Annotated in this window: 65 protein-coding genes; 48 read left to right on the top strand and 17 right to left on the bottom strand. The window is 64.3% G+C overall.

Annotated features, from left to right (window positions below; genetic code table 11):
• The 5 genes from A5736_RS15175 to A5736_RS15195 all read right to left on the bottom strand — a co-directional run.
• Nucleotides 1-197 (bottom strand): ThiF family adenylyltransferase (locus A5736_RS15175; protein ID WP_175611288.1); only part of this gene is annotated, 197 nt, incomplete at its 3' end.
• A gap of 208 nt (nucleotides 198-405) precedes the next feature.
• On the bottom strand, nucleotides 406-678 hold the full coding sequence (locus tag A5736_RS15180) for a MoaD/ThiS family protein (protein ID WP_076247077.1): 273 nt from the start codon (nucleotides 676-678) through the stop codon (nucleotides 406-408).
• A gap of 190 nt (nucleotides 679-868) precedes the next feature.
• The gene (locus tag A5736_RS15185; protein WP_076247079.1) at nucleotides 869-1,597 is read right to left on the bottom strand and encodes a glutaminyl-peptide cyclotransferase; all 729 of its coding nucleotides are present in this window, start codon (nucleotides 1,595-1,597) and stop codon (nucleotides 869-871) included.
• Nucleotides 1,598-1,704: 107 nt separating this feature from the next.
• Nucleotides 1,705-3,114, bottom strand: a complete 1,410-nt coding sequence (locus tag A5736_RS15190) for a TfuA-like protein (RefSeq protein ID WP_076247081.1) — start codon at nucleotides 3,112-3,114, stop codon at nucleotides 1,705-1,707.
• Nucleotides 3,111-4,325: a YcaO-like family protein gene (locus A5736_RS15195; protein ID WP_076247082.1), complete on the bottom strand. Its 1,215-nt coding sequence runs from the start codon at nucleotides 4,323-4,325 to the stop codon at nucleotides 3,111-3,113. Before A5736_RS15195 ends, A5736_RS15190 begins: the two co-directional genes overlap by 4 nt.
• Nucleotides 4,326-5,080: 755 nt before the next feature.
• Here A5736_RS15195 and shc point away from each other — a divergent pair.
• The 6 genes from shc (at nucleotide 5,081) to A5736_RS26400 (ending at nucleotide 11,142) form a co-directional block, all read left to right on the top strand.
• Nucleotides 5,081-6,988, top strand: coding sequence for a squalene--hopene cyclase (gene shc / locus A5736_RS15200; RefSeq protein ID WP_076247084.1), 1,908 nt, complete (start codon nucleotides 5,081-5,083; stop codon nucleotides 6,986-6,988).
• 186 nt (nucleotides 6,989-7,174) lie between these two features.
• Nucleotides 7,175-8,128, top strand: a complete 954-nt coding sequence (locus A5736_RS15205; protein ID WP_254848368.1) for a hypothetical protein — start codon at nucleotides 7,175-7,177, stop codon at nucleotides 8,126-8,128.
• Between the two features lie 329 nt (nucleotides 8,129-8,457).
• Nucleotides 8,458-8,769, top strand: a complete 312-nt coding sequence (locus tag A5736_RS15210; protein ID WP_076247086.1) for a hypothetical protein — start codon at nucleotides 8,458-8,460, stop codon at nucleotides 8,767-8,769.
• Between the two features lie 9 nt (nucleotides 8,770-8,778).
• Complete coding sequence (locus A5736_RS15215) at nucleotides 8,779-10,407, top strand: PPE domain-containing protein (RefSeq protein WP_076247088.1); 1,629 nt, start codon at nucleotides 8,779-8,781, stop codon at nucleotides 10,405-10,407.
• The gene (locus A5736_RS15220) at nucleotides 10,397-10,807 is read left to right on the top strand and encodes a hypothetical protein (protein ID WP_076247090.1); all 411 of its coding nucleotides are present in this window, start codon (nucleotides 10,397-10,399) and stop codon (nucleotides 10,805-10,807) included. The genes A5736_RS15215 and A5736_RS15220 overlap by 11 nt, the downstream gene beginning before the upstream one ends.
• A 173-nt stretch (nucleotides 10,808-10,980) precedes the next feature.
• Complete coding sequence (locus A5736_RS26400) at nucleotides 10,981-11,142, top strand: hypothetical protein (RefSeq protein WP_175611290.1); 162 nt, start codon at nucleotides 10,981-10,983, stop codon at nucleotides 11,140-11,142.
• Between the two features lie 730 nt (nucleotides 11,143-11,872).
• On the opposite strand, the gene A5736_RS15225 is transcribed toward A5736_RS26400, so the two are convergent.
• Together A5736_RS15225 and A5736_RS15230 are read right to left on the bottom strand one after the other, a co-directional pair.
• Nucleotides 11,873-12,130: a hypothetical protein gene (locus A5736_RS15225; protein WP_076247091.1), complete on the bottom strand. Its 258-nt coding sequence runs from the start codon at nucleotides 12,128-12,130 to the stop codon at nucleotides 11,873-11,875.
• Between the two features lie 216 nt (nucleotides 12,131-12,346).
• Complete coding sequence (locus A5736_RS15230; protein WP_076247093.1) at nucleotides 12,347-12,592, bottom strand: hypothetical protein; 246 nt, start codon at nucleotides 12,590-12,592, stop codon at nucleotides 12,347-12,349.
• Here A5736_RS15230 and A5736_RS15235 point away from each other — a divergent pair.
• The 24 genes from A5736_RS15235 to A5736_RS15350 all read left to right on the top strand — a co-directional run bounded on the left by A5736_RS15235 (nucleotide 12,579) and on the right by A5736_RS15350 (nucleotide 41,937).
• Complete coding sequence (locus tag A5736_RS15235; protein WP_076247095.1) at nucleotides 12,579-13,520, top strand: hypothetical protein; 942 nt, start codon at nucleotides 12,579-12,581, stop codon at nucleotides 13,518-13,520. The genes A5736_RS15230 and A5736_RS15235 overlap by 14 nt on opposite strands.
• Nucleotides 13,521-13,645: 125 nt before the next feature.
• Nucleotides 13,646-13,930, top strand: coding sequence for a hypothetical protein (locus tag A5736_RS15240; RefSeq protein WP_076247097.1), 285 nt, complete (start codon nucleotides 13,646-13,648; stop codon nucleotides 13,928-13,930).
• Nucleotides 13,931-13,950: 20 nt separating this feature from the next.
• Complete coding sequence (locus tag A5736_RS15245) at nucleotides 13,951-15,441, top strand: hypothetical protein (protein WP_175611291.1); 1,491 nt, start codon at nucleotides 13,951-13,953, stop codon at nucleotides 15,439-15,441.
• Between the two features lie 218 nt (nucleotides 15,442-15,659).
• Nucleotides 15,660-16,700, top strand: coding sequence for a transglycosylase SLT domain-containing protein (locus A5736_RS25675; protein ID WP_175611292.1), 1,041 nt, complete (start codon nucleotides 15,660-15,662; stop codon nucleotides 16,698-16,700).
• Complete coding sequence (locus A5736_RS27095) at nucleotides 16,700-17,734, top strand: C40 family peptidase (RefSeq protein ID WP_076247100.1); 1,035 nt, start codon at nucleotides 16,700-16,702, stop codon at nucleotides 17,732-17,734. Before A5736_RS25675 ends, A5736_RS27095 begins: the two co-directional genes overlap by 1 nt.
• A gap of 21 nt (nucleotides 17,735-17,755) precedes the next feature.
• Nucleotides 17,756-19,243, top strand: coding sequence for a type VII secretion protein EccB (gene eccB, locus A5736_RS15260; protein ID WP_254848369.1), 1,488 nt, complete (start codon nucleotides 17,756-17,758; stop codon nucleotides 19,241-19,243).
• Nucleotides 19,243-20,409, top strand: coding sequence for a cell division protein FtsK (locus tag A5736_RS15265; protein WP_139333331.1), 1,167 nt, complete (start codon nucleotides 19,243-19,245; stop codon nucleotides 20,407-20,409). Before eccB ends, A5736_RS15265 begins: the two co-directional genes overlap by 1 nt.
• A complete protein-coding gene (gene eccCb, locus A5736_RS15270; RefSeq protein WP_076247107.1) occupies nucleotides 20,403-23,330 on the top strand; it encodes a type VII secretion protein EccCb in 2,928 nt (975 codons plus the stop codon). The genes A5736_RS15265 and eccCb overlap by 7 nt, the downstream gene beginning before the upstream one ends.
• 135 nt (nucleotides 23,331-23,465) lie before the next feature.
• Entirely contained in the window at nucleotides 23,466-23,768 is a 303-nt protein-coding gene (locus A5736_RS15275) for a PE domain-containing protein (protein WP_076247109.1), read from the top strand.
• 33 nt (nucleotides 23,769-23,801) lie between these two features.
• Nucleotides 23,802-25,037 (top strand): PPE domain-containing protein, encoded by a 1,236-nt coding sequence (locus A5736_RS15280; RefSeq protein WP_076247111.1) that lies wholly within the window; start codon nucleotides 23,802-23,804, stop codon nucleotides 25,035-25,037.
• Between the two features lie 85 nt (nucleotides 25,038-25,122).
• Nucleotides 25,123-25,446: a hypothetical protein gene (locus A5736_RS15285; RefSeq protein WP_139333332.1), complete on the top strand. Its 324-nt coding sequence runs from the start codon at nucleotides 25,123-25,125 to the stop codon at nucleotides 25,444-25,446.
• A 50-nt stretch (nucleotides 25,447-25,496) separates the two neighbouring features.
• A complete protein-coding gene (locus tag A5736_RS15290; RefSeq protein ID WP_076247114.1) occupies nucleotides 25,497-25,787 on the top strand; it encodes a WXG100 family type VII secretion target in 291 nt (96 codons plus the stop codon).
• Nucleotides 25,788-25,871: 84 nt separating this feature from the next.
• On the top strand, nucleotides 25,872-26,747 hold the full coding sequence (locus A5736_RS15295) for an ESX secretion-associated protein EspG (RefSeq protein ID WP_076247116.1): 876 nt from the start codon (nucleotides 25,872-25,874) through the stop codon (nucleotides 26,745-26,747).
• A gap of 52 nt (nucleotides 26,748-26,799) precedes the next feature.
• Complete coding sequence (locus A5736_RS15300) at nucleotides 26,800-28,062, top strand: MinD/ParA family protein (RefSeq protein WP_254848370.1); 1,263 nt, start codon at nucleotides 26,800-26,802, stop codon at nucleotides 28,060-28,062.
• Nucleotides 28,059-29,564, top strand: coding sequence for a type VII secretion integral membrane protein EccD (eccD, locus tag A5736_RS15305; RefSeq protein ID WP_076247117.1), 1,506 nt, complete (start codon nucleotides 28,059-28,061; stop codon nucleotides 29,562-29,564). The genes A5736_RS15300 and eccD overlap by 4 nt, the downstream gene beginning before the upstream one ends.
• Nucleotides 29,564-31,015 carry a type VII secretion-associated serine protease mycosin gene (gene mycP / locus A5736_RS15310; protein ID WP_076247119.1) on the top strand — a complete coding sequence of 484 codons (1,452 nt, stop codon included), beginning with the start codon at nucleotides 29,564-29,566 and terminating at the stop codon, nucleotides 31,013-31,015. The genes eccD and mycP overlap by 1 nt, the downstream gene beginning before the upstream one ends.
• A 5-nt stretch (nucleotides 31,016-31,020) precedes the next feature.
• The gene (eccE, locus tag A5736_RS15315) at nucleotides 31,021-32,676 is read left to right on the top strand and encodes a type VII secretion protein EccE (protein ID WP_076247120.1); all 1,656 of its coding nucleotides are present in this window, start codon (nucleotides 31,021-31,023) and stop codon (nucleotides 32,674-32,676) included.
• Nucleotides 32,673-34,445 (top strand): type VII secretion AAA-ATPase EccA, encoded by a 1,773-nt coding sequence (eccA, locus tag A5736_RS15320; protein WP_083667463.1) that lies wholly within the window; start codon nucleotides 32,673-32,675, stop codon nucleotides 34,443-34,445. Before eccE ends, eccA begins: the two co-directional genes overlap by 4 nt.
• 735 nt (nucleotides 34,446-35,180) lie before the next feature.
• Complete coding sequence (locus tag A5736_RS15325) at nucleotides 35,181-36,170, top strand: polyprenyl synthetase family protein (RefSeq protein WP_175611293.1); 990 nt, start codon at nucleotides 35,181-35,183, stop codon at nucleotides 36,168-36,170.
• Between the two features lie 141 nt (nucleotides 36,171-36,311).
• Complete coding sequence (gene idi, locus A5736_RS15330) at nucleotides 36,312-37,028, top strand: isopentenyl-diphosphate Delta-isomerase (RefSeq protein WP_076247126.1); 717 nt, start codon at nucleotides 36,312-36,314, stop codon at nucleotides 37,026-37,028.
• 773 nt (nucleotides 37,029-37,801) lie between these two features.
• The gene (locus A5736_RS15335) at nucleotides 37,802-39,301 is read left to right on the top strand and encodes an amino acid permease (protein WP_076247128.1); all 1,500 of its coding nucleotides are present in this window, start codon (nucleotides 37,802-37,804) and stop codon (nucleotides 39,299-39,301) included.
• A gap of 45 nt (nucleotides 39,302-39,346) precedes the next feature.
• Complete coding sequence (locus A5736_RS15340) at nucleotides 39,347-40,780, top strand: type IV secretory system conjugative DNA transfer family protein (RefSeq protein ID WP_076247130.1); 1,434 nt, start codon at nucleotides 39,347-39,349, stop codon at nucleotides 40,778-40,780.
• A gap of 125 nt (nucleotides 40,781-40,905) precedes the next feature.
• Nucleotides 40,906-41,418, top strand: coding sequence for an SUKH-4 family immunity protein (locus A5736_RS15345; RefSeq protein WP_175611294.1), 513 nt, complete (start codon nucleotides 40,906-40,908; stop codon nucleotides 41,416-41,418).
• A gap of 210 nt (nucleotides 41,419-41,628) precedes the next feature.
• Complete coding sequence (locus A5736_RS15350) at nucleotides 41,629-41,937, top strand: DUF1905 domain-containing protein (protein ID WP_076247134.1); 309 nt, start codon at nucleotides 41,629-41,631, stop codon at nucleotides 41,935-41,937.
• Between the two features lie 385 nt (nucleotides 41,938-42,322).
• On the opposite strand, the gene A5736_RS15355 is transcribed toward A5736_RS15350, so the two are convergent.
• From A5736_RS15355 to A5736_RS15365, 3 genes are read right to left on the bottom strand one after another with little or no spacing between them, the layout of a single operon-like run.
• Entirely contained in the window at nucleotides 42,323-44,845 is a 2,523-nt protein-coding gene (locus tag A5736_RS15355) for a LysM peptidoglycan-binding domain-containing protein (RefSeq protein WP_076247136.1), read from the bottom strand.
• 5 nt (nucleotides 44,846-44,850) lie between these two features.
• Nucleotides 44,851-45,228, bottom strand: coding sequence for a YbaB/EbfC family nucleoid-associated protein (locus A5736_RS15360; RefSeq protein ID WP_076247138.1), 378 nt, complete (start codon nucleotides 45,226-45,228; stop codon nucleotides 44,851-44,853).
• Nucleotides 45,225-45,584 (bottom strand): WXG100 family type VII secretion target, encoded by a 360-nt coding sequence (locus A5736_RS15365; RefSeq protein ID WP_076247139.1) that lies wholly within the window; start codon nucleotides 45,582-45,584, stop codon nucleotides 45,225-45,227. Before A5736_RS15365 ends, A5736_RS15360 begins: the two co-directional genes overlap by 4 nt.
• Before the next feature lie 674 nt (nucleotides 45,585-46,258).
• On the opposite strand from A5736_RS15365, the gene A5736_RS27100 reads away from it, so the two are divergent.
• Nucleotides 46,259-49,993 (top strand): LuxR C-terminal-related transcriptional regulator, encoded by a 3,735-nt coding sequence (locus A5736_RS27100; RefSeq protein ID WP_175611295.1) that lies wholly within the window; start codon nucleotides 46,259-46,261, stop codon nucleotides 49,991-49,993.
• Nucleotides 49,994-50,045: 52 nt separating this feature from the next.
• Here the strand turns inward: A5736_RS27100 and A5736_RS15375 are convergent, their stop codons facing one another.
• Together A5736_RS15375 and A5736_RS15380 are read right to left on the bottom strand one after the other, a co-directional pair.
• On the bottom strand, nucleotides 50,046-50,408 hold the full coding sequence (locus A5736_RS15375) for a hypothetical protein (protein WP_139333335.1): 363 nt from the start codon (nucleotides 50,406-50,408) through the stop codon (nucleotides 50,046-50,048).
• Nucleotides 50,409-50,434: 26 nt separating this feature from the next.
• Nucleotides 50,435-51,157: a helix-turn-helix domain-containing protein gene (locus A5736_RS15380; RefSeq protein ID WP_076247145.1), complete on the bottom strand. Its 723-nt coding sequence runs from the start codon at nucleotides 51,155-51,157 to the stop codon at nucleotides 50,435-50,437.
• 241 nt (nucleotides 51,158-51,398) lie between these two features.
• Here A5736_RS15380 and A5736_RS15385 point away from each other — a divergent pair, with 241 nt between their 5' ends.
• The 6 genes from A5736_RS15385 (at nucleotide 51,399) to A5736_RS15410 (ending at nucleotide 59,700) form a co-directional block, all read left to right on the top strand.
• The gene (locus A5736_RS15385) at nucleotides 51,399-54,953 is read left to right on the top strand and encodes a Dyp-type peroxidase (protein WP_076247147.1); all 3,555 of its coding nucleotides are present in this window, start codon (nucleotides 51,399-51,401) and stop codon (nucleotides 54,951-54,953) included.
• A 158-nt stretch (nucleotides 54,954-55,111) separates the two neighbouring features.
• Nucleotides 55,112-55,393, top strand: coding sequence for a hypothetical protein (locus tag A5736_RS15390; protein ID WP_175611296.1), 282 nt, complete (start codon nucleotides 55,112-55,114; stop codon nucleotides 55,391-55,393).
• A gap of 686 nt (nucleotides 55,394-56,079) precedes the next feature.
• Nucleotides 56,080-56,628, top strand: a complete 549-nt coding sequence (locus A5736_RS15395) for a hypothetical protein (protein ID WP_139333336.1) — start codon at nucleotides 56,080-56,082, stop codon at nucleotides 56,626-56,628.
• Entirely contained in the window at nucleotides 56,607-57,515 is a 909-nt protein-coding gene (locus A5736_RS15400) for a DUF692 domain-containing protein (protein ID WP_217695755.1), read from the top strand. Before A5736_RS15395 ends, A5736_RS15400 begins: the two co-directional genes overlap by 22 nt.
• A gap of 23 nt (nucleotides 57,516-57,538) precedes the next feature.
• Complete coding sequence (locus A5736_RS15405) at nucleotides 57,539-58,534, top strand: putative DNA-binding domain-containing protein (protein WP_139333337.1); 996 nt, start codon at nucleotides 57,539-57,541, stop codon at nucleotides 58,532-58,534.
• Entirely contained in the window at nucleotides 58,528-59,700 is a 1,173-nt protein-coding gene (locus tag A5736_RS15410) for a ferritin-like protein (RefSeq protein ID WP_076247152.1), read from the top strand. The genes A5736_RS15405 and A5736_RS15410 overlap by 7 nt, the downstream gene beginning before the upstream one ends.
• 179 nt (nucleotides 59,701-59,879) lie before the next feature.
• On the opposite strand, the gene A5736_RS15415 is transcribed toward A5736_RS15410, so the two are convergent.
• Nucleotides 59,880-60,695 (bottom strand): hypothetical protein, encoded by an 816-nt coding sequence (locus A5736_RS15415; RefSeq protein ID WP_175611297.1) that lies wholly within the window; start codon nucleotides 60,693-60,695, stop codon nucleotides 59,880-59,882.
• A 59-nt stretch (nucleotides 60,696-60,754) separates the two neighbouring features.
• Between A5736_RS15415 and A5736_RS15420 the strand changes: the two genes are divergently transcribed.
• From A5736_RS15420 to A5736_RS15450, 8 genes are all read left to right on the top strand, one after another.
• Complete coding sequence (locus A5736_RS15420) at nucleotides 60,755-61,006, top strand: hypothetical protein (RefSeq protein ID WP_076247156.1); 252 nt, start codon at nucleotides 60,755-60,757, stop codon at nucleotides 61,004-61,006.
• Between the two features lie 218 nt (nucleotides 61,007-61,224).
• The gene (locus A5736_RS15425) at nucleotides 61,225-61,953 is read left to right on the top strand and encodes a hypothetical protein (RefSeq protein WP_175611298.1); all 729 of its coding nucleotides are present in this window, start codon (nucleotides 61,225-61,227) and stop codon (nucleotides 61,951-61,953) included.
• Nucleotides 61,953-62,888: a conjugal transfer protein gene (locus A5736_RS15430; protein WP_076247160.1), complete on the top strand. Its 936-nt coding sequence runs from the start codon at nucleotides 61,953-61,955 to the stop codon at nucleotides 62,886-62,888. The genes A5736_RS15425 and A5736_RS15430 overlap by 1 nt, the downstream gene beginning before the upstream one ends.
• Nucleotides 62,889-62,914: 26 nt before the next feature.
• Nucleotides 62,915-63,202: a hypothetical protein gene (locus tag A5736_RS15435; protein ID WP_076247162.1), complete on the top strand. Its 288-nt coding sequence runs from the start codon at nucleotides 62,915-62,917 to the stop codon at nucleotides 63,200-63,202.
• 15 nt (nucleotides 63,203-63,217) lie between these two features.
• The gene (locus A5736_RS26840) at nucleotides 63,218-63,559 is read left to right on the top strand and encodes a hypothetical protein (RefSeq protein WP_254848371.1); all 342 of its coding nucleotides are present in this window, start codon (nucleotides 63,218-63,220) and stop codon (nucleotides 63,557-63,559) included.
• Nucleotides 63,556-66,027, top strand: a complete 2,472-nt coding sequence (locus tag A5736_RS15440; RefSeq protein ID WP_254848372.1) for an ATP-binding protein — start codon at nucleotides 63,556-63,558, stop codon at nucleotides 66,025-66,027. Before A5736_RS26840 ends, A5736_RS15440 begins: the two co-directional genes overlap by 4 nt.
• Nucleotides 66,024-68,018 carry a hypothetical protein gene (locus A5736_RS15445; protein WP_139333338.1) on the top strand — a complete coding sequence of 665 codons (1,995 nt, stop codon included), beginning with the start codon at nucleotides 66,024-66,026 and terminating at the stop codon, nucleotides 68,016-68,018. Before A5736_RS15440 ends, A5736_RS15445 begins: the two co-directional genes overlap by 4 nt.
• A gap of 108 nt (nucleotides 68,019-68,126) precedes the next feature.
• A complete protein-coding gene (locus tag A5736_RS15450; RefSeq protein ID WP_076247165.1) occupies nucleotides 68,127-68,753 on the top strand; it encodes a hypothetical protein in 627 nt (208 codons plus the stop codon).
• A gap of 130 nt (nucleotides 68,754-68,883) precedes the next feature.
• On the opposite strand, the gene A5736_RS15455 is transcribed toward A5736_RS15450, so the two are convergent.
• Nucleotides 68,884-71,151, bottom strand: coding sequence for an MMPL family transporter (locus tag A5736_RS15455; RefSeq protein WP_076247167.1), 2,268 nt, complete (start codon nucleotides 71,149-71,151; stop codon nucleotides 68,884-68,886).
• 367 nt (nucleotides 71,152-71,518) lie between these two features.
• On the opposite strand from A5736_RS15455, the gene A5736_RS26405 reads away from it, so the two are divergent.
• The 3 genes from A5736_RS26405 to A5736_RS15470 all read left to right on the top strand — a co-directional run bounded on the left by A5736_RS26405 (nucleotide 71,519) and on the right by A5736_RS15470 (nucleotide 79,909).
• On the top strand, nucleotides 71,519-75,316 hold the full coding sequence (locus A5736_RS26405; RefSeq protein WP_076247169.1) for a LuxR C-terminal-related transcriptional regulator: 3,798 nt from the start codon (nucleotides 71,519-71,521) through the stop codon (nucleotides 75,314-75,316).
• Nucleotides 75,317-75,753: 437 nt separating this feature from the next.
• Nucleotides 75,754-78,321: an NB-ARC domain-containing protein gene (locus A5736_RS15465; RefSeq protein WP_175611299.1), complete on the top strand. Its 2,568-nt coding sequence runs from the start codon at nucleotides 75,754-75,756 to the stop codon at nucleotides 78,319-78,321.
• 502 nt (nucleotides 78,322-78,823) lie between these two features.
• Nucleotides 78,824-79,909, top strand: a complete 1,086-nt coding sequence (locus A5736_RS15470; protein ID WP_083667473.1) for a 3-oxoacyl-[acyl-carrier-protein] synthase III C-terminal domain-containing protein — start codon at nucleotides 78,824-78,826, stop codon at nucleotides 79,907-79,909.
• A gap of 253 nt (nucleotides 79,910-80,162) precedes the next feature.
• Here the strand turns inward: A5736_RS15470 and purU are convergent, their stop codons facing one another.
• The 3 genes from purU to A5736_RS15485 form a co-directional block, all read right to left on the bottom strand.
• The gene (gene purU / locus A5736_RS15475; protein ID WP_217695756.1) at nucleotides 80,163-81,011 is read right to left on the bottom strand and encodes a formyltetrahydrofolate deformylase; all 849 of its coding nucleotides are present in this window, start codon (nucleotides 81,009-81,011) and stop codon (nucleotides 80,163-80,165) included.
• A gap of 49 nt (nucleotides 81,012-81,060) precedes the next feature.
• Entirely contained in the window at nucleotides 81,061-81,966 is a 906-nt protein-coding gene (locus tag A5736_RS15480) for a bifunctional 5,10-methylenetetrahydrofolate dehydrogenase/5,10-methenyltetrahydrofolate cyclohydrolase (RefSeq protein ID WP_076247174.1), read from the bottom strand.
• A 1,528-nt stretch (nucleotides 81,967-83,494) separates the two neighbouring features.
• A partial coding sequence (locus A5736_RS15485; protein ID WP_076247176.1) for an MPT63 family protein occupies nucleotides 83,495-84,408 on the bottom strand: 914 nt, incomplete at its 5' end.

An 84,408-nucleotide genomic window follows, 5' to 3' on the forward strand; every position in this document is an offset into this window, starting at 1 on the left:
ACGCCGGCCGCGGCCAGATACAGCAACGCGGGCGCCCCGAGCCCGCCGGCGCCGATCACCAGCACCCGCGCGTTCTTCAGCCGCTTCTGCCCGTCGACGCCCAGGTCGGGAATGATCAGATGACGGCTGTAGCGGGCCACCTCATCGCGACTCAGCTGGCGTGCGGGCTCGACCAGCGGCGGCAACGACGTCGACACCCGACATCTCGGCGGTCGGCGTTGCGATTCAACTTCTGACTCGTTCTTGAGACGCATTTTCCACCACCATCCGGTTCGGTCCTTGCCGGTCCATCGGGTCCGTACGTTGTTTTGCTGGGTGACGCGTTCGGCGCGTTGCGGGCCGCGCCCGCCCCCGACGGGCGCGGCGTGTGAGGAACCTCTTGGTCAGAATGCATGTCACGCCGGATCAACCACCTGCGACCGCGCCGAGGATGGTCAGGCAATCTCCTTCGCGGACATCGGTCCTAAGACCATTTCCGAACCTGATGTCTTCGTCGTTGACATAGACATTCACGAACCGATGGATCGTGCCGCGCGTGATCATTCGGTCTCGAATTCCCGGGTATCTGCAATCCAAGTCGTCAATGACCTCGATCACGCTGCTTCCTGCCGCGCTAACCGTCGATAATCCCCCGGTGAGAGACAACATGTGTGTAGGTATCGAGACTGAAATGGCCATTAGACACCCACCCCATTACTCCGGCGGTCCGCATTAACCGTATTGCACGATCACAGGCAACCTAAATTTATAATGATACGTAGTGTATCGACTCCGGGCAAGGATTTTTCCTCGAGAACTTGGACCGGCGGAATGTTAATGCCCGCACAGTGCCAGTTGCGAGCCGGTTATCCATTTGGCGTAGTGCAGGTTACGCAGCTGGGTCGAATCGTACGCGGAAGATCGACGGCCAAAACTTGCCGGTCAGCAAAAAAACCTGGCTGTCGACCGGGGCGATGCCATTGAGCACGTGGCCTCTTGCAGCGCCGGCCAGCAGACCGTTGGCGTCGACGACAGCGGTGACCAGGCCGGTGGCCGGGTCAATACGGGCAATTTGGTCGGTCGGAAAAACATTGGCCCATACTTGCCCGTCCACGCAACCCAACCCGTTGAGCCCGTTCACCGGCTCGCCGTCCGAGGTGACGACAGTCACGGACCCCGTTTCGGCGAAATCAGTTGCGCTACGGAAGCGTAATCGGTCCGTACCATCGCTTTGCACCAGCCGGTGCCCGTCCGAACACAGGCCCCAGCCTTCGCCACTGAACGACACTTCGCGGACGACGGTCAACGTGGCCTTGTCCCATTCGATTGCAACGCCGTTGCGATAGGTCAATTGCCAGATCCGATCGTGGACAACCGCAGCGCCCTCGCCGAAGTAGTCGGGTGGCAGCGGAACCGCACGGCGCACAGCGCCTGTCGCTGGGTCGAGCTCACGCAGCTGGGACTGCCCAACCAGGCCAGTGCTCTCGTAGAGGTTCGCTCCGTCGATTTCGAGGCCCTGTGTGAAAGCGGATGGGTCGTGCCAAATCTCGGCCAACACGGTGGGACGTAGCTTGGTATCGGCCCGTATCGCACCCCGATGGATTTGTGCAGCATCCATGCGGTGTCCTTAACGAAGCTGTTGACGTAGGCGAAGGGCGGGGTTACGCGGGGGCATCGTTATCGCGAGCAGCGGCCGGGCGCTGTTCCGCACCGTCTGTCACCTGATCACTTCCCCTGATCGACCGATTGGGTCGAGGCGTGGGCGATTGCCTGGGTCCGCAGACAATATTCGAGCATGATCTCGCTAACGAACTCGCGCGCCGATTGGTAGCCAAGCGCCTCGGCGTGCGAGTCGAGCGAACCTTCGATTGTCTCGAACCGATCCTGGTACCAGTCAAGCAACTCGCTCAACGTCACCCCGAGGTCTTCTAGGGCCAGGCTGTTTACGGCTCGTTCCTGGCGAAGGCGTTGCTTTGCCGAGGCACGCTCGAGCGCTGTCGCGAACTCGCCTCGTCGCTTGAGTTCAAGTGCAATGAGACCGGCGAGGTCGCCGGTGCGCCGTGCCAGGAGTGCGTCTAGTGCGAGTTCGGCCCGGGCCAGCACTTCGATTTCCCTGTCGGTGAGCTGTTGGTCACGATAGAAGTTCACTGCCTGATCAGTCGTATGCAGCCCACGTCGCCGCCGAAACCGGTCGACGGCGACCTGTAGCTGCTCCGGTTCGGGCGCCGGCATGTTCTCTTGCTCCTGCATCAGCAGCAGATGCAGGAGTGCCACGTCACGATGCAGTTCGCGGGCGTCTGGTTGCAGGCGGGCATCGCGCACGAGGGCCGTGTAGTCGATGCGCCCGTCTCCGTCGCCTTGGCCACTTGCCGCCAGCGGTGCTGCGGGATGGATCTCGCTGAGCAACCTGCGCCAAAAGACCGTCGGCTCGAGGTCAAATGTGATCGCTGGTGACGCATTGGCGTGTATGGCGTCGGACTCGCGCCACCGCCGGACCGAATTCAGCGCTTCGAGCGCATCGTCGCGTTTGGCGTCGGGTGCCTCGGCGGCCACGAATGCCGTCAAGCCGCTGATCTGCTGCTCGCTCATACCGAGATTGCGCGCAATCGCGAACGCGGCCTGCCAAGAGCGCTCGGGGTAGAAGGTCGTACGGAGCCGCTCCACGATTCCGGCGGCTTGGTCGCGTGCTAATAGGTTGCGCTCGCATGCTTGCTCAAGCCCCAGCCGGATATTGGCCAGCGCCACCGAAGCAGCCCGAAACCCACTCTCGGCCGGACCGTGGGTCACTGCTACCTCATCGTCGCACTCCCAGTCACCGCTCTGGAATCGCCGGAAGATCGTACCGATGCCTTCCATCCCGTAGGTCCACAACTCGGCTGCACGCAGCGCTCCCATGCTGGCCGCACCGACCACGCGCACGCCGCTGGTCAGCGCGAACAGGATCTCTTTGTGCACGACCGATGGCACTGTGTTAAACAGCCCGTCGATCAGCACGATCACGGCAGGTCGGCGGTCGAGCACCGCCCGGGCGATGTCGCCTCGTCGGGCCGGTCCCAAAAACTCAGCGCCCGGCAATGCCAGTTGCGCCTCTGCCAGCGTCAGGGTCGGCCCGATGAACACGACGACATCGCTCACATCGAGCTCCGTGCGGCCGCTCTTGCTCGCTGACCAGGAACGTAGTGAGCATCGTCGGGATATGCCTCGAGACCTGCAGCGACAACCTTTACTACGGGAATGCCGATGTCGGGACGCGTTAAATCGACAACTGCAACACTGTCGATACCGATCTGGGCGAGCGCTGCCCCAAGCGAGGCGACGTCGTCCTCGAACGTCTCTGTGCTCAGATCAACTGCGCTGAAGGGCCGGCCCGCGGGTGCCTGGGCAAGTTCAGCAGCTGCCAGTACATCGTCGAGGTTCGCGTGAGTCTCGTAGTGGTACATGTCATCACGAGATCCGGAGATACTCGTCAATCGGGACTGCACCGCCTCAGTCAGCGCACGCAACAGCGCGACGGCGGCGTCGAGGTGGCAACCCACACCCCCGCATGCGCCGAGATGCGCCCAGCGCGGCGTGGTGGGGGGATCGACCAGCTGGCAGTAGAAAGCCGGTATGCCTGTGTCCGCGGTAAGCTCCCATACGGCAACCAATACTCCGGCTGCCGACAGCTGCGAGAGTAGACCCTGCACGGCGTCATCCCGCACCGTCGTCAAGTCAATCCGTGTGCCGGATTGACCGCTCCCGCCGCGCGCAAGCCACAACGCATACGCATCCCGCTCGATCAACTCGCATAGACCGTGGACGATCGCCTCTAGCCGATGGTTTCCCGATGCGAGCCCATTTGTGCTTCCGATGAAAGTGTCACCCGCTCGATTTGGTTCCACGAAGTTTGTTGAGACATATTCGAACGGAACCCAGGTAGGCTCACCAGTCATGAGGTCAGCAGCCTCGGTCCACAGCTGCGGGTAGTTCAGGTGCAAGGCAGCACCCCTGCGCAACGGCAAGCGCATCACGTCGATCGTCCGCGCACGCCTGCGCAACGAGGCATAGGAGTCATACAACAGCGGCGCATCGACCCGTTCGCAATGCCATCCCTCAACGGCTTCCATCAGAGCCGATGCCGCGGCAGCTTCCCGCGTTACGCCCTTGCCCTGCGCGACGGAGATGGCACGTGAATTAGGACGGACCGCCATGAAAACCGGCAACCCTATGCAGTCCAGGCCGGTGACGTCGGCAATCCGGGTAATCCCGAAACCGGCCATCAGCGGCCTGACTGCGGCTACCGTCTCAACTGGGGAGCACGTCCGATGAGTTCCGAGCCGGTATCCCTTCAGGGCCGACCCGAACATCCTTGGAGCCCCCACCGTGATGCTCACGTTTCGCGCGACGAGTGCTACCCCGGGCGTCCAACTGTCTCAGGGAAATTCGATGACTTGCTGGATTGTTGACGACGGCCCCATGGGCTGACTTTGCGGCGTAACGAGCAACGTCGCGGCGGTTTCGCCAAAATCCTGTCGCTTCAGCTCACGTGATGTGTCAAGCGCAACGTCCATGACCTCTCTCCGTTCTGTGACGACCGAGTGAGATGCCTTGTGCACCGCACCCGGTGATACACAATGTATCAGCCAGTGATACATTGTGTATCCGCTCGGTAGGTTAACGGTAGATGAACATCGGCACACCGAGTACCTACCAGCGGAGTCACGCCGGTAGACGCCAACAGCATCCCTCGCTAGCGGCCGCCAGATCGCGCGCAGTCTGGGCTGAGCAATACCTCCAGTGCCAGCCCCGCAGATCCGCAAACCTAGTTTTGAACCCGATCCCGCTGCGGCGGGCGACACGCTGTCACGCAGGTGCGGCGAACGATCCGACGGGCGCTGATACGGTTCGTATCGACTTAGCGAGGGCTGGCAAGTTCGAGCGCATCGGTTAATTCGGAGAGTTCGCAGGACGATGGCCGTCAACTCGATCCCAGCCGAATACGCCGCGGGGGCAGAATTTTTCGGAGCTGAGTTTGTATGGATGCGAATCGGTCGGATACATGTATCCCGGTCCGCATCCAGCTAGGGCGATGGCCCATCGTCGCATCAACCGGGGGGATTGAATGTCAACTACCGCGAACCATAGGCCGGCGTCCGCGTCAGCCACTTTGGTCGATGCACGCGCCGCGTTGGATGTCGCCGTGGGCTTGCTGCGGTCTCGCCAGGACCCGGCCGGCTGGTGGAAGGGGGCGTTGGACACCAATGTGACGATGGACGCCGAAGACCTGCTGTTGCGCGCGTTCCTTGGCATCCTGACGCCGGAGATCATCGAGCCCACCGCACGATGGATACGCTCACAGCAGCGCGCGGACGGCAGCTGGGCGACCTTTCCCGGTGGCCCAGGCGACCTGTCCACCACTGTCGAGGCTTGGGTGGCGTTGCGGTTGGCCGGGAATGAGCCGGACCAGCAACATATGTTGCGCGCGGCCGAGTTCGTTCGTACCCAGGGTGGGGTCGAAGAGAGCCGCGTGTTCACCCGAATATGGTTGTCGCTCTCTGGATTATGGTCCTGGGACGACTGCCCGGAGTTGCCGCCGGAGATCATCTTCTTGCCTTCTTGGGCGCCCCTGAACATTTATGATTGGGGCGGCTGGGCGCGTCAGACGATTGTGCCGATGACAATCGTCAGCACCTTAAAGCCGGTGCGGCCCTTGCCGTTTGGGATCGACGAACTACGATCCGGGGGGCGGAGCCGCCGGCTCGGCAGGCCGTGGACCACCGCAGGCCTCTTCCAGCGGATCGACAGACTGCTGCGCTGGTACGCAAAGCATTCGTTCTGGCCGCTGCGCCGGTTGGCGATGAGGCAGGCACTTGAATGGATTCTGGCGCGCCAGGAAGCCGACGGCGGGTGGGGCGGGCTGCAGCCGCCGTCGGTGTACTCGATGCTGGCTTTGCATCTTTCGGACTATCCGCTAGATCATCCCGCGATGCGCGCCGCCCTCGCCGGACTCGACGGCTTCCTGATCCATGAAGACACAGCAGACGGCCCCACCCGCCGGCTTGAGGGGTGCCAGTCACCGGTGTGGGACACCGCGCTATCGGTGGCAGCGTTGCTGGACGCTGGCGTGGCGCCAGACGATCCGTCCGTGCTGCGCGCCGCGGATTGGCTGCTCGGCAAGCAGATCACCAGGGCCGGGGATTGGCAGGTGCGCCGACCCGACTTGCGCCCTGGCGGTTGGGCATTCGAGTTCGCGAATGACAACTACCCCGACACCGATGACACCGCCGAGGTAATCCTGTGCCTGGACCGTGTTGCCCATCCGGACGTAGAACGAGTTGTCGCCGCCGTTGACCGGGCGGTGGCGTGGACCGCGGGCATGCAATCGCGTGACGGCGGCTGGGGTGCCTTCGACGCCGAAAACACCCGCACGCTGGTGACAAAGTTGCCGTTTTGCGACTTCGGTGCTGTCACCGACCCGCCATCCGCTGACGTCACCGCCCATGTTGTCGAGATGCTCGCAATACTGGGCGCCCACACCGAACGGCGCGAGCGGGGCGTGCAGTGGCTGCTTGATCGCCAGGAGTCGGACGGGTCCTGGTTCGGCCGCTGGGGCAGCAATTACATCTATGGGACAGCAGCAGTGGTGCCGGCGTTGATCGCGGCCGGGGTCGAGGCTAATGCGGCGCCCGTCCGTTCCGCGATCGACTGGTTGAAGCGGCACCAAAACGACGACGGTGGCTGGGGCGAGGATCCGCGCTCCTATGTCGACGGTGCCTGGGCGGGGCGGGGGACATCGACCGCGTCACAGACGGCGTGGGCGCTGCTTGCACTCTTGGCGGCCGGGGATGACGGTGACGCTGTGCAGCAAGGCATCGCGTGGCTCGTTGCCACCCAACGACCAGATGGGGGATGGGACGAGGAGCAATTCACCGGCACCGGCTTTCCCGGCGACCTCTACATGAAGTACGAGATGTACCCGTTAGTGTTTCCAATCTGGGCGCTCGGCCGATATCTGCGGGCGCGCACCTGAGTCCGGCCGTTGTTCAAATGCCGGCGCGGCGAGAGCATGCCGGGCAGTAAGGGTCCGCCACGTCCGATGCCGGCGAAGTCGCGACAGCCCATGGTGATTTGCCGCCGCATGTCAGGGCTGCACTAGTGACGGCGCCGGGAAAGTGAACACATCCTGTGTTCGACGTGTTTGTTCTGTGCTATTTGGGTGGTCCGGAAGGTAAGATCGCAACGTCAGAGGCGGACCGGGATCGAGGAGGACACCATCGCGGCGGAAACTGCGGCCGTCGAGGTGCATGCCAACGCCGAGGCGCTTTCGCTGCTCAACCAGGGGTACGAAACAGAGGCGGTAGCGTCGCGTACCGGTCTTAGCCTCGCGGCCGTCGACGCGCTGCGGGATCACGTGCAAAAAGCTGACGTCAGCCTGCTGGTCAAGCGGGTCCACGAAAGACTGCGCGACCTGGGGTTAAGCCAGCTGGCTGCCTCAAAGATGGGCAAGTTATCGCGCTCGACCCTGGCGACGTTGGGCAAGGACGGCAAAATCCCAAGTGAGACCACCTTGGCGAAGCTTGACGATCTGCTGAGCTGGGAGAGCGGGTCTGCCCGGTCTGCCCTGCGTGGCGGCGAGCCGATTCCCCGAGAGGTTGCAGACAAGCCCGTCGTGCCGGATGTCGACTACGTGAGCCCCGGCGGCTACGCGAACCTGGCGCACGAGATCGAGGTTCGACTCCGTGAACTCAACATGAGCAAGACCAAATTCGCCGCGATTGGGGGGCCCGGGCGGTCCACCTTGGCGACCTTGGGCAAACGCGGCTATCAGCCGGCCCCGGACACGCTTGAACGGATCGACAGGTTCCTGTTGTGGGAGCCGGGCTCGGCTCTCGCCGTGCTCAAAGGTGGACTGCCGATCCGTCGAGGTCCTACCCCGACGCCGCACCCGAGCCTTGTGCCGCTCAACGCGGTGTTGGATCGGTTACGCAGGATGTCGGCGCGACTCGCCCGCTACGAACAAGGCATCCAGCAGATGCAGCAAGAAGTAGGCGAGGCGATCAACCACGTCACGTTGGCTATCAGCGATCTCGGTGATCCTCGCCGGCGCGAGGTGGTCGACCCTGCTGCCGAGGCCGACCGAAGCGAGACCAACGGCGCCGCCGCGCACTAAGCCCGCGCTACGCGCAAGTTAAGAACGATTTTCAAACGGCCAAAATGTCCGCGCGGTGTGAAGCCGCGCCTGCACATTGATGGGCCGCGCTCTTCACAATGCCGCGCTGTGATACATGCTGTATCGTCGGAGTATCTAGCCCGCAGCGCGGCGGCTGGGTCGGCGCTTCCGGTGTCTCAGCGCCGCGTTCTGGGCGCTCGGCGCGGCGTCCGCCCTACTTAACGGCGGTTGCGTAAAGCCGAGCGGTATTACACACTAGACATAATTGGTGAACACTTAACGCGAACCACCCCACGTGTGTTCGTCGCGAACGGAGAGGATCTGCACCGATGGCGTCCAGTGACATATCGATGAATCCCGACGAGACCGTCGCGACCGCCAATGCATGGCGTCAATACGGCGACCAGATTGAGCAGCATGGCGCGGTCGACCCCGCCGTGGTCACACAGCTCAACTCGTTGGGGGACATCTACGCTGACTACCGGGAAGCGAAGTTGCGGGAATTGGCCGAGCGCGCCAGCGCGCATCAGCGCGTCGCCAATCACGCGCGGCTGCATGCCGCCAGGCTGGAAGCGACGCGTCAGGCGTTCACCGAGCAGGACGCGACCGGGGCCGCGTCGTTGAACAGCGTCGTGGACTAGCGGGCACTGATGGCGATCACGGTCGACCCCGACAGCCTGGCCGCCGACGGCGCGGTGTTGGCCGATCGGAAGGCGGCCGAATCACCGCTCGGGTGTGAGCCTGCCAGCGTTCACAGTGTGTCGGTCGCCGTGGCCGCACGGTTCTCGGCGCACTCGGCCTCGTTGGCTGCCTCGATCGACCACGGCCACCAGGTGCGCGCCGAGGGCGGGCTAGCGACGATGCACACCGCCGCGAGTCTTCGCGCCGCCGACGAGGCGGGTGCCGCTGTCATTGCCGGCAAATCGTCGACGTCCGCGTCCGCGTCGGCGCCGGTGGCTTCGACGGGCGTGCCAGCCCCCGTGCCGTCCGAAATCCCGCCGATGCCTGGGCTGGCGGCGATCCCAGGCGAAGCGCACGCCATCGCCTTGCACACCGGCCCCGGTCCGGCAAGCCTGCGGGAGCTCGCCGGCCATTGGCACTCGCGGGCCACACTGCTCGACAAAATCGCCGCGGAGACGGCGCAAACGTCAGCGTCGATCGACGCGCATTGGTCGGATGGCACTCAACGAGCAGGAGCGAATACCGCCGCGCACGGCGCGTGGTGGTCGGACATGGCGGGGCACGCCCGCACCTTGGCTTCGGCAGCCAACGACGCTGCCGATCACCATGATCGGGCGGTGGCCGAGACACCCACTCCGCAAGAATTCACCGACGCGCATAACCAATTGGCCGCGGCCCAGGCGGCCAACGTGGCCAGCCACGGTATGCGGAGCGGCCAGGTCGGCGCCGCCGCGGCCCGGCTAGCGCAGATGCAGTCCCAGGCGACCGAGGCCGCCGCCGCCTATCACGCCGCATCGACAGCAACGACGGCCTCGATTGCGGGCACAACGGCGCCCGCGCCGGCGATTGCCACCGCCGGCGCTGCGGCATCGTATGCCCACAGTGACGACGATGGCGCGGGCAAGAAGGGTAGCGGTCGGGCCAAGGGCAGCGGCGGCCTCGGTTCGCCGCGACCGGCTGAATCTACCTCGGATCCCGCTGTGGCGGAGGGCAATACGAACACCGGCCTCCCGCTCGGCGTCGGTGGCGGCTCGCTGGGTCCGATGGCGCAGAGCATGCTGCCTGCGGCCGCAATGCTGCCGTCGATGGCGATGGCGCCGATGTCGGCACTCTCGGGGCTCGCCGGCTTATCGCAGCAGCCCACCGCGCCCACCATGACAGCCGCGTTTGCCGGCCAGCCCAATGATGACTCAGACCCTGCTCTGCCAGCTGATCTGGGCGATACATCGCCCGCGGCTAGTGGTGCTGGTGGCGCCGAGGCGGTAGCTGGGGGTCCGCTGGCTCCGCCGGTGTCGGGGCCGGCGTCATCGCCCCCGGCCGTCGCCGGCCTGGCATCCAGCGTTGGAACTACGGCGGAGGGTGCCGCGACCGTTCCGGCGGGTGCTGCGGGCGGCGGCGCGATGTCGACCTACCCACCGATGATGGGCGCTCCGGGCGCCGGTGATGGTGGTGCTGCCCGCGACATGCGTCTGTACCCGGATCGCCGCATGGTATGGCGGCCGCTGCCGAACACCGAGGCCGTCTTCGGCGAATTACCGCGGGAGCGACGGTCGCGGGCCAAGCGCGCAGCGGCGGAGGAGGGCACCAATGAGGGGTAAAGCCAAGGTGGCCTACGACTGCATCGAAGAGATGCTGCAGGCCGTCTTCGATTGGCAGGACAAGGTCGATGCGCTGGTAACGACCGGCGACGATGACGACGAGATCATCGCCACCCATGACTCGCGCGGCCGCTTGATCGAACTCTGGGTGCGGCCGGGGATGCAGGAGGAGCTGACGACGGCCGAGCTCGAGGACCGCATCAACGACGCGATCGCGGATAACGCTGGCCGCGCGCAGACGGAAATGAAGAAGATCAGCGACTCGTTCCTAATCCAATTTAGTTCTATCCCAAAGCAATTCGCGCAACATCCGGTAGGCGCCCAACTTGCCGACGCGTACAAGGCCACCATGCGGCCGAACCGTGTGGAGCAGGGGAATTGGGAAAGGGCTGTGAGGTGAACACGCCGGCAAACGCAAACGCTGCGCATAGCGGCGGCACGCGGACAGTGGAGGCGCACACCGAGACCTTGCCCCAGGTAGCCGCGCAATGGCGGGCGTTACTACCGTCCGTCCCGGCTCCGCCTTACATCTCGGGATACCCCGACCCCGCCTCGGCAGCCGTGGCGGCGGCGATGGTCGACTGGCCGGCGATTCAGGCCGCCAGGAACGCCGATCGAAAGGCGGCAGCGGATGCATTTGTCGCCGCGGTTGACAAGACGGCGGTGGCCTTTGCCGCCACCGATCGCGGCGCCGCCGCCGCGGTATCCGGTTCGGCCGGCCCCATGCCGCTGTGAGCGCACCTATATTGTCAACGGGTGGAAGCGCTTTCGCAGCTGCGATATGCGCGAACCGATGGCCTGAACTTGAACCGCCGATGCTAGACAGCATCGCGGATTTGCATCGCGGCTGGGCCGGCCAGTTGGCCAGCGCTGCGGACGCGTCAGACGCGACGTATCAGCCAATGTTCAGTGAGCTGCTAGTGGGCCAAGCGGGTGAGGCACAGCTGAGATCGCTTAGCGCAAACGTCAACGGTTGGCTCAACGATGCCACGGCCCATCACAGCGCCGCCACCGCGGTCAGCGATGCCGCCGACTATCTTCGGGGCCTGCAAACCGAGCTCGCGGATATCGTCGCCGCGAGTGAGCCCGCCTACGACGCGGCCGTCAGCGCAAATGATGCCGCCGCAGCGAATGCGATCCTAGCCCAGGCCGAAAACGAGGCCGATGCTGCGGTCACTCACGCCGTCGGTCGCATTCGGTCGGCACTGGACGGCAGGTTCGGGAATGCGCCCGCCGCCACGCACAATGCCGCCGTCCTGTCGGGCAAACCGACTCCGGGCATCATTCTCACCAGCTGCGAAACCGGCGGACCATCGGCCGGCTCTGGCGTCCCCGGCGACGGCATCCCGTCGCGGAGCGCCGCCGGCCTGCCCTCGGACGGCACCCAAAATGGTTCGGGGACAAGTGAATTGGCCTCATACCTCAATGCCGCAGGGGCGAATCCTGGTTCCACTCAGGCGAACTCCTACGGGATCAATCCTTCCGCGACGTCGACCGGCAGCTTGGCCCAGACGACACCGGTGACAAAGTCTTCGGCGACGACTGGTGTTGCGCCCACTTCGGACCCCGGCGGCGGCTCAACGCCGGCATCGAGTGTTCCAGCCGACGACGGTGTGGCGAGCGCCCCCGACGACCCATCATTGCCGCTGTCTGGCCACACGGTCGGTTCCGGGGTCGCGTCGACTGCGCCGCCAACAAGCCCAGCGTCGGCGTCAAGCCGCACCGCTGGATCAGATTCGGGACAGGGCTCGGCGACCGCGCCAACGACGCCGGCATATGGCGGTCCGCCAGCAGCGGTCGACGCGTCGCCAATGCTTCGCCCGCAACTGCTAATGGGTCAGGCGTGCCAGGCCGCCGCTACATTTCTGTACGCTCCCGGAGCGGCCAATGGTGCGGCGTCGGGCGTGATGTCGCCGCCTATCGACGCAGTTTCAGGCCCTTACGGCAGCGGTGCGGTTTCCGCCGGTTCGGCTAACGAATTGATGACGTTGACCCCGTCGGGCCCGCTGGCACCGTATAGCCCACCTGAAGCGGGGTTGTCGCCGTCGGCTCCGCCGGCCGCGGCCGCCCCCTCGGCGTCGCCGCCGGGTGTGGCCGCGGGTGGCGCGGGCCCGCCCATCGCCGGCGGTATCGGAGCGGGCAGATCGTCGGGTGCGGCGAAGGCGAAGCGGATGAACCCCGACATGGCGTCGGCCCAGCGGGTGCTGGCCGGGTTGGCGAAGGCATGCCCCACCCGGCCGATCTTTTGGGCGGTGTCGGTGCTGCGGACGCCGATGGGTCCACAGACGGTGATTGCCGGCAGCGTGGGCGGTGGGGGCTATCTTCCGCCCGAGGTGTCGGTGCCTTCGACGGTGCGGCTTGCGGTGCTGGACCCGGAGCTGCCGTCCGGCTGGGCCGCGGCGTGGATGGGCTGGCAATCCCCGCTGGCCATTCTGGTCGACCATTATGAGCGCGTCAGGAAAACTATTGCAGGCGTGGAAGTGTCGGCAATGACGACTTCGGAGCTAGCGCCGAGAAGGCCCGAGTGCGGCTGCGATTTCTCGGCGGTAAGTCACGAGCAACTGATGGTGTCAACGGAGCCGCCGCTGGCGGGCGCACACCGGTTGACCGCCACCGATCCGGCCTTGGCGGCTCGGCTGACGGTTTTGGACCGGGGCGGTGATATCACCAATTTTGTTGCGGCGCAACTTACTCGCGCGGTGTGGACCGCGGCGGCGCAACCTGACGACACCGGCTTGCCGGTCGCGATCCAACAGGACGCCGACATCCTTGCCTTGGTAGCCGAGGGTGCGGCGCAAAGTGAACACTGGGACGATTACCACCGCGGCGTGGAGCGCTACGCGGACGGGGCGGTCATGATGCCCGAGATCCACTCCCCGCGTGACGCGGACGATTCCCCGGCCTCGGCGACAGCCCGAATGTGGTATCGCCACTATTTCGCGCGTGGGCGGATCGCGGAGCTGGTGTCATGCTGGTCGAAGCAACCGGTGAGCCTCCTCGACATCGCCTACTGTGGCGTGGCTGCCGGTTTTGGCGCGGTGATCAGTGCTGTTGCAACCGATCTCGAACAAGGGCTGGCTTGCTCGGCTAGTCCGGCGGGCGGCGTGCGATGAGGGTGCCGGCAAGTGTAAAGGCCGTGCGGGGCCGGGGGCAGTTGTCGAACATCACTGTTCACGTCGACTGCATGTTGTGTAATATGTATTCTATTGTACAGTCGATCGGCTGAAGAGGACTCCTAGTGACCAGTGCGAACGGTGTGGACATTACGCATATCGCGGTCGCCGCGACCGCGGTATCCCGGCAGCGCACGGTCATGGTCGAGGTCAGCACGGACGGCTACGTCGTCGGCGTGCGCCTGCTCAGTGAGGCTGTGCGCCAGTGGGATTCGCAGACGCTCGAAGACCGGGTGAAGTCGGTGGCGGCAGTGGCGCACGATCGCTATCTGACCAGTCTCGACGCTCACGACGGTAGGTATCCGACGACGGAGTCGGTCGCCGCGGCCGAGCTTGAACTCGACTTCTAGGAGGTGCGCAGGTGGGGCTCTTGAGTGTTCTCGAAGACATCGCTGGGGGCGCCCTCATTCTCGTCGGTGGGGCCATGTCGTTCTCCGGAGCCCCAATGGTCGGAGTCCCACTTGCCCTCGGGGGGCTTGGTTTCCTCCACAAGGGGCTGTCTTCCGGTTCCACCACGGCTCCGCAACAAAGCCCGGCGCAGAATCCGACACAAAGCTCGCGACCGTCGTTGCCGCAGTCCTTGTCCGGCGACTCCGGTCTAGCTGCCGATGCGGCCCAGGCCGACTCGCAGCGGTTGTCGGTTATGGCCTCGGTGCTCGACGAGCTGAAGCAAAACCAGGTATCGGTAACGACCGTGCAGGCCGAAGCGGCGGCGGCCCAGCAGGAGATCACGGATCTCGCCAAGGAAATCGATGACGAGATCACTGCACTTGGTGCGCAACCTCCCCCGACGCCAGCCCAAACGCAGGCGATACAAACGGTGCTGAACGCCAACCTCACCCAACTGCAGAACATCTACAGCCAGCAGAACGCGATCGCGACCGGGCTAGCCCAAGCGGCAAACCAAGCGGCGAGCCAGTACGCCGGCGTTAATCCGAACAACTCGGACAATCCGACTAGCTCGAGTGATCCAAGCAGCCCCACAAGCCCGATTGATCCCGCCAACTCGAGCGATCCGAGCAATCCCACAAGCCCGATTGATCCCGCCAACTCAATCAATCCGTACCTGACATATACCGGCACCTCGCCGTACTCATTGGCCTCCAACATGTCGCCGTATTCCTCGGCGTCGGGGATGACTTCGCCGGACTCGAGCGCGGAAATGATGTCGTCGATGCTGCCCGAAATGATGATGCCGGCGATGATGATTCCGTCGATGGTATCGGGGCTGGGAGGTATGGGTGCGCGGCAGCCGGCCCCGCAAGAGGCCCAACTCGCCAGTGACGACAAACCGATGGACGGCAATCCAAAGGCGCATGACGTCAACGCATCCAACGTCGGCGACAGTGGCACCAGCGAGCAGAAGCGGCCCGGTGGGGATGCGGCCACGCAGCCGGCGTCAGCGCAGTCCGTAGGCAATTCGGCGGCAGTCCCGGCGGGACCCAACACCGATGTGAAGCTGCCGGACGGGACGACCGTGCACGCGCCGAACGTGCAGGCCGCCACAGCGGTTCGGGCATCGCTTAATGGTGTTAGTGCATCTGATGCCTATCAGCAGGCGGGTGTCTCCTTGCCGCCGCCGGGCACACCGGTCCTCAATCCGGTCGCGCCGGGGGATTTGCAGGCCGGCGACGTCGGCGTGTGGAAGGACCATCAGGTGATCGCGCTCGGTAGCGACAAGGTGCTGGTGTCTGGGCAAGTGCAGCCGGAGTCCAGCATCGGTTCCAGCCCGGATTTCCTGGGTTGGATGCGTCCCACGCAGCAGGCGACGGCCCAACCCGCGCCGCCTGCGTCCACTGCGGCACCGACCGCGCCCGCGCCCGCGCCAGCCGCTCCCGTGCCCGTACCCGCACCGCAGTAGCGAACGAGATTTCGGTGACCATCTATGATCCGGCCCGATATCAATCTCGGCGCCGGCCGGTTCTTCCCAATTCGTCTGGGCAGCAGGTGTATTAGATGTCGCTGGAAGTCTTCGTGCGGGCATCGGGTGCGGCGATGGGCGTTGCCAGGGATTCGTTCGGTGCCAACGGTGGCGGTGGCGCCGCCCCGCTGTCGACATCGCGCCTGTCGACGAGACTGATGGCCACGGTCTCCAATACCGGGCAGGCGGCTTCGGCCTTCAACAACGAATCCACGGTGGTCGATGTGCACATCGCGGAGCTGGGTGAGCAGGACGTGGCGGCCAGCAAGGACCTGATCGGCGCCATGGACGCAGCTAGGGCGGGACGCGACCAAATGGACGCGGTGATCGCGGCGGCAGTGGGCGACATAACCCGTTTGGCGTCCGCGACGACCACCCTGGCCGGTCAGCAGGCGTTGGTCAACGCGTTGGCACGTCGACTCGAACAAACCTGGCAAACAATGACGAACGGTAATGCCGACGCGTCGACACGGGCAGCAGCCTCGGCGCAACTCGCCGCCGCCTACAGCGGAGTGGGTAATAACCTCGCAGCGGGCATCGCGCCTACGGAACCGATGGGCACGATGGCTCCGATGGCTTCCGCGTTGCCGATGCAGAACGCGTCGATGTTGGCGTCGGCAACAATGGCCGCAAATCAAGCCGCGATGTCCGCCGCGACGCAGCTGTCCAACATGCAGCAGTCCGCCTCGGGCGGTGGCGGTCAAGCCGCGAAACTCACCAGTGCCACCCCGGGTCAGGTGTCGAGCGCGGCGGCAATACCGGTGAGCTCGGTGCAGTACAACCGCAGCGGGTTCGCCAAGGGGCAATCAGCCTACGTCAGCTACATCAACCAAACTCTCGACAAAATGGGGATTACCGACAAGACCGCGCGTAGTAACTGGATGAGCGGGCTGCTGGTGGGTCTGTCGCGTGAATCAGGTTACAACCCGCTGTCGGTCAACGATTGGGATTCGAATGCCCATGGTCCGAAGGTGGCTGACGGCTATCCATCAGGGTGTTCACGCGGTGGATTGCAAACCATCCCAACGACTTTCGCTGCACATCATCAACCCGGCACCAGCACGAACATCTACGACCCGATCGCGAACACCGCGGCGGCGATGAACTACCTAATGAGTAGGTATCACGTGGCAAGGGACGGCTCGAACCTGGCTGCGGTGGGCCAATTTAACCCACACCATGCCCCGGGGGGCTACTGATGTCTCTGGAGGGGTTCGTGCGCGCAACCGGCGCGGCGATGGGAGCGGCCCGGGACTCGTTCGGCGGGGGTGATGCGGGTAGGGCCGCGCCTCCGGCCGGCGCGCCGGTGACACCGCGCGGTCCGGGCCTGGGTACCGGGCGGGCCATTGAAGCCTTCGACACCGAATCGGATCGGCTGAACGGTCACGCGGCGGCCCTAGCCGAGCAGGACGGCAGCGCTCATGCCCAGCTTGCCAACGCTGTCGCCGCGGCCGCGTCCGGGCGAGCGCGGATGAATGGCATCATCACCGGGGCCTCGGGCGACGTTAGTACGCTCGCTCCGGCGACCTTCACTCGGCCCGGCCAGCGGGCGTTGGTATCGGCGCTGACGCAGCGGCTGCAGGATACCCAGCGGGCGCTGCAGGATGGTCACGCCGATGCCGCCACCCACGCGGCGGCGGCGCAGGCCGCTGCCGCCGATTACCGTGGCGTGGCGCAATATTCACCGTCCGGGACTCCCTCGGCATGGCCGCTGCAGGGGACATCGATGGGGGCAATGCCGCTCGGCGGCCTGGGCAACCTGGGTGGTCCGATGGGTTCGATACCAGCCGAGCCCAGCGGCGGCTCGGAGGCTCGACGACGAGCCACAAGCGGCGCCGTCGACGGCAGTCCGATCGACACCGTGGTGTCGCGTGCGTTGTCCCAGCATGGGATGCCCTATTCGTGGGGTGGCGGCGGCAAGACCGGTCCGGGGCGTGGCGATGATGGCAAGGTCGGCTTCGATTGCTCGTCGCTGATGCAGTACGCGTTCGCCGGTGCCGGGGTCGATTTGCCGCGAACAACATACGAGCAGATCGGGCTGGGCCGACACGTGTCGCCGGCGAACGTCAAGGCGGGCGACTTGATTTTCTCGAATTTCGACAGCCGCGGGCCAGGTCATGTGCAGTTGGCCATCTCACCCAGTCACGTGGTGGAGGCCCCAGACCGCAACGGCTTCGTTCAGGTCAGCGCGATGCCGAAGGGCCACATCGTGGTCAGACGAGTTTTGATCTAGGGGATCGAGAACGCAATGCCGATGAACTACGCCTCATGGGAGCAGGTGTCGGGGTGGCGATTCCTGTTTCATCGGTTGTCGGTAGCGGTTGGCCGGCGCACCGTGCGCCTCATTCACGACCCGTCGAAAAACTACTCAGCGGCGTTACTAGTGTCGGCCGTGATCGCTGTGCTGATCGTCGGATTGTGCTTGGTGACGGGGTTTTTCAATCGGACCGGCCAGATCGGCACGTCACGGGTGCTGGCGGACCGCGCCAGCGGCGGCCTGTATGTCGAGGTGGGCGGCGTGCTGCACCCTGCGCTGAATCTCGCCTCAGCCCGTCTGATCACCGGATCACCCGACAACCCAAAGATGGTGCCGTTGGCCGAGATCCGCAAGCGTCCTATCGGCCCGTTGGTCGGCATCATCGGCGCCCCCAATGATCTTGAGGTGCGCACTCCGACGTCAAGCGGTTGGGCACTGTGCGATCGACTCGGTTCGGCCGGATCGCAGGTCACCCCGAAGGTGAGCGTGGTTTCGGGTCAGCCGCAGCTTGGTGATTGGGCCAGTGAGCTGACGGCGCCGCGCGCGGCGCTGATGTCCTACGGGTCCAATGTGTACGTCGTGACCGACGGTCACCGCTCCCAGATTGACCTTGCCGATCGAGCGGTGACCCTCGCGCTGGGCCTGCCAGGTGGCGACCTGCATCCATCGGCAATGTCCCGCGCTCTGTACGAGGCGCTCACCCCGACCGCGCCGCTCCGGGTTCCCGCAGTACCCGCGCCCGGCGCACCGCTGTATTACGCCAATGCACAGCTCCCGTTGGTCTCGGGCAGCGTGATCCGGGCCGCGGACGCGTCGGGGGATCCGCAGTTCTTCGTGGCGCTGCCGGCGGGCGTGCAGATGGTATCGCAGACCGTGGCCACGATGATCCGCAATGCCGGCATCGCCGTTGGCGCCCAAGAGGTTTCGGTGCCGGGCCAGGTGCTAGCAGCGCTGCCGCAGGCCAAGGGCTTCGACGTGTCGACGTATCCGCCGGGGCGGCTGCAGTTGGTGGACAAGGCTTCTGAGCCCGTGACCTGTGTGACGTGGCGCAAGGGTGCCGGCGAGGCACAGGCTCAGGTATCGGTGGTCACGGGTCGGCGGCTGCCGATCCCGATGGGTGGCGAGGTGCGGCTGGTACGGCTGGTCAGCGCCGGCGCGCAGGTCGCCGACGACGTCTTCATTGGGAGCGATTCGGCCAACTTCGTCCAGGTCACCGGCATCGATCCCGCGTCACCGCGAAGTGAGAGCCAGTGGTTGATCTCCGACAACGGCGTGCGGTTCGGGGTGGTGACGGTCGGACATGGGGAGGACCAAACGTTGCGCGCGTTAGGGCTCGACCACAAGCCGGCGCCCGCCCCGTGGGCGGTGATCCATTGGCTTCCGGCCGGCCCGGCTTTGTCGCGAGGGGCGGCACTCACCGAACATGACACGCTGGCACCCGACCCGTCACCGGCCCCGTTGACCACCAAAGCGGGGGGAAGCTGATGACCCGCGAGGGCTTTATCCGCTCGGCGGTACCCGCGCCACCACAAGCCGAAGGCGAGATCCAGCTCCCCGACCCGGGAGAGTTGCAGCGGCCGATCCAGTCCAAGCCGCCGACGTGGGTGTGGATGGCGATTTTCGTTGTCGCCGTTGTCATTTTGATGGTGATGTTGTATCGCAGCGGCGCGCGGCAACTGTCCACCGGATCGTTCTTTATCTTCCCGGTGATGTTGATGTCGATGCTGATGATGATGCGCGGCCGCGGCGGCGCGGACAAAGATAGCAGGCCGGCGGCCATCAACCACCGCCGAGGTCAGTATCTGCGTAAGTTGGACGAGATCCGCGCCGACGTTCACAAGAAGGCGCGCGCGCAGGCCGTCGAGATCGCTTGGCACCATCCCGATCCAGCGAATGGGGCGTTGGTGCGGCTGGTCGGCACCCCGCGGATGTGGGAGCGTGATCCCAAGGCGCGCAACTTCGGTCATGTCCGGCTGGGGGTCGGGGTGACACAGCTCAAGGCGCGCCTGATTCCACCGGTGAAGGTGCCCCCGCCCGAGCACGCCGAGACGGTGAGCGCGATCGCCGCTCGGGATTTCCTGCTCACCCAGAATGTGGTGCACGACGTCAGTCGGCCGTTGCACCTGTTCGATCAGCCCGGCTGGTGTTTTTTCGCCGACGAGGCAGAGCGGCCCCGGCTTCAGGGAGTGCTGCGGGCGCTGGTGTGTCAGCTGTGCGTGTTTCACGGGCCCGACCATGTGCTTGTCCCGATCGTGACCGACGATCCTGTGGCGTGGGAGTGGGCAAAATGGTTGCCGCACACCGCTGATGACGAATTTATTGATGCGTCCGGGCCGGCTCGGCTGATCTTCGCCGATGTTGGGTCGTTCATGACCCGGTTTGAGACGGATCTGCGCGGGCGGCCCCGGTTCTCTCCGGGAATGCAAGGCGCGGGCGATCCGATCGGGGAGTCGCGGCGGCTGGTGATCGTGGTCGACTGTCCCGGTGCCAATTGCGCGCCGATCCTCGGACCCGGTGGTGGCCGCTGGGGAACATCGGTGTTGGAGGCAACCGGCGACCGGGATAGCGCACTGGCCACCGAGGACACCGCGTTCCTCGTCGATGAGCTCGGCAACCTCTTGAAGGCCCGCAAGAGTGTGCGCAAATGGTGAGGGTATCGCCTGCGGCGCGGGAGGGTTTCACGTTCGCGGTGACCCCCGATTTCCTGAGCGTCGGTGAGGCCGAGGTGCTGGCGCGTGCACTCGCGCGATGGGAGCCTTCGGACGACGCCGCCCAGCTATTGGCCGACCGAGCGGCCAATGCGCGCGCCGGCCAGGAGTTCCTGGACCTGTTCGGGATCGCCCATGCTCGGCTGTGGGATCCGCGCCAATTATGGGGACAGGTGACCGGTGCAGACCGACTGCGGGTGCCGCTGGGCAAGACACCGACCGGCAAAGTGGTGTGGCTGGATCTGAAGGAAGCCGCCGAGGGCGGGATGGGTCCGCACGGCATGTTGACCGGGCAGACCGGCAGCGGCAAGTCCGAACACCTCAAGGCGCTGGTGTTGGCCTTAGCGATGCTGCACCCGCCGGACCAGTTGCAGTTTCTGCTCGGCGATTTCAAAGGTGAGGCGGCATTCGCCGGGCTGGAACACCTGCCCCACGTACAAGGTGTGGTGTCAAACCTGAAGAAATCATCACACAAACTGGATCGGTTGGAAGCGGTGGTCCGCGGTGAGGTGATGCGGCGTGAGGAGCTGCTCAACGCCACCGGCTACAAGGATGTGCGCGACTACGAAGCGGCCCGCGCCACCACCAAACCGGGGCTGGAACCCTTGGGCGCGTTAGTAATTGTCGCCGACGAGTTCTCCGAACTGTTGGCGATCCGCCCCGAGATGTCCAAGGTGTTCGAGCATGTCGGGCTGGTGGGCCGCGCGTTGTGGATCCACATCCTCAACGCCAGCCAGCGGGTGGAGACCGGCAAGATGGCCGGGTTGCTTCCGCAGCAAACTTATTCGATCGGGATGAAGGTCAAGGATGCGGCCCAGTCCCGGGCAGCCATCGGGTCGCCACGCGCCTACGAGGACCTCAAGCGGGCCCCGCAGGGATCGGCGTTTCTGGTTGTCGACGATGAGCACACCCGGTATCGGTCGTTTTTCATCTCGGCGCCGTTCGTCGAACCCAAGCCGAGCACGGCTCGGCTCCATGTTGACGGTCATTTCATTGACGCACACCGATTCACCGCCAGCGTCACCCCGTTGCCCGCCGATGTGGCCGCGGAGCCCGACGTTCCGGCCCTGGTGGAGGATGACAGCGTCGTCGAGGAACCCGGCGTAGATGCGCCGACCGTGTTGTCGGTGCTCGCCGATCGGATCGCGCGGGCCGGCGGTCGGCGTGGTCATCGGCTGTGGCTGCCGCCATTGGATGACATTCCGGCGATACCGCTCGACGAGCTCGCCGGCCAGCATTGGGGCCGCGACTGGCGTGAGGTGACCGACGACGGCGGCCTGGTCGTTCCGTTCGCCCGCGAGGATGATCCGTTCCGGCACGCACAGGACGTGGTCACCCTGGACCTCTCGGGGGCGTCCGGCCATGTCGCGGTCGTCGGGGGAGGGCAGACGGGCAAGTCGACGACGCTGCGCACGCTGATGATGATGCTGGCGATCAGCCACAGCCCGCAGCGAGTGCAGTTCTACTGCATCGACCTAGGCGGCGGCCTGATGAACACCATGGCCGCGTTGCCGCACATGTCTGCCATCGCCGGCGCGGGCAACGATGAAAAAATGCGCCGGATCATTTCCGAGGTGGAACGGATCCGGCGGTTTCGCTTGCGCCACTGGGAGCAGGCGGGGCTGGACTTGGCGTCGTTTCGCGCTCGCAAATCGGCCTCGGCTCACGACTCGCGACTGCCCGGGGGTGACGTCCCCGATGATGGGCACGGCGATGTGTTCTTGGTGATCGACAACATCAGGGCGCTGCAGAACGACTTTGCTGAACTGCACGACCGAGTGACATCGTTGGTAGCCGACGCGGCTAACTACGGCATCCACGTGATGCTGTCGAATGATCAGTGGATATCGATCCGGCCCGGCATCCTGGCGAAAATCGGTTCGCGGGTCGAGATGCGCATGGCCGATCCGGTCGAGAGCACGATGGGCGATCGCGAAGCGGCTCGCAGGATTCCCGAGCAAGCCGGGCGTGCGCTGCGTCGCGGGGGCAAGCACATGTTGGTGGCGGTGCCGCAGGCTGACGGTGCCGAGTTCGCCGGCGGAGTTCCGCTGACCGCCGCGGCGGTGGAAGCCGCCTGGCGGCGCAGGGGTGCGGCACCCGCGCCGCCGCTGCAGACGCTTCCGGCCGAAATCGCCTACCACGACCTGCCGCCAGCAAAACCCGAAACCCTCAAACTGGGTATGGGGGAAGCGGAAATGTCAACGGCCGCTGTCGATTTGACGGTAAGCCCGCACTTTCTCGCGGTCGGCTCGTCCAAGTGTGGCCGCAGCACCGTGCTGAAAACCCTGTGCGCGGCGATCACCGATACCTTCACCCCCGAGCAGGCGCAGGTGGTGTTGTTCGACCCCAATTACCAGCTGGCCGACGCGGTCGATCCCGCCTATCTGAAGGTATATGCGCACACCATCAGCGAAGTCTCGGCGGCCTCAAGCGCGATCGCGCAGCGGCTCAGCGATCGCCGCCCGCCGGCCGGCACTTTACCGACGGATCTGGCTCGATGGCGCTATACCGGAGTCCGGTGGTTCATCGTCGTCGACGATCTCAACGTGCTCACCCCGCCAGGCACCAACCAGTCTGCGCTCTTTCCGTTGGTCGCTGGAATTGAATCGGGTCAGCAGCTCGCCGTCCACATCTTGGCCAGTCACCAGATCAACGGCTGGTACGCCACTGGTTCGCTGAACAGGGTGGTGCGGGCAATGAACAACGTCGGTGCCGGCGTGCTGATCATGGACGGCGACAAGGCCGACAAGATCGTTGACGACGTCCGTGCCGCCCCGCGGGTGCCGGGCCGCGGCGAGCTGGTGTATCGCAAGGGCCGTCAACTGGTGCAGGTCGCTTTGCCGCCGTCGGAAAGGGGACTTTGATCGTCGACCACGACAGCGAGGGAGAAACGAGCTACCGTGTCGTCAAGTAAACACTTCCCGTTTACGTCTAGTAAACAATGAGCTTTTACGCTCTTGGTTGTACAGGGCGCTACAACACCATTGGAGGGTAGTCAGATGACCTTCGTCTTCGCCGAGACCCAAGGCATGCATTTGGCGGCGGCCGGTACCGAGGACCTGGCGGCCGATACCGTCTATGTGAGACTGCAAGGCGATGCCGCGGGCGCGATAGTGGTGCCCCCCGGGATGGATCAAGTGTCCGCGACCAACGCGGCCGCGATCAGGACGTACATGAGCGGGGTCGCTAGTCAGCTCGCCGCCGGCGCCGGTTCGCAAGACGTCTACGGTGCGTCGATTTCCGACGCGGCGACGGCCTATGGCCTGACCGATGAGCTGAACGCGGCCGGGCTGGGTGGCTAGGGCCAAGCCGCATCGAGGATCGAGACGGGCTCAATGGTTCTTACGCCAGAAGCGATCTCGGCTCAGCTGTGGAGCGGTCCGGGCGCGGGCTCGTTCTACGCCTCGGCAGCCGCACTGACCGAGATGGCCGCAAAGCTCACCGACATCATGGACGGGCAGGAGGCGATCGCTGGCGTATTGACCACTGCGTGGGCGTCGCCCACCGGCGAGTCCGCGATCGCGGCCAACGCGCCGTACCAAGCCTGGGTGGCCCATGCCGCGGCTGAAATGGGCACGGCGGCAACGCAGATCAGCGCGGCTGCCGTGGCTTTCGACGCAGCGCAGGCGCTAACCCCGACTCCGGCGGAGTTTGCACAGAACGACCTGCAGTACGTGGTTTTGGTATCGACCAATATCCTGGGACAGAACTGGCCCGCAATCATTTACAACCGGATCGAGTACGCCGAGTATTGCATCCGGGCATGGACCGCGATGTCCTTCTACACCGCCGAGTCGGCGGGCACTGTGGGCGCGATCCAGCCCCTGACGCCGCCGCCTTTCTCGGCGACCCTCGCGCCGACGAACCCTTCCATCGCCGCGGGGCTGGCGGGCTCGCAATCCATCCGGGCGGCGCTGCCCGCTGGGGCCCCCATGCCGATGAGTCCGGCCGCGCCGGCGGTCAACGCGGCGCTCCAGCCGGCCGGTGCGCTCGCCTCGCTGCAGCCGGGCAACGTGCTTTCCCAGCCGACCAACGCGCTGTTGTCGGGCGGCAGCGAACTCGCTCAGGCGCCGAGTGCAATGACGTCCGGGCTTACCGGGTTGGGCTCGCAGACTGCCGGCGCCGGTGGAACGGGCGGGCCAGGAGCCGACGGCGCCAGCTGGATTGGCAGGGCGCCGGCGGCGGGAGGCACGGTGGCCGCGGCGCTGTCGGGTGGCGGCGCCGGGTTGAGCGGGATCGGCGCCGCGGTACCGGCCGGGATGCGCGGTCCAGTGTCATGGTCATCGACGGCCAACGCGGCAAGCCCCGCACCGAATCCGGATGCCGATCCGGTCGTGGTGTCGCGTGTCGCCGAGGCCCGCGCGGCCGCGGTGACACCGGCCACCACCGCTGGAATGGGAGCCCCTGGAGCAGCAATGCAACCACCCGCACAGCAGGCGTCGGAGCCTGCGCGGGAACGAGAGCGCGATGGCACGTTGGCGGCGGCCGTGCTTTACCGCCCGCCCACGGAACTGCCGGTGGTCACCGGCGTGGCTGGCGCACGGTTCGTGGCCGGAGAGGAGGAACGGTAATCACACCCGCAACCAGACTCAGTAACCGGACAACATCTGCAGAGATGCGCAAACATCGACGGCCTTCATGAAAGGACATTTCGACATGGCAGACACCACAGGCGCCAGCTCCATTTATGGCGCACTCGAAGGGATCGCCAGCAACGCGAGCGGATTGCAGGAGGTGTCGGACACGCAGGCCGCCATCATGCAACACCTGGGCTCGATATGTGACGGCCTGGCCCCGAACCTGCAGGGGATGGCCGGCACCGCCATGCAGCAGGCAGGTCAGCAGCTGCACGCCCACGGCATGCGGATGGCGTCGGCGTTCGCCGATCACTCCCACATGATGAACAACAATGCATCGCTGCTCAGTGGCCGCGACCAAGAGAACGCCCACATCTTGGGCCAGGTCGCCAACCTGACCTGACCTGCCCAGAAAATCAGGCAGGCACCGGAAGAAATCAGAAGGGACAGACAATGAGCAACGTAATTCACTGCAACACGCCGCTTGTCGCCGACGCAGCGGTCCAGATTCAGGCGGCCGCAGCACAAACCGAGCAGAACCACCAGCAGTCGTTGTCGATCGTCGCAAACAATGCCGAGAATTTCGGCGGCCGAGGCTCTCAGGGGTTTCAGCAGGCTATCGCGATGATCAACAGCCATTACGCCGCCCACAAGGAGGCCATCGCGGCGGCCAGCCGGGCACTGGGGATGGCCAATGACGGCTTTACCGAGACCGACGGGCAGATGGCGGCTCAGTACGCCTGAGCGGCGACCGATCACGACCCGGCTCCGGTGCAGTCGTCGAGGTGTGCACCGGGGACGGGTCGTTGACTCCCGAGGGAGGAAGTATTGGGCCCGCCCGAATTCGCTTTGCGCCGCCCGCTGGTCCGCCATGTACCCGCGGCAGTGTCGACGCTCGACACCACCAGCGAGGGGATGTGGTTGCTGCAGGCTTTGTGCGGTGTGGAGGCTTTGCCCGCGACGTTGATGTTGCGGCCCTACGCCGCGGCGAGTGGACCAATTGTCGGCCATCCCGGCATCGCGGTTTTGCGGGATGCCGGAGCGCTGCTCGATGACTACACGGTGCATCCCAGGATCGCCGAATGGATCGAGGTGCTGGGTGCGCCCGATGTCGAGGTGTACGGCGGCATCCGGCGCGGTTATGACGCGCCGGACTACCTGCGGCTCGCGGTGGCCCGACGAGGCGACCTGCACGTGGCGGCGTCGCGGTGCCACGACGACGTGACCGTCGAAGAACTCGGGCAGGTGGACTCCGTCCGCGACCTGGTGGGGCGGATCCTGCCGCTGTGCGGGCCGTCTGTGGAGCCGATCGGCTTCGAGCCGATTATGGTGCCGACGCAAGCCTTCGTCGCGGGCCTCGGGCAGGTGGTGCGCGGCGAACAGTCGCCGACGGTCGCACTGGGCGGGCTCGGGCTCTCCACACGGCAGCGCCGGGTGTTGATGGCCGCCGCTGACCAGCCGTTGACCGAGTTGTCGCTGGGTGTAGTGCAGCACGACAGCCGCGGTGATCACGTCGCCAAGGCGGCGGTGACGGTGACCGACACGACGGAAGGCCGAATGGTGACGGGCCCGGTGCGCCGCGAGGACGGCACCTGGTGGACACATATCAGCCCGGGCACCACTGATGCGATCGCGCGCTCGCTGCGCGGACTGATAGCCACGCTGCCGACGCCAGCGTGGCGGGAGCATTCCCGTCTCAACTGATACGCCCACCGGGGGCGAGGGTTGCGGCGGAATCGGCAGACATGGAGAACAAGTGAGCGACAGCGACTTTTACACGCGATATCTGGGCGTGGATGTCTCACCACCCGCCCCGCCCGGCCAACAACCGGACCCGCCGCCGCCTGCGGACGCACAGCACGACGCAGGCACCGGCTACGTTGTCGCCGCCCTGCGGCCCGGCGTAACCCCGACTGCACCACCCGATCTCAACGGGCAGCGCGTCATCGGTCCGGCCGAGCGCCCGCCTCAGGTACGTCCGGCCGCACCGAGGCACGAGACTCCGGAGCATTCCCCGGCTGGATCATCGTCCGCCCAGCAAGCGAGCGCGTCGGTGGGGCCGCTGCGCGCCAGCATCCGCGCCGCCGATCTGGTCAAGCCATATAAGGAGGTGCCCGAATCAGGCTGGCGCGGGCGCTTGAATCGGATCGCCGGGATCAACCTGGGCCCGTCGCCCGCCGAGAGGGCGTGGAACGATCTGCGTCGGCGTGTGTCGCGCAACCTCCGCGGCACCTACCTCGTGGCCGTCCTTCAGCAGAAGGGCGGCGTCGCCAAGACCACGGCGACGTTGGGGCTGGGATCGGCGCTGGCACGATACCGCGACGACAAGGTCGTGGCGATCGACGCAAATCCTGCCAGCGGTAATCTCGCCAAACGCATCCAGGAGCCGTCGGCGGGCACCTGGCGCGGCCTGATCCGCGACGAACGCCTGCAGAGCTATTCCGACTTCCGCCACTATCTGGGGAAGAGCACATCGTCGGGGCTGGAAGTGCTGGCCAGCGACGCCGGCGACGAGATGCTCAGTGGCGCACAAGTAACCGAGCTGTGGCGGCGACTGCAACGCCAGTACCCGATCGGCCTCGTCGACTGCGGCACCCAGCTTCGTGATGACGTGATGGCCGCTGTGCTGGCCGGCGCCGATGCGGTGGTTGTCGTCTCCACGACCCGCCTCGACGGCGCCGACGGAGCCGCCGAAACGCTGAATTGGCTTGTCGATCACGGCTACCCACACCTGGTGCGATCGGCGGTCATCGTGATCAGCGACCTGTTCAAGGTGACCCAGAGCTCGTCGGTGCGCAAACTGCATGGCCAGTTCGAAAAGGCCGTCCGTGCGGTGCATTACGTGCCGTTCGATCCCCACTTGTCCGACGCCGCCGCCGTCGATTTCGACCGGCTCAAGCCGCACGTTCGCCGCGCGTTCATCGAGGCCGCCGCGTCACTGGTTGACGGATTCGGGGCCGCGGCCGACAAAGATCCCGGTGCACTCCCCGCGCCCCGTGAGCCTGGAGATGTGCGATGACCGCGACGACCGGCGCCCAGCCCGGAGTTCGGCCGGCCACGCAGGTCCGGTTGGCCGAACAGGTGCGGGTGGCCGTCATCTTCGCCGGTCAGCAGCACGACGTGACCTTGCCGGCGAATTCGCCGGTCGCCGCGGTGGTCGAGGCGCTCATCCAGGTGTTGCAAGAACGGCGGGAGAGCACCGGCGCCGCCGCCGCGGTGATCTCGGGACTGGTGTCCCTGGCTCGGATCAACGGGGAAAGGCTGGACCGCGGCCAAACCCTCGCTCAGCAGGGCGTGGTGGACGGGGATTTGCTGGTGATGGAGGTGACCGACGCCGAGGTGGCATTCACTCCGATCGTCGAGAGCGCCTCGTCGGCGGTGGCGATGGCCAACGCTGCACGGTTTTCGGCCGTCACGGAGCACACCGCGATGGCGTTCGCGGCAGTGGCGGCGGGCGTGGCGGCACTGGTGGCGCTGGCCGTGATCGGCGAGGTCTGGCAGCGCAACCTTGCGAGTGGGCAGAACTGGAACGTGCTGCCTTCGGTGCTGGCGGCTGGGCTCGCTGTGGTTCTGCCCGCGGCGGGCTGGCTGACCTGGCGGCTGCATGGTGAGCCGATGGTGGCTTGCGCGCTGTGGTTGTCGGCGCTGGTTGCCGCCCCGGCCGCCGCGGTGATGGGCACGCCCGGGCGGGCCGGGTCGGCGCACCTGCTGTGGGCCATGGTTACCACAACCGTTGTGGCGGTGGTCTTTTGGCGGTTTACCCCGGTGCCCCGTGGACTGATGGCCTGGGTCGCGGTCACCGGGTCGGCCACGGCAGTGCTGGCACTACTTCGCCTACTGTGGTCGGTGCGCGCGGAATACCTCTGGGTCGGCGCGCTGGCGATAGCGCTCACGGTGTTAACCCACGCGCAAGGCTTCGCCGGACGCATGGCCGGCATCCCGCTGCCACCATTTCCGACAGTCACAGGCAAGGTTCTCTTCGACGACGCGGACGACATCGCGGCCGAGGCGTTGGCCGCAGCGGAACACGCCGGTACTCCGTCGGTGGCCGAACTAGTGGAGGGCGCGGCAGCGGCCAACACCTACCTGACCGCACTGGTGGCCTCCACGTCAGTATTCTTCGTCAGCGGGGCGGTCGCGGTGATCACTCCCGGGCACGGTCGCTGGTGGCTGCAGTTGGTATTCGTGGCGGCGCTGGCGGCATTGCTGGTGCTACGCGGTCGGGCGTTCACCGACCGAACTCAGGCAATAGTCGTGGTTGCCAGCGGACTGCTGATGCTCACCGCGGCGGCGGTGAAATACGCTCTGGCCGAACACAATACGGTTCTGTCGCTGGCGGTCGCCGCAGGGGCGCTCGCGCTCGGACTCTTGATGCTGGCGGTTGCGGCCATAGTGCCCGCCCACGTGTTCTCGCCGATTTTCCGCAAGGTGGTGGAATGGGCGGAGTATGCGCTGGTGGTGGCGGTGTTGCCGATGGCGTTGTGGCTGTGCAATCTGTACTACCTGGCCAGGAATCACTGATGGGCTTCGCATCATGCGGCTGCGCCGCACGGTGGGCGCGGCGGTGCGGCGCTGAGCTCATCGCCGTTGGGTTGGTGATGGCCAGCGGCACCTCAACGCCGGCAGGGGCGCTCACCGCACCCGTTGTGGACCCGAGCGCGACACCGCCCGACGCGCCGCCCGCTCCTGACCAGCCCATGAGGATGATCCAAAGCTGCGCCGTCACCGGAGCGTTACCCGGGGCTGACCTCGGTGCCACGCCGATCGGACAGTCGTTTATGAATCTCCCCGCGCTGTGGCAATCCGCCGGGAAAGGCGCCGGCGTTACGGTGGCCATGATCGACACCGGGGTGAATCGATCACCGCGGCTTCCGCATTTGCGCGGCGCCGGTGACTATATCGTTGCCGACGGTGACGGCCTGTCCGATTGTGACTCCCACGGCACGGTGGTGGCCAGCATCATCGGCGCGGCACCCTCCGAGACCGACGGACTGGCCGGCGTGGCGCCGGACGCTGAATTGATTTCCATACGTCAGTCGTCCGATGCGTTCCAGCCCGAACGTCCCGCACCGACGGATACGCAGACCGACCGGCGCGCCGGCACGGTCGGCACCCTCGCCCGGGCGGTGGTCCATGCCGCAAACGCTGGCGCGCGGGTGATCAATATGTCCGTGGTCGCCTGCGTTCCGGTGCTCAAGCCGGTAGACCAGAACTCGCTGGGTGCCGCGCTGCGCTACGCAGCCGTTGACCACGATGTGGTATTAGTCAGCGCCGCAGGCAATCTCGGTAGTCCCGGATGCGCGCAAAATCCTGATGTCGACCCGGCCCGCCCCGCCGATTCCCGCAACTGGGCCGGCGTAGTCACCGTGAGCACCCCGTCCTGGTTCTCCGACTATGTGCTGTCCGTCAGCGCCACCGACGGCGCCGGGGCGCCCGCGGTTGACGATCATGGCCGGGAGATCAGCTTGTCGGGGCCCTGGGTTGGGGTCGGCGCGCCGGGGATTTTTGTGGAAGCGGTCACCGACCGGGGTCAGCTCATCAACGCGACATTGGACAGTCAAGCCGGGGTGATGAGATCGATGAGCGGCACCAGCTTTTCGGCCGCATACGTGTCGGGCCTGGCGGCTTTGGTGCGGGCAAAGTACCCGAATCTGTCCGCAGCGCAGGTCATTCGGCGGATAGAGCGGACCGCGCATTCGCCGTCCGATGTGGTTGACAACCGGATCGGTTACGGGACAGTCGATCCGGTTGCCGCGCTGAACGACGATGTCGCGATTGGACAGCGGCTACCGACAGAGCACGCGACGCGCAAGCTGATTTTGCCGGCGCCGGCGCCGGCGCCCGACCGCCGCCCGATGGCCACGGCACTCATTGGTTCATCAGCCGTAATTGCCCTGGCTGCACTGGTTTTCGGGGTACTGCGGCTGGCCGGTCATGATCGCCGGCCACGGCGTGGCGCGGAGAGATGGTGAGGCCGATGAGTGACGACTTGATTCCAGGTGCGAGTTCTTCGTTGCCTGAGCAGCTCTCCCGGTGGGGTGTTGATCTGCGGCAACGTCATATCGTCGTGGTGCAGTTGATGGCCGCACCGCTGATCCCGTTGCTGCCAAGGGTGGGTCGGCCAATAGGTGCAACGATTGCGATGCTGACCCTGCTGTCGGTCATCGCGACTTACAACGAGGCCACCGCGGCGCGATGGCTGGCCCGGCTGGTCCGGTTTCTCTGGCATCGCAAGTCTGCGGCGGCTCGCCTGCGGCGCGCGGCGATACCGGCGCCGTTCAACGTGGATCTGGCCGGCATCGGCGCGGTCGGCATGCGATGGGACGGCCAGTACGCGGTGACGATGATCGCGCTGCACGGGCGCGCCTATGCGCCAACGTTTTTGGTTCCCGGGGGCGCCAAGACCGAAGATATCGTGCCGCTGCAGGTGGTGGCTTCCTTGCTGCGGCAGTTCGGCGGTTTGGAGTTGGCATCGGTGGACGTCGTGTCGGCGGGACGACGGACCGGTAGTGCCGCCTTCGCGTCCGTCTACGACGAGATCATTGGGGACCGGCCTGCCGTTGGGCTGCGCGAAACTTGGTTGGTACTGCGATTGTGTCCGCGAGCGTGCCTGGCGGCGATGGCCTATCGCGGTGACGCGGCCGCGGCGGCGGCCGCAGCGACCGAACGGATGCGCCAAGCGGTGTTACGTTCTGGCTGCCGCGCGGTGACATGCAGCGCGGACCAATTGGCGATGGCCACGAATGCACTGCTGGGCGGCATCGACCTCGCCGAGGTGCGTGAATCGTGGACGCACATCGATACCGGCGGTGCCTACGTCACCACCTACCGGATCGCCGGCGCTGATCTCACCACGGAGCTGGTGAATGATGTGTGGTCGGTACGTTCGTTGTTGACAGTGCTGACCGTACGACTGGCCGCCACGGCTTCGGGCAGCATGACCGCCGCGGCGATTGTGCGTTTCCACACCGCGGCGCAGGCAACTCATCCACCAGTCTTGACGCTGCGATCGGTCTCGGGGCAGGCGTTTTCCGCGGTGCTTGCCTCGCTTCCGCTAGGTGACCGGTCGGTTGCGCTGCAAATGTCTGCCCGTCAGCTCGAGCCGGCTGGCCTGGAAATGCCGCTGGCGCCAGCCGGGTTCATGATCGGCACCACCCATACCGGCTTCCCCTTGCTACTGCCGCTGCATGACCCACTGAGGCCGACGCGGGTGGGCCTCTCAGTGGAACCAGGGGTGGCGCAGTCGCTGGTATTGCGCGCCACCGCAACCGGCTCGACCGTGCTGGTGCACACCAACCGCCCGGAGCTGTGGGCCCCGATTTGCAGCGAGCACATCGTGCTGGCCGACCGGTTGACCGACCACCCCGGTGCGGTGACGATGGTCGTACTTGACGGCGACCACGCCCAGAATCCGGCAATGGCGGTAGGCGAGCGCGGTCATACGGTGGTGTCCATCAGTTCGACCCCGCCGCCTGACGCTGATGTGGTGCTGACACAGGCCTCACCGGGGCAGCTCACCTTGACCACACCCAGATTCGCTGACGTGCCACTGAGGATTCTGCGGCCCCGCAATGAAACTCAGTTTCTGGCCCATTTGCGCGGCACCGAATCGCTGGTGTCGGTGACGCAGTGAGCGAGCGTTCCATCCAGGCGTTGGCGGCTGCGGTCAAAGCGCTGTCGACCGATACGGCCAAGGCGCGCAAAGTTTTCAACATCGCCACCGAGGATGACCCGCAATCGGCGGACGGTTGGCTTGGCCGGGTGGCAGCCGGGGACCGATCTCTGACGACACTGGCCAACCTCGCTGGACACGCCGCGGCGCTCGGTGACGACCTGCGATCGCTGGGCATGGCACCTCACCAGCTTTCCGCGGCGTTCGAGATCGAGTACGTGCGGTTCACCATCGCCGACGAGCAGGGCGCCCGGGTGGCGTATGCCGCGGCGCTGATCGATGAGCGAGAGTTCGACCGCGCGAACGAGATTCTGCTGCGGCTGCCCACGGTCCCATCGGTGCGCTACGTGCGCGCGGTGCTGGGATCACGCACCCGTCGTTGGCCGGACGTACTGGCCTCCCTCGAGGGATGTGCAATCTGGGAGGATCGGCTGCTGAGCACCGCGGCCAGCCTGATGGAGGCCTGGGCCGCCGCCGGGCTCGGGTTGGATGAGCGGGCCGTCGCCGCGGCACTCGTGGCTGAATCCTCACCAACCCCGGAGGTGGTCCGCGACGCGCTGTTTTGCCGGGCGCTGGTGGCGCGCTCTGGCGGCGACGAGGACACGGCGCGAGCGTTGCTGACTGACATCTCGGTGCGCTGGCCGGATTTCCAACGGTCGCGTATGGCGCTGTCAGATCCCACATTTGGTGTGGAGGTGACCGATCAAGCCACCATCGACAGCCGCACCGCCTTCTGGGACCCGGCCAGCGCCGTCACGCCCGAGCAACGCGTGGCCGCCGATACTGCAAGCGCCGCTAAGGCACGCCTCGCCGAAGCCGAGGCGGCCATGGCCGCAATGGTCGGCATGGAATCGGTGAAGACGCGAATCAACGCGATCAAGGCCGACTCGATCGTGCGGGTATTGCGTACGCGCAAAGGGCTTCCCACTCCGGCGATCTCACGCCACATCTTGATGATCGGCCCGCCCGGAGTGGGCAAAACCCAATCGGCACGGGCGATCGCCAACATCTTTTGCGGCCTCGGGCTGCTGCCGCGTCCCGACGTGTATGAAACCAATCGGGACAAACTCGTCGGACGGCACCTAGGCGATGCTGAGAGCAATACGCGTGAATTACTGGAGCAAGCGATGGGAGCCACGGTGCTCATAGACGAGTTCGGTGACCTCATCCAGGAGGGCTATTCCAGCGGAGATGCGTTTGGACAGGCCATCATCGGCAGCCTGGTGCCACACATGGAAAATCACCGCGACCAGACAGTCGTCATCGCCGCCGGTTATCCAATGGCGTGCCAGCGGGTTTTAGCCGTCAACCCCGGCCTGCGATCGCGCTTCGCCACCACAATCGAATTCCATTCCTACACACCGGACGAGCTGATTGCGATAGCCGAGAAGCAGGCGGCTGAAGCAGGCGACACGCTGGTCGCCGGCGCTGCTCACGCCGTATTGAGAGCTCCGCTCGAGCGCTTCTATGACACCAAGACCTCGACCGCCGCGGGAGATGTGGTCCGGGGCATCGATACATTGGGCAATGCGCGGTTCGCCCGAACGATCATCGAGGGCGCACAGTTGCATCGGGCGCAGCGCCTTGTGACAGACTATGGTCTCGCCGATGTGGATTTGTCCGACGACAAGGTTGCCGAAGACATTGCACTCGATGTGTTCGCGATGTTGACGGCCGAGGACCTCGCCGAGGGACTGGCCTCAGCCTTACCAGCGGAGTGGCGCTGCTAAGCAAACGGCGATAGGTGGATGACAGACATCGGTAGGCCGGGCAAGCCGATCGACGGGCACGGCTGTCGCGACCGTAGCAGTTCTTGCTGGCACCGTATTGCAAACAGGCTGGTCGAGCACTACCGAACGCACAGGCCAGTCCTTCATCGGACGACGCACCCATCGGGCCTACCGATGTACGCGGCCTACCGACTATGCCAACGTTGCTAGCGACGGCTCACGCCAGGCGGTTTACCCGCCGTCTGTCTGACCGCTCACGGGACCATCCGCCACAGGTGCCTCTGGGCCTCACACGGGGAGTTGCGTTATGACGCCAGTCTATCAAGCTACTCACCACGGTACATGTCTTGCAACGCGCTGTCGCCAAGAACGCTCATACTGCAGTGCCTGGTCGCGTCATGCTGCCACAGATTCTGGGAGGCAAGCACTTTCGTGGGAGCCTCGCGATTGCGTACGGCGGACCCGGCGATCGAGCATCGAACTTGGCACTGAATCCGCCCAGCCTTCGCTAACCGAGGCAATGTGCCTAAACCTTTTGGCTAGCAAGTTATTTGCCTGGTACCGCATCCAGAAGTGCAGCGAGTCGGTGTTGGCATGAAACCGGTAGACGGCGGGCCAGCCTTAGCAGCGATGCACGAACCGTCAAAGGAACGCCTGGATTCCGCGCTATCAGAGTCGCTACGCCGATTCGGCGTCGCGTGCGGCCGGACAGCGGATGAGACGTATGACCTTGTGATGGCTGCGACCCGATTGGGATTGGCCGATGGAAAGAGGTTACGCGCCAGACTATTTTATTGGGGATGGCGGGCTGCTGACCGACTGGATTGCGATGAGGTAATCGATGTGGCCATCGCCATGGAGATTTTTCACCTCTTTGCGCTCGTGCACGACGACTTGATGGACAAGTCGCCGCTTCGACGCGGCGTACCGACAGCCCACCAGCAATTGGCCCGAATGCACATGGACCGCGGTTGGCGCGGCGATCCGACCCACTTCGGTTTGTCGTCGGCAATGCTGCTCGGCGACGCTTTGCTCGTGTGGGCCGACATGGTGATCGATGCCTCCCCGCTGCTCAAGGATTGCGCGCACGTGTTCCGGCGTGCATACGATGAGATGCGCCTGGAAGTGATGGGTGGCCAGTACCTCGATATATGCGCGGACTGCGTGGACAGAAGGTCGATGAGTGACGTACTGCGTGTGGCACGACTGAAGTCGGGCAATTACACGATCTCCCAGCCTCTGCGATTGGGCGCCATCGCCGGCGGCGCGCCTGACACGTTGGTTGCAGCGCTCGCTGGGCTTGGCAGGCCGCTTGGCGAGGCATTCCAGATCCACGACGACATCCAGGGTGTCTTTGGCCAATCCGACGTGACGGGCAAGCCAGTGGGAGACGATATCCGAAACGGTAAGCGCACAGTGCTCATAGCGGTTGCCTTAGCGCGATGCAACGCCAATGAGCGCACGCGCCTCGAAAGCGTGCTGGGCGCTCCCAACGTAACCGCCAGGCAGGTAAATGATGCCGGCGAAATCATTCGGCAGTCCGGTGCGCTCGAGGTAGCTCAGGCGGTTATTGTTGACCGCCTCCAAGAGACCATCCGCGCGCTGCGGTCACTTGCCGTGGACAATGCAGTGAAATACACTCTGGCGGACATATTTTCGCGCGCAGTCGGCGTGCCATCGACCGTTCCAGTGCCGGCAACCATTCCCCTAGAATCCGTGTCGTAATGCGTCCGAATAGCGAACCAAAACGCCGATGACGGTTGCACCGATGTGTGTAGAGGAAATCATCGACGGTGGCAAGATCGGCCACGAGGTAGAGGAGCAATCGCGTTGCGAAGCCGCGGTGTCTCGAGCCGTATAGGCGATATGGAACCGCATCCGGGTGAGTCGGTGGTGCTCCTCGACTCGTTGTGTCGTCCGGTGGGCTGGATGCCGAAGAACGACGTGCACACTAGGCAGACGCCTTTCCATTTGGCGCTGTCGTGCTACCTGTTCGACCTGCGCGGACGAATATTGATCACTCAGCGCGCGCTCTCCAAGAAGACCTGGCCCGGCGTGGTCACCAATTCGGCTTGCGGCCATCCCCGAGTCAACGAGTCCTTAGAACGCGCTGCCCGACGAGTGGTACGTCATGAACTCGGATGTGACATCGCAAAATTCAAGACTCTCTTGCCGGATTTCTCCTATCGCGCCGTTTCTGATCGCGGCATCGTCGAATGGGAATACTGCCCCGTCGTTGCCGCGGTCGTTGATAGCGACGATATCGCGTTGAATAGCGACGAGGCGGAAGGTGCCCTATGGCTCGACTGGCGATCGTTCGTCGGGATCGTCGATTCAGCTGCTATCGAACTCTCGCCGTGGAGTCGGCTGCAAGTGAAGGCCCTGAAGGAGCTCGGCCCGCCAGCCGGCTGGTGTGACCGATCGGATGAGCTTCCTGACTTTCTTCGGTGCCCTGACGCCGGCGAGCCGCCAAACTCAACGGGATCGACCGAAGCGTTGACTCAGCCGACCCAGGCCTTTCAGAAGACATCATTTGGAATTGGAGACGATAGCTCCGCACATCGGCGGTACCACCACGAGTAACGACGATCACTTGCGTTGAGATCCAACTCGGAACGGTGCCATGCGGGCAGCGATCCGCCGGCTATGCGACAGCGCGTGAAAGCTGTTGCGGGAGTTCGGGTGTCCACGCGACTCGATCGTCGGTGCCCGACACCAGTTTTAAGTTTGCTTGGCGGCGCCTCGCCGCATCGCGAGCAAGCGCAAGCCCCGTGGGTGAGGTGTAATTGTCGTTGATTGCTTCGTAGGTCTGGACACATTGCTGGACCGCCGACGCTGCGGACACCGCGGGTCACCGCGTGAGTGTGTTCGCCGACTGCGACCACTGCCACGAGACCCGGCACCGCATCATTTCCCACGTGAGACGCCGCAATCTCGTCGAACCGGTTTAGCCCCTGCCTAGTCAAGAATTTGGACACGCAGCAATAGACTTCGGCAGACCTTGAAACTCATCGGTGCAAGCACAAGCCATCGGGCAACAATACGCCAAACGACGCCTCGACACTGCTCCGCGGCCCGTCGCGCCGCTACCGACATCCACCTATCACTCCGTCTCGCTCACCACGGGCCAGTTCACGGGTCGGTCAATGACGTATCGGCTCTTCCAAAGAACATGGCTGAGTAGCCATCTGACGGATTACTGGCGGAACCGTGCAGGATATGCCCCACCGCATCCCTTCACCGAGGCGAGGCGATCGAATCGCGTTCACGTATTGTGTGTGCTGTGTGATGCTGTAGTCTGAGGGCGATCGGGAGGCGTCAAAGATAACAAAACACCACAGACGGGGATCGAGCCGGTGGAGCCACCAGATGACTACGACAATTCCGCGCTGGCGCACGAAGATATCGGCTACCACAAGGGCCTGAAGCCGCGACAACTTCAGATGATCGCAATGGGCGGTGCGATAGGCACCGGATTGTTCATGGGTACGGGCGCTCGGCTACACACAGCCGGGCCGGGGCTGTTTGTCGTGTACGCGTTCTGTGGCCTGTTTGTCTTCTTTATCCTGCGTGCACTCGGGGAACTGGTGTTGCACCGACCGTCGTCGGGTTCGTTCGTATCGTATGCACGCGAATTCCTCGGCGAGAAAGCGGCTTTCGTCGCGGGCTGGATGTATTTCTGGAACTGGGCCGCGGCGGCGATCGTGGACGTCACCGCCATCGCGCTGTACCTGCGCTACTGGAACACGTTCCGGATCTTCCCACAGTGGAGCATCGCGTTGGCAGCATTGGTCGTCGTGCTCACTATGAATATGATCTCAGTCAAGTTGTTCGGCGAGATGGAGTTCTGGGCGGCGCTGATAAAGGTCGTCGCGCTGATCGTATTCCTGGTCGCCGGCACCGTATTCCTGGCCGGCGGTATGCACATCGACGGACAGCCGACGGGTCCGTCGCTGATTGCCTCGCACGGGGGCCTATTCCCGACGGGCCTGCTGCAGGTGTTGATCGTCACGTCCGGCGTTGTATTCGCCTTCGCCGCAGTCGAATTGGTGGGTACCGCGGCTGGTGAAACCGAGAACCCACATCAGGTGATGCCGCGCGCGATCAACTCGGTGGTATTGCGGATCGCGGTGTTTTACGTCGGGTCGGTAATCCTGCTCGGGCTGTTGCTGCCTTATTCGGCCTATGCCAAGAACACCAGTCCGTTTGTCAGTTTCTTCTCTCACATCGGTTTTCCGGCAGCCGGGCACGTCATGAACTTTGTGGTACTCACGGCCGCGCTGTCGAGCCTCAATGCGGGGCTGTACTCGACGGGGCGCATGCTGCGCTCGATGGCGATGAACGGGAGTGCACCCAAGTTCACCGCGAGGATGTCTGCGACCGGCGTGCCTTTCGCGGGAATTCTTCTCACCGGATGCATCACGCTGACCGGTATCGGTTTGAACCTGGTTGTGCCGGCCGATGCGTTTAATATCGCGTTGGAGGTTGCGGCGCTGGGCATTATCGCGTCGTGGGGCACTATTGTGATCTGCCAGCTGAAGCTGTACCGGCTTTCGCAACGCGGTGTCCTGGCCCGCCCGAGTTTTCGGCTTCCGGGAACTCCGTATACCAGTTACGCCACGCTGCTGTTCCTCGCCGTTGTCGTGGTTCTGATGTGTTACGAGAACCGGTGGAATCTGGTGGCGCTGTTAGCCGCGGTGCCTATGCTGATCGTGGGCTGGTTCGCGGTGCGTAACCGCGTCTTTCGGGTTGCCAGTGAGCGGTCTGGCTTCACTGGCGCCTTTCCTGTCATTGCCGAGACGCCGCTGATGGGTGGAATTGCCCGAAGGGATAGTCGCGCCTTGCCAGGGGGCTGAGTGGCCGACAAATCTGGTTTCACCTATTGGTCGTAGGAGGTCCACGTGCTGACCAACGCCGCAACGCCGTATTGCGGATTCAAGCGGCGGATGGATACCCGCACTGGCGGACAGATTTACGTGCCGCGCTCGGCAGCCCACGTGCTGGTATCGGGGCCGACGGAGGCTGGCAAGACTCGCCGGATCCTGGCGCCTGCTGCCGTACTGTGGGGTGGCCCAGCGGTCGTGGTGTCGCCCAGAGACGATCTTCAGCAGCACGTGATAGAACGACGCTGGGGCCCAATGGCTTTGATAGACATGCGGCCGATCCCCACACCGGTGTACCCCGAGGGAATCGTCAGGTTGGGCTATGACCCGACCGTCACCACCAGCACACCGCATGAAGCGCTGACCGTAGCAGAGACCATCATGCGCGCGGCTACGGCAGCTCGGCGATGGGGCGCCAATCAGCTGCGCGACGAAGGGATTTGGGAGTCGCGGGCCGTCGGCCCCCTGGCGGCCTTGCTGTATGCGGCCTCACCGGCGGGAAACGCCCGGGGCATCGAGTGGGTGTTGCGCGCGGTCGACAACGTCAATGCCGATTGCGGGGATGAGCCGGGGTGGCATCAGGCGGTCGCGATCTGCCAGTCCGCTGATGTCCTGGCGTTGGGATTGCGGAGGATGTTCGAGATGACGGACACCCAAGTACGTGACTCGGTGGCGGTTGCGATGCGAGCGGCATTGACCCCGTGGTTGCGGACGACGTTGGCGGACAAGACATTCGCAACGTTTGATCCGCAATTCCTGGATGACGCTGAGGCAACCCTTTTTGTGCTGACCCCTGCCGATGGGACGGTCACCGCTTGCGCTGTGACTCTCCTGGATGCGCTGATTCGGCGTTGGCGAGACAAGGCCGCATCCCGTGCGCCGATGGAGCGTTTGTTGTTGGTCGTCGATGATCTGCCCAACACCGCGCCGATCCCTAACCTGCGCTACGTCCTGGGGGAGGGCGGCGGACTGGGCATCAATCTGGTCGCCGGCGTGCAGGCGTCCTCCCAGCTGGACACCGCTTATGGCCCCGCCTATGCCGAGGAGTTACGCGATGTCTTCCCGGCCACGCTGATCATGTATGGTGCGCGCGACCTGCAGCTGTTGGCGAAAGTTGAGGGCTGGTCGGGCTTGACGACCCGTCACCCGGAAACCTACAGCCAGGCCGACGGCCATAGCTACCTGCATAGCGAGCTAGGCGCGGGGTTGCGCTGGCAGGAGTTGTTGCCGCGCAACCGCGATGAGGCGCGATTGTTGGTGGGCGGCACCCTTGGCTCTTCGGTGGAAATCCCGGATTGGCCGGTATTTCGTGAGTATTACGATGCTGCGGTGCGCCACTTGTTGTCGCGCGGCGATGGCGGCAACGCCAACACGCTGGAGCGGCTGGCACGCTCGTGGCGGCTCGACGAGAGCCACCCGGGCGGTACCCAGGCGTGGGGCACGGCCATGTAGACGGGCGGGAGATGGTGATCCGTCTGCCAGGGGTCGGGTGCCCGCGAGTATCGACAGAGGGGCACGCTGTCCGTGTGCATGATCCGTTCAGAGCTGGGCTTCCGGGCCGCTAAATGAAGGGAAATGTGAACGAATTTTGGGTTGGTATCACAGCCGAGGAGCTACACCAGGTTTGGGACGGTCAGCTTCAACCCATTCCGCAGGAGTTGATCCCGGCTGCCGTGTCGCCCGAAGTGCGTCGGCTCCTGACGGAAGTGGGGCTGCCGACCGCGGAGGTAATGGGGATCAATTTCGTGTTCGACAGTCGGCTTTCGAGCACGGTGTCACAGAACGGGCACGACTATCTTGCGGTCACCGATACCTGGCCCATACCTTTTGCCGTCGACACGCAATCGGACTGGGTGGTCGAGTTCGACCAGCACGACCCGGAACATACCCGGTTCTTCAACACCGACCTTGCGACACTGATCTTGTTCCTGGGCCGACTGTGGCGCGTCACCAGCCGGGAAACTGCTTCCGAAGCGCTGGCGGATTTGGCCGAGATTAGATTGGCACTGTGCAGCGTAGATCCCGCGGCCATGGCGGAGGGGGCGGCATGGTGCCTTTGGTTGGACGATCTCGAATCGCAGATCAGATAATCCCATCGGTCACCCATGTGCTCTGGGCGGAGAACCGGCCGTGCCAGACGTGGCCATCCCGAACGACTTTCCGCCTTGCCACCCGATCAACAGTCCCCCGAAAAGTGGACTTCCAGGCCTGGGCTTGGCCCCGTTTGGTGGGCGCAGGGTTAGGCGGGGTCAGCTTGCGTTGGATTGCGCCGCCAATGCGTGTGCTGTCATCCTGAAGCCATGGTGCAGTATCGCGATCCCGGGCCGATTGTCTTCGATGCTGTCATCGAACGTCCTGATGGCCCAGGAGCCTACGTAACGTTCCCCTTCAATGCGGTTGACGTGTTCGGTGTGCGGGCGCGAGTGCCGGTCAAGGCGCGGTTCGATGACATCGTGGACTACATCGGCTCACTGGCTCCTTACGGCGGTCAGCATCGGCTGGGTGTGCGCAAGGATATCCAGAAGCCTTTGGGTAAGACCTACGGTGACAATGTCAGCGTCAAGTTGGTCCTCGACATCGGCCGGGCTGACGTGGCCGGTCGCGACTGAGCCGGACATGTGGGCTCAGGCGGCTTGTGCCGTCCGGCTGAGTCCGCCTTCGAAGTCAACCGGGCTGACCATATCGATCGACGAGTGGCGACCCGTTGGCTGTTTTCTGGGTTCGTAAGCTGCCATGTCTAGCCGCTGGAGTCCTTGCGAGTTGATTTGGATCGGTTCAACGGTGGCAGGCCCGCCTGTGCCGGTAATCGTGGTGGAACCGGTGCAGGCGTCGTAGGGCGCCCCCGAGGGGAGCGGACGCCCATCGGTCGGTAGGGTCGCCGAACAAGGTTGTGCCTCTGGGTTTTGCGGCCGCACTAGTAGCGATCGGTTGCAGGGCCAGAATTCGGTGCAGCCCAAAGCGATTTGATCCGAGCGCCCAACTCTGCCGACTGCGTTAAGCCCGCGGTATCCCTGGGATTGTGAGCCTCTTACCGGGGAGCAGCCGGTTGGAGTTATTGCCGATCGCCGCATAGTTGGCGGAATAGAGTGCTTCCCAGTCGATTCCGAACCGCGCAGCGATTCCGCTGAGCGTGTCACCCGGTTGGACTATGTATCGCGGCGGCTGGTTTGGGGACCCGCTGGGGATTGTGAGATTCTCATCGGGAACGAGCTGGTTGGAGTTGTCGCCGATTACAGCGTGGTTGGCGGAATAGAGTGTTTGCCAGTCGGTTCCGAACCGTTTAGCGATTCCGCTGAGCGTGTCGCCGGGCTGGACTATGTAGCGAGGGGCGGCGGTCGGCGGCGTGGGCGCCGGACTGGTTGGCGGTGGCGTGGGGTTTGTCGGGTGTGGCAGGGCCGGCGTGGTATGTGTGGCGATGAAGCTGTTGGGCCATCGGTAATCGGTCGGGACTTCTTTGGGGCGTTTTTTGGCGCGCATTGCGCTGCCTTCTCGGGGCTGGCTGTTGCGGACGTCGCGTTGTTGGGCTTGATCCAGTTTGTCCTGCTCGGCTCGGTGCCGGACGGCGAGTTGGTCGCTCTCGTCGCGCTGTCGGCCCGGTAGCTCGTCGCGCTGATTCGGATCGACTGTCTGCTGTTGTTCGCGGTGGGTTTCGGCGAGTTGCGCGGTTTCGGCCCGCTGGCGTTCGGCGAGAATGTCGCGGTCGGCTTGCAGCCGGTGTTGCTGCATCGTTTCCCACGCCTGGCGACGCCATGCTTGGCGGCTGTCGTGTGCCAAATGTTCGTTGTGGGAGAGGTTTTGGTTGTGCGGCACATCGTCGTCGGGCGTTAGGTGCGAGAGGATGTGCGTGGGTGACGCCTCGGCGGGCGATGTGGGCGCGGGTTCGCTGGTCGTCCGGCCGGTGGCATCGGTGATCGTCGACGAACCGTCCGGGTGAGTGGTGACCGTGTCGCCGCCGGGAATGACGCGGGTAGTCGTGAGCGCACCATTGTCGTTGTGAGTGACGGTCACCGAGCCGTCCGCCCCATGCACCGTCACACGATCCCCCACGCTGGTGGTGGTGGTGACCTCACCAGCAGCGCTGCTCGTCGTCGCTGTGGTCGCGCCGTTACGCTCTGTCGCGCGGGTGCCGTCGGCCGCTGTGATTGTCGTCGACCCGTCGGGCGCAGTCGTGCGAGTCTCCCCGTTCTGTGCCGTGATGGTGGTGTAACCGCCGCGGCTGGTCTTTTCGACACCGTCGGCGGTGCGTGTGGTGACGGAGTCGTCCGGGCCGACCGTGCGGGTGGCGGGCCTGCCCGGGGCGTCGGTGGTTGTGGTGGTCACGGTGGCGCGGCCGGAATTGTCGACGGCGGTGGTGACGAGGTGGCCCGCGTCGTTGCGAACCGTACCGACTCGGGGCTTGGCTGGTGTTTCGGCAGTATCTGGTGTCGCGCCGAGCTCTCCGATAGAGCCGCGGGTGAAGCCGGTCGTCATGCTGCGGCTGAATCCGCCGATTAAACCTTGGGCGCTCCAGTCCCCTGGACTTACCTTGCCCGTGGTGACGAGATCGAACACGACATTGGAAAAGACCGTGCTGCACTCGTTGCCGATCGCGCCCGCGAACACCCCGCGAATGCCCCCAGCCAGTCCGCGCGATGTGTCGGCGCCGAGGCGACCGAGGAACTTGTCTGCAGCGGCGCCAGCGAAGTTACCGACCGGGACCGCGACGAAGCTGGTGCCTGCGACGGCGGATACCACGGAAGCGCCGAGCTCATCGAAGTTGAATCCGCTGCGGCGCTCCAGCACCGGGTCGGCCTGAGCGATTATGTCCTGGGCAGCAACGAACTTCACCGTGGATGGCGCCTTTTCCCAAGCCAGTTTCGGGAAGTACGACACGGCCTTGGCCGTGCTTTCACCGGCCGACTCTGCTATCGCGTCGTAGATCACCCCGCCAAGACGTTCGACGCCGTCGGTCACCGGCGCGGCCAATCCGGAGACTAACCGCCCGCCGGCGCGGAAGACATCCAGGAGCGGCTCGCAGAACCGCTCGATTTCCAGGGCTGTCTGGCGCAACAGCCATTGCAGGTAGATCCGGGTACTGCCGATTTCCTCGGCATCGGCCATGGGTGCAGTCGGCGGATACAGGGCCGACGTCGTCAGCTCCCAGGCCAGCAGCACCAGCGACGCCAGGATCATTACTTTGAGTTCGCGGATCTTGCTGCCGGTGCTGTTGGCTGCATCGACCACCAGCGACATTTGCCCGGCCAAGTCCTCGAGCGAACCGTCGCCCGTTGCAAGTCCATGCAATGCCGCCCGGATGGCATCGCCGCCCGCGCCTTCCGGGTAGGCGTGTTGCGTCGCACTGATCGCGGTGCCGACATTTGGTTGGGCGGATCCGTCTGGTAGTAGTGCAAGTATTCGGTCGCGCGCCGCAGACCAAGCGTCGGCAATCGCCCAGTAGTCGTCCTCATCCTCTTGCGGCCAGGGGTTGCCCGCGATATAGCCGACCCAGTCGAGTTCCGGCGGAAGATACAGTCCCATGGCAGCTAAGAGCGAGGCACCCGCGCACGCAACTCGGGGATGTCTTCGATCAGCTCCGCGATGGTCGGGATCGCCGCCGGGCGCTGTTGTACGGGCGCGATTAGCTTCCGCACTTGGTCTTGAGACGTGGCTGCTGCCTCCCGAGCGGCCGTCAGCACAGCCGTGACGATTTCGTCGTAATCGAGATCGTTGATGTCGTCGGAGAAACGCAGGTCCACTAATGCGCCGTCGGCGTTCACCTTCACCGCGACGCGATCACCGGCGGCGTGGGCCTCAACAACGATCTGGGCGCGTTGCTCCTGCGTGTGCTGGACGCGCTCCAAGTGCTCGGCGAAGCCATCTATGACTGTTGAAAGGCGCTCCCCAGCATGGTCTTCGCTCATCGGCCGATCCTCGGTTCCGGTTCGCCGTCCGTTATGGCCCATGCGTTGGCGGCGGTAGACATGGCCGAGGAAAGGTGGTCGAGCGTCGTGGCCAGGTTCTGCGTGCTTTGGAACAGCTGATTTTTCGCGGCGAGGTAACCATTCGCGCCGCCTGCGAACGTCCTTCCGAAACTTCCGTTCTCCCACGATGTTCCGCGGCTCGCCAATTCAGAACCCAGATCATCGAGGATCATCCGTACAGAGTCCCGCGACGCTGACACATCGGCCGCCGCAAGACGCAAGAAATCGGGGTCGACCTTGAGATCCATGCCGTCAGGGTGGCCCACGGGCCCGAGGAAGTCGAGATATTCGATCATCACGATTCGCAGGGAATGTGAACTGTCCCGGGTCCTTAACCCGTGATCGCATGCCCGGCCGTCGACGGCGTAAACGTCCCCGGACGAAATCCAATGCAGCGGTTCGACCCATCGTGATCTTTTCCCACAGTGGCGGCTCTACAACTTTCGGATCGAGTAGGCGTCGTCGGCGGCGCCGCACTTCCACTACCGCCCCCCGGGTGCCACCTATATGCCACTGCCCCAACAAGTTTCATTGATATAGGGGGATTGTTGCCGGCTTCGTCACACAGATGATCTCAGTGACTGCGCTGCGCACATCTCACACCAGCTCGAACGAAATCTAGCCGACGTGCAACCCGGCCTCCCAAAGTCGTAGATACGCTGCGTATCACCGCGCGGATGCACTAAAGGGATAGTTCGCACGGCGGGTTGCCGGTGGGCGTCGGGGATGTAGGCGCTGACGGGTGGATGGCGCGCGCTAATTCGCACATTCCCCAATGTTGTTGAGGCCGTTGAATTCCTGTGATTTGTCGAAGCGGGCATGTCTCAGGGGCCGCTGCGGAGAAGGTGCTTTGGGCTGCGCCGTCCGGCTGGGCGCGGTAGGGGTGTTGATGGATATCGGTATTCCACCGGGTCTGCGGTGGGTGTCGTACCTGGTGGGGTCGGCGTGGCCGACCGGTAGTGAGTCGGCGATGTGGCGGATCGGGCTGTGTTGGCAGTCCGCAGCAGGGGAACTCGACGGCCTGATTCCGGAATTGGAGCGGGTGCGCGCGGCGACCCGGACGGTGTTGTCCGGAGAAACGGCGGCCGCCGCTGACGAGCAGTTCGCGTTGTTGTTTGCCGGCGATTACGCGGCGGACAAGCTGGTGGCCGCGGAGCGGGCGATCGGGGAGTTGGCCGACAACCTGGGCACGCAGATCCAATATACGAAACTGCAGATCCTCGCCACGCTGGGCATTGCGGCGGCCACTATGGCCTGGGCAATCACGTTCGCCAATTTGACCGGGGGTCAGTCGCTTGCCGAGATCCCGGCGGCCGAGCGGGCAGCGACGTCGGCGATCCGGGAGCTGGTGGCGGGCGTGCTAGATCGGATCGGCGCCACATTAGCCCGAGCATTGTCGAACACGATGGTGAAAAGGTTGGAGACCGAGGGGCTGCTCTCCGCTGGATTGGGGGCGGCCCAGGACGCCGGGATCCAGGACATCCAAGTCGTCGATGGGCACCGCGGCGGTCTCGACGCCGGCCAGCTGATCGACAGCACATGGTCGATGGCGATCGCCGGGCTGGCCGGCGGTCTGATCGGGTCGGCCGCGGGTGAGCTGGTTGATCACGACGGGGAGCTGTCAGAGCGTGTGGCCAAGGGCGCGCTGGTCGGTTTGGTTTCCGGGATCGGGGCCAACGCGGCCGGCGCTTGGGCCGGCGGCGGTGACGTCACCATGGGCACACTTTTGGGTGCGGGGCTGGGGATGGTGCATGGGGGCACGCAGGGCACCCACATCGCAGTAAAGCCGGCCCTTGCCAAGCTGATCGCCGCGAATTTTGGGACCGATGACCTTGCCGAGCTCATGGGGTCGCGGGAGCCGAGTACCGCAGGCGGCATCGGCGGCGGGATACCTACCGCTGCGCGCGCCGACATCCACGCCGCTGGATCCGATCGCGCTACCCCCGGTGCGCCGCGAGAAGCAGCCAGTGCCGGCACGCGTGCCCGCCAAGCTGATCCCACCGCCGATGAGTTGCCGGACGCTGCCGCTCCGGCTATGAACCCGCCCGACGGATCCACCGCTCAACGGCATGGGCCGGGAATTGAGGCAGGCGACACCGCACCCGCGTGCGTTGAACTGAGGACCGCAGAAGGAACCACCGAAGGAAGGCTGGATCGATCAATCACCGCGCCGGAGGCCGGATTCGGGCGTGCCCGCGAGGCGGCGAGCCCCACAGTTTTCGACCTATCGGAACCGTCCAAAATCGCGGCACCGACCCCGGAAAACCCGGCCGCTTTGGACCGAACCTCGGCTCCGGCGAGCACTTCGCCGTCGGAGCATGGTCTAAATTCCGGCTCGCGAAGCCTGGTCAGCGATGTTCGAGCTGATCTGAGCGAATCGTCGAGCGCCCAGGAGCCGGCGGCACGGTCGGTCGGGATCGCTGCCACCCTTCACGTTGACGCCGCCGCGCAGGCCGACGCGGGCATCCAGCCTCCGCGCGACGCTCACGGCCAACTAGCTTTGCGCTCAAGCGAATCCGGCCACATCGAAGGCCGCCCCGATCATGGTGACAATCCAGGCGGGCGGTTCCCGACCGTCGTCGCAAAAGTTGTGCAGGATCCGCCAGCGACGTTAACCGCGCGCCAGCGCGACGTGATGACGCGGCTGGCCGGCGGGCTCACCACCCGAGAGATCGCCACTGACCTTGGCATCGGTACGCGCGCCGTGCATAACCTTGTCAAACGCGTCTTCGCGTCCTTAGGCGCGAAAAACCGCATCGAGGCAATGGCCATACTTTACGGGTACGGACTGCTCGATGCGTCATTGCACCCTGATCCGCCAAGAGACCTGCACGCGCGCATCGCGACGCTATCCGAGCATGAGCGCGAGGTGCTGACGCTGGTGGCCCAGGCGGAAACCAACGGAGAGATTGCCGCGCAGTTGCACATCAGTGAACACGCAGTGGGGCGAGACGTCTGGCGCATCATGGCGAAGCTAAGGGCACGGACTCGGATCCATGCCCTAGCGATGGCCTGGGAGGGTGGGCTAATAGCACCGACGCGGCAAGAGCCTGACTTCCAGCATTCTCCGGCGGGCTCACCAGACAGCTCCCATGTAGCAGAACCCCGCGACAGTAAGGCGCCCCACGAGTCCGGCGCGCGTCCAAACTCACCCGAGAACACGAAACGCGACCCCGAGCGTGGCGACAAGGTAGCGGGTCGGGATGCGACCGCTGGGACCCTGGTGTCGGGCCCGCTCCAGCTGAGTCCCGTTGAGCGTAAGGTCATTTTGCTGTTGACTGAGGGGAATACAGAGAAAGAGATCGCCGCCCGGTTGGGCATCAACGAAGGAGCGGTGAAAGCGCATGCCGAGCATCTGCTGACTAAGCTGGGTGCACGCAATAACACCCACCTGGTCGTGACCGCTTACCGGCATGGCCTGGTCGATCTGGGATCCCCGGCGGACGTCACGGAAGTCGTGCAGAAGCGCTTGGCCAGGTTGCCCACCCGCGACCGCAAGGTGATTTCGCTGCTGGCCCAGGGACTTACCGAAAAAGAGGTCGCCGATCGAATGGGTTTGGGTTTTACCGAGCGCACGGTGAACCTGTGCGTCGAGCGCTTGCTGAACAAGCTGAATGCCCGCGGTCTCACCCATCTGGTGGTGGTCGCCCACCGCTGCGGCCGCATAGACCTGGGTTCACCGACCGACGCACTCGAAGGCCGCGAGGAGCGCCAGCCCAATCTCACCGTCAGTCAGGCCCAAGTGATTTCGTTAATTGCTGAGGGGCGCAGCAATATAGAGATCGCCGGCCAGCTGCACATCAGTGAGCGCACGGTGAAAACCCATGTCCGGCAGTTGCTGACCTTGCTGAGGGCACGCAACCGCACCCACCTCGTGATGGTCGGTTACCGGCATGGCCTGCTCGATCCGGGATTGCCCGCCGACGTGCCGGACGTACAGAGGGAGCTATTGGCCAACTTGATGCCGCGCGAGGTCGAACTGATGAGGCTGTTCGCCGAGGGGTACACCAACAAAGAGATTGCCGATCGACAAGGTTTCGCGGACGCACACACCACGACTTTGTACGTTTGGACGTTGCTGGCCAAGCTAGGCGTGCGCGATCGTATCGAGCTGGTCGCGCTTGCCTATCGAAGCGGAGTGGCAGCAGCGCGGGAAAGTCGGCCTGGCGAGCGGGAATTGGCGACGGGCTCGTCGGCCACCGCCCGGGCCGAATCGGCAGCCGAGGATGCCCAGTCCATCGCCCCGGCTGAATCGCGATCGCCTCCGCCGATAACTCTGCGGCGGCTGACCGAGCGCGAGATGCGGGTAGTGGGGCTGCTTGCTGAGGGGCTCGACGATGACGAGATCGGTGAGCGGGCGAAAATTGACCGGGCCGAGGTGGATACCGAGCTCAGGGGCGCCGCTGTGAAGCTGGGCGCGCGCACGCGCGCTCACCTGGTGGCGATGGCCTATGACCGCGGCTGGGCGTCTGCGCCGAAAGTCATAACGGGACAGGTGGTGCTGACCGACCACCAACGGGTGCTGATTGCGCTGCTGGCCACCGGAAATAGGGTCCAAGACATCGCCACGCGATTCGGCGTGCCCCTTGACGTCATTGAATCGTGGGTTAGTGGCATTCAGGTGAAGCTCGGCGGACGCGACAATGCAGGGTTGGTTGCGAGCGCCTACCAACTAGGCGTGTTGGCCGTCCGCTCCGGGGACTGAGGCGCGACGAGGGTGTGGGCCAACGCCGAAGTGACGTGTGAGAGGGCGAGATTTACCACGTGATGATGTTGGTGTTGGTCCACCGGATGCCGGTCTCGTTGTCGGGGTCGGGTTGGCCGTCGGTCGCTGAAACTTGGAGGGTGCCATGGGCGATGAGGGTCGGGAGAGCGGCCACGAGGTCACCGAAAATGTCTGCCGTGTATTGGAAGTAGCTCGCCGTCCCGTCCGAGTCGATGACGCGAATTGTGACGCCATGTCGGGGCAAGAAACCGTGCCCGGTGACCACCACTTGCGGCGGTTTCACCGAGGTAGTGATGTTGGGTCCGTCACGGCCGGAGGTGACCGGCGACTGTGCGTCACCGCCGGTCATCTTTATCCGCCACGTCCTGTTGACCACCCGCGCGAGGTTCGGCACGTCACTGTCTGCACCATGCGCACCGCCTATCGCAGCTTCTGGCCGATTTGCCGGGCGGCACAAACGACAAGGTCCTTGAGGCCCAACGGCAGGGTGGGGGCAACGACCAGCGCGGTAACCGCGGCAGCACATCGCCCGTCGGGACGCCACACCGGCGCGGCAACCCAGCGAATGCCTTCGGTCGCTCCCTGATCATCCGTTACGAACCGACGCCAGTCCCGCCAGCCGGACCGCAGTTCCAGCCGTTGGCCGGGCGGGATGGCAGCCTTTGCCCCGCCGTCGGTTGTCGCCAGCAGCACTCGCGCCACCGCGGTGTGTGGGACTGCGTCAGCGCCCAGATCACTTGGAGGCAACCAAGATTGACCCGGGCACACTGCGGCGGTGACCAGGTGGGCTCGTCCCTCGTGCAGCACGTAGACCGCAGCGGCCGTGTGCGCTTGCGCCGCAAGAGTGCGGACCGGCTCGTAGGCTGCCTGCCGCAGCTGCGGGTCGGGTTGCCAACACTGGCCCAACCGGGCGATCGTCGGTCCGACGAAGTAGCGCTGCTTGACGCGTTGGGCCGCACCGATACTGATGAGTTGCACGGCGAGTCGGTAGACGGTGGCCTTGGGTAACCCGGTCTCGCGCGCAAGGTCTGTCAATCCGAGCCCATTTTCGGCACGACTCAGCACGTCCAGGAGCGTGAACGCGCCCTCCAGAACGCCCCGACCACAGCCCGCTGTTGTGGGCGCGGCGCTGGCCACCACCATCTGTAAACCATAGACCTTTATGGCCCAACGCCAGAGCCGTTAACGGACTATGTCGATAAAGAATGGCTCATCACGCCGATGACGCCGAATGCGACCCGTCACCGGCCGGTCCGCTCAGCGGACCGGCACCTTGTTCGCGCGAACCTATATGCGTGCAATTGCACTGGCGCGCAATACAGGTGAGAACGAATTCGGACAACCATGACACAACCGATTCCAACGCGGGCGGGGAGCTATAGCCATGACAGCGCTAAACGTCGACTTCAGCCAAAAAGGCCTTGCCTACTTCCCCGCTTCGGCCATTTACTGCACGTACTACCTCCGGGATCACGGACCGCGCAGCCATGACAGCTGGCAGGCTCTCGCCCAAGAACTCGACACGTTTTGCGCGTCCAAAAGCTTCTCGACTGTCGTCCTGCTCGGTGTTGGCTTCGAGCTATGGGACGCTTGGGCCAAGCCCCAAAACGGGTCTCGGCCCAAGGGTATGGGGAGCAAGGACACGCTCGACAAGTACCATGCTGCGTTCGCCAACACCGGCGGCGACCTCTGGTTCCACATCAAGTCCGACTCGCCTGTGGACGCCTCCGGCGCCCACGACATCATCGAGCGGCATCTCAAGGATGCGGTCTCCAAGCCGCCGATCGTGGTCCGAGCGGAAAAGAGAGACGGCGGCAAGGTGCTGGGAGGACGCTTCGCCGATGGCCTCGAGAATCCTGCTGACGCCGAAGATCTTTCGGCCCGCCTGGTCATCGGCCTCGATGACCCGGCCCACCGGGGCGGTGCCTTTCTCATCACACAGAAGTTCGTGCATGACTGGACCAAGCTGAACGCGATGACAGAGACGCAGAAAGCCAACTTGATTGGCCGCGATCTCCACCAGCGCATTGTGCCTATGGAGGACGCGTCGAGCCACATCAAGCGGGTGCGCCAGCTCGATGGCGAGCGGGTCAACTTCCGGGTGCTCCGCCAAGCCCTCCCTTATGGTCGCAAGAAGGACAACAAGGCGAACGAGGAGGGAGTCTTCTTCGCCGGATACGCCCAGTCCACCCACGCGATCGACCGGATCCTGAAAAGCATTGCGGGCCATCAGGACGGATTCATCCAGGACTCGCTATTCGCAGCCACCCACGCCGACCAGGGGTCCTACTGGTATGTACCCAGCCTGAAGGAGTGCGGCCTGGTACCGGGGAGCGGCAACTCCGAAATCACGATCAACGAGTACTTCAACGTCCGCAGCTCCAACGGCTTTCTGTATTACAACGCGCGCGACTACCAACACAAGATCCGCACATCGCGCGCGGTCGAAGATTGCCCAATCAGCAACCGCATCCTCACCCTACTCAACATGCAATTCTCCCGCTGGCAGGACACGTGGTATAAGCGGCGCGAGACGCCGCCGCTGGGTCACCTGAAGGATCACCTGGCCGAGGACGAGCGGCAGCTCCTCACTTCCTCCGTAACCTTGCGCAAGGGCAAGGCAATTCAGCTGAGTCTGTCGAAGGTGCTCATCAGCCCGGAGTACAGCAAGCGGGCCAACTTGATGCGGATCGACCCGGACGAGCTGATCGTCGGGAACATGCCGCAGCTTTCCCTGGGGATCGGCTCGCAGGTGATGGAATACCTTTCGGAGGACGAGCGGATCACCGGCTTCTTCGCGGGCCTCAACGAGTACTCGGCCTGCGGTCACAACGCGCCGGATTACCCCCTGCTCATCGAGAAGGGGATCGGAGCCATCACCAAGTCGTACCAGGACAGGCTGCGGACCGCGCCGGCGGACAAGAAGGACTTCTACCAATCCGTTGTCTGGTCGCTTGATGGTCTGCGGGCCTTCATCGAGGCCTATGCGACTCTCGCGCACAAGATGAGCAAGGACGACCAGTTCAGCGAGGCGCAGCAGACCGGCCTTCTCGAGATCGCCCAGCGGATGAAGCGCCTGGCGCACGAAAAGCCTGCGTCGTTCCTCGACGGCCTTCAGCTGGTGTTCATCACCAACTGTGCGCTGCACCAGACCGGAGAACCGCATTCGATCGGACGGCTCGATCAACAGCTCATCGGGCTGCTCGAAGCCGACCTCAAGCGCGACGCGCTTACCGAGTCGTCCGCTCAGGAGATGATCGATGCGTTCTGGCTCAAGATGGATGAGACGGTCCTTTACAACTATCGCCATCTAAACGACTACCTGAACTACGGGACGGGGGCCGTCTTCTACTCGGCCGGGAACTTCCCGCAGGGCGCCGCGATCAACCAGTGGGTTCAGCAGGTCACAGTCGGAGGCTACAAGGCGAACGGAGCCAAGGAGCCAGAGGACGCGTCGAACAAGATCACCAAGATGTGCTTGCGCTCATCGCGCAGATTGCCCCTCAACGCACCCTGTCTGTCGCTGCGGGTGCACCGGAAGATGAGCCCCGACCTGTTTGAGGAGGCGGCCAAGACCGTGCTCAGCGGCGGTGCGCACCCGATCATGCTCAACGACGACAAGCTGGTGCCGGCCATCGCCGCTTGCGGCCCGGTGGCGCTTGCAGATGCCCGCAACTACACCTGCGATGGCTGCTACGAGCCGGTGATCGTCGGGAAGACCGAGTGGGCATTCAGCTACGTCCCGTTGCTGCCCATGGTGGATTACACCCTGAACCAGGGCTGCAACATTCAGGGTGCCGGTCCCATCAATCTGCGGGGTCTCAAGTCGTCCTGGAACTCCCCGCCGCCCGAGACCATCAAGAGCTTCAAGGAGTTCCTGAGCATCTTCTTCACCCACTGGAAGTGGGCGATGAGCGGCTTCTTCAACACCCTAATGAACAGCTATGGGAGCCTGGCGAATTACTGTCCCAGCCCACTGTTCTCGGCACTGCTCTCGGACACTCTCGAGACGGGACGGGACCTGACAGAAGGCGGCGCCAAATATCACATCGTGGCCCCAATGCTTTGCGGCATCGCCGATACCCTGGACTCGCTCTACGCGATCAAGCGCCTGGTCTACGACGAGACCTCGGCTCGCTGCTCGCTGCCGCAGCTGCTGCTCTGCCTCCAGTGCGACTGGGGCAACGACATGAAGATGCCCTTCTACACCACCATCGAGGGTGCGATTCGCCGTCACGACGATGCTCAATTCTTCCGGCAGCTTCGAGAGTATGCACTGGCCCTGCCGAAGTTCGGGATCAATGCCGACCCGGAGCTGGCGGATCTGGCCCGCGAGGTCATCGGAACCTGCACGACAATCGCCCACGACGCGCTGCGCAAGCCCTTGCCCAGCACCGCCGGCGGCTACACAAAGTTGCAGGCCGAGTACGGAACCCCGGAGCGCCCCTTTGAGTTCACCGTGACCCCGGGGGTGGGCACGTTCGAGGACAACGTGGGCCTCGGGATGGGCTTCGGGGCGTCGGCCAATGGCCGGCGAAATGGCCAGCCAATAGGCGCCGATTTCACCGCGATGCCATGGCCCCCGGACCTGCCAACGAACCCACGCAACGTTAATGCGTTCGAGGCACTCAAGGTGTGGAACATCGCGGAGATCAGCCATGGGTTGGCGAACGCCGCGCCTAGCGATCTGAACATCGCCGAGGATTTCCCGTTGGACAAGCTTACCGAGCTGATCTCGGAGTTCTCCCACAGCAAGCTCGGCTCGAACATGATCACGATTACCTGCGCCGACCCCGCGACCTACGAACAGGCGGCGGAATTCCCGGAGCGCTACGACCTGCTGCGCGTCCGGATGGGCGGGTGGTCGGAGTTCTTCATAGCGATGTTCGACTTCCACCAGCAATACATCCAACGCCGCCCCTACTACACGTCGAGCTAAGCGCCGTAGGAGGAAGCAATGGCGAACTATGACCGAGACGCTCGCATCGCCCGTTCGCACACCAGGAGGAGCTCCCGGACCAGGAAACGATGGCGGGGCTATGGAATCTCTTCACGCAGATCGGGAAGTGTTGGGCAAACGACGCAGAGATTGAGGCGGTGCGGTCAAACCTCGTCGCTTTCATTGAGAACCGGATCCAGCTCAACCCGAACAATCTTGACGAGTATGTGAGCGCTGTCGAAGTCATCTGGGAACTAGTCGCAGAGTTGGGAGAGGAGAAGGGCTTTCGCAAGTTCTTCACCGACCGGCAAGCCAACGTCAGCCCACCCGAGACCCGGCTTGCTCCAGTCCGCCAGCATGTCTCCAACGAATTCGTCTCACTGCAGCTGGCGCTTGGAGGATTCAAAACGTTCGGCGTGACGAATTACCTGGGCTACTAATCGGTTCGCTGAGCGGACCGCACCCTTGTCCGCGCAACCCTCAAGGCATCCAATTGTACTGGCGCGCAATACAGGCCAGGGCGAGGCCTCGTTTCGCCCACACCGCACGCATGCTTGAAGGAGGGCTTAAATGTCCGGAACAGCCAAGGCAACGCGCAAACACACGACCCTATCCAGGCCGTCGGAGTCCGCGCCGCCAAAGGCGAAGAGTGCGAGTGGCGCGTTTCAGCTCCACAACGACACCAACTCGCACGTCTCGGTCGTGTGGTCCGAATGGGGCTCGGTTATCCGGGTACTCACGCTGGCTTCTGGCACCACCAGCGATTCATGGCCACTAGCGGGTGACGATGGGATCTGGATTCTGTATATAGATTCCGAGGCGTTGACGCAGGCCGCATGGGACGGGTCGGGCTGGATCGTCTGGTACGACGCCGCGGGGTCCCCAGCCAACGGAGTGAACAAAGTCAGTGCATTTCACTGAGGGGGCCGTGTTGCGGCCACCATGGCTGCGACCATGGTGTGAGCGCCATCCAGGCACGCCCACCTCACCGGTACCTGCGAATTAGCGCCCAATTCACCGATTGAGGCTGAGACATCGCACAACTCGTGTTCCGCCTCGCCTACTGCAGGCACCAGATAGTTCTCCTCAGCCAACGACGAGGTCAGCCAAGAAGGGAGCAGTGCTCATGGATGGGAACGGGGAGCACATCGGCAACGTCGCGGATTCCAAGATCTTGGGCGGCGCACTAGGCGAGCGGCGCCACCAGGCTGCCCACGAGGCCGGGGTGATCGGAACGAAGCACGTGCTGGCGCCGCCGGGCGAGGTAAAAGAGCTACACGTTTGCATGGGCCTCAACGCTTGCCAAGGCCACGGGCGTGACGGCAGCGGAGATATGGCGGGAATGGGCGCATGCGCCACCGTCGTCCACGTGTGTCACGGCGACAACAACTGCCGCGGGCAGGGAGGCTGCGGATACTCCGGCAGTGACCTTGAGCAAGCCAAGCCGGGAGACCAGGCGTGCAAGTGGAATGGCAGCTGCGCCAGCCCGATTAACGTCAGCCGGGTCTCATCCGCTGGTCCGAACAAGGGCCGCAGTGTCTGGAAATTGGCCCGACAACTGTTCGAGCAGAGGATGTATGAGGCGCAGATCCCCTTTGGTCCGTCACCGGGGGAGGGCTGCCCCGACGATTTCGTGCCGGGATACGAGGACCCGTGGACCGGCTGCCCTTCATGACATCCTGTCCGCCCCGACTGGGGTACCCCAACCTCGGTATCGGGTTGGGACTGCGCTCAGCCCATTTCGGCCACATCCAAGAGCACTGGCCGGCGGTGGATTGGTTCGAAGCCATCACCGAAAACTTCCTCGATTCGCAGGGCCGCCCCCGCTATGTCCTTGAGCAGATCGCCGAACGGTATCCGGTTGTCCTGCACGGAGTGTCGTTGTCGATCGGAAGTACCGACCCGCTGGATTTTGGCTACTTGGCCAAGCTGAAGCGTCTGGCTGCTCGGGTGGACGCCCGTTGGGTATCGGACCACCTGTGCTGGACCGGGGTGGCCGGAATGAATACCCATGAGCTGCTGCCGATCCCCTTCACGGAAGGCAGCCTGCGGCACGTAGTACAGCGGATCGGTATTGTCCAGGACATTCTGCAACGGCCGCTGGTAGTCGAGAATCCCAGCACGTACTTGACATACGGCGCGTCGACATTGAGCGAATCCGAATTTCTCAGCCGAATGGCGACCGAGTCCGGGTGCGGCCTGCTGCTCGACGTGAACAACGTCTACGTGTCCGCACGCAACAACGACTTCGACGCAATGGCCTACCTCCAGGCTTTACCACACGAACGCATCGTGCAGATGCACCTGGCGGGCCACCGAGACGTCGGGACGCATGTCATCGACACCCACGACGGCCGGGTGGTCGACGCCGTCTGGGAGCTCTATGCCCAGGCCACCGTCCTCACCGGCGGCACCAGCACGCTGCTCGAGTGGGACGCCCGCATCCCCACCTTCGAGATACTGCACGCCGAGGCGCTCCGCGCCCGCGACTACGGCGCCGGTTCGGTTCAAAAGTCAGCTCGCACGGCTGTGTCGAGCCCCCTCAACCTGGCTGTGCCGTGAACGGCGAGCCGACGCTTCGTGATATGCAGGGCTGGCTGCAGACAGTCGTCCGGTATCCGGGCGACATTGCCGCCGCGGTCGCCTCTCCGGAGGCTCGGCGCTGGCTCGACCTTGGACCCGGCGAGCTTGATGACGTTGTCTGCGCGTCCGCGGCCCTGACCCCCGCGCAGCGCCTCGGACTGTATGCCGGCTCCTACCGGCTCCGACTGCTTGAATGCCTGCGCGAGCTGCACCCAGCCCTGCGCCACGCACTGGGCCCGGCGCTGTTCGATGGCGTCGCCCTGAACTACTTGCAGTCCAATCCCTCCACCAGCTACACGCTGTTCGAGCTGGACCGCGACTTCGCCGATCACCTGGCAGCGACTCAGCCGGCGTTGGCCGACGGCGAAGAGCCGTGGCCCTCGTTCCTGGTGGACATGGCCCGCCTCGAGCGGCTCTTCCTCGAGGTCTACGACGGTCCGGGCGTTGAAGCGGTCGAAACCGGGGGTGCTGCACCCGCGGCCGTGTCGCGCGACCCATGTGCCTCCGCGAATTTCCCTGCGCAACAACATGGTTGGAGTTTGAGCGCCAGTGGAGGCGGAAGACTTCCCGCCGAGCTTCCGCCGGGTTGGGCCGAGGCAACGGTTTCGGCGGTGCCGTGCCTCAGGCTCCTGACATCGCGCTACCCGGTGGGTCGGTATCTGCTTGCTGTGCGCCGGGGTCGGCAACCGGCGCTCCCGCTGCCGCAGCCCTGCTTCCTGGCGCTAAACCGCCGCGACTACAGGGTCGTGGTGCATGAGCTGGAGGTGGAACCATACAGCCTGCTAGTCGCCCTTGTTGTCGGAGCGCCGCTGGCCGAGTGTGCCGCGGCAGCTGGAATGGCGTTGGCTGAGGCCTGGCGAGCGGTGCGGGGCTGGGCGGCGCAGGGCTACTTCCGGGCGATCGGTCCGGTAACAGTGCAAAGTGACGCAACACAATCCGGCGACGCCCGAGTGGAGCGGGAGCCGGTGAGGGCAGAAAGGATTGCGACGAGATGCTGACGGCAATCAAGGCCCGGCCGCTGGAGGCCGACAAGCCGATCACGACCGTGAAGGGATTGCGGACGCACCTGTACCACGCGGCGCAGCTGGAGATGTCGACGATCCCGCTGTACCTGTATGCCGCGTACTCGATCCAGACCCAGAGCTACTCGCAGTGGGCGCCTGGCGTGGCGGCGATCCGGGCGATCCGCAGCGTGGTGATCGAGGAGATGCTGCACCTGTGCTTGGTGCGCAACTTGATGATCGCCGTCGGGGGTGGTGACGAGCTGACGTTCTACGACAAAACCTTCATCCCTACCTATCCGTCTCCGATGCTGCACCGGATCCCGACGCTGATGCTCGGGCTGTCACCGGCGTCCGAAAAGCTGATGCGCAAGATGTTCATGCCGCTGGAGAAGCCGGCGCGCACCGACGCGCCACCGGAGCCGGACCAATACCACACGATCGGCCAGTTCTACGCCGCGATCAAAGATGGCTTCGAGCGCCTCTCCGGCCCCAAGCTCTGGGCGCACAACCGACCCGATCTTCAGTACCAGAGCACCTACTGGAACCAAGACGGCGGAGGCTCACCAATCGTGGTCTGCGACCTCCCCTCGGCGCTGTCGGCCATCTCCACCATCGTCGAGCAGGGTGAAGGAGCCGCCCACAACGAGGTGCCGATCTCACCGACCTCCCCGGTGGCGGGCGAAACCGAGTTGTCGCACTACGCCAAATTCAAGAGCATCGCTGAAAACATCGACCAGCTGGGGACCGTGTGGCCCCTGCAAGACAACCCAACGCTGGCCGGGTACGTCGGCACCCCGGCCGAATCGCTGGCCGAGCTATTCAACGCCGCCTTCTGCTATGTGTTGGCGATGCTCGATGCCCTCTACGCCACATCGCGAAAAACCGTGCAGCCCAACCAGAACAGTCCCCGGTACGGTCTGGAGCGAACCTTCGTCGCCGCGATGGGCGGGCTGCTATTCCCAATAGCGGCCCTGCTGGTCACCATCCCGCTACCCGACAGTCATCACGCCGCGCCGACCTTCGAGTTCTACCCGTTCGCAGAAACCCCCTCGAAGAAGGACCAGCTGGCCGCGATGTGCGACAGACTGCTCGGACAGTTCCCAAGCCTCGGCGGGGACAACGGAGTCCGGCACCTGATCGCCCTGCTCCCCTCGGTGTAGGCCCGCTACGAACCGTGGCGGCGCGCCGTCGAAGGCCGAAATACTTGGGAGCGCCGAACATTCCGGCCGCGTTTCTGGCCCCGGCTTCGTGTCGCGGGCCCACCGATCTGGATAACCGGCGAGTACATACCCTGGCGCGAACCATGTTGTTGCGGCGGCCGAACGGTCACCGCGAACGATCACCACTGCTCGACAGTGGGGGAGTTCGTGGGGATGGTCTCGATGATCGACTCGGTGAGGGCGTCGCGCACTCCGATCGTGACCGTGCCAATAGTCCACACGACCCCGAGGGCCGACAGGACCAGCCCGGTGATGACCGGCATCGGTGAACGGGCTTGGGAGCGAGCCAAATCCGGCGCGATGGGGGTCAGTTGCTCACCGGCGTCCAGGTCGTGCTGATAGAAGATCCCGGGGCCGGTCATGTCATCGGGGCCCATCGGGTAATCGACGTCGGGAAGCACCGGTCGCGGGGTCACCGGCCACCAGTCGGTGGCGCCGTCGACGGCGAGCCATCCATTGAGGATTCCGTAGATGCCGGCGGCCAGAAACGTTGCCGGTATTTGCGCAATGAGCCAGGGCGTTACGAACGCCGAGCCCAGGCTATTGCCGTGCTGGTACAGGCACAGCGTCAGTGCTCCTAGGCCGACGCCGGCCCATAACAGGGCCGCCAAAGGGTAGGAGCGTAACCGGTGCGGGATAAACCCAATAACCCGCCGATACAGGAGAATTCCCGCGGGCCAGCCGATCGGGGCAAGCAGTACGGAGGCAGCGACGACCATGACTTCTACATAGCCCTCAATGGTATCCACCCGCCGCGCAGGCAAGGGCTTGATGACGTTGTCGTTGTATGGATCTGGCCGTGCGCCAGCGAGCTTGCGGTGCCGGTCACGGATCCGTCGGTCAAGGATCTCGGCACGGCGCTTCTGGATGGTGAAGACGCCGGCGTGACGGGCGATCCACTCCCGGCGGATCTCGTCGAAACGGTCCGACGGCATTTCACTCAACATAGCGTTCACGGGTTGTGTTTAGTGTGTAAATCTGCAACCATTGCGACATGAGCCAAATCGTAACGATCGCCGAAGCGTTTGTCGACAACCTGGCGGGGATGACGACGATCGCGGTGGCGGCCGTTATCGCCAAGGTCGCCCTGCAACACGGGCTTTTCCACGCTCAACAGTCCGCAGGCCCGCTGGCCGGTGCGGCCGCCCAGCCGCGGGATGTGGTGAGCGCCCCGCTCGGTTACCCAATCACGAATCAGACACCTCCGGTGTACAGCGCCGCGGCGCTGTGGGGGTCGCCGCTATGACCGCCCGGCTCAACGACACGGAATGGCTGCGTCGCCAGCTCGGCCCCGATGGGCATTCGGATGGTGACACAAGCGGCGACGCGGAACCGATCATTGGACTCGGTGGTTCTGTCGATCCCACTCGGAACGGGACAGAGCCCGACCAGGTCAGGGTTCGGCCCACCAGGCTCGACCGCAGGTATTGGTTCGGCGGTCTGGCCGCTGTCGGGATCGTGATCGTGTTGCTGGGGGTGATGCTGCTGTGGGGCGACGGCAAGCCGGCCGGTCAGCGTGGTGGCGACCCCGGCGCCCAACCGGCGACGGTGAGTACCGTCGCGGCGCCAACGCCGGTGGCTGCCGAAACCACCGGAGCGGATCGTCCGCTGCCATTCACAGCTAGCGCCAATTGCCCAGCCGGTTCGACGTCGGCGCAGACGCTCGCAGGTGCTGATCCGACGAACGCATTCGTATGTGTTCGGGACCTGGTCGATGGACAGGTCATCCGGTTGGATCTGTCGAAAACCTATGTCATCACAGCGATTTCCATAACGCCAGGCTGGGTTGGGAAGGATTCCAGCGGGGCTTCGCAGTGGGCGCAGCACCGGGTGGTGACCCGGGTGCAATATGTATTCGACGACACCGACCGCACGATGGTCATGCAAGACACCGGCAACGTACACGGGGAGGCGGTCCAGCCGGTCAAGCATGTACTGGCGTCGAAGGTCACCATCCTGATCCTGCAAACCTCACGCCCGCCGGCCGAGACCACCTCCGTGCCGACGCCTGGGCTCGGCGCGCCGGGTGGTGGACTGTTTGGCGAGCCGAACGCCACGCCCGACTCACCACCGTCGACCCCGCCGCTTTCACCGGCTCCCATGATGAGTCCGGGCGGCCAGCCGACGACCGATCCAGTCGATTCCACGTTCGCGATCAGTCGCCTGAAAATTATTGGGCACGAGGCGGTTTAATGCCCACCCTAAACAAAGCGTGGCAGAACCGGATCGGCAGCACGCGCGCATCTGCGCATCGGATAGGCCGGCTGACGATGTTCGCGTTGGCGACGCTGGCCGGGCTGCACCTGGTCTGGAATTTTCTGTTTGGTTCGCCCACCGACGTGGTGACCCCAGCGCGCACCGTGGTCAACCAGTCGGCGGTGGTCAGTTCTTTCGCGCAGGATTACGTGTCGGTGTGGTTGACCGCGACCTCGACCAATCCGGGCAGCATCGCCCAATTCGTCAGCGTGAAAAGCGGTGATCTCAAGCTGCCGTCTACCCCTGCGGTGGTGATCGACGCGCCAACGGTCGTGTCGGTGACCCACATGGGCACGGCGGGCAAGGGCGCCACCGCTGACGTTTTTGCCGTCGTAGTCGGGGTCACACAGCGGGCGTACGAGTCCGCGGCGCCGACCCGAGCTCTGTACCGGGTGCCGGTGCTGTGGTCGAAGGACGGCGTCCGGGCGATCAGCCTTCCGGCCCGCGTCGGCGGGATCGGAGCAGGCGCCGACTTAACGCCAGACTATCCGACGGCAGTGGGGCCGAAGGAGCCTGTGTTTGCAATGGTTTCCGGCTTCATCAGCGCCTACCTGACAAAGTCCGGCGGGCTAGATCGTTACGTGACAGCCGATTCGCGGCTGGTCGGCCTCGGCGACGCCTACCAGTCGGCGACGGTGACAACGCTGACGGCCACGACGACGCCGGCCAGTTCGCCAAGTGATGGTGAGAAGGTACGGGTGCTGGCTCGGGTGACGGCAATCACCTCGCAGTACGCGCCCATCGAACTGGTTTATCCGCTGACCCTGGCCGGTGTCGGCGGCCGATGGTCGGTGGCCGCGATCGACCGGGCGCCGGTCATGTCGACTGACACCGATCCGGTTCCGGTTGTGACAACGTCGTCATCCAAGTAGTCCAACAACTCGGGAAGAGAACAGAAATGGTCGAAACCACGTTGGCCGTTGGTGATTTGATCACCGCGATACCGAACTTGTATTACCAGCTGGAGAAGCCAATCGCCGTCATCCTCTTGATCACCGGCGGCATATCGGGCGCGTTCAGTCTGCACAGGGGATTCGGACATGCCGCAGGCAAGGTGATTGGCGGAATCGCCCTCGCTGCACTGGCTTTCGGGGGCTTAAGCCTCGCACACTCGATCGATTACACGGTGAACCAGCATGGTTTCAGCGGTCCCGTCGTGAACGACACCACCGGCTACCTCCCGTAGCCGCGGGATCTCGCAATGACAGAGGAGACGGCCCGAGTCTTCGCCGAGGTGCGTGACTTTCCAATCTACATCTCGCACATCGACGAAAACACCCGCGTGTGGTTCGCGCCGTGGCGGATCTGGGACGGTGCGACGGCACTCGCTGGGACGGCGCTGACCGTGTGGGCCACCTGGCATTGGCTCAATTCTGGTTTCGCCGCAGTAATTTTCGTGTGCTGCGGGGCCGCAACCGTGGGCGCGACCGTGCTGGCCCGCCAGATACCCATCAACCGGCCGACCCTACCGTATCGCGCATTGTGGCTGACGCACTGCATATTCAGTACTCAGCGTCGCACCACTGCGGGGGAGGGGCGATGATCACCTTCACCGACAAATGGTTATCGCCGCCCAAGGCGGTCATCGGAAATCTGCGTTTCAGCCACGGCGGGGTGTATGCCGAGTTCGTGTTGCGCGGCCAGCCGGGAGGCATGCAGCCATTCTCGCGTAAGCGCAAAATCGCCGAGGGGCATCGACCGCTGGTCCGCCAACTGCCCTCGGGGATGGTCTTTTCCGGCTTGCTGGCGCCCATCGACCCCCGCACCGTGATTCGCCGCATGGTGTCGGGCTACGAGGACCGCCCGGACTGGGTGCGTGAGGTCCGCGACTGGGAGCAGTACCTGCAGATCGAACCGTTCTACGAGCGCATCTTCTGGCTCACAGTGCCGGTGGATTCGGGCCTGGCCGGCCGCACCGGGGCAGGCCGATTGACCAAGACATGGGGTGCGGTGGTAGGGCGCGACGCCGACGATGACACCAGCCTGGAGGCTTATCGCGATCTAGCTGGCCAGATCGTCGCGAAGATACCCGAGCGGTTCGCGCCTCAGCCGGCCACGCCCCGCCAGATCCAATGGGTGTGGCGGCGACATGTGACACGGGGCGTCGACGACACTCCGTTTCCCTATGAGCCTGGGGGGCCGGGGCGGCTGGTCGCCTCCGACTTCGAGTCGGCGGGCTTCGACGAGGGCGATCAGGCCAGTCGTCGTTGGCGCTGGTTGCCCACCATGGCGCCGGTGTTGCGGGTGACCGCCGACGGGGCGGCAAGCAGCTACCAGGCATTGATGCCGGTGGCGCAGCTGCCCTCGGGTGGGCTGGCCTATCCACGCGCGGAGTATCTGCTGTCGATCGACGACGTCGAGATCGATGCCACCGCCGACTGGTTTCAGCACGTGACAGTCCGCTCGGCCGAAAAGGCCTTGGCACGCGTTGACTGGGCGCAGCGCAACCTCAACGATCAGTCGTTCCAGCGTGCGGGCCGACGGGCCAGTCACACCGACCTGGGTGAGCGCTATCAGGCGGCCGAAGACTATAACGCCGAACTGCGCTCCCACCGGCTTGAACGCGAAACCGAGTTCACCACTGTGATCGCCGTGGGCTCCCGGTCGCGTGAGCAGACCAGCCACGCGGTGCAGCAGCTTCACACCGAGTTCTCCGAATCATTGGAAACGGCACTCGCGCTGCCGCGCGGCGCCCAGCGATCCTTGTGGCAGATCGGCAATCCCGGCAGCGAGGAACGCGTTCCGCTCAGCCAGTTCAGCCACCCAACCACCACCAAGCACTGGGCGCGGTTTTCGCCGCTGGTTTCGTGCGAGCTGGGCAACGAGACCGGCATGCTGTTGGGCATCAACCTGGCCACTCGTCGGCCCGCGCCCGTGCTTGTGGATCTGGAAGGGGCCCCGACGCGGCGTCGGAGTCCCGGGATGCTCTACATCGGCTCACCCGGAGGGGGGAAGTCGCAGTCGGCCAAGAGAGTGGTCGACGCCTGGATCAAGCGCGGCGGTCAGGCCTCAATCAGCGATCCAGGGCCCAAACGTGAATGGGTGCCGGCATTGGCCCATCACGGCGATCAGATCGCGGTGATCGATCCCGGTCGCGCCGAAGTGTCGCTCGACGGGCTGCGGATCTTCCCGCGCGAGATCGCCGTCGAGCACACCCTGGACCACCTTCTGCCCATGATGGGCGTGGAGGCCGATTCCATAATCGCCGGCCAGTTACGGACCCTGCTTCGTCCCGATCAGCGGGTGGCCGACAGTACCGGCGGCCTTCTGCGTTATCTGAACTCGTTGACCGGATCCGCGGCGGACGAGCACGCCGAGCTGACCGCCAAGTTGAACATGTGGTCCACCGTCGACTACCTGAGGGCGATGTTCGACGACTCGCTGCCTGTCCCGCCGATCGCGGAGAAGGCGGCGATCGTTTGGCTCACCGCCGATTTGGAGCTTCCGAACGAAACCGAGACCGATGCGGTACACCTGTATCGGCGTCAAAGCCCGAGGGCGCGAGCAGGTTTGGCGATATATGGGATGATCGCCGCGCTGACGAGGGTCACCTATTCGACGTCCCGACGCCGCGGGGTGTTCGTCGCCGAGGAGGCGCGCCCGTATCTCGCTTCGCCGGTCGGAAGGCGCGAAACCTTGCGGACTGTTACACAGGGCCGCAAAGAAGGCTTCGGATTCATCGGGATTTCGCAGCGGGTGGAAGATTTCGACGGCATCGGGCGCGAGTTTCTGCCGCAGCGAGTGATCACGCCGTTCACCGATCCGGACTACGCTCGCGTCGCGTTCGAGTCGATCGGGATCGACCCGCGGGAATACCCGCAGGTGCTCGACACGCGCACCGTTGAGGGCCACGCCTATGCGTATTTCATCGACGAGCAAGGCCGCACCGGACTGGTGGATCTGCTACCCCCGGCCCAGCCGGAGTTGGTGGACGCGTTCGACACCACCGATATGGACGCACCGCGAGCGGAGTCGTCTGGCCGCAACGGTCAAGCGGGGGCACCGACATGAGCCGGACTGAGCGATTCGCCGCCTTTCTGTACGAGCGGCCCCGACTGCGCCGCGTCTGGCGGATGTGGTGCGCGTTGTGGTTGGGCATTTCCTGGGCTACGGCAAGTGCGCCAATTGCGGCCGCCGATCCGACGGCCCCGAGTCCTGGCCCCGACCAGGCGATGATGGCGTGGACGGGACTGCACGACAGTTACGGCGTGCCGGTGGCCGACTATTACGTGTCGACGGTTTCCCCGTTTGAGGCGGGGGTTTCTGCGGCGGAGTCGTCGTTCAGCATCCTGCACCCCGAAACAATCGGGAATGCAATCGTCGCAGCCTTCGAAGCGGCGCTGTCGAACTTTGCGGCATCAGGCTTTATCGCCCTCGAGTGCGCCGTGCTGATTTTCATTGGCGGAGTGGGGATTTGGTTCGTCAAGTTCGCGCTGGCCGCGCCGTGGCTGTCGTGGCTGGCCACGCTTGCCAATCCGTTTGTGAACAGCCTCAACGTGCTGACCGATCAGCTCTACGTGATGCCGATCGCCCTGTTGGTGTGCTGCCTGATCGGTGGTGTCGTCGCGCTGACCAAGGGTATGGGGCGCGGGCTGGGGATCATCGGTGGCGGGCTACTGGTCATCCTGCTGGTCTATTGGCTGATGCGCGACCCGGTCCAGGACATGATCAGCGATAACGGGATCCTCGGCATCGGGCAGCACCTGGGGTTCATGGTCGCCGAGGGCGCCGTGCACAACGGCCCGCTGGCGGCCGGTGGCACCGCAGCCCAGCTGGACGCCTTGGACAGCCTGTTGTGTGATGTGTTGCTGCGCGAACCGATTCAGATGATCGACTTCGGCATGGTCGTTGACACCAATCCGGTATGTGCGGACGCATGGTCGGCGGCGATCATGGCCGGGCAACCCGATGGACCCGCGCACGCGATGGCGCAATGCGCGCCAGCCGCCCTGGCCCACGCCCAGCATCTCGGTTTGGGCTCGGCGGGTTGGTTCCTCGTGGTGATTGCGGTGGAGCTGGTGGTCATGTCGGCCCTCCTCTACATCGCGGCTCACGTTGTGGGGATCGGGTTCAAGACGTTCTTCCGAGTGTTGGTGCTGGTGCCGGCCGCGCCGTTGGCGGTTGCCCCGGGTCCGACCCGGCGCTTCGCGGCTCACAGCGCGAACCGGCTGATCATCGACGGTGTGGAAATGCTTGCCACCACAGCGGGATTGGGAATCGTGGCGATCATTTGCGGTGAGGTCACCAGCGGCTCGGTACCCGGTCTGACGGGCATGTCCAGCCCGTTCGCCAAGTTGATGATGTTGTTGGTGTTAGCGGTTGCCGGCGCGTTCGGCTACCACCACATGCTGAAGTCGTACCGTCAGCGGCGAAACTTGATCAGCACGCTTGGTGAGTTCGGGAAGAACGTCCAGTACATTGACTACCTCCAGGTCACCGCGACGGGGCGTTCCCTGTCCGGGTGGAGGCGGAGTCGGTGGTATCACGACCCCAAGACCAGTGATTTGTGGCCAGGCAGAAATTCGAATTTGGACCCCAGCGACGACCAGGCAAGACGACCACAACCGGTCTATATCGTCCAGGACCCCGACACACCAGGCCGCAGCGGGCATCCGCCGCCCAACAATAGTCCGACCCCCTGGCCGCAGGCGCGACACACCAGCATTGGCGGGACCCAGGCTGGACGATCCGAAGGTACGGCACGCGGTGCGGCGCAAGCCGCCGCCACGGTCGTGGCACCCGAAGCAGTCATCGGAGAGGAAATAGCTACCGGCGAATTCGCCGCGGGCGCCGCGGGCCGTAGGCAGTCACCGGACGGGCCGGCTAGCGGTCACGCGCACCCGACGGCCGGACCGGCCAAAGGCGATTCTGCGTGGCCACGTTTCGAGGGAGTCCTTACTCCCGACGAGCCCGGCCTTGGTCGGTCCAGTCAAGGAGGCGACGCGGGCCGAGCTGGCGGCCCACCGCCCCAAGGCCCGAGCGGCGCTGCATCTGGGCGCTAATCGGGGTCCAACGCCGACGAGAAGGGAGACGAGAACCGCTTGAATCACAACGTTGCCTCGGACGGCTCTGACCGAGCCAACTCGTGTGTCGCCTCCGAGTGTCCAGCCGTGGTGAATGAGGCAGTACGCGACTCGTATTGGTATGCATCGCGACTCATCAACGTCGGCTGGTTGATCCGGCGCATAGGCACAACGGAGGACGGCGGCTTCTTCGTGGGTGAGACGCCCGGGCGACGGCTCGTGTCTGTTGACGATCATGGCCGCCAGCGCACCGATCCGGCTGTGCAATTCGCCAAGAGCATCACCGCGCTGGCCGCGGCCGGTGCGGCCGACGGTCGTGACTACCTCCGCGATCTGGAGCGCCTGCTTCGTCAGCACTCGCCACTGCGGCGCCCGGCATCGTTGACGTGGTGCACTTGGCATATTCCCGGTGTGCCGGCGAGCCTGCAGCCCATCCCAAAGATTCGGGCCGCCTATTGGTTTGCCGTGACGCTGACCGATGACTACGGCTGGCAGCTCTCCGAGATCGGAAAGCCAACGGCTGCCGGCGGATTCATCGCGAATATTCCTGGCGAGACGGTCGCCGTATATCCGGCGTCGATGCCTGATGATCACACCGTCGCCTCGGCATTCGCTCGTCTGCTGGCCAGCATGAGCATAGCGGAAGTGGATATCGTCGCAAGGCTCGTTCAGTGGCACAGCGGCGTGCCACACCAGCAGCGCTGGAGCCGCTAGAGTCCGCAGCGGCGCGTGGTTCCTCGCCCATGCGAGGGCTAGCGTCGATGGTCAGTCGGTAGTGCCTCGAGGGCGGCGATTTCTCGTGCGACCGCTTGAGTCCGCAGTCAATGTCAATCGCCCGTTCGTGTCATGGCCCACGCAGGCACGCGACTTCCAGCCGGACGGCTTCGGCCAAGTTGGAAGAGTCGCTGACGCTGACGTGCTGGTGCAGCCACGCCAGCGGCCTTGGTGCCCACCAGTTCAACCGTCCCAGCACATGCATGAATGCTGGCATCAGTAGCATCCGAACCAGGGTCGCGTCCATCAAAACCGCCAGTGAGATACCAAGGCCGAACATCCGCATGAATGACACCTTCGACGCGATTAGCGCGGCGAACGAGATCGCCATCAGCAGCGCTGCGGCCGTCACCACCCGACCGGTGTGGGCCACGCCCAGGGCGACGCTTTCATCGTTCTCGGACCGAGTCCGCCCTGATGCCAGCCAGTATTCACGGATGCGCGACACCAGAAAAACTTCGTAGTCCATCGACAGCCCGAATGCAAGGCAGAACAAGAGCACTGGAGCACTTGTTATCAGTGATCCGGTGGCCATCGTGCCGAACCCGTCCAAGTGTCCATCCTGAAAAATCCACACGAGCGCACCGAATGTTGCGGACAACGACATCACGTTGAGCAGCAGTGCCTTCAGTGGTAGGACAACGCTACCCGTCATCGCGAACAGCAGCCCAAGAGTGATCGCGCCGATGACCGCGAGCACCAGCGGAAGCCGGGACGTGACCGCCCTAGCAGCGTCGTGGTTGATTTGGGCCCAACCGGTCAGCTCGATGCCTCGGCCGCCGGGGGGTGTCACGGCGTGCAGCCGATCCAGCTGAGCTTCGGATGCCTTCGAGTACAGCGGCGCCGTGGAGTTGATGGTGAAGAATGCGGCGCCGTCGTTCAATCCGGTGGGGGCTGAGGCAGGTCCGACGCGCCGGCCCTTGACGAATGTCCCGCCGGGTGACGATACCGATGACACGTCCGCTACCAGTGATAGCTGCTCGGCATACCGGGTCAGCTCGTTTGGTGTCGCACGGGCAATGTCGGGAATCACAACGGCCACATTGTCCGATGAGTTGACGGCAAAATCCGTGCGCAGCTCGTCACCGACCTGGCGCGCTGAGCCCGCTCCAGTTAGCACCCGGTCATCTGGGTAACCCCATTTGACCCCGAGGAACGGGATGCCTAGGGCAAGTAGGAGCGCGACGATCGCTAACCCGATGGGAATCGCCATACGCATCGCGGACCTGGTCGAGCGGTACCAGAATGTCTGATCGGTCGGACGTGGTAGTGGCCTGCGCCGCCGCCTGAGCAGCCGGCGCGCGAATACGCGTACATCCGCGGAGTCGAGCCGCTCACCGAGCAGGACAATGGTCGCCGGCGCAATTACGACGGCGGCCACGGCCGCGAAGACGACCACCGCGACACCCGCATAGGCGAAGGACTTCAGGAAATACATCGGAAACAAGAACATTGCCACCATCGATAGCGCGACCGTAACTGCCGAGAACAGCACGGTCCGGCCGGCAGTGGCCATCGTGCGGACCAAAGCCTCGTCACGTGCTGCCCCGCCGGCCAGTTCGTCACGAAACCGACTGACGATCAACAGCGTGTAGTCGACGGCCAGCGCGAGCCCCAGTGCGAGGGCCAGGTTCAGGGCGAAGACCGACACATCGGTTGCGAACGTGACCCCGCGCAGAACCGCCATCGACCCAACGATTGCGATGAGACCGACTGCCAATGGCAGCGCGGCTGCCAGCAACCCGCCGAAAACCCACACCAGCACAACGAAACTCAGCGGTAGCGAGATGGCTTCCATTGTAAGCAAGTCTTTTTGGGTTTGATCGATGATTTGGACGTAGTTCATCGCCTCGCCGCCGGCCGTGACTTTGACGCCATTGCGCTCGTGTGTTAGCTGGGCCGCCAGGGCCTTGGCGTGCTTTTGTGCCCCGTTCTCACCTCCGGCGATGCCCCCGACGACCAGTCCTGTCTTGCCATCGTTGCTGATCAGTGCCGATTCGCCGAGCGGCGATGCCGTCCACGCCGACTGTACGGTGGTAACGAACGGCGAGTTCTTCAACTGAGCGACGAGATCGGCGCCTGCGGCCCGCGCGGTCTCACTGCGCACACCCGCGTCCGAGCTGACGGCAAAGACAATCTGCATGTCGCCTTGGCTGAACTTGTCCGACAGCAGCTGCGTCGCGTGCCATGATTCCGACGCCGGATCCCGAAATCCCCCCGCGGAAAGGTTCTGGATGACTGGAAAGCCGAAGATGGCGGCAGCTACCACAACTAGCGATGCGGCAGCGATGACTCGGCGTGGGGCGGCCATGGCCAGCCGCGTGATGGCTTGTAGCACTGTCGGTCCTGTCCATGTCGCGTCGCGGCGGTGGACGGTCCGATCGAGTCGCGCAGTGGGTCCATGACGTGATCGCTCGTCTCGCCGCTTCGACTAGCTCTCGAAAGCGGTTCGAGGATTGCGCTACCCGTGCTACAGCGAACGGGTCCCTGTATACGCTGGCGCACTAGGTAGATGCGCGACATCGGTATATCGCACAAGCCGATTCACGCCGCGGGTCTCCACGAGCTGACACATGGGGCCGGTCGTCCTTCGGGGCCTGAGCCGTCGCTGCGATACATAATGTATCATTGGCGGGTGATGTCGTCCTAGGCGGATCGCGTCGTGTGTTTGGCGTGTCCGCGGCGGCTTGTCGCGGGGGTTGTTGATGGACATTCAGATCCCGGCGGGGTTGCAGTGGTTGGCGTTTCTGGCGGGGTCGCGTTGGCCGGCCAGACCGGCCAGTGAGTCCGGAATGTGGCGCATCGGCGGTTACTTGAGTGCGGCAGCCGATGGGTTGGAGGCGTTGATTCCTGCGCTGGCGCGGACGCGTGCAGCGACTCAGGCGGTATTGAGTGGGCAGACCGCGCGGGCGGCTGATGAGCAGTTTCATCTGTTGTTCGACGGAGAATTTGCGGTGGCCAAGTTGATGGGGGCGCTGCGTGCGTTGGCGGACTTGGCCTCCGGTAATGGCACCGAGATTCAGTACACCAAGTTGGAGATCATCTCCACGTTGGGAATCACTGCCGAGTCGATTTGGCGTGCGGTGGTGGCTTTCCCGTGGAATCCGGCGGCGTCGGTGGCGCTGACCACGGCCACTGAGGAGGTGGCCGCGCAATCGATTGGTGAACTGGTGTCGATGGTGTTGTCCCGCATACAGGCCGCGCTGGTTGGCGCGCTGGACACCACGACGGTGTCGCGGTTGGTGATCGAGGGTGCTATTGCCGCGGGCATTGGGACGGGCCAGGAGCTAGGGATTGAGGCCATCCAGCTGGGTGAGGGGCGCCGCGAGGGCATCGATGTGGGGCAGGTCATGGACAGCGCCGTGTCCATGGGGCTAGCTGGGATGGCGGCCGGTGCGGTGGGCCCCGTGGTCAAAGAGATGGTTGGCAGCGCCGACCACCTAGGGATGCAAGTGGTTAAGGGAGCGGTCAGCGGGGTGTCATCGGCCACGGCGGCCAATTTGGTGGGCACCGCGGTCGGCGGTGGTGATGTGACCGCGATGACCTTCTTTGGTGGGGCCATCGGGTTGGTCGACGGCGGGGCGCGCGGTGGCGCTAGCCATGCTGGGTCGGTCCATCGACCCGCCGACGGCCGTGTGCCGGTCGGTGCACCGTTCGCATCTGACATCGAACGGGCGTCGGGAGTCGAGCCCGGTGCCGCGGCGGGTGCCGCAGCGGCCAGCGCCGGCCACGAGCACGTCTCAGCGTCCACCGCGGCCGCGCCGCCGGCCACGCATCCGGATCCCGTTGCGCGCGCTAGCGACTCCGCTGGGCCTCCCGAGGCTCGGGCAGCGGTATCGGAACAAACGGCCGTCGGCGGCAAGGCGGAGACCCAGGATGCCCGATCGCATCTCGAAACGCCTGCGGCGGCCAATCCAGGGGACGGGCACGGCAACCAGATCATGGCCGACACCGGCCATGCAGAGCGGGCGCCCGGGGACTCGGGAATCGCGAAGAGCGCGAACAATTTACCAACATCGGCGCCGAGGTTCTCCCCCGAAGAGCACAGAATCGGCGGCGGGGGCGACCCGAGGGATACCCGTCAGGTTGTGCCCGCGCACGCCTCCGACGTGGCGCCGCCGGCACCGAGAGCAGCGTTCGATCATGGCGCCAAAGCCGCTGTTCCAAGCCCGGATGGACGAGCTGTTGCAGGTCCTGTTGCCAACCTGACCGCCGAGTCACTCCGGGTTGCGGCCGCGCATGCCGCCGAGACGACCCTGGCCGAGGCGGGAATGCCTGCGGACCGGGCCGGCGGCGACCCTGTGGCGGGCAGGCACGTCGGCCCTCCGACGGATGCGGCTGGCACGGACCGCACCGCGCTGGTCCGCGACGAGGGCGGCGCCCGGTCGGTTCAGGGCGCGGGGTCCCTGGGGAGGGACGCGCGGGTAGTCGCCGTCCGCACGGACTCCACCAGGCCGCACAGCGGTCGGAGCGACGGCGCTCGACCCGGTGCGCACGGCCCAGATCGGCTGCGGCGCAGCGCAGTTAGCCCCGATATGCGCGGCAGGTTGGGTCGGGTGACCCGTCGCGTGAATGGCGCCCCCACCGACGTCGACGATCCACTCAGGGCCGCCAAAGCCGTCGGCCTCGTGGCCGGCAGTGATCACCTCACCGTTCGCGATGCGGCTGGTTCGTATGGAGGGGGCGGCCACGCCGAGGGCTTCGCCGAACAGCCGTCACCCGATCGCAGAAACTGTGTCGTGGCCAGCGGCGACCAGTTGACCCAATGGTACGAACTGGATGGGCGGGATTACCGCGTCTATGCCGAACCCGACCCCCGGGGCATACCGGCGGTGGTGATGTTCGAAACCACCAATTCCGCCGCTGATTTCGTCGAGACGTTTGACGCGGTGAAGGGGGGCTTTGCGGACCTGCCCGTAGGTTCGTCGGCCATCGTGGCGGTGAAGTGGAGGTGGTCGGCATGGGCGAAGTTCGTGAACTGGCTAAAGACCGGCTCGCTGGACGGCGGCCATATGTTTCTCGCACGGAAAGTGGGCCCGGACGAGATCCGCTTCGTCGACCCCAAGACCGGGGAGGATTCCCTGTGGCCCCCGCCGTATGGCGAAAGCGCGGTGCAGCGCATGGTGGTCGGCTACCTCGACGACACGGGCCAGGCGGTCAAGCCACTTCACGACAAGCCCGCTGACATCGCTCCCGCCCGACGCCTCGGCCGCGTCGCAGGAGATACCTACTACAACGACCCCTATGAAGGCGACGCGGAACGGGAGTACTGGAAGGCAGAGATCCGCAAAGCGGATCGCTTCGCGGACGAATGGCACCAAGCACATCTGGCGAAGGATCCGGTGCTGTTGGAACAATCAATGGATGCCATCGACGTCCTGATCGTGCATAACGAATTGACGGCCCGCGACGCGAACGGCGCATTGAAGAACTGGGAAAAGTTCAAGGGTCAGGCCCAGATCCAGGATTGGGAGCTGTACCTCGACCGTCCGGACGAAGAAGTCACCACCGGTGTGGGGGTGGTCGCACATTTCTTGAAGGGGTACTACGGCGTCCCGTCACGCGACCTTGGGGGCGGCGGTCCGCTCGGGACAGGAGGACAGGACCGGAACACAGGCCGGTCCCGCTCCTCAGACGATCCGCCCGGACCTGGCGCCTGGGTACGCGATCGGGATGGCACCTGGCGCCCTGGGCGCCTACCAGACGACTTCCGCCCGCCGAAGCCGGAGCCCAACACCTCGGGGGGACGCGCCACGGACAAGCCCGCGGCCGACTCCGGAGACGCGCGAAACCGGCCCGACGCCGGCGACAAACCACGGGATCGGCCTAAAGACGCCGGCCCCCCGCAGGGGCCGCACCTAAGCCCGCGCGAACGCGAAGTGCTTGCGTTGGTCGCCGAGAGGCTCACCGACCAACAGATCGCCGACCGATTGTCTTTGGGTTTGAGAACCATCAGCACGCATGTCGAGCACTCGCTGAGGAAGCTGGGCGTCGGCGACCGCATCGAGGCGGCGTTGCTTGCCCATCGGCTCGGCCTCATAAATCTACCGGCCCACGTGCTCGAAGCCTTAGAACGCGGACAATTGCTGACCCCCCGCGAGCAGGAGGTGTTGCCGCTGGTGGTCGCCGGACTTTCCGACAAGGAGATCGCCGATCGGTTGGTCGTCAGTGCACGCACCGCTGAGGTATTTGTCGGGAGGTTGCTGAGGAAACTGGGGGTCAAGAGCCGCACCGCGCTTGGGAGGGCCGCGCGCCAGCGCGGGATCGGAGGTACAGGGTCCCAGGCCGACGGCCCGCCATCGTTGCAGAGCGCCCCGACCCCCCGCGAGCGCGACGTGCTTGCACTGGTCGCCGCGGGCCGCACCAATAAACAGATCGCCCGCGAATTGCGAATCGCCCAGCGGACAGTGGAATTCCACGTCGAGCACTTACTGATGAAGCTGGAGGCCAAGAATCGCACCGAGCTGGCCGCGCTCGCGCGCCAGCGCGGCCTCGTGGATTAGGGGTCGTTTGCCGACCAGGAGCCGGGAAAGACTGCGGCGGATCGCGATCCGGGACGAACGAGACTGAGCCCTTCCGGGTAGCCTCCGGGCGCGCTCATAGTTTGTCTGAGTAGAGCGCTGCGGTGGTGTGGGTCTGACGGCGCTGGGTTCATCGTAGCTTGGCTCAGCTAATCACCAAGCGAACCCAGAGCGAGTGCACAAACCCGTCGCGCCCTGCACCCGTCCTTGCATCCAGCTGCGCGAATAGATCCGAACGGGATCGCACGGCGATCGTGGTGACGGCCTTACTGGGAAATGCCACACGATGGGCCCGACAGTATGATCGCGTACGTATATCCAACGCATCGGTACGAAGGCGTCCCTGCATGCGGCTTACCCGACGGGGGGTTCTGTCAGTCGTGTCTGTGCCAAGTAGGGACGGCTCGGGAGCGCCACCGGTGACAGGCGGTGACTTTGTCGGCCGAGAAAGGGAGCTGGAGCGAGTCCGTACGTTGCTTGTCGGATCTACGCGCCTGGTTACGCTGATCGGTGCGGGCGGTATCGGTAAGACGCGGCTGGCCACGGAAGTGGCCCGGACCTATCGACTGGCGCGGCGCGTGCCAATTTTCTGGGCGTGGCTGGCCAGGCTGGCCAAGGGCGCAGACGAGCCGGCGATCACGGACGCGTTGGCGCAGTCGGTCGTGGACATGGATTTTTCGAATCGGTCGGCCTGGGACGCGCTCACCGAGGCGCTGAACCGCCGCGATGCCGCGGGTCGCAGCCCGCAGACCATCTTGGTCTTGGACAACTGCGAGCACGTTCTCACCGGACTGGCCGGCGTCGTAACGGCGCTGTTAGAGGCCGTCCCAGGGCTGACAATCCTGGCGACCAGCCGCGAGCCGATCGGCTGGGTCGATGAACAACTGGTGCAGGTGCCTCCGCTATCGCAGAAGGAGGCGCTCTTGTTCTTCCGTCGTCGTGTGGAGCTGACTGGCCACAGCATCGTCGGAAAAAGCCAAGTTGCACTTGCTAATTCGATATGTCGGCATATGCACAACCACCCGCTCAACATCCGGCTGGCGGCCGCTCGGTTGCGACGGCAGACGCTGTCGATGATCCTGCGGGATCTGACTGGCGAAGCCGGGGACCAGAGGCTGCAATGGCAACCTGGACCGCGGGTCGGAGTCGATGACCGGCATCACCGTATCCAGGACGTGATCGCCTGGTCGTTCGATCTGTGCACGGCAAAGGAACAGTTGCTGTTCGAGCGGCTGTCGGTCTTCGCGCCGGGCTACGACCGCAATCCAGATGACAATCTGCCCGGTGCAGCGGTGGGAACCGAACTCGAGGCAATCCAAGCGGTTTGCGCCGATCCGGCTTCCGGCGGTGGGGAAGAGCTGATCTCCAGCGAGGAAATCCCTAATCTCTTGGATCGTTTGGTGGATCAATCCTTGGTGTCAGTAGATGTGGTGGCCGACACGGCGCGGTATTCGCTGCTAGAAAGCTTCCGGGTGTTCGCGCAACAGCGGCTGCGGCAGCGCGCATCAGGTGCGGAATGGACGCGGCTGAGCAGGCTGCATCGTCGCTACTACCGGGACAAAGTCCTGCGCGCCCAGGCCAGCTGGTTCAGTCCGGCAGAAAAAGATCTGCTGGAATGGACTCGGTCGGCGTGGGACAACCTGCGCGTCGCGATCAATGGCAGCCTCGACGAGCCCGAAGAGGCTGTCCTCGGTCTCCAGATCGCCAGTGGTCTGATCGCGTTTCCGGTGGCGTTCTTCAACGGGTCGTTGCGCGAGTCGCGGCAATGGCTGGAACGGGCCGTGGCGGCGACTTCTGATCTTGACCCACAACCCGTCGAGCTACAGGTTTCGGCCATGGCACTGATCACCTGGGTTAGCCTGGCCCAAGGCATGCACGAATACGCCGGGCACATGCTCGACCGTTGTGCGGCCGCCTGGCTATCCGATCCGGAAGCCGTGGACTGGCGACAGGATCCCGAGGCCGAGCTCGGACTACCTGCGCCCGTCGAATTCTCTTGGGGCACAGAGCTGATGCTCGTCGAATGCGACATTCGCGCGGTGACGGTACTGGGTCGCGCGCGCGAAAAATTCGAAGCCCTTGGTGATGCCGGCGGGGCGGCGATGAGCCAATTGTTCGAGGCGCTGTGTGCCGGCTTCCATGGCCCTCCATCAATGGCCATGGATATCGCGCGACGGTATCTCGATGCCGCCACCGCTGCGGGTGCTCGCTGGGCGCAATCGTGGGCCGAATTGGCCTGGGCACTTGCGCTGACCAAACACGGTGAGCCGGAGCAAGCTCTGAGTGTCGTGCACTCGGCGCTAACCGAGCAGGTCACGATGCGCGACAAGTGGGGCGCGGCCTGGGCGGTCCTGTTCCGAAGCTGGGCGTTGGCAAGGCTGATAACCGAAAGCGGTACCGCCGGGGCACGCGGCGGCGGCGAAGCGCAGACGTACGCGCAGGAGGTAGCTCGACTCCTTGGCGGTGCGAGCACGCTGCGAAGGCGACTCGGCGTGAACATTGCGAATCTGGGCCCCTTCGCAACGGAGACTGACCGAGCGGCGACTGTTGCCCGCAATGTTCTGGGAGAAAAGGCTTTTGCAGCGGCAGAGCGGGAAGGCGCGATGTTTCGACCCGAACTCGATGAGGTGACAGCATTCGCCCTCGGTTCACTGACATTTGATCGTCTTCCGGTAGAACACCCGGTTCGTCGGCATCATCCTTCGCCCTGGCAGGCATTGTCGAACGCAGAGCAAGATGTGGCGATCCTGGCGGCAGCAGGCTGGACGAATACGGAAATCGCCGCACGCCGGGGAAGTTCCTTCCGGACGGTTGACGCGCAGATGGCCTCGATTCTGCACAAACTCATGATCAATTCACGTGACGAAATCCGCGCTCTTACGCCCGCCGAGTTCCACCCCCGTGTCGTACAGGAAGTTGCACGCCGCCCCGATCCGCATGGCACGCGCGAAAATACGCGGCGAGGTTCTCGATCGAGAAAGCTGTAGCAACGAAGGCGGCGCCACTTGTGGCGCTGCGGGATTCATTGGGTTTTTCGGAGACCATGTCGGTGGAAATAGTGTTCTTTGGCACGCGCGTCGAGGAACGCGCCAACTCGTGCAGGTGCTACCACGCACTCAGCTAGGCATGGTCACGCGGCCGCAGCAGAACTCTGCATCGACCCCCCACCCAAGCCGCGTAGTCCTGTTCCGTCAATCCGGAGCCAGCCTGTCGCGCGCATCCAGAGACTAGCGTTGTCAACTCAGAGTTCCAATTGGCCGTGATAGCGACCAATCAATGCCCGGCGGGCGTGGTGCGAGCCCGGGCCAAATCGTATCTGTTACCGATGATTTGCGGCTACCTATGCAACCATGCTAGCTCGCGGGGGCAGAGCCCGCAGGCGGCACGTTGGTGAGGCGTCTAGTGCCGCTTGCGGGCTCTGGTGTGGCCCCGTCCGGCGTGGCATTGGAGCGACACGGGATTGCGATTTGCGTGGCAGGGAGGGTCGATATGGTCAATTCAGCGCGTTTGGAATACGAGATTGTCGGCGTAGACGCGGAAATCGGATCCCTAGTTTCGATGCCGGACTGGGCCGAGTGGGCGAGTGGCGACGGGACGCAACTGCCGTCGCCTGCGGTTATCCAGCGGGCCGTTGGATTGACGAGCAAGAGTTGGGATACGGAGAGATTCAAAGATCTAGGGGTAGCCCGCGACAGTGCTAGTCGCGCAATGGAAATGGCGGGTGTCGGCCCGTCGGAGATAGACGCGGCGATCATCGTCACCTGTACGCCCTATCAGATCATGCTCGATCAGGATTCGTTCCAGTTGCTGCGCGACCTCGGCATACCGGATACGGTGGCTCCGATCCAGGTCGGCGCCGGCTGCGCAGGATTGGCCCGGGCGGTGACATTGCTCGCCTCGATGACCGCACGGTGTGCGTTGATTCTCACCTATAACCTGGTCAGCGGTATGGCTCTCACGGATGGGGCGGTGGGGCTCTATCGGAGCAACAGGGCTCACCCGCTGGGACGCCATATGTGGGTGAGTCCCGCGCTGTTCTCCGATGGGGCCGCTGCGTTGGTGCTGCGTCGTGCACCAGAGGTCACTGGATTTAGTCTCTACTCGCGGGACTCGCATTCATTCGGTGACGAGCCAGCTTTCACCGATCCGATCATCCACTACCCGGGCGGCGGGGTGGCATATCCACCTGGCGGCCGGGATGCCGCGGAATTGTCGTGCTATGGCATCTCGCTCGGGGCCGTGAAGGAGTACTACACCAAGGGCATGATGCTCAACCACGAGGCATTGACTAAACAACGGCCGGGATACGTCGAGGAGGTTCGTCGCATCTACACCCACCAGGCCAGCCCGGCGCTGGTGGATGCGTTCGCGAAACTTGCGGCGCTGCCGGCGGATAAGGCACCGACGAATGCCCGTCGGCTGGGCAACTTGGTCAGCGCGAGCACGGCCCAGATGCTGCATGACGATGTGCAACAGGGCATTGTGCGGCCCGGCGATGAGGTTTGCCTTTCCGTGGTTGGCGCAGGCCCGGAGCGTGGTGCATTCATCCTGCCGGTCGCCGCGAGTGTTGGATGACGGCCGCCGCTGAGGCGTGGGCCCTCTACTTGGCGTGCACGGGGTTGGCTTCGAGCACAAGACGTTTCAGCTAGCCCAGCTGCTCACAGGGATTGGGTGATTTCATCTTCGAAAGCCGGTTCTCGAATACCACACCGCAGAACTGGTGCGAATGCTCCGTAATCAACGAGGTCTCTCAGTTGCGATCGCTCTGGGGCTTACAGGTATTCGAAGCCGGCGTGACGAAGTCTACGACTGTCCGTCAACTCCGTTGTTATCGGAAAACGACCGTGTGGTGTCCGTCGAGCAGCACCCGGTTGTCACAGTGCCAACGTACCGCCCGTGACAATGCTCGGGACTCGTTGTCACGGCCGAGTGCAGTTACCTCTTCGGCCGACATCGAGTGGTCGACACGTGCGACTTCCTGCTCAATGATCGGGCCTTCGTCGAGTTCACTGGTCACGTAATGAGCGGTTGCGCCGACGAGTTTCACACCGCGGTCGTAGGCCTGGTAATAGGGACGGGCGCCTTTGAAACTGGGCAGTATCGAATGATGAATATTGATCGCCCGTCCGTCCAACTTCTTACACATGTCGTCGGACAGAATCTGCATGTAGCGAGCCAGTACGACTAAGTCGGCACGATATGCCTCGACCAATTCGAGGATTCGGGCTTCGGATTCGACTTTGGTTTCAGCCGTAACCGGCACGTGGAAGAACGGCACGCGGTAGTTGTCTGCCAACATGGCCAGATCGGGGTGGTTGGACACCACAGCAGCGACCTCGACATTGAGGTCCCCATTATGTGAGCGGTACAGCAGATCGTTAAGGCAATGGCCGTATTTGCTCACTAAGATCAGAACCCGCTGCCTAAGCGAGGCATCTGTCAGGCGCCATGACATGGCGAGGTCCCTTGCGACCGGCCGGAAGTCGTCGGTCAGGCCTTCGATGCTGGTGCCACTGGCTGTGAAGGCAACGCGCAGAAAGAATATTCCCGATGTCGGGCTGGTGAATTGCTGGCTCTCGGTGACCGTTCCATCGTGTTCCATCAGGTATTTCGAGATGCGATAGATGACCTCGGGGCAGTTGGGGCACGAGAGTGTCAACACGAATCTCTTCGGGATCATTGGTCATTTCCATGTGTGATGGCCGGTATGGCCGACCTGCGGTCAGTCATGACTGCCGTCGTTCTCGACGCAGGTTGTGTCCGGCGGCGACAACATTCCGTAGCAGCCAAACATCGGTGACTGGGCCGACGCCCCCGGGAACGGGAGTCACTGCCCGCGCGCGGCCGACCGCGTCGCCGAATACGACGTCGCCGACGATCTCCGGCCTTTCCAGGCCTGGCTCGTCGATAATGTTGATCCCCACGTCGAGAACGATTGCTCCCTCGCGAATGTGCTCTGCTCGAATGAGACCCGGCACTCCGGCGGCCACGATGAGTACATCGGCGCGGCGGGTATGCCAACCTAGCTGATTGGCCATGCTGGCCAACTTGTCGACGGATTCGGCAGACGCTTCTCGCGCGTACGCCAATGAGATCGCGGGTTTGCCAACATTGTTCGATCGCCCAACGACCACGATTCGTGACCGCCGGTAAAACGACGGCCGATCCTCGCCCATACTGTCAAGCCATGAGTCCAAAACGTGGTACGCGGCGGCGGCAGCAGGAGGGACATAGCGTGGTGCCCCCAGCGTCAGCAGGCCGGCGTTTTCGGGATGGACGGCCTCGACATCTTTCAGCGGCGCTAGTTCATGGAACACCTTCACTTCATCGATGTGAGGCGGCAATGGCCGAAGCACCAGTATTCCGCTGATCGCAGAATCATCGTTGAGCTTGCGCACCCAGGCGATTAGATCGTGTTCAGCGGTCGTCGCTGGCAACTCGATGTTGCGATAGGGCACCGCGAGTTCCCCGCACAGCTTGGCAAGCCTACGCCGGTAGGTCCGAGCGCTCGCGACATCTCCTACCGATATCGTGGCCAGCCCGCATCCGAAGCCTTGCGTCGTATTTTCGGATCTCACTTGGGCTTTCAGTTCTCTGGCAATTTTACGGCCGTTGATGACTTGGGCGGTCATAGCTCACCTCCGAGGGATGTATGGATGGCGGTACATGTTTGATAGCTTCCGCGGCGGCAGCGGCGGCGCGGCTGTCCCCGGCTCCTGCCGTCACCGCGGTCAGCAACGCGCGGCAGTGAATGCATCGAGGGGCCAACCCTGATTGCCCGAGCGCACCCGCCTCGGCTGATCTCGGCAACGGCCGCGGCCAGGGGTGGGAGGATTCCAAGGGGATCGGCTGAATTTCTGATCAGCGCAGGAATTATGTTGTCCACTCTTTTGATCATCCGATCAATTACTACCGGTCGCGTAGGCGACGTCAACGAAGTTGAACTCACGACAAACGTTCCCACTCCCAGTGGCAGAATATCCGCCACAATAGAAACCCGCCCAATCGACTAAGGTTGCAGTTAAAAGGGCATCCCGCCTTGTCGCCAAAAGCGACAATAAAGCGGTTCCGAACATATTGACGGCTTGGCTGGCCGGCTACCATTCCGCCGAACGATGTTGAAGTGTGACGATCCGGGAGTAATCCAGGTTCTCTCGGTGCCCTGGCTAGTATCTTATGTTAACAGCAACACCAAAATGAATAAAAGAAGTCGGCTCTTCTTGATTTATCCATAGATCACCCCCAAGCAACCCAGCATTTCGGGTTAATAACTCCGGGTGGACGCACGGTCCACCATATATGTTCGTGCAACGCACCGAAAGCGATAGGTACCGCTTAAAATACCTACGCTAAATGAAACATAGTGTATCAAGCGCGGGCATGTCAATACCGATAGGTGAAAACTACCTTACCTGTAGCTAAGAAACTCGGAGCCGGGGTACATGATTTGCCTGTAGTCCCTTTCGGGCTATCTCGGCGTGGTCTGATGCTACATCGCTGGATTCTTGCAGGTCCGAAGATCGCCCGGATTGCGACTTCCATGTCATCATCTGGAACCTGAACGGCCATCGCGCCCGCCATCACGGGCTGGCGTGCTGGCTGGGCGGTCTCGATGATCACGCCGATGGTCCAGACGGCCACGGCCTAACGGCCTGGGCGGCGATGATCACCTTCGGTGAATGGGCTTGGCGGCGAACCGAATCCGGCGCTAGCGGAGTAAGCCGCTCTACGGCGTCCAGGTGTTGCTGCGAGAAGATCGTGGGTGCGGTCATGCGATTGGATCGCGTTGGCGGCCCACGCCTTTGCCGGATTGAATCGCTGGCAGGGGAATGCTCGCCGACGAAACACTGGCCTCGCCCAACCTGCCATCCGCGCCAGCCTGTCGCGCTGAGCTCAGATGAGGTTTATCGCGGTTGATGGTGACGCCTGTTCCTGACGGTTGTCGCCGCTGCCACACCGGAAGGGGTCCTGGTGCTCAGCCCCTACATGTGCAAATTTTGCGACGCCGCCAATTCAACTACGCGCCAGTCGATTCCACTCCGCGGGCGACAGGCGGTAGGCTAGGGTACCTGGCGCGGGTTTCGCTGCAATCGTCAAAGATTTGTAGGCTACAGCACCACCACGCCAAGATAAGGCGCGGACGTCAGCTACCACAACGCCTCAAGGGGTGGGGGCGGCCGGGCTACCGGCAGACCCTTGGCCGCCCGCGGGGGCGGGGCCGGCTACAGGACCTCCAAGACTCGCCGCGCCGCCCGGAGGCGCCGGCAGGCTTCCGGCGGATGCCGGTGCAGCCGGGTTTGCACCGGCGGGTTCCTGGCCCGGTGGGGGCTCGGTCGGTGCCGGGCTGGCGGCGGGAGATGGTGTTGTCGAGCCGCCCGCTGGCGCCGGTTGTCTTCCGGCGGGTACAGGTGTCGCCGGGTTCGCCGCGGCCGCTTCCGGGTTGCCCGATGCCGGGGTAGCCTCGGGAGCCGGCGTCGCTGGACTATTCGCGGGTAGCGGTGTGCCCTGACTTGTTGCCGGAGTGAGTGGCGCTGGGCTATTTGCGGGTACCGGTGTGCCTTGACTGCCGGGGACGGGGGCACCTTGGCTTGCTGCAGGAATGGGTGTTGCTGGGCTGCCAGGAGGGATCTGTTGACCGGCAGCAGGAGGCGACGCGGTCACGCCACCTGGGCTCGGCGCCGGCACACTCGCGGGAGCGGATGGCGATGCGCTGCCCGACCGACGCTGTGACGGTTGCGATTGCGACCAGGACGCCAACTCTTGGCTTCCTGAGCTGTACACGACGCGGTTAGGTGCGTCGCCAGTGACATCGAAAAAGACCTTGCCACTAGTCTTTTGGCCCTGGGCGAGGGTGGCGGGGTTGACTCCCTGGGGGGTGGCTACCTGGTACAGGGCGCGGTACGTCTGACCGCTCGGTGTGCGGGCGTTGAGGTTCGACACGATCGGGGTAACTGAGCCTTTGATGGCTTCATCCGTCACAGTGGCTTCCCAAAGGGTGCCCTGTACCAGATAGGGGATGGCGTCGGTGCTTGACTTAAGGTCGCTGACAGTCCACCCCTGAACGACGTCGCCGT

It is taken from the genome of Mycobacterium sp. SP-6446 (genome assembly GCF_001954045.1).
In the GTDB taxonomy this organism is placed as follows: Bacteria; Actinomycetota; Actinomycetes; order Mycobacteriales; family Mycobacteriaceae; genus Mycobacterium.

What these genes read in the sequence shown, in the direction of transcription:
- A5736_RS15180 (WP_076247077.1), bottom strand. Translation starts at nt 678, where the DNA reads ATGGCCATTTCAGTCTCGATACCTACACACATGTTGTCTCTCACCGGG.
- A5736_RS15185 (WP_076247079.1), bottom strand. Translation starts at nt 1,597, where the DNA reads ATGGATGCTGCACAAATCCATCGGGGTGCGATACGGGCCGATACCAAG.
- A5736_RS15195 (WP_076247082.1), bottom strand. Translation starts at nt 4,325, where the DNA reads ATGTTCGGGTCGGCCCTGAAGGGATACCGGCTCGGAACTCATCGGACG.
- shc (WP_076247084.1), top strand. Translation starts at nt 5,081, where the DNA reads ATGTCAACTACCGCGAACCATAGGCCGGCGTCCGCGTCAGCCACTTTG.
- A5736_RS15210 (WP_076247086.1), top strand. Translation starts at nt 8,458, where the DNA reads ATGGCGTCCAGTGACATATCGATGAATCCCGACGAGACCGTCGCGACC.
- A5736_RS15215 (WP_076247088.1), top strand. Translation starts at nt 8,779, where the DNA reads ATGGCGATCACGGTCGACCCCGACAGCCTGGCCGCCGACGGCGCGGTG.
- A5736_RS15220 (WP_076247090.1), top strand. Translation starts at nt 10,397, where the DNA reads ATGAGGGGTAAAGCCAAGGTGGCCTACGACTGCATCGAAGAGATGCTG.
- A5736_RS26400 (WP_175611290.1), top strand. Translation starts at nt 10,981, where the DNA reads ATGGTCGACTGGCCGGCGATTCAGGCCGCCAGGAACGCCGATCGAAAG.
- A5736_RS15235 (WP_076247095.1), top strand. Translation starts at nt 12,579, where the DNA reads ATGAACCCCGACATGGCGTCGGCCCAGCGGGTGCTGGCCGGGTTGGCG.
- A5736_RS15230 (WP_076247093.1), bottom strand. Translation starts at nt 12,592, where the DNA reads ATGTCGGGGTTCATCCGCTTCGCCTTCGCCGCACCCGACGATCTGCCC.
- A5736_RS25675 (WP_175611292.1), top strand. Translation starts at nt 15,660, where the DNA reads ATGGCCACGGTCTCCAATACCGGGCAGGCGGCTTCGGCCTTCAACAAC.
- A5736_RS27095 (WP_076247100.1), top strand. Translation starts at nt 16,700, where the DNA reads ATGTCTCTGGAGGGGTTCGTGCGCGCAACCGGCGCGGCGATGGGAGCG.
- eccB (WP_254848369.1), top strand. Translation starts at nt 17,756, where the DNA reads ATGAACTACGCCTCATGGGAGCAGGTGTCGGGGTGGCGATTCCTGTTT.
- A5736_RS15265 (WP_139333331.1), top strand. Translation starts at nt 19,243, where the DNA reads ATGACCCGCGAGGGCTTTATCCGCTCGGCGGTACCCGCGCCACCACAA.
- eccCb (WP_076247107.1), top strand. Translation starts at nt 20,403, where the DNA reads ATGGTGAGGGTATCGCCTGCGGCGCGGGAGGGTTTCACGTTCGCGGTG.
- A5736_RS15275 (WP_076247109.1), top strand. Translation starts at nt 23,466, where the DNA reads ATGACCTTCGTCTTCGCCGAGACCCAAGGCATGCATTTGGCGGCGGCC.
- A5736_RS15280 (WP_076247111.1), top strand. Translation starts at nt 23,802, where the DNA reads ATGGTTCTTACGCCAGAAGCGATCTCGGCTCAGCTGTGGAGCGGTCCG.
- A5736_RS15285 (WP_139333332.1), top strand. Translation starts at nt 25,123, where the DNA reads ATGGCAGACACCACAGGCGCCAGCTCCATTTATGGCGCACTCGAAGGG.
- A5736_RS15290 (WP_076247114.1), top strand. Translation starts at nt 25,497, where the DNA reads ATGAGCAACGTAATTCACTGCAACACGCCGCTTGTCGCCGACGCAGCG.
- eccD (WP_076247117.1), top strand. Translation starts at nt 28,059, where the DNA reads ATGACCGCGACGACCGGCGCCCAGCCCGGAGTTCGGCCGGCCACGCAG.
- mycP (WP_076247119.1), top strand. Translation starts at nt 29,564, where the DNA reads ATGGGCTTCGCATCATGCGGCTGCGCCGCACGGTGGGCGCGGCGGTGC.
- eccE (WP_076247120.1), top strand. Translation starts at nt 31,021, where the DNA reads ATGAGTGACGACTTGATTCCAGGTGCGAGTTCTTCGTTGCCTGAGCAG.
- A5736_RS15325 (WP_175611293.1), top strand. Translation starts at nt 35,181, where the DNA reads ATGGCTGCGACCCGATTGGGATTGGCCGATGGAAAGAGGTTACGCGCC.
- idi (WP_076247126.1), top strand. Translation starts at nt 36,312, where the DNA reads ATGGAACCGCATCCGGGTGAGTCGGTGGTGCTCCTCGACTCGTTGTGT.
- A5736_RS15350 (WP_076247134.1), top strand. Translation starts at nt 41,629, where the DNA reads ATGGTGCAGTATCGCGATCCCGGGCCGATTGTCTTCGATGCTGTCATC.
- A5736_RS15355 (WP_076247136.1), bottom strand. Translation starts at nt 44,845, where the DNA reads ATGGGACTGTATCTTCCGCCGGAACTCGACTGGGTCGGCTATATCGCG.
- A5736_RS15360 (WP_076247138.1), bottom strand. Translation starts at nt 45,228, where the DNA reads ATGAGCGAAGACCATGCTGGGGAGCGCCTTTCAACAGTCATAGATGGC.
- A5736_RS15365 (WP_076247139.1), bottom strand. Translation starts at nt 45,584, where the DNA reads ATGATCGAATATCTCGACTTCCTCGGGCCCGTGGGCCACCCTGACGGC.
- A5736_RS27100 (WP_175611295.1), top strand. Translation starts at nt 46,259, where the DNA reads ATGTGGCGGATCGGGCTGTGTTGGCAGTCCGCAGCAGGGGAACTCGAC.
- A5736_RS15380 (WP_076247145.1), bottom strand. Translation starts at nt 51,157, where the DNA reads ATGGTGGTGGCCAGCGCCGCGCCCACAACAGCGGGCTGTGGTCGGGGC.
- A5736_RS15385 (WP_076247147.1), top strand. Translation starts at nt 51,399, where the DNA reads ATGACAGCGCTAAACGTCGACTTCAGCCAAAAAGGCCTTGCCTACTTC.
- A5736_RS15395 (WP_139333336.1), top strand. Translation starts at nt 56,080, where the DNA reads ATGGATGGGAACGGGGAGCACATCGGCAACGTCGCGGATTCCAAGATC.
- A5736_RS15405 (WP_139333337.1), top strand. Translation starts at nt 57,539, where the DNA reads ATGCAGGGCTGGCTGCAGACAGTCGTCCGGTATCCGGGCGACATTGCC.
- A5736_RS15410 (WP_076247152.1), top strand. Translation starts at nt 58,528, where the DNA reads ATGCTGACGGCAATCAAGGCCCGGCCGCTGGAGGCCGACAAGCCGATC.
- A5736_RS15415 (WP_175611297.1), bottom strand. Translation starts at nt 60,695, where the DNA reads ATGCCGTCGGACCGTTTCGACGAGATCCGCCGGGAGTGGATCGCCCGT.
- A5736_RS15420 (WP_076247156.1), top strand. Translation starts at nt 60,755, where the DNA reads ATGAGCCAAATCGTAACGATCGCCGAAGCGTTTGTCGACAACCTGGCG.
- A5736_RS15430 (WP_076247160.1), top strand. Translation starts at nt 61,953, where the DNA reads ATGCCCACCCTAAACAAAGCGTGGCAGAACCGGATCGGCAGCACGCGC.
- A5736_RS15435 (WP_076247162.1), top strand. Translation starts at nt 62,915, where the DNA reads ATGGTCGAAACCACGTTGGCCGTTGGTGATTTGATCACCGCGATACCG.
- A5736_RS26840 (WP_254848371.1), top strand. Translation starts at nt 63,218, where the DNA reads ATGACAGAGGAGACGGCCCGAGTCTTCGCCGAGGTGCGTGACTTTCCA.
- A5736_RS15440 (WP_254848372.1), top strand. Translation starts at nt 63,556, where the DNA reads ATGATCACCTTCACCGACAAATGGTTATCGCCGCCCAAGGCGGTCATC.
- A5736_RS15445 (WP_139333338.1), top strand. Translation starts at nt 66,024, where the DNA reads ATGAGCCGGACTGAGCGATTCGCCGCCTTTCTGTACGAGCGGCCCCGA.
- A5736_RS26405 (WP_076247169.1), top strand. Translation starts at nt 71,519, where the DNA reads ATGGACATTCAGATCCCGGCGGGGTTGCAGTGGTTGGCGTTTCTGGCG.
- A5736_RS15470 (WP_083667473.1), top strand. Translation starts at nt 78,824, where the DNA reads ATGGTCAATTCAGCGCGTTTGGAATACGAGATTGTCGGCGTAGACGCG.
- A5736_RS15480 (WP_076247174.1), bottom strand. Translation starts at nt 81,966, where the DNA reads ATGACCGCCCAAGTCATCAACGGCCGTAAAATTGCCAGAGAACTGAAA.